At 49.6% G+C, this 115,343-nt stretch carries 114 protein-coding genes and 1 riboswitch (2 of these 115 cut by a window edge); of the genes, 77 read left to right on the top strand and 37 right to left on the bottom strand.

The genetic code is table 11. From position 1 onward, the window contains the following. The 10 genes from C8D98_RS02110 to C8D98_RS02065 all read left to right on the top strand — a co-directional run. Positions 1-2,083, top strand: partial view of a heavy metal translocating P-type ATPase gene (locus tag C8D98_RS02110; RefSeq protein WP_132871602.1) — the 3' portion only. Its footprint begins 68 nt before the window's first position; only the last 2,083 of its 2,151 coding nucleotides appear in the window; the start codon falls outside the window, past its left edge; it ends in the stop codon at positions 2,081-2,083. Continuing rightward, positions 2,076-2,372 (top strand): HMA2 domain-containing protein, encoded by a 297-nt coding sequence (locus C8D98_RS02105; protein ID WP_132871600.1) that lies wholly within the window; start codon positions 2,076-2,078, stop codon positions 2,370-2,372. Before C8D98_RS02110 ends, C8D98_RS02105 begins: the two co-directional genes overlap by 8 nt. A 111-nt stretch (positions 2,373-2,483) precedes the next feature. Continuing rightward, entirely contained in the window at positions 2,484-3,011 is a 528-nt protein-coding gene (locus tag C8D98_RS02100) for a hypothetical protein (protein ID WP_132871599.1), read from the top strand. Then, entirely contained in the window at positions 3,008-3,340 is a 333-nt protein-coding gene (locus C8D98_RS02095) for a magnetosome protein MamC family protein (protein WP_132871597.1), read from the top strand. Before C8D98_RS02100 ends, C8D98_RS02095 begins: the two co-directional genes overlap by 4 nt. Beyond that, positions 3,337-3,654 (top strand): YtxH domain-containing protein, encoded by a 318-nt coding sequence (locus C8D98_RS02090; protein WP_132871595.1) that lies wholly within the window; start codon positions 3,337-3,339, stop codon positions 3,652-3,654. Before C8D98_RS02095 ends, C8D98_RS02090 begins: the two co-directional genes overlap by 4 nt. 1 nt (position 3,655) lies before the next feature. Then, entirely contained in the window at positions 3,656-3,853 is a 198-nt protein-coding gene (locus C8D98_RS02085; protein ID WP_132871593.1) for a hypothetical protein, read from the top strand. Positions 3,854-3,855: 2 nt separating this feature from the next. Next, the gene (locus C8D98_RS02080) at positions 3,856-5,958 is read left to right on the top strand and encodes a heavy metal translocating P-type ATPase (RefSeq protein WP_132871591.1); all 2,103 of its coding nucleotides are present in this window, start codon (positions 3,856-3,858) and stop codon (positions 5,956-5,958) included. After that, on the top strand, positions 5,955-6,641 hold the full coding sequence (locus tag C8D98_RS02075) for a FeoA family protein (protein WP_132871590.1): 687 nt from the start codon (positions 5,955-5,957) through the stop codon (positions 6,639-6,641). The genes C8D98_RS02080 and C8D98_RS02075 overlap by 4 nt, the downstream gene beginning before the upstream one ends. A gap of 304 nt (positions 6,642-6,945) precedes the next feature. Further along, the gene (locus tag C8D98_RS02070; RefSeq protein ID WP_132871588.1) at positions 6,946-7,368 is read left to right on the top strand and encodes a thioesterase family protein; all 423 of its coding nucleotides are present in this window, start codon (positions 6,946-6,948) and stop codon (positions 7,366-7,368) included. Positions 7,369-7,486: 118 nt separating this feature from the next. After that, positions 7,487-7,858 (top strand): pyridoxamine 5'-phosphate oxidase family protein, encoded by a 372-nt coding sequence (locus C8D98_RS02065; protein ID WP_132871586.1) that lies wholly within the window; start codon positions 7,487-7,489, stop codon positions 7,856-7,858. A 52-nt stretch (positions 7,859-7,910) separates the two neighbouring features. Here the strand turns inward: C8D98_RS02065 and C8D98_RS02060 are convergent, their stop codons facing one another. The 5 genes from C8D98_RS02060 to C8D98_RS02040 all read right to left on the bottom strand — a co-directional run bounded on the left by C8D98_RS02060 (position 7,911) and on the right by C8D98_RS02040 (position 11,941). Beyond that, positions 7,911-8,393 (bottom strand): RrF2 family transcriptional regulator, encoded by a 483-nt coding sequence (locus C8D98_RS02060; RefSeq protein ID WP_132871584.1) that lies wholly within the window; start codon positions 8,391-8,393, stop codon positions 7,911-7,913. An 8-nt stretch (positions 8,394-8,401) separates the two neighbouring features. Next, positions 8,402-8,824, bottom strand: coding sequence for a DUF2147 domain-containing protein (locus C8D98_RS02055; protein WP_132871582.1), 423 nt, complete (start codon positions 8,822-8,824; stop codon positions 8,402-8,404). A gap of 33 nt (positions 8,825-8,857) precedes the next feature. Next, on the bottom strand, positions 8,858-10,957 hold the full coding sequence (locus C8D98_RS02050; RefSeq protein ID WP_132871580.1) for an HD domain-containing phosphohydrolase: 2,100 nt from the start codon (positions 10,955-10,957) through the stop codon (positions 8,858-8,860). Between the two features lie 14 nt (positions 10,958-10,971). Further along, complete coding sequence (locus tag C8D98_RS02045) at positions 10,972-11,208, bottom strand: hypothetical protein (RefSeq protein WP_132871579.1); 237 nt, start codon at positions 11,206-11,208, stop codon at positions 10,972-10,974. Between the two features lie 337 nt (positions 11,209-11,545). Beyond that, positions 11,546-11,941, bottom strand: a complete 396-nt coding sequence (locus C8D98_RS02040; protein WP_132871577.1) for a hypothetical protein — start codon at positions 11,939-11,941, stop codon at positions 11,546-11,548. A gap of 324 nt (positions 11,942-12,265) precedes the next feature. Here C8D98_RS02040 and citC point away from each other — a divergent pair, with 324 nt between their 5' ends. Genes citC through C8D98_RS02005 form a run of 7 tightly spaced genes read left to right on the top strand, consistent with a single transcriptional unit; the run spans position 12,266 to position 17,688 of the window. Beyond that, positions 12,266-13,276: a [citrate (pro-3S)-lyase] ligase gene (gene citC, locus C8D98_RS02035; protein ID WP_132871575.1), complete on the top strand. Its 1,011-nt coding sequence runs from the start codon at positions 12,266-12,268 to the stop codon at positions 13,274-13,276. 9 nt (positions 13,277-13,285) lie between these two features. Beyond that, entirely contained in the window at positions 13,286-13,549 is a 264-nt protein-coding gene (gene citD, locus C8D98_RS02030; protein ID WP_132871573.1) for a citrate lyase acyl carrier protein, read from the top strand. Position 13,550: 1 nt separating this feature from the next. After that, on the top strand, positions 13,551-14,018 hold the full coding sequence (locus C8D98_RS02025; protein WP_132871571.1) for a PPC domain-containing DNA-binding protein: 468 nt from the start codon (positions 13,551-13,553) through the stop codon (positions 14,016-14,018). A 1-nt stretch (position 14,019) separates the two neighbouring features. Next, on the top strand, positions 14,020-14,943 hold the full coding sequence (locus C8D98_RS02020) for an HpcH/HpaI aldolase/citrate lyase family protein (RefSeq protein WP_132871570.1): 924 nt from the start codon (positions 14,020-14,022) through the stop codon (positions 14,941-14,943). Further along, positions 14,930-16,468 carry a citrate lyase subunit alpha gene (gene citF / locus C8D98_RS02015; RefSeq protein ID WP_132871568.1) on the top strand — a complete coding sequence of 513 codons (1,539 nt, stop codon included), beginning with the start codon at positions 14,930-14,932 and terminating at the stop codon, positions 16,466-16,468. The genes C8D98_RS02020 and citF overlap by 14 nt, the downstream gene beginning before the upstream one ends. After that, positions 16,443-16,952, top strand: coding sequence for a citrate lyase holo-[acyl-carrier protein] synthase (locus tag C8D98_RS02010; RefSeq protein WP_132871566.1), 510 nt, complete (start codon positions 16,443-16,445; stop codon positions 16,950-16,952). The genes citF and C8D98_RS02010 overlap by 26 nt, the downstream gene beginning before the upstream one ends. Further along, positions 16,888-17,688, top strand: coding sequence for a triphosphoribosyl-dephospho-CoA synthase (locus tag C8D98_RS02005; RefSeq protein WP_132871564.1), 801 nt, complete (start codon positions 16,888-16,890; stop codon positions 17,686-17,688). Before C8D98_RS02010 ends, C8D98_RS02005 begins: the two co-directional genes overlap by 65 nt. 45 nt (positions 17,689-17,733) lie before the next feature. On the opposite strand, the gene C8D98_RS02000 is transcribed toward C8D98_RS02005, so the two are convergent. The 5 genes from C8D98_RS02000 to C8D98_RS13680 all read right to left on the bottom strand — a co-directional run bounded on the left by C8D98_RS02000 (position 17,734) and on the right by C8D98_RS13680 (position 22,746). After that, complete coding sequence (locus C8D98_RS02000) at positions 17,734-19,644, bottom strand: methyl-accepting chemotaxis protein (RefSeq protein WP_132871562.1); 1,911 nt, start codon at positions 19,642-19,644, stop codon at positions 17,734-17,736. A 250-nt stretch (positions 19,645-19,894) separates the two neighbouring features. After that, entirely contained in the window at positions 19,895-20,467 is a 573-nt protein-coding gene (locus C8D98_RS01995) for a DNA-3-methyladenine glycosylase I (RefSeq protein WP_132871560.1), read from the bottom strand. A gap of 16 nt (positions 20,468-20,483) precedes the next feature. Then, entirely contained in the window at positions 20,484-20,897 is a 414-nt protein-coding gene (locus tag C8D98_RS01990) for a YbaN family protein (protein ID WP_207891226.1), read from the bottom strand. A gap of 73 nt (positions 20,898-20,970) precedes the next feature. Further along, the gene (locus tag C8D98_RS01985) at positions 20,971-22,434 is read right to left on the bottom strand and encodes a catalase (RefSeq protein ID WP_132871558.1); all 1,464 of its coding nucleotides are present in this window, start codon (positions 22,432-22,434) and stop codon (positions 20,971-20,973) included. A 165-nt stretch (positions 22,435-22,599) separates the two neighbouring features. Further along, positions 22,600-22,746 (bottom strand): hypothetical protein, encoded by a 147-nt coding sequence (locus C8D98_RS13680; protein ID WP_165871152.1) that lies wholly within the window; start codon positions 22,744-22,746, stop codon positions 22,600-22,602. 166 nt (positions 22,747-22,912) lie between these two features. On the opposite strand from C8D98_RS13680, the gene C8D98_RS01980 reads away from it, so the two are divergent. Genes C8D98_RS01980 through C8D98_RS01965 form a run of 4 tightly spaced genes read left to right on the top strand, consistent with a single transcriptional unit; the run spans position 22,913 to position 26,876 of the window. Further along, positions 22,913-23,272, top strand: a complete 360-nt coding sequence (locus tag C8D98_RS01980; RefSeq protein ID WP_132871556.1) for a response regulator — start codon at positions 22,913-22,915, stop codon at positions 23,270-23,272. Positions 23,273-23,293: 21 nt separating this feature from the next. Further along, positions 23,294-23,917 carry a hypothetical protein gene (locus C8D98_RS01975; protein WP_132871554.1) on the top strand — a complete coding sequence of 208 codons (624 nt, stop codon included), beginning with the start codon at positions 23,294-23,296 and terminating at the stop codon, positions 23,915-23,917. 7 nt (positions 23,918-23,924) lie between these two features. Next, on the top strand, positions 23,925-26,279 hold the full coding sequence (locus C8D98_RS01970; protein WP_132871552.1) for a PAS domain-containing sensor histidine kinase: 2,355 nt from the start codon (positions 23,925-23,927) through the stop codon (positions 26,277-26,279). After that, positions 26,280-26,876: a phosphatase PAP2 family protein gene (locus tag C8D98_RS01965; RefSeq protein ID WP_132871550.1), complete on the top strand. Its 597-nt coding sequence runs from the start codon at positions 26,280-26,282 to the stop codon at positions 26,874-26,876. It begins immediately after the preceding gene. Here C8D98_RS01965 and C8D98_RS01960 read toward each other — a convergent pair. After that, positions 26,861-27,454, bottom strand: coding sequence for a TetR/AcrR family transcriptional regulator (locus C8D98_RS01960; protein WP_132871548.1), 594 nt, complete (start codon positions 27,452-27,454; stop codon positions 26,861-26,863). The genes C8D98_RS01965 and C8D98_RS01960 overlap by 16 nt on opposite strands. Before the next feature lie 125 nt (positions 27,455-27,579). Then, positions 27,580-30,126, bottom strand: coding sequence for a PAS domain S-box protein (locus tag C8D98_RS01955; protein WP_132871546.1), 2,547 nt, complete (start codon positions 30,124-30,126; stop codon positions 27,580-27,582). Between the two features lie 168 nt (positions 30,127-30,294). Between C8D98_RS01955 and C8D98_RS01950 the strand changes: the two genes are divergently transcribed. The 19 genes from C8D98_RS01950 to C8D98_RS01860 all read left to right on the top strand — a co-directional run bounded on the left by C8D98_RS01950 (position 30,295) and on the right by C8D98_RS01860 (position 54,426). Continuing rightward, on the top strand, positions 30,295-30,615 hold the full coding sequence (locus tag C8D98_RS01950) for a PA2779 family protein (RefSeq protein WP_132871544.1): 321 nt from the start codon (positions 30,295-30,297) through the stop codon (positions 30,613-30,615). Between the two features lie 89 nt (positions 30,616-30,704). Further along, positions 30,705-31,118 carry a PA2779 family protein gene (locus tag C8D98_RS01945; RefSeq protein WP_207891225.1) on the top strand — a complete coding sequence of 138 codons (414 nt, stop codon included), beginning with the start codon at positions 30,705-30,707 and terminating at the stop codon, positions 31,116-31,118. Continuing rightward, positions 31,115-32,020, top strand: a complete 906-nt coding sequence (locus tag C8D98_RS01940; RefSeq protein ID WP_132871542.1) for a PA2778 family cysteine peptidase — start codon at positions 31,115-31,117, stop codon at positions 32,018-32,020. The genes C8D98_RS01945 and C8D98_RS01940 overlap by 4 nt, the downstream gene beginning before the upstream one ends. A gap of 52 nt (positions 32,021-32,072) precedes the next feature. Next, on the top strand, positions 32,073-32,999 hold the full coding sequence (fmt, locus tag C8D98_RS01935; RefSeq protein ID WP_132871540.1) for a methionyl-tRNA formyltransferase: 927 nt from the start codon (positions 32,073-32,075) through the stop codon (positions 32,997-32,999). After that, positions 32,992-33,765 (top strand): DUF116 domain-containing protein, encoded by a 774-nt coding sequence (locus C8D98_RS01930; protein ID WP_132871538.1) that lies wholly within the window; start codon positions 32,992-32,994, stop codon positions 33,763-33,765. Before fmt ends, C8D98_RS01930 begins: the two co-directional genes overlap by 8 nt. Continuing rightward, positions 33,762-34,625 carry a zinc metalloprotease HtpX gene (gene htpX, locus C8D98_RS01925; RefSeq protein WP_132871537.1) on the top strand — a complete coding sequence of 288 codons (864 nt, stop codon included), beginning with the start codon at positions 33,762-33,764 and terminating at the stop codon, positions 34,623-34,625. Before C8D98_RS01930 ends, htpX begins: the two co-directional genes overlap by 4 nt. Next, entirely contained in the window at positions 34,625-35,755 is a 1,131-nt protein-coding gene (locus tag C8D98_RS01920; RefSeq protein ID WP_132871535.1) for an RsmB/NOP family class I SAM-dependent RNA methyltransferase, read from the top strand. Before htpX ends, C8D98_RS01920 begins: the two co-directional genes overlap by 1 nt. A gap of 11 nt (positions 35,756-35,766) precedes the next feature. After that, positions 35,767-36,903, top strand: coding sequence for an O-antigen ligase family protein (locus C8D98_RS01915; protein WP_132871534.1), 1,137 nt, complete (start codon positions 35,767-35,769; stop codon positions 36,901-36,903). Between the two features lie 30 nt (positions 36,904-36,933). Beyond that, positions 36,934-37,043, top strand: a riboswitch (SAM riboswitch). A 69-nt stretch (positions 37,044-37,112) separates the two neighbouring features. Next, a complete protein-coding gene (locus tag C8D98_RS01910) occupies positions 37,113-38,393 on the top strand; it encodes an O-acetylhomoserine aminocarboxypropyltransferase/cysteine synthase family protein (protein ID WP_132871532.1) in 1,281 nt (426 codons plus the stop codon). Further along, positions 38,390-39,505: a homoserine O-acetyltransferase MetX gene (gene metX, locus C8D98_RS01905; RefSeq protein ID WP_132871530.1), complete on the top strand. Its 1,116-nt coding sequence runs from the start codon at positions 38,390-38,392 to the stop codon at positions 39,503-39,505. Before C8D98_RS01910 ends, metX begins: the two co-directional genes overlap by 4 nt. After that, positions 39,506-40,222 carry a class I SAM-dependent methyltransferase gene (locus C8D98_RS01900; protein WP_132871529.1) on the top strand — a complete coding sequence of 239 codons (717 nt, stop codon included), beginning with the start codon at positions 39,506-39,508 and terminating at the stop codon, positions 40,220-40,222. A 54-nt stretch (positions 40,223-40,276) separates the two neighbouring features. Next, complete coding sequence (locus tag C8D98_RS01895) at positions 40,277-42,070, top strand: chloride channel protein (RefSeq protein ID WP_132871527.1); 1,794 nt, start codon at positions 40,277-40,279, stop codon at positions 42,068-42,070. Between the two features lie 296 nt (positions 42,071-42,366). Then, complete coding sequence (locus C8D98_RS01890) at positions 42,367-42,615, top strand: hypothetical protein (protein ID WP_132871525.1); 249 nt, start codon at positions 42,367-42,369, stop codon at positions 42,613-42,615. 63 nt (positions 42,616-42,678) lie between these two features. After that, a complete protein-coding gene (locus C8D98_RS01885) occupies positions 42,679-43,782 on the top strand; it encodes an ABC transporter substrate-binding protein (protein WP_132871524.1) in 1,104 nt (367 codons plus the stop codon). Continuing rightward, complete coding sequence (locus C8D98_RS01880; RefSeq protein WP_132871522.1) at positions 43,779-46,457, top strand: PAS domain S-box protein; 2,679 nt, start codon at positions 43,779-43,781, stop codon at positions 46,455-46,457. Before C8D98_RS01885 ends, C8D98_RS01880 begins: the two co-directional genes overlap by 4 nt. Before the next feature lie 65 nt (positions 46,458-46,522). After that, positions 46,523-47,761: an HDOD domain-containing protein gene (locus C8D98_RS01875; protein ID WP_132871521.1), complete on the top strand. Its 1,239-nt coding sequence runs from the start codon at positions 46,523-46,525 to the stop codon at positions 47,759-47,761. Positions 47,762-47,764: 3 nt separating this feature from the next. Then, positions 47,765-49,318, top strand: coding sequence for a sensor histidine kinase (locus C8D98_RS01870; RefSeq protein ID WP_132871519.1), 1,554 nt, complete (start codon positions 47,765-47,767; stop codon positions 49,316-49,318). A 25-nt stretch (positions 49,319-49,343) separates the two neighbouring features. Continuing rightward, on the top strand, positions 49,344-53,471 hold the full coding sequence (locus C8D98_RS01865) for a hybrid sensor histidine kinase/response regulator (protein ID WP_132871518.1): 4,128 nt from the start codon (positions 49,344-49,346) through the stop codon (positions 53,469-53,471). 1 nt (position 53,472) lies between these two features. Then, positions 53,473-54,426: a diguanylate cyclase gene (locus C8D98_RS01860; protein WP_132871516.1), complete on the top strand. Its 954-nt coding sequence runs from the start codon at positions 53,473-53,475 to the stop codon at positions 54,424-54,426. Positions 54,427-54,490: 64 nt separating this feature from the next. Here the strand turns inward: C8D98_RS01860 and C8D98_RS01855 are convergent, their stop codons facing one another. After that, positions 54,491-55,024: a D-glycero-alpha-D-manno-heptose-1,7-bisphosphate 7-phosphatase gene (locus C8D98_RS01855; protein WP_132871514.1), complete on the bottom strand. Its 534-nt coding sequence runs from the start codon at positions 55,022-55,024 to the stop codon at positions 54,491-54,493. Between the two features lie 74 nt (positions 55,025-55,098). On the opposite strand from C8D98_RS01855, the gene C8D98_RS01850 reads away from it, so the two are divergent. Genes C8D98_RS01850 through C8D98_RS01780 form a run of 15 tightly spaced genes read left to right on the top strand, consistent with a single transcriptional unit; the run spans position 55,099 to position 73,619 of the window. Further along, the gene (locus tag C8D98_RS01850; protein WP_132871512.1) at positions 55,099-55,887 is read left to right on the top strand and encodes a ParA family protein; all 789 of its coding nucleotides are present in this window, start codon (positions 55,099-55,101) and stop codon (positions 55,885-55,887) included. Continuing rightward, positions 55,884-57,383: an Hsp70 family protein gene (locus C8D98_RS01845; protein ID WP_132871511.1), complete on the top strand. Its 1,500-nt coding sequence runs from the start codon at positions 55,884-55,886 to the stop codon at positions 57,381-57,383. Before C8D98_RS01850 ends, C8D98_RS01845 begins: the two co-directional genes overlap by 4 nt. Before the next feature lie 20 nt (positions 57,384-57,403). After that, positions 57,404-59,644 carry a methyl-accepting chemotaxis protein gene (locus tag C8D98_RS01840; RefSeq protein ID WP_165871151.1) on the top strand — a complete coding sequence of 747 codons (2,241 nt, stop codon included), beginning with the start codon at positions 57,404-57,406 and terminating at the stop codon, positions 59,642-59,644. Positions 59,645-59,682: 38 nt separating this feature from the next. Then, positions 59,683-61,194, top strand: coding sequence for a chemotaxis protein CheW (locus C8D98_RS01835; protein ID WP_132871508.1), 1,512 nt, complete (start codon positions 59,683-59,685; stop codon positions 61,192-61,194). Then, positions 61,191-62,255: a protein-glutamate methylesterase/protein-glutamine glutaminase gene (locus C8D98_RS01830; protein WP_132871507.1), complete on the top strand. Its 1,065-nt coding sequence runs from the start codon at positions 61,191-61,193 to the stop codon at positions 62,253-62,255. The genes C8D98_RS01835 and C8D98_RS01830 overlap by 4 nt, the downstream gene beginning before the upstream one ends. 2 nt (positions 62,256-62,257) lie before the next feature. Continuing rightward, positions 62,258-62,554, top strand: a complete 297-nt coding sequence (locus C8D98_RS01825) for an STAS domain-containing protein (protein WP_132871505.1) — start codon at positions 62,258-62,260, stop codon at positions 62,552-62,554. Continuing rightward, entirely contained in the window at positions 62,554-62,916 is a 363-nt protein-coding gene (locus C8D98_RS01820; protein WP_132871504.1) for a response regulator, read from the top strand. Before C8D98_RS01825 ends, C8D98_RS01820 begins: the two co-directional genes overlap by 1 nt. A gap of 20 nt (positions 62,917-62,936) precedes the next feature. Next, positions 62,937-63,992: a HEAT repeat domain-containing protein gene (locus C8D98_RS01815; RefSeq protein WP_132871502.1), complete on the top strand. Its 1,056-nt coding sequence runs from the start codon at positions 62,937-62,939 to the stop codon at positions 63,990-63,992. A gap of 16 nt (positions 63,993-64,008) precedes the next feature. Further along, positions 64,009-64,836 (top strand): CheR family methyltransferase, encoded by an 828-nt coding sequence (locus tag C8D98_RS01810; protein ID WP_132871500.1) that lies wholly within the window; start codon positions 64,009-64,011, stop codon positions 64,834-64,836. Positions 64,837-64,838: 2 nt separating this feature from the next. Continuing rightward, on the top strand, positions 64,839-65,204 hold the full coding sequence (locus tag C8D98_RS01805; protein WP_132871498.1) for a response regulator transcription factor: 366 nt from the start codon (positions 64,839-64,841) through the stop codon (positions 65,202-65,204). 15 nt (positions 65,205-65,219) lie between these two features. After that, on the top strand, positions 65,220-68,159 hold the full coding sequence (locus tag C8D98_RS01800; protein ID WP_132871496.1) for a chemotaxis protein CheA: 2,940 nt from the start codon (positions 65,220-65,222) through the stop codon (positions 68,157-68,159). 12 nt (positions 68,160-68,171) lie between these two features. Further along, positions 68,172-68,528, top strand: coding sequence for a response regulator (locus C8D98_RS01795; protein ID WP_132871494.1), 357 nt, complete (start codon positions 68,172-68,174; stop codon positions 68,526-68,528). Continuing rightward, positions 68,521-69,993 carry a hypothetical protein gene (locus tag C8D98_RS01790; RefSeq protein WP_132871492.1) on the top strand — a complete coding sequence of 491 codons (1,473 nt, stop codon included), beginning with the start codon at positions 68,521-68,523 and terminating at the stop codon, positions 69,991-69,993. Before C8D98_RS01795 ends, C8D98_RS01790 begins: the two co-directional genes overlap by 8 nt. Next, positions 69,993-70,682 carry a response regulator gene (locus C8D98_RS01785; protein ID WP_132871490.1) on the top strand — a complete coding sequence of 230 codons (690 nt, stop codon included), beginning with the start codon at positions 69,993-69,995 and terminating at the stop codon, positions 70,680-70,682. Before C8D98_RS01790 ends, C8D98_RS01785 begins: the two co-directional genes overlap by 1 nt. A 51-nt stretch (positions 70,683-70,733) precedes the next feature. Then, positions 70,734-73,619: an EAL domain-containing protein gene (locus tag C8D98_RS01780; protein ID WP_132871488.1), complete on the top strand. Its 2,886-nt coding sequence runs from the start codon at positions 70,734-70,736 to the stop codon at positions 73,617-73,619. Here the strand turns inward: C8D98_RS01780 and larC are convergent. Both larC and nth read right to left on the bottom strand, forming a co-directional pair. Beyond that, positions 73,613-74,764, bottom strand: coding sequence for a nickel pincer cofactor biosynthesis protein LarC (gene larC / locus C8D98_RS01775; RefSeq protein ID WP_132871486.1), 1,152 nt, complete (start codon positions 74,762-74,764; stop codon positions 73,613-73,615). The two genes, C8D98_RS01780 and larC, sit on opposite strands and share 7 nt — an antisense overlap. Further along, positions 74,736-75,368: an endonuclease III gene (nth, locus tag C8D98_RS01770; protein WP_132871484.1), complete on the bottom strand. Its 633-nt coding sequence runs from the start codon at positions 75,366-75,368 to the stop codon at positions 74,736-74,738. Before nth ends, larC begins: the two co-directional genes overlap by 29 nt. A gap of 61 nt (positions 75,369-75,429) precedes the next feature. Between nth and C8D98_RS01765 the strand changes: the two genes are divergently transcribed. Then, the gene (locus C8D98_RS01765; RefSeq protein WP_132871482.1) at positions 75,430-76,185 is read left to right on the top strand and encodes a sulfite exporter TauE/SafE family protein; all 756 of its coding nucleotides are present in this window, start codon (positions 75,430-75,432) and stop codon (positions 76,183-76,185) included. Here the strand turns inward: C8D98_RS01765 and C8D98_RS01760 are convergent. Next, complete coding sequence (locus C8D98_RS01760) at positions 76,175-77,041, bottom strand: DUF2156 domain-containing protein (protein WP_243640896.1); 867 nt, start codon at positions 77,039-77,041, stop codon at positions 76,175-76,177. The genes C8D98_RS01765 and C8D98_RS01760 overlap by 11 nt on opposite strands. 280 nt (positions 77,042-77,321) lie before the next feature. Between C8D98_RS01760 and C8D98_RS01755 the strand changes: the two genes are divergently transcribed. From C8D98_RS01755 to C8D98_RS01730, 6 genes are read left to right on the top strand one after another with little or no spacing between them, the layout of a single operon-like run. Further along, entirely contained in the window at positions 77,322-78,113 is a 792-nt protein-coding gene (locus tag C8D98_RS01755) for a cytochrome C assembly family protein (protein WP_132871480.1), read from the top strand. Between the two features lie 4 nt (positions 78,114-78,117). Beyond that, positions 78,118-79,389: a glutamyl-tRNA reductase gene (hemA, locus tag C8D98_RS01750; protein ID WP_132871478.1), complete on the top strand. Its 1,272-nt coding sequence runs from the start codon at positions 78,118-78,120 to the stop codon at positions 79,387-79,389. Next, positions 79,386-80,309 carry a hydroxymethylbilane synthase gene (gene hemC / locus C8D98_RS01745; protein ID WP_132871476.1) on the top strand — a complete coding sequence of 308 codons (924 nt, stop codon included), beginning with the start codon at positions 79,386-79,388 and terminating at the stop codon, positions 80,307-80,309. The genes hemA and hemC overlap by 4 nt, the downstream gene beginning before the upstream one ends. After that, positions 80,309-80,986 (top strand): uroporphyrinogen-III synthase, encoded by a 678-nt coding sequence (locus tag C8D98_RS01740; RefSeq protein ID WP_132871474.1) that lies wholly within the window; start codon positions 80,309-80,311, stop codon positions 80,984-80,986. Before hemC ends, C8D98_RS01740 begins: the two co-directional genes overlap by 1 nt. Positions 80,987-81,000: 14 nt before the next feature. After that, complete coding sequence (gene hemB, locus C8D98_RS01735; RefSeq protein WP_132871472.1) at positions 81,001-81,972, top strand: porphobilinogen synthase; 972 nt, start codon at positions 81,001-81,003, stop codon at positions 81,970-81,972. Beyond that, entirely contained in the window at positions 81,962-82,696 is a 735-nt protein-coding gene (locus tag C8D98_RS01730; protein WP_132871470.1) for a DUF815 domain-containing protein, read from the top strand. Before hemB ends, C8D98_RS01730 begins: the two co-directional genes overlap by 11 nt. Here the strand turns inward: C8D98_RS01730 and C8D98_RS01725 are convergent. The 12 genes from C8D98_RS01725 to waaF all read right to left on the bottom strand — a co-directional run bounded on the left by C8D98_RS01725 (position 82,687) and on the right by waaF (position 94,453). Continuing rightward, positions 82,687-83,064 carry a (deoxy)nucleoside triphosphate pyrophosphohydrolase gene (locus tag C8D98_RS01725; protein ID WP_132871468.1) on the bottom strand — a complete coding sequence of 126 codons (378 nt, stop codon included), beginning with the start codon at positions 83,062-83,064 and terminating at the stop codon, positions 82,687-82,689. The genes C8D98_RS01730 and C8D98_RS01725 overlap by 10 nt on opposite strands. Before the next feature lie 157 nt (positions 83,065-83,221). Next, positions 83,222-84,388: a phosphoglycerate kinase gene (locus C8D98_RS01720; RefSeq protein ID WP_132871466.1), complete on the bottom strand. Its 1,167-nt coding sequence runs from the start codon at positions 84,386-84,388 to the stop codon at positions 83,222-83,224. A 9-nt stretch (positions 84,389-84,397) separates the two neighbouring features. Beyond that, the gene (gene gap, locus C8D98_RS01715) at positions 84,398-85,396 is read right to left on the bottom strand and encodes a type I glyceraldehyde-3-phosphate dehydrogenase (RefSeq protein ID WP_132871464.1); all 999 of its coding nucleotides are present in this window, start codon (positions 85,394-85,396) and stop codon (positions 84,398-84,400) included. Between the two features lie 41 nt (positions 85,397-85,437). After that, entirely contained in the window at positions 85,438-86,619 is a 1,182-nt protein-coding gene (locus C8D98_RS01710; protein WP_132871462.1) for a PAS domain-containing protein, read from the bottom strand. Positions 86,620-86,656: 37 nt separating this feature from the next. Continuing rightward, positions 86,657-87,316 carry a ComF family protein gene (locus tag C8D98_RS01705; RefSeq protein WP_132871460.1) on the bottom strand — a complete coding sequence of 220 codons (660 nt, stop codon included), beginning with the start codon at positions 87,314-87,316 and terminating at the stop codon, positions 86,657-86,659. Then, positions 87,316-88,833 carry a 2,3-bisphosphoglycerate-independent phosphoglycerate mutase gene (gpmI, locus tag C8D98_RS01700; protein ID WP_132871458.1) on the bottom strand — a complete coding sequence of 506 codons (1,518 nt, stop codon included), beginning with the start codon at positions 88,831-88,833 and terminating at the stop codon, positions 87,316-87,318. The genes C8D98_RS01705 and gpmI overlap by 1 nt, the downstream gene beginning before the upstream one ends. Positions 88,834-88,914: 81 nt before the next feature. Next, complete coding sequence (locus tag C8D98_RS01695; RefSeq protein ID WP_132871456.1) at positions 88,915-89,277, bottom strand: TraR/DksA family transcriptional regulator; 363 nt, start codon at positions 89,275-89,277, stop codon at positions 88,915-88,917. Positions 89,278-89,333: 56 nt separating this feature from the next. Further along, positions 89,334-89,741 carry a 23S rRNA (pseudouridine(1915)-N(3))-methyltransferase RlmH gene (locus C8D98_RS01690; RefSeq protein WP_132871454.1) on the bottom strand — a complete coding sequence of 136 codons (408 nt, stop codon included), beginning with the start codon at positions 89,739-89,741 and terminating at the stop codon, positions 89,334-89,336. A 66-nt stretch (positions 89,742-89,807) separates the two neighbouring features. Then, the gene (locus C8D98_RS01685) at positions 89,808-90,491 is read right to left on the bottom strand and encodes a TrmH family RNA methyltransferase (protein ID WP_132871452.1); all 684 of its coding nucleotides are present in this window, start codon (positions 90,489-90,491) and stop codon (positions 89,808-89,810) included. After that, on the bottom strand, positions 90,488-92,398 hold the full coding sequence (locus C8D98_RS01680) for a transketolase (RefSeq protein WP_132871450.1): 1,911 nt from the start codon (positions 92,396-92,398) through the stop codon (positions 90,488-90,490). The genes C8D98_RS01685 and C8D98_RS01680 overlap by 4 nt, the downstream gene beginning before the upstream one ends. A gap of 88 nt (positions 92,399-92,486) precedes the next feature. Then, a complete protein-coding gene (locus tag C8D98_RS01675) occupies positions 92,487-93,419 on the bottom strand; it encodes a glycosyltransferase family 9 protein (protein WP_132871448.1) in 933 nt (310 codons plus the stop codon). Further along, on the bottom strand, positions 93,419-94,453 hold the full coding sequence (waaF, locus tag C8D98_RS01670; RefSeq protein WP_165871150.1) for a lipopolysaccharide heptosyltransferase II: 1,035 nt from the start codon (positions 94,451-94,453) through the stop codon (positions 93,419-93,421). The genes C8D98_RS01675 and waaF overlap by 1 nt, the downstream gene beginning before the upstream one ends. 217 nt (positions 94,454-94,670) lie before the next feature. Between waaF and pheA the strand changes: the two genes are divergently transcribed. The 14 genes from pheA (at position 94,671) to C8D98_RS01600 (ending at position 108,390) form a co-directional block, all read left to right on the top strand. Next, positions 94,671-95,741, top strand: a complete 1,071-nt coding sequence (gene pheA, locus C8D98_RS01665) for a prephenate dehydratase (protein WP_132871444.1) — start codon at positions 94,671-94,673, stop codon at positions 95,739-95,741. Then, complete coding sequence (gene hisC / locus C8D98_RS01660; protein WP_132871442.1) at positions 95,738-96,835, top strand: histidinol-phosphate transaminase; 1,098 nt, start codon at positions 95,738-95,740, stop codon at positions 96,833-96,835. The genes pheA and hisC overlap by 4 nt, the downstream gene beginning before the upstream one ends. Next, positions 96,832-97,854: a 3-deoxy-7-phosphoheptulonate synthase gene (gene aroF, locus C8D98_RS01655; protein WP_132871440.1), complete on the top strand. Its 1,023-nt coding sequence runs from the start codon at positions 96,832-96,834 to the stop codon at positions 97,852-97,854. Before hisC ends, aroF begins: the two co-directional genes overlap by 4 nt. Then, positions 97,851-98,678 carry a prephenate dehydrogenase gene (locus C8D98_RS01650; RefSeq protein WP_132871438.1) on the top strand — a complete coding sequence of 276 codons (828 nt, stop codon included), beginning with the start codon at positions 97,851-97,853 and terminating at the stop codon, positions 98,676-98,678. Before aroF ends, C8D98_RS01650 begins: the two co-directional genes overlap by 4 nt. Beyond that, entirely contained in the window at positions 98,675-99,955 is a 1,281-nt protein-coding gene (aroA, locus tag C8D98_RS01645; protein ID WP_132871436.1) for a 3-phosphoshikimate 1-carboxyvinyltransferase, read from the top strand. The genes C8D98_RS01650 and aroA overlap by 4 nt, the downstream gene beginning before the upstream one ends. After that, entirely contained in the window at positions 99,955-100,605 is a 651-nt protein-coding gene (gene cmk, locus C8D98_RS01640; RefSeq protein WP_132871434.1) for a (d)CMP kinase, read from the top strand. The genes aroA and cmk overlap by 1 nt, the downstream gene beginning before the upstream one ends. Before the next feature lie 61 nt (positions 100,606-100,666). Continuing rightward, positions 100,667-101,515, top strand: a complete 849-nt coding sequence (gene ispH / locus C8D98_RS01635) for a 4-hydroxy-3-methylbut-2-enyl diphosphate reductase (protein ID WP_132871432.1) — start codon at positions 100,667-100,669, stop codon at positions 101,513-101,515. Then, a complete protein-coding gene (locus C8D98_RS01630) occupies positions 101,502-103,193 on the top strand; it encodes a S1 RNA-binding domain-containing protein (RefSeq protein ID WP_132871430.1) in 1,692 nt (563 codons plus the stop codon). The genes ispH and C8D98_RS01630 overlap by 14 nt, the downstream gene beginning before the upstream one ends. A gap of 195 nt (positions 103,194-103,388) precedes the next feature. After that, entirely contained in the window at positions 103,389-104,255 is an 867-nt protein-coding gene (gene sppA, locus C8D98_RS01625) for a signal peptide peptidase SppA (protein ID WP_132871428.1), read from the top strand. Between the two features lie 3 nt (positions 104,256-104,258). Further along, positions 104,259-105,134, top strand: a complete 876-nt coding sequence (locus tag C8D98_RS01620) for a LysR family transcriptional regulator (protein WP_132871426.1) — start codon at positions 104,259-104,261, stop codon at positions 105,132-105,134. Between the two features lies 1 nt (position 105,135). Further along, positions 105,136-105,324 carry a hypothetical protein gene (locus C8D98_RS01615; RefSeq protein WP_132871424.1) on the top strand — a complete coding sequence of 63 codons (189 nt, stop codon included), beginning with the start codon at positions 105,136-105,138 and terminating at the stop codon, positions 105,322-105,324. Further along, positions 105,321-106,088 carry an acetolactate decarboxylase gene (budA, locus tag C8D98_RS01610; protein ID WP_132871422.1) on the top strand — a complete coding sequence of 256 codons (768 nt, stop codon included), beginning with the start codon at positions 105,321-105,323 and terminating at the stop codon, positions 106,086-106,088. Before C8D98_RS01615 ends, budA begins: the two co-directional genes overlap by 4 nt. A 271-nt stretch (positions 106,089-106,359) precedes the next feature. Continuing rightward, positions 106,360-107,880 carry a YifB family Mg chelatase-like AAA ATPase gene (locus C8D98_RS01605; RefSeq protein ID WP_132872962.1) on the top strand — a complete coding sequence of 507 codons (1,521 nt, stop codon included), beginning with the start codon at positions 106,360-106,362 and terminating at the stop codon, positions 107,878-107,880. 72 nt (positions 107,881-107,952) lie between these two features. After that, on the top strand, positions 107,953-108,390 hold the full coding sequence (locus C8D98_RS01600) for an RrF2 family transcriptional regulator (RefSeq protein WP_132871420.1): 438 nt from the start codon (positions 107,953-107,955) through the stop codon (positions 108,388-108,390). Between the two features lie 6 nt (positions 108,391-108,396). Here C8D98_RS01600 and C8D98_RS01595 read toward each other — a convergent pair whose 3' ends face one another. The 5 genes from C8D98_RS01595 to C8D98_RS01575 all read right to left on the bottom strand — a co-directional run bounded on the left by C8D98_RS01595 (position 108,397) and on the right by C8D98_RS01575 (position 112,606). After that, complete coding sequence (locus C8D98_RS01595; protein ID WP_132871418.1) at positions 108,397-109,092, bottom strand: DUF2461 domain-containing protein; 696 nt, start codon at positions 109,090-109,092, stop codon at positions 108,397-108,399. Then, a complete protein-coding gene (locus tag C8D98_RS01590) occupies positions 109,089-110,153 on the bottom strand; it encodes an MBL fold metallo-hydrolase (RefSeq protein ID WP_132871416.1) in 1,065 nt (354 codons plus the stop codon). Before C8D98_RS01590 ends, C8D98_RS01595 begins: the two co-directional genes overlap by 4 nt. A gap of 67 nt (positions 110,154-110,220) precedes the next feature. After that, a complete protein-coding gene (locus C8D98_RS01585) occupies positions 110,221-110,871 on the bottom strand; it encodes an enoyl-CoA hydratase/isomerase family protein (RefSeq protein ID WP_132871414.1) in 651 nt (216 codons plus the stop codon). A 1-nt stretch (position 110,872) separates the two neighbouring features. Beyond that, positions 110,873-111,670: an enoyl-CoA hydratase/isomerase family protein gene (locus tag C8D98_RS01580; protein ID WP_132871412.1), complete on the bottom strand. Its 798-nt coding sequence runs from the start codon at positions 111,668-111,670 to the stop codon at positions 110,873-110,875. A gap of 87 nt (positions 111,671-111,757) precedes the next feature. Next, complete coding sequence (locus tag C8D98_RS01575) at positions 111,758-112,606, bottom strand: zinc dependent phospholipase C family protein (protein WP_165871149.1); 849 nt, start codon at positions 112,604-112,606, stop codon at positions 111,758-111,760. Positions 112,607-112,733: 127 nt separating this feature from the next. On the opposite strand from C8D98_RS01575, the gene C8D98_RS01570 reads away from it, so the two are divergent. After that, the gene (locus tag C8D98_RS01570) at positions 112,734-112,970 is read left to right on the top strand and encodes a hypothetical protein (protein ID WP_132871408.1); all 237 of its coding nucleotides are present in this window, start codon (positions 112,734-112,736) and stop codon (positions 112,968-112,970) included. Between the two features lie 2 nt (positions 112,971-112,972). On the opposite strand, the gene truA is transcribed toward C8D98_RS01570, so the two are convergent. The 4 genes in view from truA to lnt are tightly spaced (at most 54 nt apart) and all read right to left on the bottom strand, a layout consistent with a single transcriptional unit that may run on beyond the window. Continuing rightward, positions 112,973-113,713, bottom strand: a complete 741-nt coding sequence (truA, locus tag C8D98_RS01565) for a tRNA pseudouridine(38-40) synthase TruA (RefSeq protein ID WP_132871406.1) — start codon at positions 113,711-113,713, stop codon at positions 112,973-112,975. Continuing rightward, positions 113,700-114,392, bottom strand: coding sequence for an energy-coupling factor transporter transmembrane component T family protein (locus C8D98_RS01560; protein ID WP_132871404.1), 693 nt, complete (start codon positions 114,390-114,392; stop codon positions 113,700-113,702). The genes truA and C8D98_RS01560 overlap by 14 nt, the downstream gene beginning before the upstream one ends. 12 nt (positions 114,393-114,404) lie before the next feature. Further along, positions 114,405-114,617 carry a twin-arginine translocase TatA/TatE family subunit gene (tatA, locus tag C8D98_RS01555; protein ID WP_132871403.1) on the bottom strand — a complete coding sequence of 71 codons (213 nt, stop codon included), beginning with the start codon at positions 114,615-114,617 and terminating at the stop codon, positions 114,405-114,407. Positions 114,618-114,671: 54 nt separating this feature from the next. Further along, a protein-coding gene (gene lnt, locus C8D98_RS01550; RefSeq protein WP_132871401.1) for an apolipoprotein N-acyltransferase crosses the window boundary here: on the bottom strand, positions 114,672-115,343 show its final stretch. 792 nt of this gene lie beyond the right edge of the window; the window shows 672 of its 1,464 coding nt (coding positions 793-1,464); its start codon lies beyond the right edge, outside the window; the stop codon is at positions 114,672-114,674.

Here is a 115,343-nt window from a genome sequence, read left to right as displayed (position 1 = left end):
AAACCTCTGTTCGTCCATAGTCAGCGTTCTATCATCAAAAAACGGAATAAAATCTGTCCGGTGCAACCGCAAGTGCGCCAGCCTTATTGTGGAATACAAAAGCGACTCTCTGTCGGTTTCGGACATTGTCAATCTGGTGGTGAGCATCAAGCCCGCACCCCTGACAGTCTCACAGTCTGCAAAGGCCGACTGCGCATGCGACGATGCAAAGGACAGCCTGGCACTGCTCTCCAGAAAATCTGAATTTACTGCCCTGTCAGTTGCAGCGGGCGCATCTTTCATATCAAAGCGGTTCCTCGGACGTGCGTTTTCTCAGGCACTTTTCAGCCCCATGTGGATGTTTACGGCGTTCTTCGCCGCTCCCCTTGTCTATTCTGCGGTCTCAAAAAGCATAAAAGATAAAAAGATAGGTCTGGATTCGTTTCTGGGAGCGGGTATCGGTGCGGCACTGCTGGGCGGAGAAACCATGACCGCCCTTGAAATTCTCTGGGTCAACAGCGGCGCAGAGCTTATGCAGGAGCATATCACCGAAAAATCCCGAACCTCTATCAAGAGCATTCTGGATGTCACCGCAAAAACAGCCTTCATCCTCGTCAACGGGCGTGAGATTGAAGTTCCCGTTGAGCGCATTGAGCCTCAGTCAACAGTGATAGTCCGCACAGGCGAAAAGATATCTGTCGACGGTGAGATTATCCGTGGAGAGGCCATGGTTAACGAGGCTCCCATAAACGGCAGACAGGAACTCATCCATAAAGTTAAATCAGACACAGTCTACGCCGGAACCTACGTTCAGGACGGGCTGATATACATCCGTGCGGACAGGGTGGGCGACAGCACATACCTTTCACGCATTCTGGCGGCGGTGGAGACATCGCTGGAAAACAAAGCCCCAATCGAGCTTGAGGCGGACAGACTGGCAAAAAAACTGGTTAACATCGGCCTCATCATGACGGCGGGAACATGGCTTCTCACCCGTAACCTGTCCAGAACCCTTTCGGTGATGCTGGTCATGACCTGTCCCTGTGCAACGGCTCTGGCGGCATCGTCCGCAGTGAGCGCATCCATAGGCAACGCCGCATCAAAGGGCGTGCTTATCAAAGGCGGCAGATATCTTGAGGATGCGGGAGAACAGGAATCATTCTGCTTCGACAAAACGGGCACCATCACAACTGACATGCCCGAAGTTATAGACGTTCATGCCCTTAAAGGCTTCTCGGAGCAGGATGTGCTGATGCGTGCATACGCCGCAGAACTGCACAACCGCCACCCCATGGCGGCGGCCATCCGCAAAAAGGCGGAGTCCTACTGTCTGGAAAAACCCGACCACGCCGTATGCGAAACCATTCTGGGCATGGGTGTTGCGGCCGACACTGCGGAAGGCACTGTGTGCGTGGGCAACAGAAAGCTCATGGACAGGTTTTCAATCAAAACCGGAACCGTTGCAAAAAAGGCCGAACTCTGGGCGAACGAGGGCAAAAGCGTTCTTTACGTTGCAGAAGGAAACAGACTTCTGGGAATCCTCTCTGTGCAGACCAAAGACAAAGAGGGAGTTGCGGAGATGATCGAAACTCTGCGCAAAGACGGTGTGAAAAACCTGATAATGGTAACAGGGGACGAACGACAGTCCGCAGAACCTCTGGCACAGCGTCTGGGTTTTGACGAATGTCACTACTCCGTTCTGCCGCAGGACAAGGCGGACATCATCCGCCAGATCCAGAAGGACCACAAGGTCGCAATGATAGGCGACGGAATAAACGACGTACTGGCTCTTGCCCAGTCCGACCTTGGCATCGCAATGGGTGCGGCCGGATCTGATGTTGCAGTGGAAGCGGCGGATATTGCCCTTGTGGATGACGATCTGAACAAAATAGTCTTCCTGCGACAGCTGAGCAAAAAAACCAAAACAATAATAAATCAGAACTTTACCATCGCCACATCAACAAACGCCGCAGGAGCCGTGCTCGGTGCGGTGGGCATGCTGAACCCCTTAATGGCGGGACTTCTGCACATTGTCCACACAGGCGGGATAATGGCAAATTCATCCAGACTCATAACCTATAACGGAGAGGACAAAAATGATTGAGGAACTTCTGGCGGTCAAAAAGTACGTTTCTGTGGTGCACCATGTGGAAGGGCGTATACGGCTAAAGGTCGACCCCGCCATTCTGAAAGATCCCGTCAGCAAGAGGCTGGAGGAGATAAGCGCATCCATCCCCGGAGTTCTGGACAAAAGGGTGAACATGCTCGCCCGCTCCGTTGTTCTGCGCTATGACCCGGCGGTGATAAAGCCGCAGGATATGGCTGTTCTGCTGGGAGCATCAGATGGGGAGAGTCTGGCAATACTTAAAAAATACGAAGAGTTTATAAAATGAGGCCCTTCGCTCCGTTCAGGGTGACGTTAGTCGTCATTCTGAGCCCGCAGGGTGCAGAATCTCAACCGGATTTTAAACAGCATACAAACTAAAAACATAAAGGAGGGTATTGTGGAAGAAAACGAGATAAACGAAACAACACCCGGACAGGAAACAGAAAACACAGCGGGAGCACAGCCGGAAACAAACCCCTATGCCAACGGATACTATAACCCCTATATGTATCCCCCGCAGGGATTTCAGCCCATGTACGGCTATGCACCCTACCCGCCCCAGATGCCTCCGTACCCGCCATACGGCTATCCGCCGTATCCGCCTCAGTACGGATATCAGCCCTATCCCCCGCAGTTTCATCATCATCAGCAGCAGCCGCCGCACCATGACGAATGCCACGGACAGGGGCAGGAAGACCCCATGAACGGGCTTTTCGGCATGTTCGGGCAGATGATCGAGAACAACCCCCAGCTTTCGGAGGTGAGCAGGATGGTGAATGCCACAGGAAGCGACTTTATGAAGGGGCTTGTGGTGGGCGCAGGAGTGGCAATGCTTTTAAGCAGTGAATCTATCCGTTCGGCACTGACAGATATTCTGGGCAAGGCGACGGGAATGTTTACCGAAGAGACGGAGGAAGAGATATGAGCAGGCATGTTCTGGTGAAAACAGCGGCCGCAGGCGCAGTTGCGGGAGCGGTCATAGGCGGCGCAGTCTCTGCCGCAAAACAGTACAGAGACTTTAAAGACGGAAAAGTGACGAAAGAAAAAGCGGCTGAAAACACAGTGAAGGAAGCGGCAGGAACAGGACTTGCCACGGCAGCGGGAGCGGCTGTGGCCGGAACACTCGGTCTGGGACTTTTCGCCTCTCTGGCGGCTTTCACAGTGGTTTCCGCAGGAATGAAATATCTTTGGGATTCAAAAGTAAGCGAATGCACAAAAGAAGAATGTACAACTGAACAAGGAGATCTATCATGAGCACACAACAGCCTTTCGACCCCGCACAGCAGCAGTATTACGCACCCCAGCAGCCTCAGCAGGGCTACTATCAGCAGCCTTATGCACCCCAGCACTCAGCCGCAAGCCACGTTAAAGAGTGGTTCAACTTCCGTGAGCCTTCATACGTTAAAGGCTTTGTCATCGGCGCAGGCGTCGCACTCATCCTCACCAACCCCGCAGTGAAAAAAGCACTGGTCAAGGGTGTGGTTAAGCTCTGGGGTGGACTTCAGGGCGGAGTGGAGGAGCTGAAAGAGCAGATCCGTGACGTTCAGGCGGAAATGGGCGGCGAATAACATGCCCGAAGAGAAAAAACTGTCACCCTTGCAGATAAAGCGCAGATACACCAAATATGCCATGGCGGCTTCACTGGGTATTCTGGTGGTGTCGGGGTTTCAGAAGGGAAAGACGGCCAGAACAGTACACACGGCGGCGGGTTTCGCCCTGATCGGTCTGGCGGCTTACCATACGGCACTTTATAAAAAAAGAAGCTGAGAATGACAAGATTTAAAACCTATTCAACGGGACTTGAAAAAGTCGGCATAGCCCACAAAACCGATGGAAGGATACGTCTTAAGGCGGGGGTGCTCGGCAACCCCGCCCTGGACTGTACCCTGCTGGAATCCACACTGGAATGCATCAGCGGGGTGATATCCGTTCGGGTCAACCAACGGGCGAACACCCTCGTGGTCTGCCACGACAGGGACAAAGACATCACCGAGGTTCTGCTGAAAACCCTTCAGACCTTCTCCCATGCGGTTTTTCAGGCGGAGGAGGAGATTCAGGACTCACCCGACCTTATAAACGTTTACTGGGCGGGTTCCATGTGGCTGTCGAAGATGTTTCTGCCTCAGTGGTTCCGCACTCCGCTCACATTTGCCGGAGCGGCTCCCGTCCTTATGAAAGGTATAGACACTCTGGTGAACGAAGGCCTCAAGGTAGAGGTTCTGGATGCCACCGTCATATCCATGCTTCTTCTTCGAAAGGATTATTTCACTGCGGGTTCAATAACTTTCCTGCTTAATCTGGGGCATTATCTTGAAGCGTCCACCCAGTACAAATCCGACAGGATGCTCAAAAGCCTTATAAAGCCCGAGGTGGAATACGTCTGGATTCTGGACGGCAAAACAGAGAAAAAGGTCGCCATGGGCGAAGTTCTGGTGGGCAGCCTGGTGATTGTCGGCGCAGGGGAGATGATCCCTGTTGACGGAATTGTCAGAGGCGGCGAAGGCCTTATCAATCAGGCATCCGTTACCGGAGAGAGCCTGCCCGTTACCGCAGGTCCCGACAGCGAAGTTTTCGCAGGAACTGTGGTCGCCGAAGGCAGACTGGTCATAGAAGCCCGAAAGGTGGGCGCAGAGACCACCACCGCCAGAATTGCAAAATTCATCAACAACTCACTTAAGAATAAATCCAACACCGAGGTTCGGGCCTTCAAAATAGCAGACCGCATGGTTCCCGTCACATTCGGAATAGGCCTTGCTACACTGCTTCTCACCCGTGATTTCCGCAGGGCATCCTCGGTTCTGTCAGTGGACTACTCATGCGCCCTGAAACTGGTGACACCAACAGCAATCAAATCCAGCATGTACTGCGCCGCATCCGAGGGCATCTTCATAAAGGGTGCGCAGTCATTGGAAAACATGGCGGAGATAGACACCATCATTTTCGATAAAACCGGAACTCTGACAAAAGGCTCCCTTGAGGTTTCAGATATTATCAGCTTTTCGGACATGGACGAACGGGAGATTCTCAGAACCGCCGCCAGTGCCGAAGAGCATTACAGCCACCCCATAGCCTCCGCAGTGGTCAAAGAGGCGGAGCGGAGGAACATACCGCTGGAAGAGACAGGGGAGGTGGACTTCATCATCGCACACGGGGTTTCGGCCTACGTCGGCAAAAGGCACATTCTGGCGGGCAGCCGCCATTTCATACATGACGACGAGAACATCGACTGCTGCGCCGCAGACGAAACGGCGGATGCACTGCGCAAAACCGGCAGAAGCATTCTTTATGTGGCATGTGACGGGGTTCTGGCGGGTATAATAGCCCTGAAGGACGTTCCCCGAGCAGAATCCGCAGAGGTCATAAAAGAACTGAAAAAGAGAGGGGTCAGCAGGGTCGTTATGCTGACGGGCGACCACAGGGACACCGCCATGCACGTTGCGGGAGAACTGGGAATAAAAGAGGTCTACTACGAAATGAAACCCGAGGACAAGCTGAGCGTTGTTAACAGGCTCAAGTCCGAAGGGCACAAAATTGCCTTTGTGGGCGACGGAGTGAACGATGCTCCGGCTTTGCTTTCGGCACACGTCGGCATAAGCATGCCCGAAGGGGCTGACCTTGCGAGAGAGACTTCGGACGTTATCCTTCTGCGCAACGACCTGAGGGGCATAGTCACCGCACGCATCACGGCGGCAAAAACAATGAAGGTTATCAAACGGGTTTCCGTTGCAAATATAGGTATAAACACAATGACGGTTCTGCTGTCTGTCATGGGACGCATCAGCCCCCTCCAGTCGGCTGTTCTGCACAACGGAACCACACTCGGCACTCTGCTTTATGCTCTGAGCCTGTCCCAGAGCGGGAGACAAAAATGAAACTTTCCGAAGCAAAAAGCGGCGGATTTTACAGGATAACATCGGTCAAAGAACCTGAACTTGCCAGAAAGCTGGGCGCATACGGTATTTTTGCCGGAAGTCTGGTTTCCAAGGTTGGCAGAGGCGAGATAGAGCTTGCCACACTGAAACTGGCTATTGGTGAAACCACCATTGCTCTCAGCGGCTCAATGGCGAGGCATCTTTTTTACAGTTCGCCCTCCGGCGAGAAGAGGAGCATCTACGAACAGGAGCTGAACACGGAGTTCACCGTTGTTGTTCCCCGAAACTACTCAAAAGATATGACGAAACTTGGCATAAAGAACGGAGACTCTGTTCAGGTCATAAAAAAACTTCCGCATATGGAATACATCACACTGGTGGGTCACAAGACAAGATGCAGACTGTCCGAAGCTCATGCGGCATGCATTCTGGGAGAAAACCGCCAGTTCTCGTTCGCATCAAAGAACAGGGATTTCACCGTTAAAGAACTGATAAGTCAGGATACATACAGCGAAGTAATGGCTGTTAACGGTATATCGAAAGGAACGGTTCTGAACCTCGAAGGAATCGAAACAGGAAAATCAGTCCATCTGGACGACTATCCGGACATGGTGATATGCACCGCAGAGGGTCTACGGGTGTTCATCTCCGCAGCAACGGCAGAAAAAATATCCGCAGAATAGATTTTTCCTCTTGATATCACAAGCGGATAATGATATTCATTTTCAACAATGTCCCTGCGGCATGTTTTAACGGGGTGCCCGAGCGGGCTTTCGGTACATAATTCCACGATTGTCAACCCAACGCTAACTGGACGAAATCTCCGATTTCAGACCATCGCAGAGCGCCTAAAGCCCGTACCCCGGCCAGACAAATTATAGTAATTTCGAAATATATCTCAAGATTTAACCTCACATATCCTCTGATACTTGCAAATCGTTTACACACGGCCGATATTAGTTAAATCAATCTAACGGAGGGAAAACCATGAAAGACAGCATTAAAGCCGAACTTGAGCACGAGATAGAGTTCACCGTCAATGAAAACAAGACCGTACCTAAGTTATACCCGGAATCGGAGCTTTTCAGGACTATGCCGGAGGTCTTTGCCACAGGCTTTATGGTGGGTTTCATGGAGTGGGCATGCATGGACGCTCTTGCACCCCATCTGGATGAAGGCGAGCACAGCGTGGGCGTGCATGTCAATGTTTCCCACTGCGCCGCAACCCCAGTGGGGATGAAGGTGCGGGCAAAAGTCCGCTGTACGGCTGTGGATGGCCAGAAGACATCATGGTATGTGGAAGCATACGACGAAAAAGAGCTTATCGGCAAGGGAAGCCACGACAGGTTCACCATAAACGTTGAGCGTTTTAACCAGAGAGTGGCAAAAAAGGCTCAGTCACCGTCGTAGTCAGGCTTACGCCGACGAATAAAGACATAGCACCATTTTATCTGTTGACCTGTTTATATTTTAATACTATCTTAATCGCAGATAACATCTATCTGCGATATCTTTTAAGGAGAAAAATATGTTCAGCGAGACATTTCTGGAAGTAGTTAAAAACGAAGGCGTGGTATCAATCGTTACATGGGGCAGCGGCGAACCCCACATTGTAAACACATGGAACTCATATCTGACCATAACCGATGACAGCCGCATTCTTATCCCCGCCGCAGGCATGACCAGCACAGAGGCCGACCTTGCGGTGAACAGCAGAGTAAAAGTTACCCTCGGCAGCAAGAACGTTCAGGGGCTTTTTGCAATGGGCACAGGATTCAGACTTGAAGGCACGGCCAGACTGTTCGCCGAAGGTGCTGAATATGAGATGATGAAAGAAAAATATCCTTTCCTTACGAGGGTTCTTGAAATTAAACCTGAACTTGTGAAACAGACGGTATAGTTTTTAAATGAAACATAAAATGCTGCTTAGAACCGAAGAGTTCTAGGCAGCATTATTTTTTAAAGAATTCTTCGGCATCCTTCAACTGCTTCGGATCAACCTTCTTCCTGACCTCGCCCATCAGCCAGCCGATGGTTTTGCTCCGCAGATAATCCCGCATTCTGTCCTCCGCCTCCAGCATAACGACTTTTATGAGGCAGGGTTCCTTGCAGTAGGCATCCGGCAGGTTATTCTTATCAACTATTATATTGTTCTGGCGCACCTCTGCGCACTGGAACAGGGGCGAACTGCCCTCTATTGCCTGAACAACATCCCAGAAGGTTATCTCGTCCGCCGGACGGGTCAGCTCATAGCCGCCGTTTACGCCGGACACAGACCGAACCACCCCCGCCTTACGGAGTTTTGTGAGCATTTTCGAAAGATAGGTTTCGGAAATCCCCTGAAACGCAGCAAGTTCTTTAACGCCCACAGGCCTCTCCTGCCCTATGTAGCAGAGGCAGTGGAGCGCATATTCGACACCGACAGAAAACTGCATGAAAGCTCTCAGTCGGCCCTAAGCCAAACCTGAGTGCGGAAGAAGGGGCCTATGTAGCCTCTGAGTTCCAGTTTTTTTCCGCCCTCAATGACCTTTATTGTAGCTTTATATATTTTTCCGCTTTTAGGGTCGAGGATGGTTCCCCCTTCCCATTTCTCGCCGTCCTGTTTCAGTCCCCGGATAATGTTCAGTCCGACAACGGGTTTGCCCTTTCTGTCGTCCGTACATTCGTCACAGACCATATCCTTTTTGGCATTAGGATCGAGCAGTTTTTCTATAGCACCGCTGAGAACGCCTCCGTTCTCCGTTATGCGTACCAGAGATTTCTCTTTGCCCGTTTTGTCGTCTATGGTCTTCCAGAGACCGGCGGGAGATGCCGCAAAGGCAAAAACCGATGTAAGTGCAAAAATTAGAACAAGAACAGCTTTCATAGTTAATCCTTTTAAGTAATTTGTTGAAGGATATTAGCCTGCCGGTTTGATTTCGTCAATCTGGCTTTTATCCAGAAACTTCTCGGCATACTTCATATACAGCTTTTCCTGAACAAACACATCAAAGATATCGCCGTCTATATGGCCGTCCTTTTTCATAAACTCCATTATTCTGAGTGATTCCGACAGTGTCTTGGGTTTTTTATACGGTCTGTCAGCCGCCGTCAGAGCCTCGAATATATCGGCTATGGCAATTATTCTGGCGGGGATGGATATCTCACTTTTATATAGTCTGCGGGGATATCCTTTGCCGTCCATGGTCTCGTGGTGGCCGCCAGCATACTCAGGCACATGCTTCATGTTCTCGGGCAGAGGCAGTGCGGAGAGCATTTTTATGGTCATGATGATATGTTCGTTTATCTTATACCTCTCCTCTTCGGTGAGCGTTCCCCTCTTCACTGAAAGGTTGTATACCTCGCCGTAGTTAAAGGCATATCTGGGAACCAGGGTCTGAAATCCGAACTCTCTGTATTCCTGCTCGTCGATGAAATACTCACGCTCGATGAGATGTTCGGGTTTGTCCGCCAGCAGTTTTTCAACGGCCGGAACAGGAACAGGGGGACGGCCGCCGAGCCTCTGATTCTCCGCAATGCTCAATCCCTGTCTGTCGTCAAAATTCCTTATCCACGTCTTTTCAGCAATATTTCGAAGCCGCTCAATGTCCGCATCGTCCATAAACTCGCCGCCGACATTGCATTTGGCTATGAATGCAAAATCGTCCTGAAGCTGTGCCCAGGCTTTTTCAAGCTCTGCTTTCAGTTCTGCCTCTTTTTCCGGATCCTTTTGCAGTTTTTCATAATAATCTATCTGCGCATCCCTGTGCAGAACCTCGAAACGGGTGCGTATCTCGTGGATGCGATTATGGATGGCCTCAAGTTTTGTGGCCTTGTCCACAACGTATTCGGGAGTGGTGACCTTTCCGCAGTCATGCATCCACGCCGCAATGGAAAACTCTCTCCACTGGGCATCGGTCTCCAGACGGAAATCTTTGAACGCCTCATCATCTCTTTTCTGTAAAGTTTCGGCAATCATTATGGCAAGTTCAGGCACACGCAGGCAGTGTCCGGCAGTATATTTGGATTTGGCGTCGATGGCTCCTGCTATGATCTTTATAAATGAGTCCATCAGCTCTTTCAGTTCCGCCTCATAACGGCTTATGGATGCAGACATGTTGACCATGGAATCCGAAAGCCCGTGGAACTCCTCCACAACCGTGTCTATCCTCTTAACTTTGTCGTAGTTCTTTCTGCAAACCTCATCGGTCATACCTTTCAGCTTTTCAATGGGGTTTATGAACAGTCTTTTCAGAACATAAAGAACAGGGAAATATGTTATGCCGATTATAAGCACTGATATCAGAAGGGTTGTCAGCATCGTCTGCCGTATTTCATTCAGTATTACGCTTCGCTTTACGAACGATGCAAGATACCATTTCTGCCCGGTGTATTCCGGAAGTTTCTCAATGAAGTACTCATAAGTATCGTCCGAACCTTTCAGGCTTCCGTTCATTTTTCCTGTTCGGGCATTATCCAGTATGCCTTTATAAGCGGGATTTGTAAGACCTTCCAAGGTCGGAACCGTCTCGCCCCTGAGGTCGAAAGAAGCGGCAATAACGTTTCCGTCCTCCGCAAACATCACCAGATCACCCTTTATAACTCCCGATTTTGATTTAAGCATGGCGGAAAGGGATTCTGTAGAATAGTCGGCGGCCACAGTGCGTATCCTTCTGCCGGAGCTGTCGAAAACCGCTGTTGAAAGGGTTATGCCGGGCTTACCCGTGGATGCGAAAATATATGGCTCCGACCAGCTTATTTCGTGGGCACGGGCATTTTTGTACCAGCTTCTTATTCTGGGGTCATACATTGCAGGAGAAATCTCCTCCCCTACAGTTCCATAGCCCGTATCTTTAAAATAATAGGTGTCCGTAGGTTTCTCAGCCGTTCTGTCGATAACCCTGACGGCCAGTTTCGGACTGCACCTTGCCTGAAGAAAGTTTCCGGTTTCATCCGCCAGAAATATGCTGGAGATATGCTTTCCGGAGTTGAGCTGTTCCCACATGACCCTTAGATACATGTCGGCAGATTCGATTATACTGTTGTCGGAGTTGATATACAGCAGAATGGAAATACTTGTTGATGCTGACTGATGGTTTCAGTAAGGGTGTTGCTGATTGTACGGTTTGCTTCGGATATCTTGTTTTCCGTTATCCTGTAGGCCTGTTTCATGCCTCTTATAAAGAAGTTGCCCATGAGAAAAACAGACAGCAGAAGGGTCAGTGCGGCAAAAAGTGTAAGGATGCTGAAAGTAAAAGTATATTTTTTCATGATTATCGCTCTTGTATATCCATTTTGACTATTTTAACACAAAAGCGAAAATTTATTACTATCAGTTTTGAAAATAAGAAAATGAAAGGGGGAGCTTTCCATACCCCGTACCCCATACAGAGCATGGCAAGCTCCCAGATCCAACGATTACCCAAGAGGTTCCTGTTTGTCAAGCTGCCTTAAAGAGTTCGATATGTTTTTATTTATATAACGCTTCTGAAATACTTTTAATGAACAAATACAGAATGGTCAAGAATTATTTTAATAAAGAAACGGATGAAATAACGCTTTGAAAGCCGGACGGGCAGAGTGAAGCCCCTGCCCGCTGAAATATTAATTAATGGGTGTGAACGCCCGAAATGATCTCTGTCAGTTTTTCCTGAGATATAACTCCGAACTCCTGAACGGCAACCTTGCCGTCGGCATCGAAAATAACATATCCGGGAACCTTCATTCCGTACTGCTCGGCCGACTTCTGGTTTTCGCCGATCTTAAACGCCCCTACGATAACTTTTGTGGGTGCTTTCTCGTTGAACTGCGCAGCGGCGGTTTCGGCTATCTTAACCTGCATGTCGTCAGTCACAAACTGCACTATCGGAACCATGCCTGATTTCTTCTCTTTCGAGATGAACTGGTTTACGGGCATTCTGGATTCCACAACATAGGGCCAGGTGCTGATGCCTATGAGAACCAGCACAAAAACAACAAATATTGGAAACAGCTTCTTGTTCATCATAACTCTCCGAATAAATCTGAATCTGTTCAGCCTTTGAGGTTTATCATTATACACACATTCTCTCTGTGTCAAACAAAATGATACGCATCGATCCCCTGCGGCATCAGGAAACTGACAGGGGGAATTTATAAAAAGTTCATGATAACATTAAAATATGCAAAACAGGAATTTCATCGTTGAAGCAAAAACCAAACAGTGCTAGCATTAGCTTCGATTGTGCATATATTGGAGGGCATAAAACAAAGTTACGCTTTGTTTTATGAAATAATGCAGGATTCGGCATATTATTATTTTTTTGCCGCCGCAATTATCTGGTGATAAATGGTTAGTTACCTGCTGACGGACAACCGGATTCAGGAAGCCAGAAATCTTTTAACAGATTCGGGTCTCGATTTTGACCCTGATTTTGATGTGTTCCTGGGGGTGTATGAGCATGACAGTCTCATTGCAACCGGAGCAAGATCCAAAAACATTCTGAAAATGGTCGCCGTTCATCCCGACCACAGGGATACCGGTGTATTCGCAGAGATCATAAACGCACTCATCACAGACGCATTCCGTGCGGGCTACGAGCATACCTTTGTATTCACAAAACCGGTTTACGTTCAGAGCTTCAGATACCTCAACTTCAGCCCTTTGGCACAGACAGATTCGGTCGCCGTTCTGGAATACGGACACAGCATAAAGGATTATCTGAAAAAGTGGAAAAGCGAAGTCAGGCCAGGAAAGAACAGCGGGCTGGTGATGAACTGCAACCCTTTCACAAACGGCCACCGCTACCTTGTGGAAACCGCATCCGCCTGCTCCGACAACGTATATCTGTTCGTTGTGGAGGAGGACTCTTCCCTCATTCCTTTCAGCGCAAGGCTGAATCTGGTGAAAAAAGGGGTGGAGGATCTGGCGAACGTACATGTGATCCCCACAGGACCTTATGCGGTGAGCCGCATAACCTTTCCGTCATACTTTCTGAAAGACAGCGAAAAAGTTACCAGCGAACAGCTTAGACTCGACCTGTCGATCTTCTGCGAACAGATAGCCCCCGTATTCGGCATAACCAGACGCTTTGCCGGACAGGAGCCTGTATGCCGTCTGACTGCCATGTATAACGAGGCCATGCGTGAGATTCTGCCTCAGTACGGAATAGAGTTCACCGAAATAGAGCGCAAGACCGCAGGCGGACACATAATCAGCGCATCCGCTGTTCGCCGCATGCTTCTTGCCGGAGAATATGATAAATTAAGGGAGATGGTTCCCGAAGCGACATATAAATATCTGACCGAGAACACGGGAGTGCTCATCAGTAAGAACGCAACCCCCGTGCTCAGTTCATAGGTGCAAAACATGAAGATAGAAAAGAAGGCACAGGCAGGGACAATGCAGTCCAGCGACCTGATGGTTTTCACAGAACCTGCGGACACACTGGATATCCAGATCGATTCCACCGTGGCAAAGCAGTACGGACACCTGATTCAGGCCAAGGTTGAGGAAGTGCTTAACCGGATGAACGTCACCGCCGGAATAATCCGCATTAAAGACAGAGGCGCACTGGACTATGCCATCGATGCAAGGGTGCAGGCTGCTGTTCTGCGCTCGCAGGAGGCATAGGATGCAGGGTTTATGGTATAAAGAGGCAAAAACTGCCCGCAGTTTCATAATCAAGATTCTGCCCGGCGAACTCATCGCCGACAAACTGGTTGAAGCTGTTAAAGAGCTGGACGTTCAGTACAGCGTGATAGTATCCGCTGTCGGCTCAGTAACCGATGTCAAGTTCAGAGGCATCAAAACCGGAGCGACACTGCCCATAACAGTGCCCAGAATGACCGTTCACCAGATAGCCTATCCCATGGAGCTTCTGGGGCTGAACGGAAACATCTTTCCCGATGAGAACGGCGAGCCCGACTGCCACCTCCACATCCAGATGTCAAAATCATCCGGCGAGGTTCTGGGCGGTCACCTTTTCAACGCCAGAGTGTTCGCATCCTGCGAAATAATGATAACCGAGCTTTCTGCGGACGGCATCGAACGCCACGTTTCAAAATCCGCCGGAACTCCCACCATCTTCATAGAGGACTGACATGGAAGAAACACTGTCGATAAGACGCTCTCTGCTGTATGTGCCGGGCAACATGCCCTCCATGCTCCAGAACATTCCCATATTCAACTGCGATGCGGTTTTCATCGACCTTGAAGACGCAGTGCCGCTGAACGAAAAGGATGCGGCGAGAATACTGGTTAAATCCTTCATAGAATCATACAAAGACCGGAACAAAGAGGTCTTTTTCCGCATAAACCCGCTGGACACCGAATGGGGCTATGACGACCTGCTGACGGTTCTCCCCGCTCTTCCCGACGGAGTTCGTCTGCCCAAGGCCGACACTCCGGAGATTGTTGAGAGGCTCGACACCTTTCTGACAGAGTGCGAGGAAAATCTGGGGCTTGAGATAGGCCGATTCAAGATAATCCCTTCAATAGAAAGTGCTCAGGGCGTCATCAACTGTATTAAAACCGCCAGATGCTCATCAAGGGTAATTGCCCTTGCGTTCGGCGCAGAGGACTACACCACCAGCATGGGCATTGAACGTACCAAAACAGGCGAAGAGCTGTTTCAGGCACGAAACCGTGTGGCATGGGCGGCAAAAGCCGCAGGCATTCAGGCAATTGACACGATATTCGCCGACGTTTCCGACGAAGAGAACTTCACCCGTGAGGTCAAGCTGATAAAAGGTCTGGGCTTCACCGGAAAATCACTGGTAAACCCCAGACAGATAGACATTGTTCACAAGGTCTTCGCACCCAGCAAAGATGAGATAGACAGTGCGCTGGAAATCATCGAAGCCATAAAACAGGCACGTGAGATGGGAACAGGCGTTATCTCACTGCGTGGCAAAATGATAGATGCTCCCATTGTTAAGCGTGCCGCAAGGGTGATACGCACAGCGGCGGCTCTGGGCATGGTGGATATAGAGATAAGCGACGAGGTGATACATGGTGCAAAATAGTCTGGGACGCTTCATCCCCGAAGTTTACAACGGCAAAAAGCGGATACCCTACACCTCTCCGAACGCCATCACTCCGGCAGGCAGAGAATACGCACGCCCCATCAAGACATTCCGCCCAGGCGACAAAAAGCTCGTGGGTTCACTGCGTGAGGCAATCATAGCCTCCGGACTCAAAGACGGAATGACGATATCCACCCACCACCACCTGCGCAACGGCGACCTTCTGCTGAACGCAGTGGTAAAGATTCTGGATGAACTAGGCATCGGCAACATAACCATTGCCTCAAGCTCAATACATCCCGTTCATGCGGAGATAATCCCCTACATCAGGAAAGGGGTCATAACCAGCCTTGAGTGCGGCGTTAACGGACTCATAGGCGAACTGGCGACAAAAGGCGAACTGGACATCCCCATAATTGTGCGAAGCCACGGCGGACGTGCCCGCTCAATGATGACAGGGGAGGTAAAGGTCGACGTTGCATTCATAGCAGCCCCCTGCTGCGACGAATACGGCAATATGAACGGCTACTACGGCAAATCCGCATGCGGAAGCCTCGGCTATTCCCATGTGGACGCACGCTATGCCGACAAGGTTATAGCCGTAACCGACAACCTCGTTCAGCACCCTGTAAGCCCCATTGCAATCTCCCAGACCTGTGTGGACTACGTTGTTGCCGTGGAATCCCTCGGAGACCCGACAAAGATAGTCTCCACCACAACAAAAGTGACCAAAGACCCCATAGGGCTTATGATAGCAAGGAACACTGCGGAGGTAATTGAAGCCTCCGGACTGCTCAAAGACGGATTCTCTTTCCAGACAGGCGCAGGGGGAACATCCCTTGCCGTGGCCGAAAACGTCCGTAAAAAGATGCTCGAAAAGAAAATAAAAGGTTCGTTCGGTTCAGGCGGCATCACGGGATATTTCGTCGATATGCTGAATGAAGGGCTTTTTCAGACACTGATGGACGTTCAGTGCTTCGACCTGAACGCCGTCAAATCAATCGGCGAGAGCATGAACCATCAGGAGATAAGCGCAGACCTGTACGCCAACCCCTTCAACATGGGCGCAATAGTGAACATGCTCGACGTTGTTATCCTTGGAGCCACTGAGATAGACGTTAACTTCAACGTAAACGTCAACACCGAATCCAACGGTTATCTCCTCCACAACACAGGCGGACACACAGACACGGCCGCAGGAGCAAAACTTGCGATCATCGTTGCACCATCCATAAGGGGTCGCCTGCCCATCATCATGGACAACGTGATAACAGTCACCACCCCTGGCGAAAATATAGACATAATCGTCACCGAAAGGGGCATTGCCGTCAACGACAAGCATCCGGAGCTTAAAAAGGAGCTTCTGAAGGCAAAACTCCCCGTTAAGGACATTCATGACATCAAAAAGGAGATAACCGATATCACAGGCGTACCCCGCCCCGTTCAGTTCACTGACGAGATAGCGGCTCTCATAGAATACAGAGACGGAAGCATCATAGATGCGGTCAGAAGAGTTAAGGAATAGCATACTGAATGCCCGTGAGCAGCGATGGGAGACCCTGTCCCGTCTTACGGGCTCATATCGGGACGGGTGCGTCATAACCATCGTCTGCAATGCGGCGGGCGAAGAGAAGGACACTCCCGCCATGCGCAGGCTCATAGCTTGTGCCGAAGAATGCATGGCAAAAGATGCTGATGCTCTGACCATAGGCGCATACGGCGATGCGGCGGGCTATATCGTTTTCATGCATTCACCGCTGGACGCAAAGAGTGCAAAATCAGCCGCCGTGGCTCTCGAAACCAAACACGAACGGAACAGACTGCTGGACATAGACATTTACAATACCGACGGACAGGCCGCCGACAGAGCATCAATGGGCATACCGCCCCGCAGATGCCTGCTCTGCAACGAACCTGCCGCCGACTGCATAAGGACGCAAAGACATGCATACCCTGACATCATTGCAGAAACGCACCGCCTTCTCACGGGATTTCAGGAATCTTGCTGAATCTCTGACAATGGGAGCCCTGAGGGAACTGGAGCTGACGCCGAAGCCCGGTCTGGTTGACAGGCTTGACAACGGTTCCCATCCCGATCTGTCATACGAGCTGATGGAGCTTTCCGTAATGCTTCTGCCAAGATATTACGAGGAGCTGGCTCTCTGTCTGTATGACGGCGGAAGCATAAGCGAACTTCGTGCCGTTGGCATGGCCGCCGAAAAGCGGATGATGCAGAAATGCCAGAGCAACACCCACAAGGGTTTTATATTCTTAAGCGGACTGGTTCTGCTGTCCCATATAGTCTTTGAGGATATTCGGACAGGTATCTCCGAGCTTTCTGAGGAATTTTTCTCAAACCCTCTGCCCGAATCCAACGGTTCTTCTGTCAGACGCAACTTTCACACGGGCGGCATAAAGCTTGAGTGTCTGGAAGGGCTGCCGTCTGTTTTTGAAGCCGGCATCCCCGCACTGAACCGGAGACCCGATAATCCCCACTATGCCCTTGCATGCATAATGGAGCGTGCGGACGATTCCACATCGATACACAGATGCGGCATGGAAGGACTCAAAATCGTACGGAGAGACGGAGCTGAGCTGAAAAAGCTGATAGAAGAGGGCGAACCCGCTGAAAAATGGCTTGCGGCCAGAAACGAATATTACAGATCTATAAACCTTACGATGGGCGGCTGTGCCGATCTTCTGGCACTGAGCTTTGCCCTGAAGGACTTCAATAGATCACAATAAAAAATTGCCGCCCGGAACACTTCGGCTCTGAGCGGCAATGATAGTTTATCTGATTCGGAACTGATTGATGGTTCTAAGCAGATCCTCGGCATCGGTATGAATCTGCCTTGCAAAATCCGTTATCTCAGCAAGCTCCCTGTTGTTCACTTCTGCGATATTGTTTATCTTCTCAACGTTCTTGGCTATCTCTGTTGTTGTTGCCGCCTGCTCTTCTGCAGCGGAGGCTATCTGGTTTACCATGTCAGTTGCCACTGTTGTCTGCTCAACGATCAGGCTTATTGACTTTTCAGCTGAATCTGCCGATCTGGTTCCGGCCTCAACCTGCCCAACCCCGCTCTCAACCTTTACAACAGCATTCTTGGATTCGGTCTGGAGCATTGATATCATGTCGGATATCTCTTTTGTGGCCGACTGAGTGCGTTCCGCAAGCTTACGAACCTCGTCTGCAACAACCGCAAATCCCCTTCCCGCTTCTCCGGCTCTTGCCGCCTCGATGGCCGCATTAAGCGCCAGCAGGTTTGTCTGGTCTGCAATATCGTTGATAACGTTTATGATGTCGCCGATCTGAGCCGAAGATTCACCCAGTCTGGTGATTACCTCTGCGGATTCACGGACGTTTTCCGCTATCTGCTGCATTTTTGACACCGTGTCGGTGACAGACATCTTGCTGCCTTCGGCACTTTTTATTGTAGCGTTCGCCTGAACCGAAGTCTCGTTTGCGCTTTCGGCTATCTGGCTGATGGTCTGGTTCATCTCTTCAACGGCGGTTGCGAGGCTGTTTGTCTCGTCCGTCTGGTTGTGCATTCCTCTGGATATATCGCTGACGGTAGTTGAAAGCTCGGATATTGATTTTGTCATATTGTGGGACAGATCCGAAACTGACTCCATAATGTCTTTAACACGGCCTATGAACCTGTTGAAAAGTCTGGCAACATCGCCCAGTTCGTCTGTTCGTGAGTCGTCCAGAGTTTTCGTAAGATCGGCTTCGCCCTCTGCAATGTCTCTCAGTCGCTGAATGAGGGTGTCGATGGGCTTAAGCTGTCTGGACACAAGATACCAGAACAAAGCTATGCCGAATAAAACGGGAATAAGTGAAAGGAACGTAAGATTGAACGCCTCCTTTTTTGCCGGAGCAAGCACAGACGCTTCATCGGCGGTCACAAAAGAGACCCAGCCAAGCTCGGGAACTTTTGAATATGCCAGCAGCATGTTTTTACCTTCCAGTGAATAGTGGAAAACACCGCTGTCGTTCTTTTCAACCTCATTCATAAGGTTTGAAAGGCTGGGATCAAGCTCCCCTATGCTCTTTTTAAGAACAAGGCCGCTGTCGTCGTGTATCAGTATTTTTCCTGCGCTGTCGGTTACAAAGGGTCTTCCCTTGTCGCCGGAGCCGACGTTCATTACTTTATCTATTATAGATTTAAGCGGAACATCCGAACCGAGGACACCCGCAAAATCTCCGTTTATGCTTATCCCTTCGATGATCGAGACCACCAGTCCGCCTGTTATCATGTCAACATAGGGTTCGGTGAACTGTGTTCCGGTCTTGGATTTTCCCATCTGATACCATGGTCTGACCCTGGGGTCATAACCTTCCGGAAGCTGTGACTGCTTGGACATCCAGAAACTGCCGTCCTGCTCGCTTCCGAAATATACCAGGTCGAATGCGTTGGCCTCTGCCACAAGCGCATAGTCCTCTATGTTCTTTTCGGGTTCGGCATTAAAAGCGTCGCCCTTTGCTTTCAGCCTTTTGGCTTCTGCTGTGATGGCCGCTTTTTTCGACTCGGCCCAAAGCCCCATAAGAGCCGCAACCTCATCACTGCGGTTTATCTGCTGGATTTCGATATTTTCAACAGCCGCCGACTGGGTGTAAAAATATGACCTTAGAACAAGGGTCGAGACGATGGCAAGGAACACTGCCAGTGCCGTCAGAATGATTTTTAACTTCAAACTCATAAAACCTCTCCGCAGAGACAGCGATATTGCCGGCTTCTGCTGCTTTTTGCATTATTTGTCCTGTGTAAATAGAATAATCAGTATCCCGCAACCGGAAAAAATAATCCTGCGCTCATAAGAGTGAATATTCCGACAAAAATTGTATAAATATAATATTCACAAGGGTTTATCTTAGCACAGGGCACCTGCTATGTCAAACAGACATAGCCTACATAGCAGATGTAAAATATGCGTTAAAGAGATAAGTTATTTATGAAAGTTCTGCGTGCCTGAAGCAGTCGGTGAAATGGTCATTCACCAGTCCTGTTGCCTGCATATGGGCATAGATTATGGTGGAACCGACAAATGTCATTCCCCGTTTTTTCAGATCTTTGGAAAGGGCGTCCGACTCCGGTGAAGTGGCCACCGCATCGGACATTGATCCGAGTTTATTTATGATGGGTTTGCCGCCTACAAAACGCCAGACGTAGGCATCGAAACTGCCGAACTCTTCCTGAATCTTCAGAAAAACACGGGCATTCTTCCTTGCGGCGAATATTTTAAGTCTGTTGCGGATTATCTCGGGGTTAAGTATCAGTGCTTCAAGCTCTTCGTCCGTCATTTCGGCCACCAGTTTCGGGTCGAAATTCTTAAACGCCTTGCGGTAGCCTTCCCTTTTTTTCAGGATGGTCTCCCAGCTTAAGCCCGCCTGCGCACCTTCGAGGATAAGGAACTCGAAATGGGTTCTGTCGTCCCGAACGGGCACGCCCCACTCCTCGTCATGATACTTCTCATAAAAATCCTTTCCCTCACACCAGCTGCAGCGCACTTTATTATCAGACATATCCGCCTCCACCTGTCTATTCTACACTGCCCGTGCCGGATGTCAACAGGGCCGCTTCCCTCTCCATCTCCGCTGTCATGGTTTTAAGCGACAGAATATAGGCTGTCACCCCCATGCCCACAACAAGCAGAACAAAGATAACGTGGAGGTTGCGCACCAGAAGAGCTGAAAGCAGAAGTGATCCCCAGAGCAAAAGAACCGCCCTTATCTTCATATCCTTGCGCACAGCACGATATTTCATGTAGGTTCCGATGTATGCACCGAATATTCTATGATTTATAAGCCAGTTGTTCATCTTTTCAGAACTGCGGACAAAACAGAACGAGGCTACAAGCAGAAAAGGTGTGGTGGGCAGAACAGGTACAATTATTCCTATGACGGCCAGCAGAGTGAAAAACACCCCCAGCGCCATAAACAAATTCTTTTTCAAACGACTCTCCCGAAAACATAAATAATAAAAGGGGACGGAAGCTCCGCCCCCTGAAGTCTATAAGATAGTAACCTTACTTCACTTTATCAAGGGAAATGCCCATGGCATCCGCAACTCCCTTGCCGTATGCCGGATCAGCCTTCAGACAGTTGCCTATGTGGCGGATCTTTATCATCTCAGGAGCGTCGCCCATGGCTCTTGCGGTGTTCTCGCAAAGAACCTTCTGCTGAGCGGGTGACATCAGACGGAAGAGGAGACCGGGCTGAGTGTAGTAATCGTCGTCATCCTCACGGAAATCGTACTGATATGCGGGGCCGTCCAGAGCCAGAGGCGGCTCTTTCAACTGCCACTGGTCCTTCCACTCGCCGTAGCTGTTCGGCTCATAGGCAAGGGTCGAGCCTTTATTTCCGTCAACACGCATCTGGCCGTCCCTGTGGTAGCTGTGGAAAGGACAGCGGGGAGCGTTAACGGGGATGGAGTGGTGGTTGACACCGAGTCTGTATCTCTGGGTATCTCCGTATGAGAACAGCCTGCCCTGAAGCATTCTGTCGGGCGAGAAGCTGATGCCTGGAACGATGTTTGCAGGGTTGAACGCCGCCTGCTCAACGTCGGCGAAATAGTTTTCGGGGTTCTTGTTAAGCTCCAGAACACCTACCTCTATGAGGGGAGCGTCCTTTTTGAACCATACCTTTGTGAGGTCGAAGGGGTTGTAAGGCAGTTTTGCCGCCTGCTCCTCGGTCATAAGCTGAACGAACATTTTCCATCTGGGGAAATCGCCCTTGTCTATGCTCTCAAGCAGGTTTCTCTGGTGGCTCTCACGGCACTTGCCGATGACCTTTTCCGCCTCTTCATCCGTAAGATTCTGAATGCCCTGCTGGGTCACTAAGTGGAATTTTACCCATGTGCGCTTGTTCTCTGCGTTGATAAAGCTGAACGTATGGCTTCCGAATCCGTGCATGTGTCTGTATGATCTAGGGATTCCTCTGTCGCTCATAGTTATTGTAACCTGATGGAGAGCTTCGGGGAGTGATGTCCAGAAGTCCCAGTTGTTCTGGGCACTGCGCATGTTTGTTCTGGGGTCGCGCTTTACCGCATGGTTGAGGTCGGGAAACTTCAGCGGATCACGCAGGAAGAACACCGGAGTGTTGTTTCCCACAAGGTCCCAGTTTCCCTCTTCGGTATAAAACTTTATGGCAAAGCCTCTGATATCCCTCTCGGCGTCCGCCGCTCCCCTTTCACCTGCCACAGTTGAGAAACGCACAAACAGATCGGTCTTTTTTCCTATTTCGGAGAATATCTTAGCTTTTGTATATCCGGTTATGTCATGGGTTACGGTGAAGGTTCCGAAGGCTCCGGAGCCTTTTGCGTGCATCCTTCTTTCGGGGATGACCTCTCTGTCGAAATGGGCGAGTTTTTCAAGAAACCATATGTCCTGAAGGAGCATCGGGCCTCTTTTTCCGGCTGTCGCCACGTTCTGGTTGTCCGCAACGGGAACTCCCGCCGCTGTGGTGAGATGCTTATCCTCTTTCTTACTCATTTTTACTACCTCCTGTGAAACCAAATAGCATTAGTTATCTTATGATAATTTTTATTAATATTCAAGAGGTGATATTCGCTTTTATGAGATAATTATTATTAAGAATAGCACGATTTCTCAGATTCTGCACGAAAGGTCATAAAAAAAGAGCCTTCCGGCTCTTTTTTATTTCTGTTTTCCTGATTTGTAATTGTAGCCCGTGTCCTTTTTTATCTGGCCGGGAGCGGTCGCCTTTCCTGTTCCGTGTCCGGCGCAACCGTAGAATATTGCCAGAGAAAAGGCCATGACGAGCGTCAGAGCGATTGTTCTCATACATGCCTCCTTATTTGACAATGATACTGTTCATACATGTTAATATCCATACCATTCTCCGCCCCGAAGGGTGATTATTCACACCTGCGATAAAAAGATATTTATTAAAATGACATAAGGAAGTTTTTTTGATATATTTGAATGAAATTTATACCGGAGCTTAAGTGTGAAGATACTCGTAGTAGACGATTCGGGATTTGCCAGAAGGGCACTCATAAAACTTATAAATGAACAGCTGGAAGGCTGGGAGGTTACGGATACGGGAGACGGGAAGCAGGCTGTGTCCCTTTTCAGACAGCACCAGCCAGACCTTGTGTTTCTCGACCTCACAATGCCCGATGTCAGAGGAGAAGAGATTCTGGAAGAGATACGCTCCTTTGACAGGACATCGAAGATAATCGTGGTCTCTGCCGATATTCAGCAGAAAACCAGAGAAAACGTCATGGCACTGGGAGCCGACTATATGGTGAACAAGCCCATAAACGCCGAGAAGATAGCCCAGGCTCTGACAACAGTCATGTGCTGACAAACACAGAGGCATATTAAAATGAATCATCTATCCGAAATTCAGACCGAGGCGATGATTGAGCTTTTCAACATTGCATACGGAATGGCCACATCGCTGATCTCCGACTCCATAGGAATGCATTCAACAATGTATGTCCCCGAAATGGAGATCGTCAGCATCGACGAATTTGCAAACGTGGCCTACAAATCCATGGATCCGGACAGAGGCTATTTCATTGTTTCGCAGGTTTTTCTGAACTATCTCGAAGGCGAATCGGTTATGCTGATGAGCACCCGCTCCGCAAAGGCTCTCACCGAGTGTTACTCAAAGCTGGACGAAACACTGAATCCGGAAGAACCGGACGATGTTAAAAGCTGCTCTCTTGAGATAACCAACATAATATCCTCCGCACTTCTGGGGCGCATAGCCGACCTCACAAACACCGAAATATACTTTCAGCCGCCTGAGATACGCATATACGAACCCGCACGGATTGCGGAGATGAATAAAAATCAGGAGTTCACACAGGTAATAGTCATAAAAATAATAATCGATGTGGACACAACGGAGATAAAGGGCAATATGTACATTCTGCTGAAAGAGGAATCCTTCGGCAAGTTCAAGCAGGCTCTCGACTATTTCATCGAAAGTTACTCCGGATAACCACGGCATGGCATCACTCAATTACCTCGACCATATCCTGAACGGAGCAATGGTTCTGGATGAGAATCTGAACGTGCACTACTTCAACCACTGGCTGGAGGTGCAGACAGGAATCAAACGGGCCGATATCGAAGGCTCACCCATCACCGATTATTTTCCCGATATAAACTCCGGAATGCTGAAACGAAAGCTGAAACAGGTGTTTCTGCTGAACACACCCGCATTCATAAACGCAGAGGCTGAAAAATACCTCATAAAGATACCGAGCCGGAAGCTTACGGGCAGCCTGTTTCCGTTCATGCTCCAGAACGCAGTAATAACCATTTACGACAAAGCGAACAGACAGGCACTCTGCATGATATACGATCAGACCTCACTCTTTGAGACCAGAACAAATCTGGAGATAAGTGCGGCAAATCTGGCGGAACAGCACCTTCTTCTCCAGAACACAATGGATTTTCAGACGAACATAATATTCGTCATGAGCGAAAAGCGGCTCATCAACTGGAACTACAGCTTTATGGAGCTTTTCGGATACGATATTGACGAGCGGATCAACTCAGGTGCCGCCGACCTGATGGATTTCATCACCCACGACAGCTATCTGACCACAAAAGAGACCAGCTTCTACAGCTTTATAACCAAAAGCCTGGAATCGGACATCACCAACCGCATAACGGTCACCGACACCAACGGCAAGGAGCGCACCTTTATCTTCAGCGCACGCAGAATGCCTGAAAGGGAGAACTACATAATAGTCTCCATGACCGACATAACAAGACTCAAAAACAAGGAAAAACTCCTTCAGGATATAAACAACGAACTCAGCAGGCGATATGACGAGAAGAACATCGAACTGAAAAAGCTGAACTTCGAGCTGACACGCAGCCGTGACCAGCTCCAGCTGGCTCAGGAGGTCGCACGCTCCGGAAGTTTCGAATATTTCTGCACCGACGGAACCATAAAGGTCAGTCAGGGGATGAAGAACATTCTGGGGGATCCTGACTTCAAACCAAACTCTGTTGAAGATATCCACAGATTCTTCCACGGCAATCATGCAGAGGGGATAAAAAAACTCTGCCAGAAAACCATGGAAAACAAGATGGACAGCTTTTCCGTGTTCTCCGAAATAATCAGCAAAAGCGGCAGAAAAAAGCCTGTGGACATATACGGCAAGGTGCTGGGCAGTGAAAGGGAGGGGAAACGCCTTCTGGTCACAATGCAGGACCTGACCGATATCAGAGAGCTTGAAAAGCAGATAAAGGATAAAGAGAGGCTTCTGGCCTCACTTTTCGACATAGCGGACATCGGCTTCCTTATCCTCGATTCCGAAGGTGTCATAATGCGTGTCAACAGGGAGTTCGCAAGGCTGACAGGATATGCCGAACAGGAAATTCTGGGCAGAGGTTTGGACTGCCTCAACATAATCTCTCACAAAAGCGACTATGAAAAATACGTCCGCAACGCCGCAGAAAACACATCAGAGATAATCCTGACCGCAAAGGACGGCAGTCAGAAATATGCCTATATGAACGTTACCCGCTACAGCGCAGACGAAAAAACCACATACAGCGTTTATGCCTTCACCGACATAACCGACAGGATATCAATCCTCTCCGAACAGAAAGATCAGGAACAGCTGCTCATCCAGCAGTCGAAAATGGCGGCCATGGGAGAGATGATAGGCGTTATCGGTCACCAGTGGAAACAGCCCCTGAACGTGCTTAATCTGGTGCTGGACAACATTAAGGACAGCATTGAGACCGGAAAAGGCGACTTTGAGGAGATAATCCGCATGACCGACACCTCACTGGAGCAGGTCAGGTTCATGGCGGAGACAATAGACGATTTCCGAAATTTCTTCAGCCACGACAAAGACCCCAGACCATTCGACCTCATCAGCACGGTCAACAATACCGTACGCCTGCTCCTTCCGCTGTTCGCAGTAAGGGGAACACAGATCGAGGTTGAAAACAAGCTCTCTGCAAGAGAGGCTGTTTACGGGGTTGCAAACGAGTTCCGCCACTGCATAATCAACATTCTGAGCAACGCAAAGGATGCTATTCAGAACAGAGTGAACGTTCAGAGGGATTTCAGCGGACAGGTCAGAATCGTCATAGACGGGGACGACTCCATGATAAGCGTCAGAATATACGACAACGGCGGCGGCATCCCCAAGGACATTATAGACCACATATTCGATCCCTATTTCACCACCAAAGGGGACAAGGGCACAGGGATCGGCATGTATATGGTTAAGCTGATAATTCGCAAGATGGACGGAGACATACGGGTTAACAACACAGAAGACGGAGCCTGTATAACCATCGACCTGCCGTCAATAAAGCCTAAAAGGGACTAAATGACCGTATCGGCATCATACCGGCTTCTTATTTTTCTGCTTCTTGCCTGCGGGGTTTCACTGATGTTTCTCGACATTCCCGTAGCTGAGTTTTTCAAATCCCACGAAAACAAAGTATTCTTCCGTTTCAGCACGGAGATCACCGAGCTGGGCAAATCCGACATATATCTTCCCGTTTCGCTGGCTGTCTGGGTTATTTTCAGAAAAAGAAACCCGCTGGTGGCCAGAATAGCCCTTTCGTTCTTTCTGGCTATAATCATATCCGGAATGGCCTCAAACCTGCTCAAATTCTTTTTCGGACGCAACCGCCCCGTAATGCTTTACGACTTCGACACCTACGGTTTTGAATTTCTGCACACCAGATATTATAAAACGTCCTTCCCATCCGGCCACACAACTGTTGCGGCTGCTCTGGGCGCAATGACAGCACTCCACTGGAGAAAACTGACGATTCCGGCGGTAATATTCGTTATTCTGATGGCAGTGACAAGGCTTTCAACCCTGAACCATTTTCTGAGTGACACTCTGGCAGGGATGATTCTGGGGATAGGAACCGCTCTGATAATCTACAGGCGGATGTTTCAGGCCAGATCGTAGAGTTTTATAAACTTCTCTACACAGTCTTTTATTACATATTCGTCCTTTTCGGGGGTCGGCATCGGGATAAGCCCCAGAAGCACAGGCCAGAAAAGGCATTCTTTTATCATGCCCACATACTGCTGAGAGGCAAGGAGCCTGTCGTCCACAGGTCTGCCCACAGCTTCCAGATAGTCGCTGACCGTGTCCAGAATGGATTTCATGCCCTGATCGGAATAGGCGATGCGCAGTTCGGGAAAACGCCCCGATTCGCCCATCACAAGCCTTAATAGTTTGAGAAATCTTTCGTTGCGGATCATTGCCAGTATTTTTTTCGCATAGTCCTGAAGGTCTGCGGAAACGTTTCCGCCCGGCATATATTCCAGCTCGGGAAAACCGAAGTCGTTACGAACCTCAAGCACAATTTCTGAGAAAAGCAGTTCTTTTGAAGGGAAGTGATTATAGACGGTGCGCTTTGAAACATTGGCAAGCTCTGCTATGTTGTCCATGCTTACGCTGCCGTAGCCTTTGTCCAGAAACAGCTCCGCAGCAGCCTGAACAATAGCCCTCTTCTTCCGCTGACTCAGTGTTTTTTCCACCCGCTCCTCCCGTACATCGAAATTATACTGACGTAGGTTTCATTTTACAATAAATTGTAAAATGTCTTTCCGCAAGCAATTTTAAACTATACGGTGTAGTTTACTAATAATACGCAGACGTTCATTTATATTTTACAACAGGAGACCACAGGCAGTTCTATTATGAACTCTGCCCCCTCTTCGCAGTTTCTGAACGAAAGTACTCCGTTATAATGATCGTTGATTATCAGCTTGCTCATGTAAAGCCCTATCCCAGTGCCCTTTTCAGGTCCTTTGGTGGTAAAGTAGGGATCGAAAATCTTATCAGATATGTCGTCGGCTATACCCCCGGCATTGTCGGCAACAGTTATTCTGAAAACCCCCTCACTGCATGAAATTTCGATTTTTATCTCGGGATCGCTCCTGTGGTTCAGCAGAAATGCGTCCTTGCTGTTGGACAGCAGATTCAGTATCACCTGTGCGAACTCGTTTGCAACCCCATAAAGAATTGCGTCCGCATGCCTGACTATCCTGACTTTTATGTTATGCGCAGTGAACTGCTGGTTCACAAGATCAATAACCGCAGATATCTGCTGAACGGCTGAAAACTCCACCCGCTCCTTATCCGTCCTGAAGAAATTCCTGAAATCGTCTATGGTGTTGGACATAAACAATATCTGTTTCATGCTTATATCCGCAAATTCCTTCATTATGTCCCTGTCCAGCATATCCAGTTCGTATTCCTCCTGAATATTCTGCACCATGAGAGCCATGACGTTCAGCGGCTGCCGCCACTGGTGGGCTATTGCGCCTATCATCTCGCCCATGGCCGCCAGCCTGCCCTGCTGCATGAAAAGCCTCTCCTGCTCTATCCTGCGGTGGGTTTCCTCGGCAACCTTCGATTCCAGAGTGTTGTTAAGCTCCAGAAGCCTGTCCTCGGCCAGTTTCCTCTCGGTGACGTCCATAACCACCCAAACGGAACAGGGTTCGCCGTCCTCATCCTTTATCCGCTTTCCGGCCATCTCCACCCAGACAAGACTGCCGTCGCACTTGCGCATCTCTGTTCTGACGCTGGCGTAGCCGTTCTTTGAAAACACAAGTTCAGAGTCAACGAATCTGCCGAAATCCTCATAATGCTTTTCGTCGGGATGAATTGCCATGGTGGATTTGCCTATGATGTCTTCAGACCTGTATCCGAAAATCTCCAGAAAGGCGTTGTTTGCCCACTGAAACCTCCGCTCCCTCACCTGAATTATGCCCACCAGCGAGTTTTCGATGATGGCCGTCAGTCTGGTGTTAAGGTTTATAAGCGCATCTTCGGTGTTCTTTTTGCGGGATATGTCTTCAACAACCATGATTATGTTCTTCGGTGCGCCCTCGTTGTCTTTAAGAACCGATGCGGTTATCACCGCCCAGATAATACTGCCGTCCTTGCGAACCAGCCGCCGTTCGGTGACATAGGTGTCGGTTCTTCCTGCGATAAGATCTGTCCCGCAACCTTCGTTATCTTTCAGATCTTTGACATAGGTTATATCCAGCATTGTCTTTTTCAGAAGTTCGGCAACGGTGTATCCGGTTATGCGGCAGAAACAGGAGTTGGGCTTCATGAACCTGCCGTCCAGCGAAGTCATCACTATACCCACTGCGGCCTGTTCAAAGGTTCTGCGGTAGCGTTCCTCACTCTCATAAAACCTCTGCGCCATCTGCTCCGCCATCTCATATGCACGGCTTCTGGTTTTAAGCAGGATATAGCTGAGCATCGCCAGCAGAAAACCCGTAAGGACTCCGCCCACAAGAACCTGAAGCGGCTTGCTCCTGTCGAACTGGCTGAAGAAAACCTCACCCGCATCAAACTTAAGCTGCCATGTTCTGCCGTACATGGCAACGGGCAGAACAGCGGACATTATGGTCTCTTCACCGCTGTCGCCTGTGGAGTACATAAGGTTTGCAGGGGAAACCTCGGTATCGTATATTTTAAGGGAGAGCCCCTGCACATAAGTGCCGAAGATGCCCCGCATAAGATCGTTCATTCTGAAAGGAGCCGCAACGTATCCGTAAAGCTCCCCGTGTCTGTAAACAGGCATGGCCATCAGCACTCCGGAGGGAGGATTTTTCATATCCGCCTCCTGCTTCAGCACCATTTTACCTGTAAGAGCTGTTTTGCCGGACTCTCCAGCCTCTTTAAGCATACCTGAGCGTACAGGCTCGCTGGAGAGGTCATATCCCATGACCTTCAGGTTTATCCTGTCCTCCGGATACATCATCATCACCGGAACATAATAATCCTTCTTCTGTTCGGGATGCACCCTGTAATAAAACACTCCGGATCTGCGCACATCGTTTATATGGCTCTCAAGCTCGCTCTGTTTCACAATTTTTGCAAACCCGATGGCCTGAACCCCCGGATAAAGGTTGGAAAGCTCCAGAGTGGAAGCGTATTCCTTCCACATTTCTCTGGTTATCGTATCTTTATTTGCCGAGAGAAAACCTTCAACACCCCGCAGAACCTGCTCATAGGTTCCCATCCGGACCGTTATGGCGTTTGCAGTTTCTTTGGTGTACATGCGGAATGTGCTCTGCATGCCTTTTTGAAGAGAAAACAAAGAGGATTCATAGAGAATGATGGCAAGAGCTGTTACGAATATGAAAACAGATATTGGAATAAATCCGGTCATTGACCGCAGCTTGCCCATCTGAAACTCCGAAGGATCATATGTTTGTAAACCATTATATCACAACTCATGAAGTTTAGATTTAAAAACTCATCAGTATAAAATTTATAAACTGAACACACTTAAACCATATTCTCATCACCGGAAAAGCATTTATGTATGGTTAAATGAAGATATGAGGAGAGGATCATGAAAACTGCGCAGGCTATTGCGTTCTGTATTCTGCTGACCGCCTTTCAGGCAAACGCCGCTCTGGTTCAGCCGGACGCAAGCGGAGAAAAAATAAACAGCTTTATCGCACGGCAGGATGTAAAAGCGAGTCTTGAAAAACTCGGAATATCCGCCGCAGAGGCTCAGGCAAGAGCCGCCGCCCTCTCACCGCAGGAGGCTGAAAAGCTTGCGGCATCAATAGACAATGTGCCCGCTGCGGGCGGAGTTCTTTCCGTCATTGAAGACCTTATAATGCTCTTTGCTGACATGTTCGTAGATATCCTCGCAGCCATCTTTTAGTGAAAATTCACTGTCAATAATAGTTTACAACTGGAAAAATATCACACCCCGTCCTATAATCACTGATATCAACAGATAAGGAGTTGACCATGGAATTTATGAGAAAACAGAGGACAGCCGTATGTCTGCTTCTGATATTCAGTATGATGTTTCTGGCAGGTCCCGTGCAGACCGCTGCCCATGCAGCAATGATCAGCCCGCAGACGGTTATCGACACCGCAAAAGCAGCAGAGGCAAAAGAGCAGATCAACACCTTCCTTGCCCGTGAGGACGTGCAGAAGAGCCTGACGGCTATGGGCATATCCCCTGACGAGGCCAAGGCAAGAGCGGCAGGTCTTTCCGACTCCGAAGCGGTGGCTTTTGCCGACCAGATGGAGAACGCACCCGCAGGCGGTTCGGCAGGGATGCTTATCGGTGCGGTTCTGTTCGTGTTCGTTCTGCTTCTGATAACCGACATACTCGGATTCACCAAGGTATTCAAGTTCACAAGGTCATTAAGATGAAAAAAAGCCTGACGCTGCTGTTCTGTGTGTGGGTTCTCACCGCAGGCTGTGCGGCAAAGGTTTCTTCAAAATGGGACGGGGTGACGGCGGATAATCCCTCTGTCGCCCTGTCCGTTCCGTTCTATGATCAGCAGGATTATTTCTGCGGCCCCGCTTCGCTGGCAATGATGCTGGAATACAGCGGGATTAAATCGAACCCCGACGAAATAGCTGAAAAAGTATTCACCCCCTCCAAAAAAGGCTCATTCAAAGAGGATATGCTCACAGGCGCACGCCGAAGCGGCAGAATACCCTACACAATAGACAGCCCCCACGACCTCTACGGATTTCTGCGTACAGGCAGACCCGTTCTTGTGTTTCTTAATCTGGGACTGGACATGTACCCCATCTGGCACTATGCGGTTGTGACAGGAATCCACGGCGGATACATCACAATGCACTCCGGCGACACTCCGGACGAAAGGCTTAAAACGGCAGTTTTTGACAAGATATGGTCAAGGGCAGGCTACTGGGGATTCGTTCTGCTGAAACCCGGCGAAGTGCCTGACGGCATAGACCCCGTACGTCTGTCCGAAGCGGCCTCGGCCTATGCGCTCTCCGATGCTTCGGGAGCAATAGCCACCCTTTCATACGCCTATGAACTGTACGACAGCAAACCTGTAATGTTCTCTTATGCCACAGCACTTTACATTTCAGGCAGAAAAACCGAATCCATCGACATCTTCCGCCGTATAACAGAAAAATATCCCGATGACGGCGACGGCTGGAACAACCTTGCACACGTCCTGAACGAGACCGGACTGAGCCGACTGGCTCTATATGCCGCACGCAGAGCGGTTGCCATAGGCGGAAAAAACATTGATGTCTATCAGGAAACTCTCGACTCAATTCAAACGCCTTGATTTTCTCCCGCTATAATATAAACTGTGCATATTATAAAGTTGTGGAGAGGATATGAAGACGGTTTTCATGGGTACGCCGGAGATGGCCGTACCGACACTTAAAGCACTGGTGGAAAATAATATAGATGTTGCTCTGGTCATAACCCAGACCGACAAGCCCAAAGGCAGAGGCAACCAGATGCAGTCCCCGCCCGTTAAGGAATATGCGGACTCTCTGGGGATCGAGGTAATTCAGCCCAAAAGTCTCAGGAACAATCCGGAGGTTCTGGAGAAACTCAGATCCATAGCCCCCGATTTCATAGTGGTTGCGGCATACGGAAAGATACTTCCTCAGGAGGTTCTGGACGTTCCCAAAAAAGCTCCGGTGAACGTGCATTTCTCACTGCTTCCCAAATACAGAGGCGCAGCCCCCGTAAACTGGGCGGTGATAAGAGGCGAGGACGAAACGGGAGTCGCCACAATGCTTATGGATGCGGGACTTGACACGGGAGACATTCTTCTGGTTGAGAAGACTCCTATCGGCAAAAAGGATGCTGTGATGATAGCCGAAGAACTTGCCGAAACAGGCGCACAGCTTCTGATAAAGACCCTTAAAGAGTTCGACAGCATAATACCCGTTAAGCAGAACGACGCCGACATGACCTATGCGCCCATGATGAAAAAAGAGGACGGGCATATAAAATGGGCGGAAAAAACAGCAAAGGAAATCGAGTGCATGATCAGGGGTTTTGTGCCCTGGCCTGCGGCATATACATTTATGGACGGCAAGATGTTCAAACTTTTTGCCGCTGAAATTGTCAACATAGAAAATAATATTGAACCCGGAACGATATTCGATGTCACTAAAAAAAGTTTTTGCGTTAAATGCGCAAAAGACGCCCTTATGATAACCGAACTTCAGCCCGAGGGGAAAAAGAGGATGCCCGCTGTCAGCTTTCTGGCAGGAGCCAAACTGACAGGCGGCGAAAAATTTGAGTAAACTTATCTCCAAAGACAGGGCTATCTTTATGGCTCTGTTCTTCCTCTGCGGAAGCGTGATATTTTGTGCAGGCCTTATGGTCTGGTTTTTGATGATGATCGGTGCGGCGACGATATCGCCTGTGGCGGCAAACATCATAACCGGGCTGTTTCTGGTCTTTGCGTCCTCTGTGACGCTGTTTTCGGTCATCTTCGCCTACACGGCGCTGACCGGAAAAGACCTGAACATGGTGAAAGGGCTGCGCAGAGTAGCAACAAGGCTGACCCTGCCCTTTATGCTCCGTGTGGCTAAGACCGCCGGAATGGACAGAGACAGGCTTGTGCGTGCTTTTGTCAACATCAACAACGACATGGTGCGTGGGATAATAAAGCGCAGACAGGTGCGAAAGCTCCTTATCCTTCTGCCCCACTGTATCCAGCTCTACGGCTGTGACCTGAAACTGACAAAAGATATATCACGATGCACAGGATGCGGAGGATGTGATGTAAAAGACCTTGTCAATATTGCTGACAGGTATAATATTTCAATCAACATAGCCACCGGAGGAACGGTGGCACGGAAAATCGTGAAGGACACCCGCCCCGACCTTATTCTGGCGGTGGCATGCGAGCGTGACCTTCTCAGCGGCATTCAGGATACCTATCCGCTGCCCGTTCTGGGTTTCTGCAACGAAAGACCCAACGGCGAGTGCACCAGCACAAGGATAGATACCCGACTGATAGAGGAAGAAATAAAATCTATATATAATTTCAAGGAGGCAATATGAACACCCTTAAGACTGTTCTGCTCATGACTGCGCTGATGGTCTTCTTCGTGTTTATCGGAGGGCTCATTGGCGGGCGAACCGGTATGTACATCGCATTCGGTATGGCTTTCGCCATGAACATCTTCTCTTACTGGTTCAGCAGTTCCATCATCCTTAAGATGTACGGAGCGAAAGAAGTGTCCGAGGCGGAATATCCCGCCCTGTACCGCATGGTGCGCAACCTCTCCGCAAGAGCGGGGATACCCATGCCCAAGATCTGCGTTATGCAGAGCGCAACACCCAACGCATTCGCAACAGGCAGAAACCCCAAGCACGGAGTGGTAGCCGTTACAACTGCAATAATGGGTCTGCTTACGGAAGATGAGCTTGAAGGCGTTATCGCCCACGAGCTTGCACACATAAACGGACGTGACATCCTCATCGGAACCGTTGCGGCGACAATCGCAGGTGCGGTTATGATGCTTGCGGATATGGCACGCTGGTCTGCAATTCTGGGCGGAATGAACAACAACGATGAAGAGAACCAGAACCCTCTGGGTATGGTGGGAATGATAGTCGTGTCCATCCTTGCTCCCCTTGCGGCTATGCTCATTCAGATGGCAATCTCACGCTCAAGGGAATACAGAGCGGACGAAGAGGGCGGACATCTCTGCGGAAGACCTCTTTCGCTGGCTTCGGCTCTGGAGAAAATATCCAAAGGTGTGGAATACAGACCTATGGAAGAGGCCAGACCCGCAACAGCCCACATGATGATCATGAACCCCTTCTCCGCAGGCAAAATGATGAGCCTGTTTTCAACACACCCCCCTGTTGAGGAGCGTGTTAAGAGACTGCGTGAGCAGGCAAGAGGACAGCGTTAATGGCGGATAAGTTCCGTTTCCGCCTTTTTGATATCCTGAAAGCCTATTATCAGGGCAGCCTGAAAGAGGACTATTTTCAGGACTCGGCGGAAAAAAGGCTTTACCGCAAGATATATTTTGAGACGTTCAGACACCTCGGCTTCATAGAGAAGTCGCTGGGCAAGCTATATTCTCATGCGCCGGAGGCGGATGCCCGTGCGGCTCTGGCTCTGGGCGCATGCCAGATTCTCTTCATGAACGACATACCCGAGTATGCCGCCGTGAACGAGAGCGTGTCCCTTGTGCCCCAGAGCAAGCGAAGCTTTGTTAACGCAGTGCTCCGAAATCTGGCAAGGCGCAAGGCCGAACTTATGAAAGATTACAATATCAGACAGGATTTTCCTGAATGGTTTGTAATAAAATGGGAAAAACGTCTGGGAGCGGAGGTCGATCTGTTCCTGTCGGATTTGAACACCAAGCCGTCATTTTACAGTGTCGACCCCGCAACCATGAACATTGAAAAGGCCGAAGGCGAAGCCGACGGCTATATAATGGATCTGGCCTCCTACAGCGTTGCAAGGCTGGCGGGCAACATTGACCCCATGTCAATTCTGGACTGCTGTGCCGCTCCCGGAGGAAAAACATTTGTCCTCTCCCACACCTACCCCGATTCAAGGGTTTTCGCCGTTGAAAAGAACAGAAAACGCTATGAACAGCTGAAAGCCGTTACCGCTGACTACAAAAACGTAGACTGCGTCTGTGCCGATATTCTGGAACTTCAGACCGAGGCCGAATTTGACCTTGTGCTTCTGGATGCTCCCTGCACGGCTCTGGGCACAATAAAGCGTCACCCCGAAGTTCGCTGGCTGAGAAAGAACAGGGACATAGCCGACTGCTCCCGCAGACAGAAAGAAATGCTTGAAAAAGCGGCGCAATTTACGGGAAAAGGTAGTACAATGATATATTCCGTCTGCTCACTGGAGCAGGAGGAGACCACAGACGTTATCGAAGGGTTTCTCAAAGCAAACCCAGAGTTCAGTCTTGTGCCCCCCGTTTGTGACGACAGGTTCAAACACGGAAATTATTTTATGTCTCTTCCATACAAATGCGATGCTGACGGCTTCTTTGCCGCTGTGCTGAAAAAGAAATAAGGGGTTTTTGCTTGTTTGAGACCATTTTGATAGCACTGGGAGCGTTCTCCGTGAACGTTTCCATTTCGGTTGCCCAGCTGTTTCTGGCACTTCTGATAGTGTTTTCAGCTGTAAAGCTATATAAGACAAAAGATTTTACCGTCCTGAACGACTGGCCGGCAAAGTTTTTCATTCTCATGGCAGCCTCTCAGCTGACATCCGCCTTTGCAGGAATCAATCCTTCGGTTTCCCTCAGCGCAGTAACATCCACATGGACCTACCTTTATCTTTTCGCATGCATGATACTTTTCGACGGAAAGAACCTGAACAGGGTTCTTGCGGCTTTTTTTGCAGGAAGCATCCTGAACGCATTCTCAGGAATATATGACGTCACCATTACAGGCATGGAAAGAGCGATAGGATACTACACCCACGCCCTGACCTACGGCAACGCTGCCGCAGTGGTCTTCATAGCGGCTCTGGGACTGTCCTTTTTCGTTAAGTTTAAAGACCTGAAACTCAGGTATCTGATATACGCCGCCGCAGTGCTTTCGCTCATCGCTCTTATATTTTCAGGCAGCAGAGGCCCCATTCTTTCAACGCTTCTCACGGTGTTCCTGCTCTCTATATATCTGTACAGGCTCAAAGCAGTTGCCGTCATATCGGTTCTTGTGGTCGGTTTTGCACTCTTCACAGCATCATCACCCGATTTCCGCAAAAAACTGATGACAGACAGAGAACGGCAGGTCGGAACCACATCCGCATCATCCGTAGGAACAAGAATTGTTCTCTGGAAAGCCGCCGTAAAAGCTATTTCCGAAAGACCTGTCTTCGGATTCGGCAGCGGAACCTTTAAGGAATACGTCGATAAAAACGTAACCGAACTAGTTCTGAGCAAGGCTCACGCCCACAACTCATACCTGCACTATGCCTACAGCAACGGACTTCTGGGTCTGGCACTGCTGACAGGATTCATAGTCAGTCTGTTCAGATATACCATAAGGCGGTCAAAGGAATATCCCCCTGCAAAAGCCGCCATCTTCGTTCTTCTTGTCTTTCTTCTGGAGGGGCTGACCGAAAACAACTTCGGCGATTCCGAAGTGGTCATGCTCACAATGCTTCTGCTGGCTGTGCTCACAGCAAGGGTCGGCCAGAACAAAAACCTTTGACAAATCCTGTTTTTAAGTATAACGTAGTTTCACTTATCCAGAGTAGCGGAGGGAAAAGGCCCTGTGAAGCTACAGCAGCCGGTCGGCATAATAAGCCGATGTCTTGGTGCTAAATCCTGCCGATTTAGGAAAGATAAGCCTATATGTATACAAGCATAAGCCTCTTTCCTCTCCGGATAAGAGGCTTTTTTTGTTATACGAGGAAAAACATGAGCAAACACAGATTCGAAACCATCGCCATCCACGGGGGCTACAGACCCGATGAGAAAACGGGCGCAACCCAGGTGCCTATCTATCACTCAAACGCCTATCAGTTCAAAGACACACAGCATGCGGCGGATCTTTTCGATCTGAACGTTGCAGGACACATTTACTCAAGGCTTTCAAACCCAACAGTTGAGGTTCTGGAAAACAGGATAGCGATGCTCGAAGGCGGCTCGGCGGCGGTTGCCACCTCTGCCGGACAGTTTGCCACATACATGGTCATAACCACCCTTGCCGAGCACGGCGACAACATAATAGCCTCAAGCAAGCTCTACGGCGGTACGTATAACCTGTTCTCCCAGACCTTCCGCAAACTCGGAATAGAGATACGCATGGTGGATCAGGACAACATCGGCGCATTCGACTCGGCTGTGGATGCAAGAACAAAAGCCATATACATCGAATCCGTCAGCAACCCAGGCTGTGATATCCCGGACATTGAAAAGATATCCGAAGTCGCAAAAAAACATAAGATACCCCTTATTGTGGATAACACCTATACGACGCCCTATCTTTTCCGTCCCCTTGAGCACGGAGCGGACATAGTTCTGCACTCAATGACCAAGTTCATAGGCGGCCACGGGGCGGCCATGGGCGGAATAGTTGTTGACGGCGGAACTTTCGACTGGTTCGCCAGCGGCAGATTCCCCTCCTTCACAGAGCCGGATCCCAGCTACCACGGCACGGTATATGCCGAAAAATTCGGCAACATGGCTCTTGCGGTGAAAATGAGAGCACAGATACTGCGTGACGTTGGCGGATGCCTCTCGCCCACCAACGCTTTCATGATACTCAACGGACTTGAAACCCTCCACCTGCGCATGCCCCGCCACTGCGAAAACGCAAAAAGGCTGGCTGGCTGGCTGCTCAGCAACGACAAGGTGGCATGGGTCAACTACCCCGACCTCGCAGACAACAGAAACTATCAGGCCGTTAAAAAATATCTGCCCAAAGGTTCCGGAGCAATGCTTTCGTTCGGCCTTAAGGGCGGACTGGAAGCGGGCAGAAACTTTATAGAGAACGTTAAGCTCGCCATACACGCAACGAACCTTGGCGATGCCAGAACAATCGTCACCCATCCGGCGAGCACCACCCACCGCCAGCTCTCTCAGGAGCAGCGCACCAAGGGCGGCATTCCGGATGAACTTATCAGAGTGGCCGTCGGCATTGAGAACATTGACGACATAATCGAGGATTTCGATCAGGCCATGAAGGCGGTTAAATGACAGACAAGGCTTCGGTAGGGGTTGTTAAAACCCAATACGTCACATTCAGAGACGATTTCTTTTTCGAAAGCGGCAGGGTCGTATCCTCTGTAACGGTTGCCTATGAGACCTATGGCCAGCTGAACGGAGCGAAGGACAATGCCATACTCGTGTGCCATGCCCTGACGGGTTCGGCGCATGCGGCAGGGTTCAACCGTGAGGACGAACAGAAGCCCGGCTGGTGGGATGCCATGATAGGCCCCGGAAAGGCTTTCGACACCGATAAATATTTTGTTATCTGCTCCAACTTCTTAGGCTCCTGTTTCGGCACCACAGGCCCCTCCTCCATAGACCCGTCAACGGGCAAGAGATACGGGCTTAAATTTCCTGTGGTCACCATCAGAGACATGGTTCGACTGCAAAAACGCCTTATCGATTACCTCGGAATAGAAAAACTCTTCTGCATTGCAGGGGGTTCAATGGGGGGCATGCAGGCTCTTGAGTGGGGAGCAACCTTCCCCGACAGCACCAGAAGCATTCTGCCCATAGCGACTTCGGCACACATAACGCCCATGTCCATTGCGTTCAACGCCATAGCGAAATTCGCCATAATGAAGGATCCCCGCTGGAACGGCGGCGACTACTACGACGAGGAGATACCTGTGGACGGGCTTGCCATCGCAAGAATGGCAGGGCACATAACCTATCTGTCAGATCAGGCATTCCACAATAAATTCGGCAGGAGATACGCCAATTTTGAGGGTATCTACGACTTCAAAGGCATGTTCGAAGTTGAGAACTACCTGCGCTACAACGGCTACAAGTTCACCGAGGTGTTCGATGCCAACACATATCTTTATGTGCTGAAAGCCATGGACATCTTCGACCTGTCATACGGCAGGGGCAACCTTGATGAGGCGCTGTCGGCCATAACGGCAAAGTCCCTTTTCCTCACTTTCACATCGGATTTTCTCTTCCCGCCCTATCAGGCTGAAGAGATAGTTGCTATAATGAAGAAGCAGGGCAAAGAGACCGACTGGATAAACATCACCTCCGACTACGGCCACGATGCCTTTCTGCTGGAATTCGAGGTGCAGACAGGGCTGATAAAAGATTTCCTGAGCAGGGTGTAAATGAGCTTCGACAGCAGTTCCCGCAACTATCTGAACAGCAGCGACCACCGGACAGGTTCCGATCTTGAATATTTTGCCGGAAAATTCGGCGGCACAAGGTTTGAGCGTGCTCTGGACATCGCCTGCGCAGCGGGACACTTCGCACAGGCGGTAAACGCCGACACAAAAATCGTCTGCGATATGAGCCTCAACATGCTAAAAACCGCAGGAGATGCCTTCGGGCTGGACATTTCAGCCGTTTCTGCGGCAGAGTTTCTCCCCTTTGCGGAAGCCTCCTTCGATTTTGCCGGATGCCGCATAGCGATGCACCATTTCAGAAGCCCCTGCATGTTCATGGGAGAGGTCTTCCGTGTGCTCAAAGAGGGCGGAATATTCGTTCTGATCGATTCCGTTGTGGACGAAGGCGATGAGCACATGAACCGTCTGGAACTGGTTCGTGACGAAACCCACAGAAAAAGCCACACCGCAGACCATATTATCGCCATGGCGGAATGCGAGGGTTTTGAGGTAAAGGATTTTGCACTCTTCCACAAACGGCACAATTTCTCTGAATGGGCGGACAGACTGAACCCGTCTGCACAGCTCAGGGAGCGTATCGAAAGCGAATTCCTGTCGCTTCCGGAAGACTATAAGCAGAAATACCGCATGGAGACCGAAAACGGCCGTGTAGTCTCCTACACAGATAAAAAGGGCTTTTTTATTTTCATGAAACCTTGACTTAACCGCCTGCGGTGTTTACTGTAACGGTTCCGGCTGGTAAGATATATCATAATGAAACGTTTTAAATTTAAAAAACTCACACTGCCTGTAGTGGGCAGATGGTTCATTCTAGGTTCTCTCGTGGGCATTTTTGCCGGACTGGCATCGATCGCCCTCTTCTTCATGATTCAGGCATGCGAATTTTACTTTCTCGATTCAATAGTCGGCTGGCCTGTTGGTGAAACATCCGGCGAACCTTCGCTTTTCGGGCACTCAGGAAAAGAGTTCAACCGCTGGCTGCTCCTCATAATCCCCGCTTTGGGCGGTCTGGTGAGCGGCTATATAGTATACCGTTTCGCTCCCGAAGCACAGGGTGCGGGCACGAACACCGCAATAGATGCCATCCACCAGAAAAAAGGCAACATCCGCTGGCAGGTTCCCATTGTAAAAATATTCACCAGCGCAATAACCATTGGAACGGGCGGTTCAGGCGGACGAGAGGGTCCGATATCCCATATCGGTGCGGGGTTCGCATCGTTTCTGGGCAACACACTCAGCCTCACCGACAGGGAAAAAAGGATACTCACCGCCGCCGGCATGGGCGCAGGCGTGGGAGCCATATTCCGTTCGCCGCTGGCAGGTGCGATATTCGCCGCTGAGGTTCTGTATTCATCCTCTGATATGGAATACGAAGCACTTCTGCCCTCAGCCATAACATCCATCATCGCATATTCCGTATTCTGCAGTGTTTTCGGGTGGGAGCCGCTGTTTGCGGCGCACAATTTCTCGTTCAGAAACCCTGCAGAGCTTCTGGGTTATACCGTGCTCGGCTTCGCATGTGCATTCTTCGGCTGGCTGTTCGTAAATATCTACCAGCGGGTAAGCGGCTATTTCAAAAAACTCAACATAAGACCCTATCTGAAACCAATGATAGGCGGATTCATAACCGGATGTATCGCCATACTTATTCCGGAGGTTCTTTCAGGCGGCTACGCACAGATAGACCACGCAATGTCGAACAATCTTGGGTTAATGTTCCTTGTGCTGTTCATTTTCGCAAAAATATTCGCAACCGCATTCACGATAGGCTCTGGCGGCTCGGCCGGATCGTTCGGCCCGTCGATGGTCATCGGCGCCTGTGTGGGCGGCATGGTCGGCGTAAGCATAAACATGGTGCTTCCTGTTGTGGCTCCCGAACCCGGAGCATACGCAGTCGTGGGCATGGCCGGATTTTTCAGCGGCGTTGCGAACACCCCCCTTTCCACCATCATAATGGTGAGCGAAATGACGGGGAACTACCACCTGCTGGTTCCCTCAATGTGGGTTTCGACACTTACCTTCCTTCTGCTCAGAAAAACCCTGCTCTATCCGGCACAGGTTCCTCAGCGAAGCGACTCTCCGGCGCACAAGGGAGAGTTCTTTCTTCAGGTTCTTCAGGATATCAAGGTCAGAAACGTAATGCGCACCGACCCAATAACCATTCCCGAAACCATGAAGTTCAGCGATGTAGTGCATTTTATCGCCAGAACAAAGCACAACAATTTCCCTGTTCTGAAAGACGACGGAACTTTTGCGGGGGTTCTGCTGTTTGAGGAACTGCGTGAGTTCGTTTTTGAGGAGGGACTTGAGGATATCGTTGTTGCGGGCGAGGTCTGCGAAAAGGATATCCCCTTTGTGATACCTGAAACCACACTTGCGGACGCCATTGACAGTATCGGTTTCAAGAACGTTGAGCTTCTGCCCGTTCTCGACCCCGCCGACCATTCGAAGCTATTGGGCATAATTACCCGCAGGGATATAATCACCACCTATAACAAAATGATACGCCGCCGCCAGATGGCAGAGCGGGAGAAAGACGACTTTTAGATTATTATGAAAAAACACCTCCATGTGTTTTTTCATCAACGCTGCGGTCGGCATAAGCCTTCCTCCGCTCACACTCCGTTCGTCTGAACGGCAAAGCCGTTGATACTCTCTGCGTGAGCCCCATCCATGGGGCTTGGTCATTTCATCTGTGACCTCCTGTCATTTGCTATCAACGCTGCGGTCGGCAGAATTTTCAATCTTTTACTTTCTTTTTTCTTAAGTAATGCCATAATATGACGATACGATAAGTGCACGGATGCGCAATTTCATACAGGGATGTTCCGTAAGGTGCGTCCATGTCTCGTGTAATAGGCGGTTCCTCATCAAACGAAGCCTACTCAAGAATGCTGGAAGAACAGCGGCAGAAAAGCACTGAGAAGATGTATCAGGCATACCATCATAGCGAGCGCATACGCTCATATAATGATGACGCCACCTACCGTCAGGCCAACAGAGCAGAACCCATCGAAAGTCAGAATCAGGACAGCGTGCGGAAAGAACGCAGATTCGGCACGCCCGGATATAATCTCGATGTTTATGCCTGACAGGATTAAGGGATAAATATTGTACATTAATCTACGCTATGTTATTATTAAGCCGGAGATACAATGTACACAAAGTATGTCTTCCTGCTTATTTTCGTTCTTATATCCGCTGCGGGATGCAGCAGGGGAAACGAAAAAATTGATGTGGGTTTCATCGGTACGCTTTCAGGCAGATACTCGGATATTGGTCAGGATGCCCTGAAGGGTATTATGTTGGCTATGTCGGATCTGAACATGGAAAACGACATTAATCTTATAATTCATGACGATATGGGTGTTCCGGCCGACGGTGTCAGCGCACTTTCACGACTAAGCGAAAAAAAGGTCAAATATGTTTTAGGCCCAAGCATAAGCGCTGTCGCCGAAGGAATTGTCCCGCTTCTTAACAAAAGCAAGCTCTACATGTTCAGCCCGACAGTGAGCACAACGGATCTGGCGGGAAAGGACGACAGATTCTTCCGGCTCCTCCCCCACAACAACATAAAGCAGACCGACGGCATATCCGAATATCTCGTAAAAAAACTCAGCATAAAAGACATGGTCATTATATACGATGCACGCAACAGCGCATATTCCACTGATATCGTCAAAAACATGACGGCATCCTTCACCAGAGCCGGCGGCACTGTGCGCGACATAAGGGCGCTGAACCCCGAATCCGGCGAAAGCATGCAGGCTCTCATAAGTCCCGACAGGGATAATCCGCCGCAAATGTATTATCTGATAACCTCCTCCCTCGATTCCGCACTCCTCATCTGGCAGATAAAGAAGGCCGGCTATCCGTCAAAACTTTCCGTCAGGGCGTGGGCTGCCAGCAACGAATTTTTCCGTCTTGGCGGTCAGGCCATTGAAGGCGCATATATTTTCGACTATTATATCGATTCCGGATCTCCCGCCTACAAAGACTTCCGCAAAAGATACATTGAAAGGTTCACAACCGAACCCACATGGATGAGTGTCCACGGATACGACTCCGGAATGATATTCTTCTCCGGTTTTAAAAGCATAGAGAAGGGCACAACCTTCAAAGAGGCGATAATCCGCAACACAGACAAGGTGCGGATACTCAAAGGCGCAGAGATCGACGAATACGGCGACGCACATCTGCCCCTGCACGCATATATCATAAGATCAGGCCGGATAGTCCGGCTGGGAACATCTCAGTGAAACCCAATAAATCCCTCAGCAGACTCTTCCTGGTGTCTTTCTCCCTCTTTCTTCTGCTTCCGCTGGCGGCAGTGGTCGTCATTTTCCTGCTGAACTCATACTCCAGCCAGGAGGACAGCGTAAGCAACAGGCTGAACGTAATAGCCTCGTCACTCACCGACAGAATAAGCTCCAAACTGGAAAACCCTTACAAGTTTCTGGAAACCGTGGCCGAAATGACGCAGGAATACGGCCATGAGGAACCGCAGATGAACTCCATGCTGATATCCGGCATAAAAAGTTTCCAGATTTTTGAAGCGATATACATTCTCGACAGTAAGGGAAGAATACTGCTGTTCGATTCCGCCTATTATAAAAGCTACAACAAGAACGATTTCATCGGCATCCCGCTTCCGGAAATAGCCACAGGCACAATTGCCGACACAAAGTGGAGCAGGGCGGCCATTTCGCCCCTTTCAAACAACATGGTGGTGCGGGCGGTGGTTCCCTTTGACGGAGGCTACATAGTCGGCGACATAGGTACCGATTTCATCAGCGAAATGCTGGCCGAATCGGTTCCGGACACGAACACTGTAATAAGCATTACAGCTCCGGACGGAAAGATAATCGCATCGTCAATACGCTCTGTGACGGGCAGTCTGGCAAACCACCCCCTGCTCAGGCACACCGGCAGTTTCGACCCGATGATGCTGAAATACAAATATATGAACGAGGACAGGGTCGGAACCATAAAAACCCTGAAAACCCCCGGCTGGTTCCTGCTTTACGAACAGACTGCCGCCTCGGCATTCGTCTACTTCACTCAGATTCTGACAATGAACATTCTTTCTGTGGTTGTTCTGCTGGCGTTCTCGGTGTTCATCCTGTTTTTCATAAGAGCCAAGCTGATAGTTCCCATGCGCCTGCTCACAGAGCGCAGCGAGATGATATCGCAGGGAATGTTCATACAGTTCAAGGATTCGGAAAAAGGCGTTTTCAAAGAACTGAGAACCCTTTACGACAGTTTTGAAAAAATGATGATAACCATCGACCGCAGAGAGAAGGAACTGAGGGACAAAGAGGAATATCTGCGCTCGGTGTTCGACTCCACCACGACAACGGGAATCCTGATAATCTCCATGGACGACGAACCCATAATAATGGACGCAAACGTGGGAACACAGATAATCTTCGGCTATAAGCTTTCCGAGCTTCTCGGCCTGCCCACCGCCGCTCTGATAAAAGAGCTGGGCAACGAGCTTTCGGAGATGTGCAAAGAGAGCCGCCGCACAGATGTCATGGTCACAAAACAGCTGGAGATGGTGAAAAAGAACGGGCTCAACTTCCCTGTGCTCTGTTCTGTTTATCCTCTGTTCGGTTCTAACGGACATATTCAGGGATTTATCTGCGTATGCATTGATATAACCGAGATAACCCGTGTGCAGAGCGAGCTTGAGAGCGAGAAGGAACGTCTTGACGTTACCCTGCGCAGTATCGGCGAGGGCGTGGTTGCGGCGGACAAGTTCGGCCGCATAACACTTGTAAACAGCAGTGCTGAGAATATTCTCGGCCAGAAATACAGATTTATCCTGGGACACAACATAAACGAAGTGCTTCAGGTTTACGACTATGAGACCGGAAAATCCCTCACAGAGAGGATCACCGATCTTTCCCCGAAATCCAACCGCACCTTCAGGGCGAACATGGTCACCAAGGATGCAGGAGTGATAACCGTTTTCATAACCTCCTCCGCAATGACAAACAACAGGGGCGAGATAATCGGTTCGGTATACGTTTTCAGAGACATCACCGACCGTATGAAGATGGAGCAGGAGCTTATCAGCCGCAAAAAGATGCTGGAGGATATCAACAAAAGCCTCGAAAAGCGTGTTCAGGAAGAGACCGAGAAACGCCGCAAGAACGAACAGATGCTTTTCGAACAGGCAAAGTTCGCCGCAATGGGGCAGATGATAAGCGCAATAGCCCACCAGTGGCGTCAGCCGCTCAACGCACTTGCACTTTATGTTCAGGACATCGAGGACGCCCACGACTCCGGCGAGGTGGACAGAAACTATCTGGTCAGCTTCGCTTCAAACGCAATGCGGCTCATCGACCACATGTCATCGACAATTGACGACTTCCGCAACTTCTTCCACTCGGCAAACTCCACCGAAAAAGTTGACGTGCCCTCTGTCATCCTCGAATCCCTCTCTCTGGTGACAACCCAGATGCGCAGCCAGATGATAAACTACAAGGTGCAGATAAAGTCCGGGGACAAGGAACAGATATACGAAAACAGGATACCCGAGGACTACACTCCCATAAACGATATCACGCTGAACATCTTCTCCAGCGAGCTGAAACAGGTGCTTCTGAACATCTTCCAGAATGCGAAGGATGCCATTATCGACCACAGGAAGTCCACGGGCGAGAAGGTGGGCAACCTGATAATAACAGTTACCTATAAATCCGACAGGCTCAAGATAGACATCGAAAATGACGGCGGAAATATTCCCGAAGATACTTTAAGCCGGATATTCGACCCCTATTTTACGACAAAACCCGAGGGAGAAGGCACGGGCATAGGACTTTATATGTCTAAAATTATCATTGAAGACCATATGGATGGCCTTCTGGTGGCTCAGAACACCAAGACCGGCGCACTGTTCTCTATCACCCTTACGTATAACAATTGACACCAGAGGTTGTATTCGCTTCATATTTATGATAAATTCATAGCATAACGGTGTAAAGGCAGATTATGGGACTAATCTATATTGATGACCTGAAACCCGGTATGAAGCTGGAACATGATCTGATTTGCCCTAACGGACGCTTTCTGCTCAGTTCAGGCTCCGTGCTGGAAGAGAAACACATCAGGATAGCCCGCTCATGGGGTATCACCGAGGCTTATGTCGTCGGAATGGACAGGGAGACGCTCAATCTGGAAGCGCAATCCGCTTTCAGCCCTGAGGTTGTCGAACCTGTCGACCAATACCTCTCGCTCATTTTTAAATATGCCGACCTCTCCGTTCCCGCCATGCACGAGATACACAGGATAAAACGCCTGATGCTCTGCAAACTGGTTGAACAGAAGGGTGTGCAGGCTCTTCCCAAACCGTCTTCGGTTCCGGAGGCCAGACTTCCCAAAGGATTTGTTAAAGGTGCGGTCACAGCCGAATCCATCGTCGAAAAAGAGGTGGGGCTGGCATCGTTTCCGGATATCTACTATAAAATCAAAGACGTTCTGTCGAACCCCGCAAGCTCCGCTTCACACATGGCGGACGTGGTTGAAAAGGACACGAGCCTTTCGGCAAAACTCCTTAAAATAGTCAACAGCGCATTCTACAGCTTCCCATCCAGAATAGATTCCATCCGAAGAGCCATAACCATCATCGGCACTAAGGAACTGGGCACACTCGCAGTGGGCATCTCCGCAATAGAGGCCTTCAAAGGCATCCCTGTGGAGCTGACCAACATGAAAAAATTCTGGCGGCACTCAATAGCATGCGGCGTTTTCGCCCGCCTGCTCGGAACCCATATCGACGAGGTATCCACAGAGCGGCTGTTCGTCTCCGGCCTGCTCCACGACATAGGCCGCCTTGTCATCTTCAGAACCCTTCCGGAGGAATCCGCATACACTCTTTTCCTTGCCCACAAGCTGAACAAGAGCCTTGCGGATATAGAATATGAAGTGCTCGGGTTCGACCACTCGGATGTGGGCGCACTGCTCCTTGAAAAATGGAAATTCCCGACCCAACTGGTCAAAAACGTAAAATTTCATCACGGAGTCAAAAACGTTCATATAGAAGCATCGATAACTTCCGCCGCAGACTGCATGGCGGTAACCTTCGGCTCACCCGTTACCAGTTCGTTCATTGCCCCTTCAATATCAAAAGATGTCTGGGATTCGCTGGGGATCTCAACTTCTGTAATTGCCAACGTCGTAACCCAGTCTGAAAGGCAGATCGAAGAAATCGAAGATGCATTTTTCGGGTGATTTATGACAGAAAAAGATCATCTGGACTTTCTTTCTGCAAAAGCTGACCACTTACAGGCCGAGAAGAACAACACCCTGAAAGCCCTTGAAGCGATATGTTCCGCAAGAAGCTTCAACGTCAGCCTGAACAAGCTGGAAGACCACAACCTTATCCTTGAGAGCGCATTCAACAAAATGCTCACCCTTGCAAGGTTCAAAAACGCAGGCTTTATGCTTGTGGACGAGAACACCGGAAGTTTCACCCCTTCAATGTTCTTTCCGCAGGAGGACAAAGACCTCCTTCTGGGCGAAATTGAAAGGCTCATAACCGACGGTACTTTTGCAATGGCCGTAAAATCCAACAACACCACCGTAATAAAAAGCCGTGAACTGAGAAGCCATGTACTTCTCCATGCAATGTCCACCGTATCGCGCACCAGAGGCCTTTTCATAGGTCAGCTGAGCACCCCGAAAGAGGAGATACCCGATGCGGTATTTTTCCTTGTCACCCTCGTTATGAACGAAACGGCGCATCAGCTTGAAAGTTTCGAGCTTTACAACCGCAATAAAGAGACGAACAGAATGCTCTCCGAGAGCGTCAGAAGGCTCGAAGCATCGGAACAGAAGCTGAGAAATTTCAACGAAAAGCTGGAAGCCGAAGTTTACAACCGCACAAAAGAGCTGAAAGCCACCAACGACCTTCTGGAAAACGAGGTCTCCGAGCGCAAGAAGATTGAAAAACTGCTGCTCCAGCAGAAAGAGGCTCTTCAGGAACTGAACGAAACTCTGGAAAGCCGTGTGGCTGTGGAAACTGAAAACCGCCGCAAAAGCGAACGCATACTCCACGAGCAGAGCAAGCTGGCCGCCATGGGGCAGATGATGAAAGCTGTTTCCCATCAGTGGCGTCAGCCGCTGAACGCACTGGGAATGATAATTCAGGATCTGCTGGACGAATACGACGAGCACGGCATCTCAAAAGATTATCTGATAAAGAACGTGGACAAAAGCCTCAAACTGGTGATGCATATGTCCTCCACCATAGACGATTTCAGCGCACTGGTGCGCTCGGATTTCGAAAAGGACTCCTTCGACCTTGTGACAGCCGTAAGGGAGGTCATATCTCTGGTTGAAAGCCAGTACAACGGGCAGGGAATTTTCTTCGAAATTGAAAGTGCAGAAAGCTGCGACAAGAACCTGAACCCGGAGGGAATAATTGTCTGCGGCGACAGCGGAATGTTCAAGCAGATAATGATAAACCTGCTGTCCAACTCAAAGGATGCCATCCTTCAGAGACTGGAAAGCGGCAGGGCAGAACACGGCCTGATAACCATAAGGATGAGCTGCGGCGGCGAAACCGCCAAAGTCGACATAGAGGATAACGGCGGGGGCATACCCGAAGAGATCATCGACAGGGTGTTCGAGCCGTATTTCACCACAAAAAGACAGGGCAAAGGCACCGGAATCGGGCTGTATATCTCCCGGCTGATCGTTCAGGAACAGATGCGTGGGGTTATCGAGGCCAGAAACAGCTTTAACGGGGCGGTCTTCACTCTGCATCTTCCCACACGGACAGACTGACAGCTCCGCTTAAGGGGGATATAAGATGTCTTTCAACAGGTTCAGACTGGCTGTTGTTTCTGCCGAACCGGATTCCCTCTTTTCAGACCGACGCCCGTACTATGACCTTTTTTCCCCTGAAAACGTTAACCTGATACCCACCCAGCCATTCGACCTTGTTATCATTGATGCCAGAAAAGGACACTCCTTCCCCGACAGGGACAGCATCGACATTCATCTCGGCGGCGCAAATCTGATGTTCGTATCGGAAACCTTTGACACCGTCAAAAAAAACTCTCTCTCAGGCGGCATGCCGGCATTCTTTGCCCAGCCCCCCGTGACCTACAGCGAGATACTCTCAGCCGCAGGCCCCATAGCCGACCTGCGCTCCCGAATGGAAGAAAAAAACCTTTACGAAGATTTCATAGAGCATTCCGACAGCATTATAATCCGGATGGACAGCACCGGACGGATTGACTATGTGAACCGTGCGGCCGAGGTTTTCTACGGAAAGAACACCGACGAGATACTGACACGCACGATACTGGACTTCACCTATCCGGAAGACATAAAGCCAACCGCCAGAATACTCAACGAATGGAGTGTCGAGGGTGTCTCCGCCGCCTCTTTCGAAAACAGGCAGAAGGATTCGGCAGGCAGAATAAAGAACATTCTCTGGAGCGTAAGCATCCACTACAATCAGGAAGGTCTGGTCAGCAACGTTTACTGCATTGGCAAGGACGTGACCCCTCTCAGAACAGCCCAGAAGAACGCCGAAACCGAGACCGAACGGGCAAAAAAATATCTGGAATCCGCCGCCAGCCTTTTCTTTGTTCTGGATGAGCATGGAACCATCATAAGAGCCAACTCCAAAGCACTGGCGTTTCTGGGAGACCGGGAAGAGGCGGCGATAGGAACCAATTTTCTGGACAATTATATTCCTGCCAGCCAGAAGGAAAGAGCCGCCGAACTGTTCGTTAACCCGGAGAAACAGAGCCGCATAGCCGTTGTGCCTGCGCTCTATCAGGGCGGAACCGAACGGGAGATACTCTGGAACGTATCCTATATCACCGAGCAGAACAACACTCTGACAGTCATAGCCGCAGGTGAGGATCTCACAGATATCCTGAACATTGAGAAGGCTCTGAGAGAACGGGAGCTGGCACTCCGGAAGATTCTGGATGCCTCACGGGATATGATCCTGCTTGTTGACAGACAGGCGAATATTCTGGACTGCAACGTCCAGTTTCTCATTCTGGCAGGTACGAAACGCCAGACAACACCGGGAACCTGCCTCTGGGATATTCTGAAAGATATTCCGCTTATCCGGCAGGAATTTGAAAAAGCTGTGGCCAACAAGCGGCACATACGCACCGAGGCCCGCTTCTTCGGCGGGATATATGAGGTGAGCATCAGCCCCATAGTTGAAGACGGCGCAATAACCAGCATGGTGGTGTCCGCCAGAGACATCACCGCCAAGCGTCAGTCGGAAATGTTCGCCAGCATGAACGAAAAGCGCAACCGCTCCCTTGCGATACTCGGCCAGATGTATGAGGCGGAGTTTGAAGAAATTCTGGAATACGCTCTGGACAGTGCCGTTGAGCAGACAGAGAGCAAAGAGGGCGCAATAAGCATCATGGACAGAGAGGCGGGCGGACTTCGCCTTGTGGCTTCTCTGGATCAGCAGAAAAAGAACGTCTACTCTCTTCAGGAGTCGGTTTTCATTAAGAACGATTCCATTCCAGGTCTTGAAAAGGTTCTGGCAGAAAACGAACCCTACATAGGCACGGACGGCAGGAACACCATGATAATCCCGCTAATGGCGCAGGGAGGGGTGAGCCTCATTCTGTGTCTGGGCGGCAAGGAAACTCCATACACCACCAACGAATCCATAGGTCTGATACATTTCATGGAGGGCGTCTGGAGGCTGAAAGAGCGTAAGGACGCAGAGGAGGAGATAAACAGGCTGAACGCCGAACTGGAAAAGAAAGTGGAACAGCGCACGGCGGAGCTCAGAGCCAGCGAAAACAGATTCCGTGCGGCTTTCGAATCATCCGCAAACGGAATGGCCATCACAACCATAACCGGAGAGGTGATTCAGGTTAACAGGGCACTGGAGAAGATGCTGGGCTACGGCAGGGGAGAGATGGACAGAAAACTGTCGTCAAGCTTCCTGCATCCGGACTATGCGGATGCATCCGCAAAACTCATCAGTACGCTCCTTTCCGGCGAAAAACCGAACTATTACACCATCAATAAATATATTCATAAGAAAGGCCATGTGGTCACAGCATCCGTAAGTGCTGCACTGGCCTATGATGAAAACAACACACCCATGTACATCGTCGCTCAGCTGGTGGACATCACCGAAGCCGAGCGCACCAAAGCCGAAAGGGACAGAATATTCGAACACAGCCTCGATATAATCTGCATCGTGGATTTCAAAGGGATGATTAGGTACGTCAACAGGGCGTTTGAAACAACATTCGGCAAGAGACTTCAGGCCATAGAAAAAAAATATTTCCTTGAATTTTTTTCAAAGGACGAGGCCGTCAATGCTGCGGATTTCCTCATCAGACTTGTTCAGGGACAGGACATAAGCGACTATGAAAGCAGGCATCTGTCGGAAGACGGCAGAACAGTCTGGCTCTCTTGGTATGCAACAGCCGACAGGGACAACGGGCTTATCTTCACCATCGCGAGGGATATAACCGACCGCAAAAAATATGAGAACGAACTGAAACAGTCAAAAGAAAAAGCAGAGAAAGCGGACATGGCAAAAAGCGAGTTCCTCGCCAACATGAGCCACGAGATCCGAACCCCGCTGAACGCAGTCATAGGTTTCAGCGAACTGCTTGAGGCCAGAGTAAAGGACATCAAGGCACGCTCCTACATAAAATCCATAAAAACCAGCGGCAGGGCACTGCTGAACCTCATAAACGACATCCTCGACATATCGAAACTGGAGGCGAAGGCCGCCAGAGTGAGCCCTGCACCATCGAATCTTCGACAGCTGATAAACGACACAGTCAGCATGTTCGCCCTGAAATCCGCTACAAAAGGGGTCAGCATATCCAGCAGTGTGGACAGATCCGTTCCGGCGGCACTCATTCTGGACGGCGCAAGACTCCGCCAGATACTTCTGAATCTGGTGGGCAATGCAGTAAAATTCACTGAAAAGGGTTTTGTTAAGATAACAGCATTCGCAACCCCTCTGGCCGACGGCAGGCTGGATCTGCGCATAACTGTTTCCGACACCGGAATAGGCATCCCCGAATCCGACTTCCAGACCATCTTCGAACCCTTCCGCCAAAGGGACGACCACAACATAAACCGCTACGGCGGAACCGGACTGGGACTCTCCATATCCCTTAAACTGGCTCAGATAATGGGCGGAACCATAACCGTGACCAGTCAGGTGGGCAAAGGGTCAGAGTTCACCCTTTACCTGCCCGGCACAAAAGAGGCCGAATCAACCTACACCGAGATGCCGGACATTATCTCGATGACATTCAAACCCGCCAGAGTGCTGATTGTTGACGACGACGAGATGAGCAGGAATATCCTTCGGGAGATGTATGAACGGTGCGGGCTGACCGTTCTGGAAGCACAGAACGGAAACGCCGCCACCCTCATTGCAGAGGAGATAATCCCTTCGCTTATAGTAATGGATATCCGCATGCCCGACATGGACGGATTTGAAACCGCTGTCAGGCTGAAAGAAAATCCGCTTACGGCCAACATTCCATTGATAGCCCTCACAGCGGCGCACGAAGAAACCAACAGGGGCGGAATTTTCAGCGATTTCCTTATGAAGCCTGCTGATTTTGCCCACCTTATGCAGGTCACAGCCAAGTACCTACCTACAGTGGTAGGCGCACATTCAAAACCTAAAAAACTTCCGGATCTTCCGCCGGAGGAAATGATCAGCGAACTTTTTGCAAATAAAGAGAAAATGCCCGAAATAATAACCATGGTGTCTAACAGAGTGCCGGCAGTCGACATGGACTTTGCTCACAAACTGGCTGATATGATGTATTTAGAAGGGCAAAAAGCGGAAAACAGCGTTATAATTTCATTGTCGGGTTATCTAAAAACATGTATAGATAATATGGAAATTGACAAAATAAGAAAATTATTGAGCCTGATGCACGAAAAAGCAAAAGAGAGCTGAAATGAACACCCCCGCAACCGAGTACAACAAGACACTTCTTCTGGTGGTTGACGACAACCCCCAGAACCTGAAAGTTTTGGGCAACATTCTGAAAGAGAATACCAAATACGGCCTCGCCTTCGCAATGAACGGCTACGAAGCGCTGGAATTTATCAATTCCACCAAGCCGGATATGGTTCTTCTGGATGTTATGATGCCCGATATGGACGGATATGAGGTGTGCCGTCAGCTCAAAAAGAACCCCGAAACAGCGAATATCCCGGTTATCTTCATAACGGCGAAAACAGAAGCCGAAGACGCTGTGGAAGGCTTTGAAGCGGGCGGGGTCGACTATATATCAAAACCTTTCCACGAGCCCGAACTGCTCATGCGAATCCGCACCCACCTCGACCTGAAACTCTCCAGAGACATGCTGGAGGAGAAGAACAGGGAGCTTCAGCTGGCATATGAGACCATCGAAAAACTGGCTCTCACCGACTCCCTCACAGGGCTGGCAAACCGCAGAAGCATAATGAACCAGATGGCTGTGGAGGTTTCCCGCTGCGACCGCAACGGGGGCTATTTTTCACTGATAATGTGCGACATCGACTTTTTCAAGAAGGTTAACGATACTTTCGGCCACGACACGGGAGACTATGTGCTCAGAACCGTGGCTGACATCATGAAAAGCAACCTTCGTCAGCAGGATATCGTATCCCGCTGGGGAGGCGAGGAATTTTTAATAATGCTGCCGCTGACTGAACTTGGTCAGGCTGTTTCTGTGGCTGAAAAGCTGAGAGAGGCCATCAAAGACGCAATACTCAGTTATGCCGGAGAACAATTCTGCGTTACAATGACTTTCGGCGTGTCCCAGTTCGACAAATACATCGGAATTGAGCAGAGCATCAAAAAAGCCGACGACGCCCTCTATCTGGGCAAGCAGACCGGCAGAAACAAGGTCGTTCAGGCGGAGTGAGATTCTTCGGCTATGCCTCAGAATGACGTAACCACGCCGTCACTTTAAACGTAAGCGAAGAGTCTCAAAGCCTCTCTTTCAGAAATCCGTAAACCTCTTCCACACTTGAAAACATATAGTCAGCCTCTTCGGGCTTGCCGTCAAAATATTCGCTGGAAACGATGATATTAAGACCCACACCTGCATTTCTGCCCGCCTGAACATCCGAAACCTTGTCGCCAACCATGACTGACTTTGATGCATCAACATCGTACATATTCATGGCAAGAAGGAGCATCCCTGGATTAGGCTTGCGGCAGCCGCAGTCGCCTGAGAAATTCGGGTGATGGGGGCAATAGAAAAAATCCGTTATCTCCACGCCTCTGGCCTCAAACTGCGTCCTCATCCACGCATGGAGTGTCTGAACATCCTCTTCGGTATAATACCCTCTGTCCACCCCTGCCTGATTGGTCACTATGAATATCTTGTATCCTTTAAAGTTCGCAAGAAGGCACAGGTCAAATATCCCGTCAACAAATTCAATATCAGCCGCCTTGTGGATGTATCCTTTATCGATGTTGACAATCCCGTCCCTGTCCAGAAAAAGTCCTTTTGTCATACCGTCTCCGCCATTTTTTTCATAAACATGGATGTAGCATAATTTTCAAAATTATACTATAATTGTATACAATTATGTCAGCGGTTATAACTTTTGCAAACAAAAAAGGCGGTAGCGGAAAGACCTCGACAGTTGTCAATGTCGCAGGCGTGCTCGGGAGCCGTGGATACAGGGTTCTGACCATAGACCTTGACCCGCAGGCGCACCTTTCTTTCTGGTCGGGCGTAAACACTTACGACTCCTACCTGAGCATATATGATGCCCTGTTGGGAAAATGCTCCGGAAAGGACGCTCTTTTCAGATCGGAACACGGGCTTTACGATGTTCTGCCCGCATCCACAGCTTTTTCATCCACCTTCATAAAGCACCTGCTGGACAAGCCCAACCCCGAAGGACAGCTGAAAAAAGTGCTTCTGGATTTCCGCAACGATTACGACTGCATCCTTATAGACACTCCGCCCACCGTGGCGGCACTGACGCTGAACGCACTGGCGGCGGCGGAATCGGTATTCATCCCCATTCTGCTGAACTTCCTTGCAATAGAGGGTCTCGCACAGCTCACCCAGACAATCTACCGCATAAATGCGGCCTTCAACCCGGACCTGCGCATGTGCGGCATAATCCCCAATCAGTACGACATACGAAGCAATCATTCGAAAAGAGTGATGAAAGAGATCTATGAAAACTTCGGTGAAAACATGATCTCCCCCCGGATACGCAACGATATAAAGGTTGCCGAGGCGCCGGAATTCAGAATCCCCATAAATTTATTCGCTCCGCACAGCAGAGGGTGTATGGATTTTAACCTTTTGGCCGATTTTATACTGGACAGAGTCAAAATCGGTAAAGGAGCGTCCAAATGAGCAGATATCCGGTCGGCATAGATTTCGGGACAACAAACTCCATGATAGCAATATTTAAGGAGAAGGGAGTCATCGAGGTCATCTCTTCCGACAGCGGGAAACGGTTTCTTCCGTCTGTAATCTATTTCAAAAACAGTAAAGAGGCGGTTACGGGCGACAACGCACGCAGCATGCAGATGCTGGAGTCCGAAAACACCATCTCAAACGTAAAAAGATACATGGGTTCCGATAAAAAATTCAGCATCTACGGGCAGGAATACACTTCGGCTGAGCTGGCCACCCTGTTTTTCAAAAAGCTGAAAGGCCTGCACAAGGACTACACCGGAGACGAAACTGCGGAAGCAGTTATCACCGTTCCGGCTTATTTTGACCATCTCCAGAGAGAGGCTGTCCGTGCATCGGCACAGGCGGCGGGTTTTGAGGTTTCGGCACTGCTGAACGAACCCACTGCGGCGGCAATCTATTACAACAACATCGGCAAGAAAGAGAACGAGCTGTGTCTGGTGTTCGACCTTGGCGGCGGAACACTTGACATAAGCCTGATAGAGCTGAATAAAGACTGCCTGAAAGTGATAGCAACAGGCGGCTCCACCCGCATAGGCGGGGTGGATTTTGACGTGGCGGTGGCGGACTATCTGAACGACGAATTCCGCAAACTCCACGGGATAGACCTGAAAACCGACCCCATAGCCTATCAGCAGCTTCTGTTTCAGGCGGAAAAGGCCAAGATGGAGCTTTCCAGCCTTAACGAAACAAATCTGGTTATCCCATACATCACCATTACCCCCAAAGGGCCTCTGCATTTCAAGATGGAGCTGAACAAACAGCTTTTCGGGAAGATAACTGAGCCTATCATTCAGGGAATCAGGGAGATAACTGAGGAATTACTGCGTGAAAACAATATAAAACCTGAGGATATCAGCCGTGTTCTGCCTGTTGGCGGAGCCAGCAGGATATGCAATGTGCGGGCGTTCGTCGAGTCTCTGTTCGGCTCCAGCGTGAGCAAAGACCTGAACCCCGAAGAGGCCGTGGTGTGCGGTGCGGCAACAAACGCCGCAATGCGCAAGGGGCTTTTGGGCGACAGAACCTTTTTCGATGTCACCAGTCACAACATGGGACTGGAGGATGACAACGGAATGTTCGAGATAATAATGCGCAAGAACGAACCCTACCCCGTGTCCTTCACCCAAAGGTTCACAACCGCCAGCGAAGACATTAACGACATAACGGTCCACGTTCTGCAGGACACAGCAAATTCCAGCCTGAACGTTTCCGACAGTCCCGAAAATGATCCGGAATTTTTCGTAAGCCTTGCAAAGTTCAACTTTTCAGTAGAAAATGTTACAGAAGAAAAACTTATAGATATATGCTTTGATATTGACGACAGCGGCATCGTAACTGTTATCGCAAAAGACGTCAATTCTGGTAGGGAAGCGGATTTCACGCTGAAAGCTACCGTGGATTCTGATAAAATAGCTGATATAAAAATATATTAGGTTCATTTGGAGGTATGAGTATGAAAAAGCTGGCAAAACCCACCAGCCTCACCGGAAGGACAGGTATTCTGAAGAAAGACGCCGAATCCGCTGCGCTGACGAGAGAGGAGTCCAAAAAAATTGCCGTTGAAAAGGCAAGAGCAAGAACTCTGGCCAAACAGCAGTCAAATGCGGAAAGACTCGCCACGGCCTCCGAACAGATGGCATCGGCCATTGAACAGGCCTCCAGTGCGGCAACTCAGCTTAACTCTTCAATGGAACAGGTGAGCATCGCCTCCGCACAGGCAAGCCGCAGTGCAGAAGGGATCAAGAACGACACGTCACTGCTTGAAGTTGACGCTAAAAACGTACTCTCCACCACAATAGAATATGAAAGCTCCACCGGCGAGCTTATCAAAAAGGTCAAAGCAACCGTGATAGCCGCAAACGAACTGAAAGACTCGGTTAAGGACGCAACCGAAAAGGTTGAGGAATCCACCCAGCTTGTCGATCAGCTGAAAGAGAAGGCGGATTCAATCGGCCAGATAGTTCAGGTTGTTACAAAAATTGCCGACCAGACGAACCTTCTGGCACTCAACGCTGCAATTGAGGCTGCCAGAGCAGGGGAACACGGAAAGGGGTTTGCCGTTGTTGCCGACGAAGTGCGTACACTGGCTGAAGTATCCGAAAAATCAGCCAAAAACATAAAGAACGTTATCGACCAGTCGCTTACTCAGGTTCAGCATGTGGTAAGCAAGGTTGACAACTTCCTCATTCTCTCCAGAACCAACCTTTTCAAAGCCGATTTCATCAGCAAGCATTGCGGATATGTGGGCAGCCACACAGACGAAATCGGGCAGGAGGTTCAGAAGATCAAGAGGGGTGCTCTGGCTGTGAGCGAAGAGACAGCCCGCACTATGGATCTTGTTAACAGGCTGGCGTCTTCATCCGAACAGAATGCCGCCGCCGCAGAAGAAGTCGGCAAGTTCACAGAGGAGCAGTCAAAAGCCTTCGGCGAACTGACCATCGCCTCGCAGGAACTGGCGGAGATGGCGGACGACCTTAAACAGTCCACAGACATAGCAAAATCATCGGAAGAGGTTGCCGCTGCAGCGGAAGAGCTCTCCTCCACAATAGAAGAACTCGATGCATCTGCTGACGAAGTTCAGAAAGCCATCGGCCAGATGGACGTTGGCACTTCGGAGATATTCACCGAGATAACAGGAATAACCAAAGAGTTCGACAAGATAGACGACCACATAGCCCAGATAAAGAACAGCTGGAACACAATGGTTGAGCACGGCAAACTCGTTGACAACGCTCTGAACGAGATAAAGGCACTAGACCACATAGTCTACATCAACCAGCTGGAAGAGGCTCTTACCAACAACTCAGAGTTCCACGGTCAGCTCGACCCCACAAAGTGTGCTTTCGGCGCATGGTATCTGACATACAAACCCGAGCAGGGCACAGAAGAGAAGGCCTACGACTGTATCCGTGAACCCCATAATCATGTACACCTCGGCGCAGCCGAAATAAAGCACCTGATGAAAGAGGGTAAACTTCAGGAAGCCAGAAGAATTTATGACGAAAAGGTCAAACCCGCAGTAAATGAGTTCAAAACCCAGTTCAGAGATTTCAAACAGGGAATAGAGCTTATCATCAAAGGCTTTGTGTATTCAATCAACAACCTTAAAGAGATCCACGAGGAAGTTACCGTTCTGAACAAATCATTCGGCAACATAAAGAAGATCGTGGACACCATAAACAGCGTTGCAATTCAGACCAACATGCTGGCTGTTAACGGAAACATCGAAGCCGCACGCTCCGGCGAATACGGCAGAGGATTCTCCGTTGTTGCCGCCGACATCCGTGCGCTGGCAAACGAATCCGCAGACAACGCCGACAAGATGAAAGATATTCTGGACGAAATGTATGAGCAGGTCATAAACTTCCAGACCGAGCTTTCAGAAATTACCTCTCTCATCCGCATCCAGATCACAAAATCCCAGTATGCGGTTGAAAACCTTACAGACGTTGCCGAGATACGCAAACACCTTAAAGAGCTCTACACAAGATGCTGCGACCATGTGGACGCCGCAGAGCATAAGGTCGAACAGGTCAACGGAGCATGTCAGGAGGGAAGAGAGGCCGCAGACAACCTGAAATCACTCTCCGAAGAGGCCAAGAACGCCGCAGAAGAACAGGTCAAAGGCCTGCGCGAGATAGCGGCGGCGGCAGAAGAGGTTGCATCCCTCGCAGACGAAATGCAGTCGTTCTGATATTGCTCTTTTAAGGCATATCGGCAAGGAGAGCAAAAATGGCATCAGCAGTTGAAAGTCCGCAGGACAGTATATATGTATCGTTCCGCCTGGGGCAGGAGACGTACGGCATAGGTATCGACGATGTTAAGCAGATAATACGTCTGCCACACATCACCCGTGTGCCCAAAATGCCCCCCTATGTGGTGGGAATGAGCAACCTGAGGGGCGAGGTCATTCCTCTTACCGACCTTTCGCTCAGGCTGGGCTATGCCCATCCGTGTGAGAACACGGACGACACGAGGGTCATCGTCGTTGAAAAAGAGGGAACTCTGAACGGTTTCGTTGTGGAATCCGTCAGCGAGGTGAAATCCACCGAGGTACATCAGCTGGATGCATTCCCCGAAATGCTTAACGCAGAGGTGGATAAAAGATACGTAAAAGGGATCATGAAGGTGAATCAGGGCGGCAGCGTAATTCTGGTTCAGATTCTGAACACCGATGAAGTGATAGACATTACAGCCCTTAAGGCTCAGATAGAGAAACAGGGATTCCGCAGAAACACCGTTGAGCGGGCGGAAGAGGCCGCAGCGGCGAACATGCGGGTCAAGCGTTTCATCAGCTTCAACATAACAACTCAGGAATATGCGGTGGAGATACACCGTATAAACGAGATAATCTGGATGCCGGAAGTGACGGCAATCCCCGGCCTGCCGGACTATGTCATGGGCATTTTTTCGCTCAGAGGCAAGGTTATCCCCCTGCTTTCGCTCCACGACAAATTCGGCAAAAGGCACAACGGCCACAACGAGAACAGCAGAGTTATCATTGTGGACATCAACAACGTTCTTGTGGCCTTCGCCGCAGACAAGGTGAACGCTGTTCTCAGTGTTGACGAATCCCTTATCGAAGAACCGCCCAAGTCGTTCTCCGACGAGGAGAGCGAGATATCCGCAGTTTTAAAGCTTGATAAGGGCGAAAGACTCGTTATGGCGCTTGAAACAAAGAATATAGTGAACAAAACGGAGTTGGAGGCACTTTCCAGAGTGGCCGACCAGTCCGGAGGTAACCTTACGATGGCAGACCTGAACACCTCCGCAAAGGATGAAGAGAAACAGATAGTAACTTTCCGCATAGAGAACGAGCAGTACGGAATCCTCATTGAAAAGGTGCAGGAGATAAACCGCTACACCAACGTAACCAAGGTTCCGAAAACGCCCAAATTTGTGGAAGGGATAATAAACCTGAGAGGCGAGGTCATCCCCCTTATTGATCTTCGCTCCCGTTTCGACCTGAACGCAAAAGAGCGTGACGAGTTCACCCGAGTGATAATAGTCAACCTTAAAAACATGAAGGTTGGTTTCGTTGTTGACGAGGTGGACGAGGTTCTGCGAATTAAAAAGGACGACATCGAACCTGTTCCCCCCGTTCTTTCGGCAACTGTAAGTTCCGAGTTTATCGGCGGCGTGGTGAACATCACAAGCAAACAGAGAATGATACTCCTTCTGAACATAGAAGACCTGTTTTCCAGATCCGAAATGACAAAACTGGAGAAGATGAAGCAGGAATGAAAAAAGTAAGGGTACTGGTTGTCGATGATTCCGCACTGATGCGGAAGAAGATAAAGGAGATGCTGGACGAATCGTTCGGCATTGAGGTCATCGACACCGCAAGAAACGGCGAAGACGCAATAGCAAAGGCGGAGGCACTCAAACCCGACGTGATAACTCTGGACGTCAACATGCCCGTTATGGACGGACTGACGGCACTCCGGATTATCCACGAGAAGAAGATATGCCCCGTGATAATGCTCAGTTCCCTGACGCAGGAGGGTGCAAACACCACCTTTCAGGCGTTGGAACTGGGGGCTTTCGACTTTGTGGCAAAGCCCAGCGGAACCGTTTCCAGAGATATTGAGACCGTTAAAAGGGAGCTGGCCATAAAGGTTAAGGCAGCCGCCGGAATGGGACTCTCAAAACTCACCCGAAGAACCGACAGAGCAGTGATAGAAAAGCATATGATAGAGGTTCCGGAATCCTCCCTCAGCTCTGCCGATTTCAAGGTGGTCTGCATAGGGATATCCACAGGGGGGCCTAAAACCATTTTTGAGGTTCTGCCCCACATTCCGCAGGATATAAATGCCGCCATCTTCATGGTTCAGCACATGCCTGTGGGGTTCACAGAATCCTATGCCAGAAGGCTGAACGAATCCTGCCGCATCACTGTGAAGGAGGCGGAGGCCGGAGACATTGTCACCCCCGGTGTATGCTATGTGGGCAGGGCGGGCAACCACATGACGATGTACAAAAAAATGAACGGCGATGTTACGCTCCGTCTGGGCAAAACCCCCGACCATGCGTTCATCCCCAGCGTTGATATAATGATGGAATCCGCATCCGGCGTATACGGAAGCAAAACCCTCGGTGTGCTCATGACAGGAATGGGCAACGACGGCGCAGCCTCCATGTGTCTGATAAAAAAGGCCGGCGGATACACCATCGCCGAATCCGAAGAGACAGCAGTGGTATACGGAATGCCCAAAGAGGCTGTCAACAGAGGCTGTACGGACATTGTTCTGCCCAGCTACAAAATAGCCGCTGAAATATGCCGCAAAGTCGGCAGGGGGTGGTAAGAATGGAAGTTAAAGAACTGAAAAACAAAATAAAAGTGACCTTTCCCGCTGAATCGGAAATATTCATGGCAGAGGAATTTCTATCCCTGTTCGGCGAAATTTCCTTTGGCGGAAAAGAGCTTGAGGCCGACTTTTCGAAAGTGACCTCAATGGACACTGTTTTTCTGCAGATTGCACTCTCTCTTTTCAAAACCGCCAGAGCTGAAGGTTCTAAGATAACATTGAAGTCCTGCGAACAGCTGGACAAACTTACAGATATATACGGACTGCCTATTCAAGATGCAGTCGGAGGTAATTAATGAAACGGATTCTTATTGTTGACGATGCCATAACCATGCGTCAGTTGGTTGCGGCTACACTCAAGTCAGCGGGATATGAGGTTGTGGATGCCAGAGACGGCGTTGATGCTCTGAAAAAACTGGAGACCGGACGTTTCAATCTGGTGGTTTCAGACGTGAACATGCCCAATATGGACGGCATAACCTTCCTGAAAGAGATGAAAAAGAACCCCACCCATAAATTCACCCCGGTGATAATGCTTACGACGGAATCTCAGGCCTCCATCAAGGAGGAGGGGCGACTGGCGGGTGCCAAGGCGTGGATAGTCAAGCCTTTCAAACCCAATGACCTTCTGACCGTTATCAAAAAGATAATCGGCTAGAAACCCGAAGGAGAAACGCAGTGGACAGGCAGACTCTCATAGAGAAGCTGAAAAACACGGACGAAACAGAGCGTATCTACACCGTTGAGGACGTCCTTTCGGAAAAGGACGAGTCGCTCTATCCCGTGCTGATCAGCCATATGTACAGCGAGCAGAGCAGACTTGTGAGAGAGCTTATTGTCGAAGCGTTCAAAGTGCTTGATGTATCGCCGTATTTCGGCGAGATAGCCAGTTACTTCGAATCCTCCGATGCCTATATCAGAAACTGCGCCATAGAGATCTTCGGTTCCAAAGGCGAGGACGCAGTACCCTATCTGACATCTATAATGGATCATCCCAACCGTGAGGTCAGAAAGCTGATACTGGACAGTCTGGTGGCCACCAGCTCAAAATATTCAATACCCGCACTGCGTGCCGGACTGAACGACAAGGCGCCCAACGTTATGATGACCGCAGTCGAATACCTCGGAAAAATATACGACGAGGACTCTCTGGAAGACATCATGACCATATTCGAGCAGACCGCTGAGCCGATGATACGCATCTCCTGTCTTGAGACGCTGACGATAATGGGCAAGCCACAGACAGTTGACAGGGTGCTTTCGGTGGTGGGCGGAAAAAACATGGAGAGTCTCTACAAGCCGACCGTGCTCAGACTGGTGGGCGAAAAGGGCTCAACACGCCATCTGGATTTTCTGCTGTCGTTTCTGAACAACAAGAACACTATGTATTTCAGAGAGATAGCCAACGCCGTGCTGAAGATCGTATCCAGAAACGACATACACAAACTGGACGAGGAACATACAAAATTTATGCTGAACAACCTCAGAAATCTGGACGGATATCCGGAGGAGAGGCTGACTTTTCTGCAGATCGTGTCGCACCTTGATATCCCGGACAAGGCCTCGCTCTATGAGGAGCTGGCGTCGGATGCAAACGAGAACATAAGCCTTACGGCACTGGAGCATCTGGCTGTGACCAACAGGGACAGAGCTATCAGACTGACCGAGAAAAAACTGAAAATGGCGGACGGTGAATTCCGGAGGATGCTGCAGGGCCTTCTGGAAATCTTATAGGAGCGGCACAGCTTTAATGTTCATCAACAACGATGACTACATCGACCTGACAGCGTTTATTTATAAAAAGTCAGGCATAAAATTTGAAGATAAGAAAAGGTACTTCATCAACAAGCGGGTTGAGAAGCGGCTTATCGAAATGAACATTGACAATGTGCGGGATTACCTGCGTTTTCTCAAGTTCAAGGACAACGGGGACGAGTTTCAGTCTCTTATGAACCTGCTGACCGTTAACGAGACATATTTTTTCAGGGAGTTTTCCACTCTGGAAACCTTCGCCGAGCACTGCCTGCAGGAGATAGCCGAACGCAAGGCCGCCTCAGGCGACAAAAGCATCCGCATCTGGTCTGCGGGATGCTCCACAGGCGAGGAACCCTACACTCTGGCGATAATCGTCAGGGAGATGCTCGATAATCTTTCCGGCTGGGATGTGCGCATTCTGGCCAGCGACATAGATGAGAACGTTCTGGCTAAGGCGCAGAACGCAAGGTACGACGACAGAAGCCTGAAAGATATGCCCGATGAGTATTACTCAAAATACTTCATCCGGTCGGACGGCTACCACACCCCCGTAAAGGAGGTGCGGAACATGGTCAGTTTCGAACACCTGAACCTCATGGACAAAGAGGCCATGAGACGCAAGCGTGGCTTCGATTTCATCTTCTGCCGAAACGTGCTGATATACTTTGACGACCTGTCCAGAAAACAGGTGGTGGATCACTACTACATCGCCATGAACAAGGGCGGATACATTTTTCTGGGTCACAGCGAATCCGTTGGCAGGATAACCACTGCATTCAGCATGAAGCGGATGGGCAGCAGTGTCGTATATTATAAGGGGTAGTTATGGCTATTAAGGTACTTGTTATCGATGACTCGGACATGGTGAGACATTTTCACGGAAACATACTGAAGTCTTCGGGATTCGAGGCAGACGGCGCAATAGACGGCATGGATGCTCTGGAAAAAGCCGTCCAGAACAACTATGCGCTGATGCTGTGCGACCTTAACATGCCCCGGATGGACGGCATAACCTTTATAAAAGAATACAGAAAAACGGGCAAAGAGACGCCAATAATCATAATAACCACACAGGAAGAGCTGGAAAACCGCCGGATGGGCTACGAATCCGGTGCAAACCTTTATATAACGAAACCCGTTAAACCCGACGACCTGATACTTAACATCAAAATGCTTCTCGGCATTATCTGATAAGCGGAGCCAAATATGACTCACATCGATATGGAAAAATTCAGAATGGAGTTCCTTGAGGAGGCGACAGACCTGCTCGAAAATGCGAACGAAAGCATCCTTAAGGCCGAATCCGAAGGTGATACGGAGCTTTTCAACGCCGTTTTCCGCAACATACACACTATAAAGGGCAGTGCAGGCGGATTCGGATTCGACAATATGTCGGATTTCGCACACCACCTCGAATCCCTTCTGGACAAACTCAGAAACGGACAGCTGACCATCGACGGCGACATCACCGACCTTCTGCTTAAGGGCGTTGACGTGCTGTTTGAGATGATAGAATATGCAAGAAACAAAAAAGAATACGACCGTGACCTATCCGGTATTCTGGCAATGTTCGCAGCGGCCGACGGAGCCACAGCTCCTGCCGTTGCCGAAAAAACGGAGGAAGCTTCCCCGCTTGCCAGAGCGGACAGAAACGTAGCGTCCATTCTTAAACAGAACAACCCAGGTTTCGGCAGGGCATATAAAATAGACCTCAACTTCACCGACGATATGCTTGAGAACGGCTACGACCCCGTGACCCTTCTCTCAAATCTGAAAGAGATATCCGAGTTCTACTTTGCAGACACCGATACCTCCTCAATAGATATGCTTAGCGCCCACGAACCGTATAAGCTCCATCTGCGCCCGAAGGTTTACATAATCTCCGATGCGGCGAAAGAGGAGATAGCCGATCTGGCTTTTGACCCAGAACTCATGACCATCACAGAAGTTTCACTTGAGGATGAGCCGGAGGAAACGGCGGAAACGTTTATTCCGGAATCAGCACACAACATTACAGATGATGACGAATATGACCACATCCCCGACACCGTGGACACAGAAGGCATCCAGAATGAGCTTCTGGCCGAGCTTGCCAGCGGCATTGAGGATTATTTCGAATCCATAGAGAACTTCCTGATAACCATAGAAAAAACGGGCGAAGGCTCCAAAGACGCACTGGACAATATTTTCAGGGTTTTCCACAATATCAAGGGTGACTGCGGCTATGTGGGCTTTAAGTTCCTCGAAAAATACGCCCACCTCGTTGAAAACATGCTGGACAAAGTCCGTTCAGGTTCAATCGTCTTCGATAAAAAAGCGGCGGAGTTCATCCTTAACGTCATTTCAGATGTTAAAGCACTGATGAAATCCATCCTTATTAACAACGCACCCGAAATGCCCCGCACCTATAAACAGCTGAACAACCTGCAGGAATCCATGCTGACCATGGAGGAGAAAACTCCGGCTGTCACAGGCGACATCAAGGTTTTCCTGTCGCAGGTGGATCAGTTTCTGGAGATAATCTCTCTGGCAAAGGCAAACAACAATAACCACGGCATGCTGAAACGTGCCGCCGCAGGGCTTGCCAATGCCGCTAAATACATCGGATTCGCCGACCTGAACGATCTGGCGCAGAAATTCGGCCAGAAGGCAGGCTCCGGAGCGGATTTCTCATCGGAACTCGTAAACATCGAAAAATATATCGCCGCACTGAAATCACCCGCCAAAAAGTTGGGTGAACTGCTGATCGAATCGGGCAAAGTGACCCCGAAAGAGATTGAAGAGGCGAAGGCTCAGCAGAAGAAGATAGGCGAGATTCTGGTGGATCAGGGCAAGCTGAACAAGCAGGACCTTGAGATTGCACTAAAAAAACAGGTGATAATGAAGGCGGTTTCGCCGGACGACACCAGCAACATATCCCTTGCCTCCGCCCTTACAAAAGAGGAACAGGAGGAGAAGGACGGCGCATCCAAAGAAAAATATTCCCAGTCCATGAAGGTGGACCAGGAGAAAATAGACAAATTCACCAACACTATAGGCGAACTGGTGGTCGCAAAGAACGCCTACGAATATATGGTGCAGAAGCTCATCCGTGAGTTCGATCTGCCCACGAGCCTGCTTAAAGACTTCAAAGACAACTCAAACCTTATCTCCCGCATTGCGCAGGATCTCCAGAGGGATATCATGTCTCTGCGGATGGTTCCCATAAAGCAGATCTTCAACAAGTTCCCAAGAGTGGTAAGGGATATCGCACGCAAGCAGAACAAGCAGATAGACCTGCGGATAATAGGCGAGGACACCGAGATCGACAAAAAGATCGCCGACATACTCTCCGACCCGCTGGTGCATCTGGTGCGCAACTCCTGTGACCACGGAATAGAGACACCGCCGGAAAGATCGGCCGCCTCCAAGCCTGAGGAGGGACATCTTATCCTCAAGGCCTACAATGAAGGCAGCTTTGTCTACATAGAGGTTATCGACGACGGACGAGGAATTGACCCCAAAAAGATTCTTGCAAAAGCAATAAACAAAGGTCTGGCTCCCGAAGATGCCGTCATGCCCGACAACGAGATAATCCAGTTCATCCTTGCTCCGGGATTCTCCACAGCGGAGACAGTCACAGACATCTCTGGACGGGGCGTAGGTATGGACGTTGTTAAAAGCTCCATAACCAGCGTGGGCGGCAACATAGACGTTCAGTCCTCTGTGGGCGACGGAACCCGCATGATCATGAAAATACCTGTCACCATAGGCATGTCCACATCGCTTCTGGTACGCATGGCAGCCGACGAGCACTATGCGTTCCCCATTGAGAACGTGGCGGAGACCATAAAGGTTGACAGAAAGCAGGTGAAAGACCTGCATTTCGGCAACGGAATCTATTACAGAGGAAACGTTCTGCCGCTGGTTCACCTGTCAAAACTTCTGGGCGAAAAAGAAAAAGAGCTGCCCGAAGAGGTCAACATCGTAATAACTGTTACAGATAACGGAAAAACGGGTATAATAGTCGATGAACTCCTGAACAGAATGGACATCGCGATCAAACCCGTTCCCGAATACTTCGCACACCTTAACTACATCGGAGGCGTAACAATACTCGGCGATGGCAAGGCCGTTCTTGTCCTTAATGTCAATAAATTATTATGACGGCGGGAAAAAATGGATATACTTATTATTGATGATAATTCCCTGCACCTGAAAATGTGCAGGATCCTATTGGAGAAGCTGAAACATTCGGTTGAAACTGTTGATTCTTTCTCTGCGCTCAAAAACAGACTGGCCTCCATCAAAGAACCTCGTGTGGCTTTGGTGGATTTCAGACTGGAACCGGGCATCACCGGAGTGGATGTTCTTAACCTTCTCAGAAAAGACACCAAATGGAGAATGACAAAATACATCGCTTTGACGGCAGACGTGGCCGAAAAGGGTCATCTGGACGGAGCGGGATTTGACGATATCATTTTCAAACCCGTAACCGAAGAACTGCTGGCGGAAATATTAAGGAAATATGAGTAACACATACGACAGGCTCAAAGACGAAATCAATGAATGCTTCTATCACATAGTGGGCATCATTAACGAAATAATCGAACACCGCAGCGAGAGCTTCTCACAGATGCTCGACGTGGGTGAGAAGATACAAAGGGAATCCGACGTTTTTGTCGGGGAGACCGACGTTCTTGTGCGCCGGATATCTGCCGACATAAATTCAAAAATAGAAAATCTGAACATGGAGAAGATGCGTGGCGAGCTGAACGACGCCACAAAAACCTTCCTTTCCATAACCGAAGAGCTTGAACTGCTGTCATATAACACCATATGCCGCACAATGGCACTGGGCGACAAGGGCGCAACCATCACCCACATAAGCAAGGAGATCAAAAAATACTCCACAACGGTCAAAGCCCTTCTGGACGAAATAACGAAAGATTTCAGCGCAGTTTATGAAGAATTCAAGTATATAGCGGACAACATAATAAACAGCGACATGAGCACATCGACAGAGACACTCAGGCTGGACGACACCGATAATATCGTCATCAGCTCCGACGTTTCCGTGCTTATAGAAAACTCACAGTTCCACGATATATTCTCTCAGGAACTTGAAATAATCAACAACGCCATCGGCCACACACGCTACAGCGACCCCTACGAGGCCGGAAAGATATTCGGAATATACGAAAAAGCCGGCGCAAAGCTGGAATATGTAAAAAACGAACTCCAGAGCAGACTCTATACCATTAAGGACGTTATGAAGGATTTCCTTTATACCTTCAACACCGACCTTCAGAACATCGTGAGCAAGACCAACATACTGCGTGAAGAACTGATAAGCGTGCACAACGTTTCAAAGACCATCTGCATGACCATCTCCGACCTGCAGAAGAAAACGGCGAACTCACAGAAGTCCATAAACAACGCCGCATCAAAACTGACCCTGCTGGGCAAGCAGTCAAAAACGTTTAAAAACCTCGTTGTGGTAACAGCCATAGAGGTTGCCCGCATAAACGATGAAGATCTCAGAAGTGTGGTCGCCTCGATGCTGAGCACCGAGCAGGAACTGCACAAGCTCATAAGCCAGCTTGAAGACAACATAGACAAATGGCAGGCTCTTCAGAAGGATTTCAGCTTCACTTTCAAAGATGCCGGAATGCATCTTAAGTCTGTCTGCGACCCTTCGCTCTCCGGAGAGAGGGACGACATGCTGCAAAGCACCTACGAGCTTGAAAAACAGCTCACGGAGTTCCGCAAGATATTCACCGGAGAGAAATATCTCAGATATTTCGACAGAAACACCGAAATACTGATATCCCTTTTCGGCGAGTTCAACCTGACGGTCAACGATGAGTTTGAAGTGTTCAGCTCAAGGCTCACTCCGGCGATCCTGTCGGACGAAGAGTTCACCAGAGGACGGGCAGAATCTGAACTGAAAGATATTCTGGCTTCAGAGGACGACCAGTCCAGTATTGAGTTTTTCTGATGAACGATCCTCTTAAGATACTGATTGCAGACGACGACAACCTGAACCGCATCCTCCTTTCGAAGCTTATTCAGAAGTTCGGAGTTGAGTGCGAAACTGCACCAAACGGTTCCGAGGCACTGTCAGTGTTCGAATTGTCCCATTTCGACGCAGTGTTTCTGGACATCAATATGCCCGTTATGTCAGGCCCCGAGTGCGCCTCGGAGATAATCCGTATAGCTCCCGACAGAAAACCCCTTCTGGTCTGCATTTCGGCTGATGAAAAAGGTCCTGAGACCTCCATGTTCGATTATTTTCTGCTGAAACCCTTTAACACGGATGAAATAAGAGACCTGCTGGATGCCCTGACCTCAGCCCTGAAATCGGAAATGTCCTATGACTTCGAAGAGGTCATAAGGATCATAGGGCTTGACAGAGAGACCATGCAGATGCTTATGGACGAGTTCTTTTCCGTTATGACAGAAGAACTTGAAAACCTCAAAAAAGCTGTTGCGGAAAGAAACAGCGACATGATCACCCACGTTGCCCACAAAATGAAGGGTGCGGCGGCGGGGATGATGGTGGAAAACCTCAGAAACCTCTGCTCTGAAATGCAGAACGTCAATAAATCGGATATCAGGCTCGTCCGACTGCTGCTTGTTCAAATTGGCTGTTGTTTCAGCCGATTTCGGGGATTATTCACAAAGTGATTGGCTTGCGGCGGCTCTGCCTTTCTGATAGATTCAAATAGGATTATTCTGATGGAAAATATGGACAGTTGCTTCATTGATCTCTTCAGCAAAGGAAATATCGTTTTTTTCGGCATCCGTCTGGAAGCAGGATATCCTTTTGACTATCTTTCCTCAAGCTCCGAATCTGTCACCGGATACACTCAGGACGATCTTAAACACGGGCTTTTTCTCACCGATATCATCCATAAATCTGATCTGCCAGACGTTATAGCCGGACTGGAAAGCACCACCGGACGCTGTTATCTGCACGAGTTCCGGCTGATCTGCAAATCAGGCAAGATAATCACCGCTCAGGCTTTTTTCAGTATATACAATGAATCAATGCAGATAACCGGCTACCTCACCGACATATCGGCCAACGCCGAATCCGAGAGCCGTCTGGAAACCATACTTTCCACCCTGCCAGGCGGGGTTATCGAGCTGGACACCGAATGCCGCATCCTCTCAGCAAACAAAGCCATTCAGGAGATATACGGCTATAAACCTGAGGAACTGAAAGGCCGGAGTCTCGCCATTCTCATGGATGAGCAGAGCGGCAGATTCGTTGTGAACAATCTTCAGCTTGCGGCGCAGACAGAGGCTCTGCCCACAAAATTTACCCACAGACACCACAAAAAAGACGGCAGTGTTATCCACGTCGAGTTTGCATGGAGCTATGTCAGAGATGGAAAAGAGAGGATAAAGGGCTTCATCTGCTCAATAACCGATGTCACCGACAAAAAACTTGCCCATGATGCGCTCTCGAAACAGCTTAACTTCCTCCACCATATCCTCGAATCAATCTCCCACCCCTTCTTCGTTATTAACGTTAAAACCATGGAGGTTGTGATAGCCAACAGCGCATCCGGCTACCGCACGGGAGTGAAATGCCACGAGCTTCTGCGCAAAAGCAACTATCCCTGCTTTATGGAGGACTTCGAATGTCCTCTGCACACAGTTAAAAAGACAAAACAGCCTTTCAGCTGCGTCCATATACACTTCGACAGCGATAACCAGCGCAAGTATTACGAGATACACGGACAGCCGGTTTTCAACGAAAAGGGTGAACTGGTTCAGATGATAGAATACGCACTGGACATCACCGACCGCAAACGCTCGGAAAGCGAACTTGAAAAGTACCGCAACCACCTTGAGATCCTCGTGGACAAGAGAACCGACGAGCTGAACAAGGTCAACATGCAGCTTATGAACGAGATCGACGAGCGTATCGAGAAGGAGCGTCAGCTTCTTCTGGCCGCCAGCGTCATAGAGAATACCATAGAGGGGATAACGGTCACCGACTGCTTCGGAACCATCCAGAAGGTTAATCCGGCTTTCACGGAGATAACGGGCTACGAGCCGGAAGAGGTCATCGGCAAGACTCCCAGAATACTGAAATCCGACAAACACGACGAGGACTTCTACAAGATAATGTGGGGAAACCTCATAACCAAGGGGACATGGTCTGGCGAAATATGGAACCGCCGCAAAAACGGCGATGCCTACCCCGAATGGCTCTCAATTAACGCCATAAGGGACGAATTCGGCAACATAACCCATTTTGTGGCAGTGTTCCACGACATATCGGAGGTTAAGCAGGGGGAGGAGAAGCTGAAATATCAGGCTCATCACGACACCCTGACAGGACTTCCGAACCGCCAGCTCTTCAACGACCGTCTGGAGATGGCCATTGCATTCGCAAAACGCCACAACCAGAGGGTTGCGGTAATTTTCATCGATCTTGACAACTTCAAGAACGTTAACGACACCATGGGACACCATGTGGGCGATATTCTGCTTCAGAAGGTTGCAGACATCCTGAAAAAGTGCGTCCGTCAGGAGGACACAGTGGCAAGGCTGGGCGGAGACGAGTTCATGCTCATCCTTCAGGACATCCTGACCGAAGCCAACGCCGTTGAAACAGCAAGACGCATCCTCGCCGAATTTGCACGCCCCATATCTGTGGGCGGCAATGAGTTTTTCATAAACGCAAGTCTGGGAATCACAATGTATCCTGACGACGGAGAGGACGTTCTCACCATGGTGAAGAACGCCGACCTCGCCATGTACCGTGTTAAAGAGACGGGCAAGAACGGATATCAGCTCTTCACCAAGAATATGAACGAAAAGGTGCAGACCCGTGTAAGTCTGGAAAGGGAACTGCGCAGAGCCGTTCAGCAGGGAGAGTTCGACCTCGTGTATCAGCCGAAGGTAAGCCTGTCCACCGGCAGGGTCACCGGAGCGGAAGCACTCATCCGCTGGAACAAGGATGGACGGATAGTTTCCCCGCAGGATTTCATACCCGTTGCGGAAGAGACCGGACACATTATCGCCATAGGCAGGTTCGTTCTTAACAAAGCCTGCGAAGATGCCGTAAAATGGCACAAACTCGGATTTAAAGACTTAGACGTAGCGGTAAACCTCTCCGCAAGACAGTTCAGGGACGAGAACCTCATAGACAGCGTCTGCGGAATAATAGATTCAACAGGGATAGACCCCCGCCTTCTGGGGCTTGAAATAACCGAGAACACCATGATGGAGGATATTCAGACGACAATAATCGCTCTGGCGCATCTGGTTCAGAGGGGGGTTAAGATATCCATCGATGATTTCGGCACAGGCTATTCATCTCTCAGTTATCTGAAAAAATTCCCCATACACGTTCTTAAGGTCGACAGACAGTTCATTAAGGATATCCCCGACGATACGGACGACATAGCCATTTCCACCGCCATCATAAATCTGGCGAAAGGTCTTAACCTTCAGGTCGTTGCAGAGGGAGTGGAAACGCAGGAACAGCTTGATTTCTGCCGTGAGCACGGCTGCGACGGCATTCAGGGATATTTCTTCAGCAGACCGCTGTCCTGCGATGCTTTTATGGAGCTTCTTTTAAGCGGCCGCACTCTTTATCAATAATACATGGCTTTGGCCATTTCATAGATTTTTGATGCAGGCATCCCCAGTTTTTCAGACACACGCACGCAGTCGTCCCATTCGGGGCTGAATTTTTTTATATCCCCGTATTCCAGAACCTTCACAGCCACCTTTTCCCCCAAAACCTCCGTCTCTTCCATGTGTCTGTCCATGATTATCCTGTCCACTGGATAGTGGCGCAGTCCGGCGGTTGAGGTGTTGGCAAAGAGTATCTCGGCAACCTTCTCCAGATTTGGGCGAGAGCAGAGAACGTTCAGCAGATAAACGGGTCTGTTCTTCTTGCCTATGGACTGAGTGAGGGTGACATCGTGTGCGATGCCTTTAAAAAGTTCATACAGCCGCCCCATCATCTCCCCTGTGCAGTCGTCGATGCTGGTCTCCGCCATAACAAGGTCGCTCTGAGAAACTCTCTCAAGCAAAATGCCCCTCAGCATATTCGGCACTGTCATGAATGTTTTCGTGCCTGTTGAAAAGGCGGTGTTTATTATCTTTCCGGCGAAAGTGCCATAGTCTTTCACATAATATTTCAGGATGGCGGCTCCGGTAGGTGTCGTCATCTCCGTCTGCTCGGAAGAGGGGGCTATTGCCACTCCTTCCAGAATTTTCAGAACCGCAGGTGCGGGCACAGGCATGGTTCCGTGAGCCATTTTAACAAATCCGCAGCCCAGAACAGGCAGCGACGAAGTTATCCGCTTTATCCCCAGCTTCTCCACTCCGTATGCAAACACGGCAATGTCGAATATTGAATCCAGTGCGCCCACCTCGTGGAAATGCACCTTCTCAGGATCCATCCCGTGGACAGCTCCCTCGGCATCCGCAATTATCTGAAAGATCCCTACGGCATCCTTTTTAACCTGTTCGGAAAATGCCGACCTTCCGAGCATCTCCCGTATGTCCTTCATGGTTCTGTGTGCATGCTCATGGGGCAGATCAAGCTTCAGCCGTCCGCACATAACGCCGGAAACGTCCGCCTGCTCAACCCATGCGCCTATGCTGACCCCTGTCATATCCGAAACCAGTTTTGCGCCTTCTGAAATATCCAGTCCCAGCCCGCAGAGCACCCCCACGGACATATCCCCTGAAATTCCCGAAACTATATCAAAGTGAAGCGTAGTATTTGCAGACATCCTTTACCCCGCATATTGTGCATTTTGGACTTTTGGCGGTGCATATCTCCCGCCCGAAGCTGATGCATCTGTGTCCCCAGATACAGTGATTTTCGCCATCGATGAGCTGTTCCAGCTCTCTTTCTATCTTAACAGGGTCGTCGCTGTTCACCAGTCCCAGCCTGTTTGAAATCCTTTTAACATGTGTATCCACAACAACCCCCGGCCTGTGCCAGATGTTGCCGAGGATAACATTTGCGGTCTTTCTGCCCACTCCCGCCAGAGCCGTAAGCTCCTCCATTGTGTCAGGAACCTCTCCGCCGTGCCGCTCAACAAGCGCTTTCGCCATGCTTATGAGGTTCTTCGCCTTGGTCTGATACAGCCCCGCACTCTTCACAATGGCGGCTACGCTGTCATAGTCCGCATTGGCAAGGGCGAATGCGTCGGGATAAGCCCTGAAAAGATTCGGAGTTATTTCGTTCACCCGCTTGTCGGTGCACTGCGCCGAAAGAGCCGTGGCGCAGATAAGCTGAAAAGGATTTTCATAGTTAAGAGAGCACCTTGCGTGTGCCCAGTTCCCGGCCAGATAGTTTTCGAAGATTTGTGAGAGCTGCTGTTTATCCATAAGCTTATAATTTATTCTTTTTATATTTGCGTTTAAAGAGTTTTTTTGCGTAAAATCCAATATGGACATGGAATTACTGAAATATATCATTCTACCTCTTTTCGGGGCTTTCGCCGGATTTATAAACACCATGGCGGGCGGCGGCTCATTTCTGACCACCCCACTGCTGATCTTCACAGGGCTTGACCCCACAATAGCCAACGGAACCAACAGGCTGGGCATTTTCATCCAGTCGGTGTTCGGATTCAATAAGTTCCGCACCATGGGCTATTTCCCCGTTAAAATGGCAAAGGTATCCTTTCTGCCATCCATTGCCGGCGCACTGCTTGGTTCATATCTGGCAACGGTGATTGCGGAGGATGCTTTCAGGAAATATCTCGCATTCTTTATGGTCATCATGACCCTTGTAACCTTTTTCAAGCCCGTTTCGGACAAAAAGCTGGAAGATATAGAAACTACCCCTTCAACGGTGGCTCTGCTCTCCGTTCTCTATTTTCTGATGGGGATATACAGCGGATTCATTCAGGCGGGAGTGGGATTTCTGATCCTCGCATGCTGTGTCATGTCCGGTCTGGACTACATCAGGGGAAATTCAATAAAGATGTTCATGAACATCACAACCGCAGTCTTTTCCCTTGCAGTGTTCATCTATCACGGCAAAGTTGTCTGGCTGGACGGGATACTTCTTGGCGGAGGAATGGCGCTAGGCGCAATAATATCAGTGAAATTCTCGATTAAAGCCGGAAATGTTTTTGTGAAGAGGTTCGTATCCGCAACGGTGATAGTGTTCGCCGTTCTGCTTCTTATTACGGGATGAAACGCATCCTGTATTTTTTCACCAGAACGTCGGGAACATAGCTGGTCTTTGCAACCCGAAGGGCTGTGCTGCCCAGATCCTGCTCAAAGTTTATGAATTCATAGCGTTTCGGCAGAATTGATGCAAAGTCGTTATAGAGAAACTGATAGATACCCTTATATTTTGTGATGCCCTTGGCAAAATGCATCACATATGTGTTGTCCGTAAGCTCCTCGCCGAGGATGAAGCCTGCGGGCTGTTTGTCCGCATAATAAATTCCGCCGCAGATGCCCAGCTCTTTGTAAAGCGTCAGCGCCTCGTGGCAGGCCTTATAGTCGGTCTGTTCCTTGGGCAGGTCGGCCTGATTCTGCCATTCGTCAAGAATGTAGAACGCATCCTTTATATTGTCCTTGGTGATCATGAATGCCGTTGCCGAATATCTCTCGGTGAACTGCTTAAGCAGATTGCGCTTCTTATGCAGTTTCCGTCCGGCATAGGTGGACATCTTTACGCTGGTGTATATGTAGTCCGTGTCGCCGTCCTGATAGGTCAGCTCCACTCCGTGCTGTCTGAAAAACTCAGCCCACTCCTCAAACACCGGAAAGAAGAAATCGCATCTCTCCTGAAGTTTTTTCAGAGTTTCAACCGGTACATCCCGCAGATCGCAGGCGGGCATTATATGGGTTTTACTGTCGTAGGTTGTTCCCTGAATGAAGGTGAAGCCTTCGAAATCGAATACATGGTAGTCATGGTTGCCCCTGAACAGGTAAAGGTTCTGAAAGCTGTATTCAGATACAGGGATATTAACCGATTTAAGCTTAGGCTCAAGCAGAGGCTTTTGTTCCAAAGATATAGGTGTGCCAATCATATCCGTCATAAAATATACCATTACATGAATTTTGTCCAAATTAAATTAAAATCAAGATTAAACTTCATTAATATTTTTGATAAGACGGATTTAGCTGATAACCAAAAAGAAATTCATCCTTCTGAGCCTCTTTTCCTCAGAAAATGCCGCTATGAAATATTTTTACTCAAAAACTTAATAATTTTTCCCTTTCAAAAATACCTGTGATATATATAATTTAGTTTGCGGGGTTTCAAAGCCCCCTCAAGACAAACCGGGCGTTTATCGTGCCCCACCGGAGCAATGTTTAATGTTTTTTGACCTTACTATCCTCTGTGCCGTGCTCGCACTTCTGCACGTCACACTATACATATTCATGGGTCATCAGCGGCTGGTGATAATAACCAATACCTTTGCGGTTCTTGGTCTTGTGTTTGCCTCCATCCAGTTCATCGATCTCTGGAAGGACAGACATATGCTCCCCTTCGGCTCTCTGAGCGGTCTTTTTCTGTTCCTGTCGCTGGCTCTTCTTCTGGTTTATGTTCTTATGTATGTCAAATACAAGCGGGTCTCGCTGGGTCTTTTCATCTTCCCTCTGACCGTGCTTTTCATAATGATATCCCGCCTGGCCGGGGGCATGCCTGAGTATGTAAACCCCAACGCCGCAAGTTTCTGGCTGTATATCCACCTGCCGTTCACAATAATCGGTACGGCTTTTTTCATGGTGTCCACAGTCTGCGGCATAATGTATTTCATTCAGGAACGCCAGCTTAAAAACAAGAAATTCGGAATAATCTTCCGCAGTTTCCCGCCTCTGGATACAATCGACAAACTGATAAACACCACACTCTATATCGGATTTTACACCTTCACCATAGGGCTTCTCTCCGGTCTTGTATGGATGATGTATGCCAACGGCGTTATCAACATCTACAGCCCTAAGCTGGTCTTCGCAATCATAACATGGATAATCTACAGCGGTATCACCTTCTACAAACAGCTCAAAGGGCTCTCGCCCAAGCATACCGCTCTGTCAACCATAATAGGTTTTATTTCCGTACTGATCACTTATGTCGGTGTGGCTTTTTTTGTAATGGGATGAACAAATGCAGCTTGCAGTTTTAGGTCTTAACCACAACACCGCCCCTGTCGGCGTAAGGGAAACCCTTGCCGTTGACGGGTCGGAACTAGCCGAAATATATTCGGAGATAATGAATAACGACAGGATATACGAGGCGATGATAATCTCCACCTGCAACAGGGTGGAATATTACATTGTTACGGATGACTTCCTGTGCAACATTGAGAGCGTTCTGGAGATAGTCTCCGAACACTGCAAAATGGACAGGTCGGAACTCCGCAAATATACCTATATCCACTGCGGAGAGGACTCCGTGCGCCATATCTTCCGTGTGGCCAGCGGTCTGGATTCCCTCGTTATGGGCGAGCCACAGATCTTCGGTCAGGTGAAGGATTCCTTCGAAAACTGCCGTCTCTACGGCGGAGCCGGAACCTTCATGAAAAAACTGGAAGAATACACCATCAAAACCACTAAAAAGGTGCGCACCTATACAGGCATAGGCGAAAACCCCGTGTCTGTCAGCTACGCCGCCGTGGAACTGGCTTCAAAGATTTTCGGCAGCCTTTCCGACAAGCACGCACTGATAATCGGTGCGGGCGAGATGTGCGAACTGGCATCCAAGCACCTTGTCACCGCCGGAATAGGCGGAATAACCGTTACCAACAGAACTTTTGAAAAAGCCCAGAAGCTGGCCTCCGAGGTAGGCGGTTCAGCCGTCGATTTCAGCAGCTTCAAAGCCTGCCTTGCGGATTCGGACATTGTCATAAGCTCCACAGGCGCAACCGACCTGCTGGTTACAGCCGCAGACGTCAAAGAGGCTATGGTGGTGCGCAAACGCCGCCCCATGTTCTTCATAGACATCGCAGTTCCCAGAGACATCGACCCTAAGATCGACGAGCTTGAAAACGCCTACGTTTACAGCATAGACGACCTTAAGGCCGTTGTTGACGCAAACCGCAAACAGCGGGAGAAAGAGGCCGTAAAGGCCATGGAATACATCGAGGACGGCCTTACAGCTTTCTATGACTGGCTGGAATCAATGAAGATAATCCCTGTCATCAAATCCCTGCGTCAGCAGTTTGAGGACAAAAAAGAGGAGGAACTGAAACGCTTCTCCTCAAAATTCAAAATTGAAGACAAGAACGAACTTGCGAAAATAGAGTACCTCGTGTCGGCATACATGAACAAAGTGCTGCACACCCCCCTTAAGAACCTTAAAAACGCCTCCGCCGTTAAAGGAAAATATTCACTGGATGAGGCACTTAAAATCTTATTCGAACTTGAGGATGTGAAATGAAAAAAGTAGTCATCGCAACAAGAGGCAGCAACCTCGCACTCTGGCAGGCAGAACACATTAAGGCTCTGCTCATGGAAAGACACGGAGTTGAGGTTGAGCTTAACGTAATAAAGACCAAAGGGGACATCATCCTCGACGTTCCGCTGGCAAAGATCGGCGGAAAAGGTCTGTTCGTTAAAGAGATCGAGCAGGCGCTTCTGGACAACACGGCAGACATCGCCGTCCACAGCATGAAGGACGTTCCCATGGAACTTCCCGAAGGTCTGACGCTCTATGCAAGCCCCATCGGCGAAACTCCCTACGACTGCTTCGTTTCAGTTAAATACAACAACCTTGCAGAACTGCCCGAAGGCGCAATCGTCGGCACAAGCAGCCTCCGCAGAAAGGTTCAGCTTAAAAAAGTACGCCCCGATCTGGTCATTAAAGACCTGAGAGGCAACGTCAACACCCGTCTTGCCAAACTTGAGAAGGGCGAATACGACTGTATCATCCTTGCAAAGGCCGGACTTGTCCGCCTCGGTTTCGAGGAGAGAGTCCGTGAAACTTTCAACGTCGACCTCATGCTCCCCGCATGCTGTCAGGGAATCCTCGGCATAGAGATCCGTGAGAACGACACCGAAATGATGAACCTGCTGAACTTCCTTCGCCACGAAGAGACAGAGACCCGTGTCAAATGCGAACGTGCATTCTTGCGCAGACTCGAAGGCGGCTGTCAGGCTCCCATCGCCGGACACTCCGTCATCAGCGGCAATGTTATCTCCATGAAGGGAATCGTTTCCGACATCGAAGGCTCAGTTTTCATCGAAGAGAGCATAAACGGCGACATCCGTGACGCCGAAGCACTTGGCAAAGCTCTTGCAGACAAGATTCTGGCCAACGGCGGAAAAGAGATACTGGACGAGATTTACAAAGACGCATAATGAACGTTCTGGTCACACGGGAAGCCGATAAGTCTCAGAAATTCGCAGAACTGCTTTCGCAGGCGGGGCACACCCCGTTCATCCTGCCCATGATAGAGTGCGTTCCCGTTGATGCCGAAATCGGCGGATACTACGACTTCGGTATCTTCACCAGCCTTAATGCCGTCAAATACTTTGAAAAATATAAGAACTCCGTCCGCTTCGGCAAAATAGCCGCTGTGGGCTCCGCAACAAAGGCCGCAATGGAAAAGGCAGGCTACCGTGTAGACCTGATGCCTGAAGAGTTTTCAGCCGTGGGGCTGGTAAAGCTTTTTCAGGATTTCGACCTCACGGGGAAAACCTTTCTCATGGCAGGGGCAGAAACCCGTGCCGGAGATTTCCACGAATGGCTGAAAGCGAACCAATGCAGTGCCGAAGTTGTCACTATATACAGAACGGAAGCAGTTGAGAGAACGAAAGAGGAGGTTGACGCCTATCTGGCAAAGAACGCCATAGACGTTGTCACTTTCGCATCCCCATCTGCCGTAAGAGCTTTCTTCGCGGTGACGGACACTGACAAAACCATTGTCGTAATAGGCCGGACAACTGCGGCAGCCGTTGCTAACTTCAATAAAAAATGCCTCACTCCAAAGGAATTCACCCTTGAGGCAATGACAGATATAATAAACACGCTTTAACAAAGAGGTGGCATATGTTCCCCATCGACAGACCCAGAAGACTCAGAACCAGCGAAACAATGAGAAGACTGGTTCGTGAAACAATACTTTCAGCCAACGATTTCATCTATCCGCTGTTCGTGTGTGAAGGCGAGAACATCAAAAATCCCGTCTCCTCCATGCCCGGCGTATTCCAGATGTCCATAGACAACATCGTTAAAGAGTGCGAAGAGGTAAAAGCTCTGGGAATCCCCGGCGTAATCCTTTTCGGTATACCCGCATATAAGGACGAAATGGGCTCAGAGGCATACAACGAGCACGGAATAATCCAGAAAGCGGTAAAGGCCATCAAAGAGAACGTTAAAGACCTGCTGGTGATAACCGACGTCTGCATGTGCGAATATACAGACCACGGTCACTGCGGGGTCATAAAAAACGGCGAAGTGGACAACGACGAAACACTCCGCTACCTCGCCCTTGAAACACTTACACACGTCAAAGCCGGCGCAGATATAGTCGCTCCCAGCGACATGATGGACGGCCGTGTGGAAGTTATGCGTGAGATACTGGACGAACACGGCTACCATAACGTGCCGATCATGAGCTATTCCGTTAAATACTGCTCCGCTTTCTACGGTCCTTTCCGTGAAGCTGCAGAATCCACGCCCAAGTTCGGCGACAGAAAGACATATCAGATGGATCCCGCAAACCGTACCGAAGGCCTTAAGGAAGCGGCTCTGGATATTCAGGAGGGTGCTGACATCATTATGGTTAAGCCCGCTCTCCCCTATCTGGACATAATCAGCGACCTTAAGCAGAACTTCGACAGACCCGTTGCGGCCTACCATGTCAGCGGCGAGTACGCAATGGTCATGGCTGCGGACAAACTGGGCTGGATGGACGGACACAGAGCCATGATGGAAGCACTCACATCCATCAAGCGTGCCGGAGCCGATATAATCATAACCTATTACGCTAAGGAAGCGGCGAAAGCTCTTGGGAAATAAAACAAATGCTTACAGATGGTCTGAAGGCGAATTAGTCCAGATTGACCACGTTGAAAAGGTTTTCAGAGGCGAACTTGTAGCCATCGACAGACAGGTCGAGCTGGCAGTCAGAAATATAGAAGCGTTCATAAGCGGTATCCCCGCTCTCAATATGCTCCTCTGGGGCGAAAAGGGACTGGGCAAGTCCACCATGATAAAAATGCTCCTCACCGAATACGGCGAGAAGGGACTGACTGCGGTGGAGTTCCGCCACACCGACATAAATGACCTCTACGGTCTCTATGCCGAAATCCGTAAGATGCCAGACAGATACGTCCTTATCTATATGGACGATATCTCGTTTGATGCAGGTGATTCCGTCTACAGACTCTTCAAATCCATCCTCGAAGGGGGACTGGAGGAGAAGCCGAAAAACTGCATTTTTGTGGCCACTTCCAACAAAAGACACATGATAACCGAGTCCGCACAGACCTTCGGCGATGTTTACGACAGGGACGAGATAAACGAGAAGGCATCTCTCTTCGCAAGGTTCGGACTGGCCATCGGTTTCTACCCGCTGAACCCTAAAGACTACAAGCAAATTGTTAAAGCTTATCTTGAGAAATTTAACATAGGTGCTTATGACAAATGGGAAATCGAAGCAGAAGCCTATGCCATGGACAGAGGCGGAAGAAGCGGCAGAATCGCAAAACAATTCGCCATTTATAAGAATATTTACAGATAACTCAGTATTTCCATATCACCAGGGGCGAGTTCTTTAGTTTTGAGCTCGTCCAGGGTTCCCCAGAACATGTCAATGTGCTCCCTCATTTCGAATCTTGTCGAAATCATCTCCGCTTTATAAAAATGCAAAGTCAATTTTTTGTCGTCTGTAATATGTTCTGTTGAAACAACAAAGCTGCACACTTTTATCTCGGCATCGAACTCTTCGAGCATCTCTCTCACTAAAGCGTCCTCGTGAGATTCGCCATCTTCGACCTTACCTCCGGGGAACTCCCAGAGACCGCCAAGCTGTTTATCCAGAGGTCTGCGGGCTATAAAATATTTTCCATCTCTGTGGAGAACTGCGGCAACAACGTTGATCTCTTTCATTTATACTCCTCTTCCTGATATGGACTTAATAATGTAAATCCACCCTGACCCTCTTTTGTAAAAGGAGGGCGAGAATAATCCTCCTATTCTCATGAGGAGGTTTGAAAATATTTTAACAACAAAAAGGCGGGGTTGATGCCCCGCCTTGCTAAATCCTTTATCCGAGAATATCTATTCCCGGCAGTGATCCGAACTCTATAAACTCCAGCGAAGCACCGCCTCCGGTGGAGATATGATCTATCATATTCGCCACTCCGGCCTGATTCACCGCCGCAACAGAGTCTCCTCCGCCCACAACGACAATTCCCTCAGCCGCACCAAGCGCACGGGCTATCGAGAAGGTTCCTTCAGCGAAGGACGGGTTCTCGAAAACGCCCATGGGGCCGTTCCAGAGGATGGTTTTACATCTGTTAAGCTCATGGATGTACAGCTCCGCTGTTTTAGGACCTATATCCAGCCCCATGAAGCCGTCGGCAATGTTCTGTCCGTCGCAAGCAACCGGAGCACCGTTGAACTCAGCCGCAACAACATGATCCAGAGGGAGGAATATCTTCACCTGCTTCTTTTTCGCTACGGCAAGGATCTCCTCAACCACGTTCAGCTGATCGTCCTCCACCAGAGAAGTGCCCACTGTGAATCCCTGATATTTCAGGAATGTATAGGCCATTGCGCCGCCCACAAAAATATTGTCGGCAAGCTCCAGAAGGGACTTTATAACGCCTATCTTGTCTGAAACCTTCGCACCGCCGACGATTGCGCCGAAGGGTCTTGCGGGGTTCTTAACAAGCTGGCTGAAATACTGAATCTCTTTTTCAACGAGGAAGCCCGCCGCCTTGTCAGCGATAAGCTCCGCCATTCCGTATGTGGATGCGTGTTTGCGGTGGCATGTGCCGAATGCATCGTTTATGTATACATCCGCATTTGCCGCCAGCGCTTTCACAAATTCGGGGTCGTTCTTCTCCTCGCCCTTGTAGAATCTCAGGTTTTCAAGGAGAGCCACTTCGCCGTCTTTCATTTCAGCCACTGCATCTGCAACGGTTTCGCCTATGCAGTCGGAAACGAACAGCACAGGAAAGAATTTTTCGGAAACATACTGCGCAACGGGAGCGAGAGAGTAATCGGGATTCTTCTCGCCTTTGGGTCTGCCAAGATGGGACGCAAGGATAACCTTTGCTCCCTGTCCTTTGGCATAGTTTATAGTTTTCATCGCCTCCACGATTCGGGTGTCGTCCTTAACAACGCCGCCCTTTACGGGCACGTTGAAATCCACACGGATGAAAACTCTTTTTCCTTTCAGGTTTAAGTCTTTAATGCTCTTCGCCATGTCCTTCCCTTACAGCACTTTAGTGATAAGCTCGGCGCAACGGTTTGAGTAGCCCCATTCGTTGTCGTACCAGCTGATTATCTTCGCCATGTTGCCCTCAAGCACCATGGTGAGCTGAGAATCGAGGGTTGAGGATGCGGGTTCGCCGTTCAGGTCGATGGACACAAGGGGTTCATCGGTGTAGCGGAGAATCCCCTTCATGGGGCCTTCTGCTGCTGCCTTCATAGCGGCGTTGATCTCCTCTTTGGTTGCGTTTCTTTCCAGTTCGGCCGTAAGGTCGACCAGAGAAACGTTGGGTGTGGGAACACGGACGGAGAAGCCTGTCAGCCTGCCTTTAAGCTCGGGCAGAACCAGACCCACAGCTTTTGCTGCGCCTGTTGAAGTGGGGATCATGCTGACTGCACATGCTCTTGCACGGCGCAGGTCTTTATGGGGCAGATCCAGAACGTTCTGGTCGTTTGTATATGCATGGACTGTGGTCATGATGCCTTTTTTCAGTCCGAAAGTGTCGTTGAGAACCTTTGCCACGGGGGCAAGGCAGTTTGTGGTGCATGAAGCATTTGAAATAACATGGTGCTTCGTTTTGTCGTACTGGCTGTCGTTAACGCCGAGAACGAGGGTAAGGTCAACCTCTTCACCGGGAGCGGAGATGATAACCTTTTTAGCTCCGGCATCGATGTGTTTCTGGGCAAGCTCTCTCTTGGTGAATCTGCCTGTGGATTCCAGAACAACTTCAACACCAAGCTCTTTCCAGGGAAGCTGGGCGGGGTCTTTTTCGGCGCAAATCTTCACTTTTTTGCCGTTGATTATGATTCCGTCGGCAGCCGCCTCAACATCAAACTTAGCAACACCGTGAACAGAGTCATACTTGAGCAGATGCGCAAGAGTTTTGGTATCTGTCAGGTCGTTGATAGCCACTATTTCAATGTCCAGTCCACGCTGAAGGATGGCTCTGAGAGTACAGCGGCCAATGCGGCCAAAACCGTTGATTCCAAGTTTAACACCCATTATAACCTCCGAGTTGATTCATTTATGATATCTTTCTTTATTCAGTCCTGCTCCGGAGGAGCCTCAAGCTTAAGATGGCGTCTGATGGACTTGATCTCGTCCGTCACCATCTTCAGCAATGTTCCCAGTTCCTTATCAGTGACCACCGATTTCTTGTTAACAGTGTTGATGAGCCTTTCCAGCTGGTACACCGTCCTTTTGCTCAGGTCGTTGTATTTCTCCTGCTGAAGCTCCAGTGTGCTCTGAAAGTTCTTGAGTGCCGTTGCGGAGCGTACAAGTTTGTTTTTGATATCCTTGTTCTCCTGCCTCAGCTTAAGCAGTTCGTTGATGTTGTCGTCGCTGAACAGCTTTTCAAGAGCCTTGCTCATCTTGCGGTTTTTCAGAAAGACCTCGTCATAGTTCTTTTCAAGGTCTTTGTAAGCCTTTTTCAGGTCGCCGATCTCGTTCATCTTGTCGACTTCGGCCTTCTGAAAGCTCTTCACCCGCTCCTTATACTTTTCGATGGACTGAACGAGTTGGAAGTTCTCCGTTATGTCGAACATAAACTCGCCGAACTCATTCAGTTCACCGGTCTGGTCATAGACCGGAAACATATGATGCTCAAAATGGCGTGTTCCGCCGTTCTTCTCTATTCTGATATTCTGCGTACCCACAGATTCGCCCGTCATAAGCTCCGCCATGCGGCAGAAAGCACAGGGTTCGGTGCGGCCGTGGATCACTTCATAACATTTTTTGCCTATTATCTCAGGAATATTCGCAATGCCGAGGAAATCGGCCAGAGCCTTGTTCACGTTTATTATCTGATATTCGCCGGAAACGCTGAACAGGGGCATTTTAAGGCCGTCCAGCAGTTTCATCATCTTCATACGGCTGTGGCGCAGAACCCTTACAGATTCCTGAGCCTCAACCACAACACTGTTAAACGAACGGGCGACAGCGTTCAGGTTATATCTGTTTTTGTCGGAGTTTATCATGACAACGACACGCTGACCCTCCTGCACTGAGCGCAGGAAGTAGAAAGACATCAGGTTGTCGCCCTTTTTGAAAGACTGAAAATACATATCTTCCGTGTCCAGATAGCCCCGCATTGTGACGGGAACGGGCACTTTTTCATGCTGTCCTGCCACTACCTGATAGAAATCACCTGAATCAGGCAGGTAAACATAAACAGGAAACGAGCACTCTCTGAACAATACAGAAATTCTGGAAATCAGCGTATTCATTAAAAACCCTCACGAAAACACGAAAAGAACAAAAGTATCATACATGTCCGCCCGACAGAACATAAACGTCGACCCTTTCCGCATTCGCCTTTTTCAGTACCCTGCAGCACTCTTTAACAGTTGCGCCTGTGGTTATGATATCATCAACCAGCAGAATTTTCAAACCACTTAAATCTCTGTCACACAAAAAAGCTCCTTTAACGTTGAGAGCTCTCATTCTTCGCCTAAGTTTATATTGATACTCGGTTTTTCTGTTTCTGACCAGAACCTTCTCATACCTGCCGGATGTCTTTGCGGCGATAAATTCCGCAAGACTGTGTGCAGGATGCGCCAGTCTTCTGAATCTTCTGGTGAAATGGGACGGTACGTCGGTGATGATATCATATTTCTGCAGAAAATCAGCACGCACCAGCTCGCCGAGCTTTCCCGCACCTGCAATGCGGTATCCGAACTTGATCTGCACCAGCAGATTTCTCAGTGCGCCAGTGTATTTATAGTCGATGTATATCCTGTCCCACCCAGCTCCGGAAAGGCACTGTCCGCAGACCTTTGCATGCACCTTGAGCGGGAAGCCGCAGTTTTCGCAGAAATGACCGTAGCCTGAAAGCCCTTTCTGACAATCACTGCAAACGGGCAGTCTGCCTTCGCATGCCCCGCCGCATCCTGCGCAGACAGGAGCAAATATCTCCCTCAGCATCACCTGACCAGCAGACTCTCTCCGGTCATCTCCGCAGGCTTTTCGATACCCATGATATCAAGCAGGGTGGGGGCTATGTCCGCCAGTTTGCCGGTCTTTTCTGTAAGTTTGCAGTCAAGGTTATATATTATAAAAGGCACAGGGTTCAGGGTGTGCGCAGTGTGGGGCTGGTTGTTCTCATAGTCCCACATCTGTTCGGCGTTTCCGTGGTCGGCTGTCACTGCCAGAACCGCTCCTTTCTCTTTTATCACCTTCATAACCTCGCCCAGACACTCATCCACCGCAAGGCATGCCTTAACCGCCGCCTCCAGTATTCCTGAGTGCCCAACCATGTCGGGGTTGGCGAAGTTCATGATGACCACGTCAACTGAGTCTATCTCCTCTTTGAACCTTTTCACAACCTCGTGAATACTCATCTGAGGCTTGAGGTCATAGGTTGCAACGTCACGGGGGGATTCCAGAAGGGCACGTTTTTCCCCTTCAAAAACCGTCTCCGCACCGCCGTTAAAAAAGTATGTAACGTGGGCATATTTCTCTGTTTCGGCTATTCTCAGCTGTTTTAAGCCTTTGCGGCTGATAACCTCGCCGAATATATTGTTCAGCCCCTCTGGCCCGAAGGCATAGGGGCAGTCATATTTACTGTCATACTGGGTCAGTGTCATGAAATGGACTTCGGGCATGTCACGCTCGAACTCACGGAAGGCTCTGTCTGTGAAAACAGTTGTGAGCTGTCTGGCTCTGTCGGCACGGAAGTTGAAAAAGAACACTCCGTCGCCGTTTTTGACCCTGCCGTCAACTCCGGCTATGATTGTGGGCTTGATGAACTCGTCCGTTTCGCCTCTGTCGTAAGCCTCCTGAACAGCACTGCATGCGTCCGCAGACTCAAGGCCGACTCCGTTTCTGACAGCATCGTAGCCCAGCTTTGTTCTGTCCCACCTTTTGTCCCTGTCCATGGGATAGTAGCGGCCGGCAACCGTTGCCACCTGTCCGCACTCCGTATTTTTCATGTATTCAGTCAGTTCCTTCATATATCCCAGACCGCTCTTGGGGGGAGTGTCACGCCCGTCCATGAACGCATGGACGTATACTTCCGGAATGCCGAACTGTTTCGCTATGCCTATGATTCCTTTGAGATGTTCGATGTGGCTGTGTACGCCGCCGTCGGACAGAAGTCCGAAAAGGTGTAGTCTGCCGCTGTCCGCCTTAACTGTGTTCAGAAACGCCGCAAAGTCAGGGTTCTTTGCCATGCTGCCGTCTTTGATGGCCAATGTGACCCTGAGAAGCTCCTGATAAACCACTCTTCCGGCTCCGATGTTTGTGTGTCCAACCTCGGAGTTGCCCATCTGCCCCTTGGGCAGACCGACATATTCCTCACTGGCGTTCAGCCTTGTGTGGGGGCACTCGGCCATCAGTTTATGGAAATTGGGTGCTTTGCTGATTCTGACAGCGTTGAAGTCCTCTTCGTCTCTCAGACCCCAGCCGTCAAGGATGAGAAGTACGGTTTTGCGTTCAGACATGACATTCTCCAAAGATGATTGGTAAGTTGAGGGGATTGTAGCACAAAAACGAAAGCCCCGCCATAGCGACGGGGCTCGGGATTACATCTTGATGAGGCCTTTCTTTTCCAGTTCGGTCTTACAGTCGGTGCAGTATCTGGCGAAAGGAACGTATTCGAGGCGTTTTTCCTCAATATCCTCTTCACACTCGATACAGACGCCGTAGGTTCCGTTGTCGATTCGAACCAGAGCCTGCTCGATAAGGCGGAGCTTAAGAGCATCCGTCTCAACACGGCCAAGCATAAGGTTTTTGTTATAGAGATTATATGCTTCGTCTGCGGCGTCCTGTGTTCCGTCTTCGCCGAGGCTCATAGCATCGTGATATCTCTCATTGAGCTTATCGATGAGCTCACGTCTCATCTTCAGCAGTTTGTCCCTGTGGTATTTCAGTTTTTCCCTGTCCATACCAGCCCTCCTTACAAGCCAGATGTAAAAGCAGAAAAGCCTTTTACACGCAGTTTCTATTTATGATACGGATGACCGTTGATAATGGTCAGCGCCCTATAAACCTGCTCCGCAAGAACCAACAGGCTAACCCTGTGTGCCATTGTCATTTCGGACAATGAAATGAATTCTTTAGCCGAAGCCCTGACATCCGCCGGAAGCCCTTCGGCCTCACCTATATAAAAAGTGATGTCGCCGTAGGTTTCCACCCGTTTGTTAAGCCATGCGGCAAAACTCTCACTGGTGAATTTTGTCCCTTTGGGATCCATTCCCACCAGAAGTCCCTTCTGCTGGGCTCCCTGCCTGTTCTTGTCGACCTCGACCGAAACAGGCATAAATCCGTTGGACATCTTTATATATCTGTCAACCAACGCCTTTATTTCAGGCTCTTTGATCTTGGATGCCATAACAATTTTTATCAGCATCGGAATTGCTCGTAAAATATAGAATGAGTTCTACTATGTCAACAATTTTCGGAGCTTTTTGCGCTTTTATAGCCCCCGTGTGAACTCGTACATGATGACCGCCGCACTCTGAGCTACGTTCAGAGAGTCGATATCGCCCCTCATGGGAATTTTCACATGTGTGTTCGCAAGCTCCAGAAGTGCGGGGCGTATGCCTTTACCTTCGGAACCCATAATAATGACGGATTTATGGTCGAAAACAACGTCCTTAAGGGCTGTCTGCCCGTGGACGTCCGCCGCATAGGCCTTGTATCCGGCATCCTGAAGTTTTTTCAATGCTGTTGCAGTGTTTCCTGCGCCCGCCACCAGAGTGTGGAATATTGTTCCGCTGGAAGCCTTGCAGACCGCCGCAGTGATAGGAGCCTGCTTATCGAAGCCCACCAGAACGGTCTTTATGCCGAAGCAGTTGGCCGCTCTTATTATCGCCCCGTAGTTATGGGGGTCAAAAATCCTGTCGAGAATAACAACGGGACCGTTTTCAAGTATCTTATCAAAGACCTTATCGAAAAACTTCGGCTCAAGGTCTCTTATCTCCGCCGCAACTCCCTGCGCCTCCTGTCCGAAAAAGTGTTCGAACTCCTTAGAGCCGTAGGTGCGGCATTCAACTTTATATTTCTTAGGGTCAAAGGTCGAGTTAACCTTCACATGGAGCAGTTTAACTATATCCAGCTTGAGTGCTTCCTCGACAGTGTTTCTTCCGTGTATTATCATGCAAGCTCCGCTTTAATGCTCTCTGCCACTGTTTCGGGGTCGAGGCCTAAGAGTTTGAAAATGTCCTCGGGAGTACCGGAGAAGGCATAGCCTCTCACGCCGAAACGGACTATGCGCACAGGCTCGCCGTCGTCTGCAAATTTGTTTGCCAGAGTGGCCGCCAGACCTGTGAATTCGTTGTGATCCTCATATACAAAAACGGGTTTATCCGTATATTTCTCAAATGCTTCCATATCAGGATGCAGAGGGCATGAGCAGTTGAGCACTGCCGCCTTGATACCCTGTTTTTCCAGAATTTCGGCAACTTTCAACGCACGGGCAGTCATGCTGCCGTAGGTTGCGATGGCGAAATCGCCGTCACGCAGAACGTCCACCTGACCGTATTTGAAGTCGTATCCCTTGCCGAAGAAAGGCTTGTCGCCGTCAGCTATCACTGCGAGTTTTGAACGACCCATACCCACAAGGAAGTTTCCGGGGTTCTCAGCCGCAAAGCCAACAGCCTTATAGGTCTGGTTGGGATCGGCGGGGATGATGACTCTGAATCCGAACAGGTTGCGCAGTGTTCCGAGGTAGTCGATGCACTGGTGAGTCTTGCCGTCCTCGCCCACGTCGATACCTATGTGGGTTGTGACGGTCTTAAGGCTTGCGCCGTTGATGTCGTTAAGTCTCTGCTGGTTGTAAACCTCGTCCACTCCGAATACGCCGAAGTCGGCGAAGAAAGCCAGAACGCCGTTAACGCTGGCCGAACCGCCGGCAACACATGCGTGGTGCTCCTGAATGCCCGCCTGAACGAAGTTATCGGGAAACTCTTTCTCAACCTTGTCTGTTTTAACAGAGCTGGCGAGGTCGCAGTCGAAAACTGCAACGGGGGTCATTCCCTCTTCCTGAGAGTTCTTAACTATATCGTATATCGCATCGCCGAACGCCGAACGGCAGTCGGTCTTAACGTCCAGTCCGTATTCCTTGTTTCTGTCGTAGGCCACCTTAACTTCGGGGATCTCAAGCTCGTGGTGTGAGGGGTCGAACACGAACGCCTTACGCATCTCTCTGTATCTTGCGATGTCGTTTTCCAGACCAAGCTCCGCAAGAGCTTTGTCAAGCTGCTCGTCTGTAAGGGGCTTTCCGTGGTATCCGTGGATGTTCTCCATGAAGGATACGCCTTTGCTCATCACTGTTTCAGCAAGGATAAGCACGGGCTGTTCTATCTTCTGACCATATTTGATGGCTGTGAAAAGTTTTTCGAAGTCATGGCCGTCAACAGTGATAACGAACCAGCCGTCTGCAGTGTAGTCGTCCTTTATGTTCTGATACATTACGTCTTCAATGTTGCCGCTTATCTGAAGCTTGTTATAGTCGATGAAAGCGGTGATGTTGTTAAGGCCGTGCATTGCGGCAAAGCGTCTCGCCTCAGCCTGCTGACCCTTCTGCTGTTCGCCGTCGCCCATGAAGCAGAATACGCTGAACTCCTCGCCTGCTATCTCGCCAGCCATAGCGGCTCCGCATGCGGCAGAGAGTCCCTGTCCGAGGTTGCCCGTTGTCCACTCGACACCGTTAACCATCCTTTCGATGTGGCCTTCATAGATGCTTCCGGCCAGACGAAACTCGGCAACAGCCTGGTCTATATCGAAAAATCCGTTGCGTGCAAGGGCGGAGTATACACCGGGGCTTGTGTGTCCGTGGGACACGAAAACCCTGTCCCTTGAAGGGGATTTAACGTTTTCGGGGGTGATGTTGGCATATCTGTACACTGTCAGATACATATCTATAGACGACATGGAACCGCCGGGGTGTCCGCTGCCAGCCAGCGTTGTCATTTTCAGAATATCGCCGCGGCAGAGTTTTGCCGTTTCAGCAAGTTCCTGCATGTCTTTCGGGGTGAAATCCACGTCAAATCCACAGTTTCTCATATATAATACCTCAGTTTTCTATGCATAGACCTGTATCAGGCTTTGGCTTTATATAACGTATACTTTGAAGTGTCAACAAAGATAAGGCTTACGAAAGGGCTTCCAGAACCTTTTCAGGCGTGAGGTGCATCATGCAGTCGAAATGGCCTTTCGGACAGGCATCCTGACCGTGGACATGGCATGGGCGGCACGAAACGGAGTTGTCCTCCACAACCCTGACCCCGCCGAATGACGGATAGAACCCGAAATCCTTTGTGGTTGAACCGAAAACAGCCACAGTCGGCCTGCCCAGAGCCGTTGCGATGTGCAGAGGCCCCGAATCGGTGGATATCACCTTTTCGCATGCGGCTATATTATCGAAAAGCTCTCTGATGGTCGTTTTACCCGTTTTATTGATTATGCCGTCAACGTCCGGAGCTTTGCCGTCTCCGACAAACACAGGGGTATAACCGTTTTGCAGAAGCAGTTCCGCAAGCTCCCCTGCAAACGGGTAGGTCTTCGTATATTTACTGGCGAACGGGTGCACCAGAATGTGTCCTTTAACGGGTTCGGCCTTGGATGCCAGAACAGGGCGCAGTTCTTCAAGCTCCGGCATGGGAACATTAAAAGTCTCTGCAACCGGCTCAAAATATTTCTGAACCACATGTATATCAAGTCTGGGGTCACGCTTTCCGGTTTTGACGAATCTGCGACGGGCGGCGGAATCCTTCATATATTTATGATAGTCAGCCTGTGCATGAAAGCGGAGAAACATTGACAGAAGCTTTCCGTGGAGGTCGAAGATGTGGTCATACTCCTCTGCCTCCTTCTGGATAAGGCTGAAATATGCTATTATTCCGTCTTTCTTATCATATGAAAGCACCCTGTTTACGAACGGCAGGCCTTTATAGACCTCGGCAAACGGCGCATAGGTGAGCACGTCCGCCTGAGCGTCCGGAAACAGTTCCTTAAACTTTCTTATAACTCCGGTGGTGAGGATTATATCCCCCAGCGAGCTGAAACGGACAAAAAGAACTTTCATCAGTTCGCCTTAACCGTTTCGTATTTTTCCGTGCGGGTGACCGCCTCCTCTTTGTCAATGAGCTTTATAACGTCTTCAGGCAGTATCTCCAGCATACACCGGAAATGCTTCTTAGGACATTTGTTGCTGCCGTGCAGTCCGCAGGGGCGGCAGGAGAGACCCTCCACCTCGGCAACTCTGCTGTTCTCATCGTAGGGGGTGAAGCCAAGCTCCTTTACAGTTGGGCCGAACACAGCCACACAGCGCACACCAGTCGCAACGGCGATATGCATGGGGCCTGAATCGTTGGTCACCAGAAACTCAAAATTAGCTATCAGTGCCGGAAGTTCCTTCAGAGAAGTTTTTCCGCACATGTTGATATGCTCATATTTTGATGAGTGCATTAGTTTTTCGGCAGCGGGAACGTCGTCAGGCGCACCGATTATCACAGGGGTGTATCCGTTGTCCTTAAGCCAGTCGGCAACGGCGGCAAAGTTCTCCGCAGGCCACATCTTTGTAGCCCATACACTGCCCGGCGCAATCCCCACAAGATTTTTGCCCAGTGCGGCGAATTTTGATTTCGCCTCTTCATCTATATATACGCTCAAGGGAAGTTTCGGGGGCAGTTCGCCGAATGCGGCCTCATAAAGGAGCATATTGCGCTGAACCTCGTGGAGATCCATATCTCTTGAGCGGGTGGCTGTCAGCAGTGTGGAGAACGCACTCTCAACGAAGCCGATACGCACGGGGATCTTCGCCAGAAACAGGGTGAGATTGGTGCGGAAAGACTTATGGGGAGCTAGCACCATATCGAATCCTCTGCTCTTAAGCTCTTCGGCAAAGCGGAAGATACCCGACAGACCGGAATAGCTCTTTCGCTTGTCAAAAGGGATAACCTCTGAAATTTCATCGAGTCCCTCAAAAAGGGGTGCGTATTCAGGACGGACACAGAAGGATATCTCCGCATCGGGATGTTTTAATTTTACGGCTTTTATCAGCGGCGTTGTGAGCACGCTGTCGCCGAGGAATGACGGGTTAAAGATTAATATTTTCAAGTTAAGCACCTATTTGTCAAAGAGGGGAACAAAACCCTATGCAGTTATTTTCCCAAAATATACAGACTGCCGCATATGAAATCAATCTGTTTCGAATTAATTGCAATACTAATCATAAGCCGTTCAAACCCGCATATAATATAGCACATAAATTTTTTTGCTTTGAACACGCTTCAAACTCTTGCGCAACGGGTGTTTGTCTGCTATCTTCCCTTTTATGGATGAACTTGATAAACACAGACAAAACATTGACGACATCGACCAGCAGATTCTCGATCTTCTGAACAGAAGGGCGAACGAGGCAATGCACATCGGCGAGATAAAGAAGGCCGCCGGACAGCCTCTTTATGTTCCGTCCAGAGAGAAGAAGATTTTTGAGCGTCTTACAGGGCTGAACAAAGGACCGTTTCCCAACGATGCCCTGCGCTCGGTCTACCGTGAGATAATCTCCGCGTCCCTCTCTCTGGAAGAGGTGCAGAAGGTGGGATATCTGGGCCCCGAAGGCACGTTCACAAACATGGCCGCCATAAAGCAGTTCGGACTCTCCGCAACGCTCATCCCCATCCGCAACATCCCCGAGGTGTTCGACAGCGTTGAGCGGGGCAGGCTGGCATTCGGCATCGTGCCTGTGGAAAACTCTCTGGAAGGCATCGTCAACCACACACTGGACACCTTCACCACCAGCAATCTTAAGATATGCGGCGAAATATTCCTTGAAATAAGCCACAACCTTATGAACAGAACCGGAAACTTTGAAGACGTTCAGGTGATATACAGCCACTATCAGGCCATTGGCCAGTGCCGCAAATGGCTTGCGGCCAACTGTCCGGACATCCCCGTCCACGAAATTGACTCAACTGCAAAAGCGGCGGAGCTGGCATCGAAGGACGAAACCGTAGCCGCAATTTCAAGCGAGATGGCACAGTTGAAATATAACCTGCGCGTTGTGGAGAAATCCATAGAGGACAACCCCAACAACTTCACCCGCTTTCTGCTCATCGGAAACTACGAACCCCTGCCCACAGGCAACGACAAGACATCCATAGTTTTCTCTGTGGCGCACAAGGCAGGCTCCCTTTATGAAGCTCTGTCGGTGCTTGCAAATGCTGACATAAACATGACCAAAATCGAGTCCCGTCCGTCCCGCCAAAAGGCGTGGGAATACGTCTTTTTTGTTGACGTGGAGGGACATATAGCAGATAACAGACTTAAAACCGCACTCAGCGGCTTAAGCGAACATACGGCATTTTTCAAAGTGCTCGGTTCCTATCCTAAGGGGGAAAAATGACAGATTTCAAGAAACTCGCCGGAAAAGAAATAGCAGACATCGTTCCCTACAAACCCGGCAAGCCCGTAAAAGAGCTTGAGAGAGAGCTCGGCATTAAAGAGGCCATCAAACTCGCCTCAAACGAAAACCCTTTCGGTCCTTCGCCGAAGGTTAAAACCGCTCTTAAAAACTTCTTTCCCGAAATATCACGCTATCCCTACGGCGATGCCCATTATCTCCGCACAAAACTTGCGGCGAAACTGGAAGTCCCCGCAGATATGCTCCTTTTCGGCACAGGTTCAAACGAAATAATCGAACTCGCCATCCGCACTTTCCTGAAAGACGGCGAGCATGTAATAAGCCCTGCGCCCAGCTTTTCGGTGTATTCATCAATAGCTCAGGCGGCGGGAAAAACATGCAAGTGGATACCCTGTAAAAAGGATTTCTCTTTCGACCTTGATGCGGTTCTTGCCGCTGTGGACGAAAAAACACGCATGATATTCATCGCAAACCCCAACAACCCCACAGGGGGCTACACAGGCGACAAAAAACTCCGTGCGTTCATGGAGAAAGTCCCTTCCGACGTTATAGTCGTGTTTGACGAGGCATACGTTGAGTTTGCCGACGCAAAGGACTTCCCCGACACTATGAAATATCTGGATGCGTTCCACAACGTGTTCATAATGCGCACCTTCTCCAAGGCATACGGTCTGGCGGCTCTCCGCTGCGGATACGTTGTTGCGGACGCAATGGCCATCGACATGATGAACCGTGTGCGCCAGCCCTTCAACACAAACATGGCGGCACAGGTTGCGGCAGAAGCGGCTGTGGAAGACGCTGCATATCTGGACAAGGTCATCAAAAAGAATAAGAAGGGCAGAAACTATCTCCAGAAGGAGTTCAAAAAGCTTGGGCTTGATTTCGTAAAGTCTCAGGCGAACTTCATACTTGTTGAAGTCGGCGATGGCGAAAAGGTTTTCAACGAACTTCTGAAAAAGGGAATAATCGTCCGCTATCTCGGCCCCGGCCTCGCAAAATATATCCGTGTGTCCGTAGGCACAATGCCAGAGAACGAAGCCTTCATCGAACAGCTTAAAAAGGTTCTCGGCAAATGATAATCGTATTTAAGAAGGATGCGGCAAAACAGGACATCGAACATGTGAAGAACAGGCTGGAGCAATTCGGCTTTAAAACCAGCATGTCCGAAACGCAGGACAGAACAATCCTCGGCGCAATAGGCGACGAGCGTATCCTGCGTGAGAAGCCGCTGTTCGCCATGCCCGGCGTTGAAAAGGTCGTACCTATTTCAAAGCCATACAAGCTGGTGAGCTCCGACTTTAAAAAGACTGAAACCGTTATCGATATAAAAGGGGTCAAAATTGGCGGCGGAAACGTCGTGGTCATGGCAGGCCCCTGTTCCGTTGAAAACCGTGAGATGCTTATGTATCTTGCCGAGCGCACACGCAAGGCCGGAGCGAAGATCCTCAGGGGCGGAGCTTTCAAACCCCGCACATCCCCTTATGTCTTTCAGGGACTCGGGGAGGAGGGGCTGAAATATCTGCGTGAGGCGGCGGACGCCAACGGAATGCTCGTTATCACTGAGCTGATGGATCCCAGAGATATGGATCTCATCTGTGAGTATACAGACATAATCCAGATAGGCGCACGGAACATGCAGAATTTCCGTCTGCTGAAAGATCTCGGCACAGTGCGCAAACCCGTTATGCTTAAAAGGGGTTTGTCCGCAACAATGAAGGAACTGCTCATGGCGGCGGAATACGTTGCGGCGGGCGGTAACGATGAGATAATCCTCTGCGAAAGGGGCATCAGAACCTTTGAAACCGAGACAAGAAACACTCTGGATCTCTCCGCAATTCCCGTGCTTAAGAGCATGAGCCATCTGCCCGTTGTGGCAGACCCCAGCCACGGCACAGGACGAAGAGACTGCATTCTGCCCATGTCGCAGGCGGCGGTTGCGGCGGGTGCCGACGGACTTATGGTCGAGGTGCATAACTGCCCCGAAGAGGCGTTCAGCGACGGCGACCAGTCCATTCTGCCTGATGATTTCGACGTTCTGATGAAGCGTCTGAACATCATTGCAGAGACCATCGGAAGAAAACTGATAACCGAATGAAGATAAACACCATAGCTTTTGCGGGTCTGGGACTCATCGGCGGTTCTCTGGCTCTTTCATTCGCCGAAAAGAACATCCGTCTCATCGCATACGACAAAAACACCGACACCCTTGCAAAGGCAGCGGAAACGGGACTTTTCGAGTATGTCACAGATGATGCGGATACCCTTCTGTCACTTGACTTCGACCTGCTCTATATCTGCCTGCCGGTTCGTTCGGCAGTTGAGTTTATAGAATATCTCGGAGCCAAAGGGTTTAAAAGGCCTGTGACCGACGGCGGAAGCACAAAGAGCGCAATAGTCGGGGCGGCAAAAGCGGCGGGGCTGAATTTCTGCGGCGGACATCCCATAGCAGGAAAAGAGGTCTCCGGATTTTCAAATGCAATAAGCGGACTTTTCGGCGGAGCGTATCACATCCTGACCCCCATCGAGGGCGGATTTGACTGCGCAGACCTGAAGGAGTTGCACGAATCCATCGGAATGCGTGTATGCGTTATGGACGGCGAGACCCACGACAGGGTCTTCGGGCTGATAAGCCATCTGCCCCACATATCCGCATTTGCGCTGGTGCAGTCCGTGTTCCACATAGACAAGGATGCCCTGAACTACACGGGCGGCGGATTCCGTGACTTCACACGGATAGCGGCAAGCGACCCCCGCATGTGGACGGACATCTTTATGGAAAACGACAAGAATATGCTTGCAATGATAGACGATTACATCTCCTCCCTCAACGTCTGGCGGGAGGCAATAAAGAACAGAGATACCGAAGCCGTATACTCAATGATCGAGAAGGCGGCGGGTATCAGGAGAGCCTTGAAATGACCGCATTCAAACAGGTTAAAAGCCTCAAAGGTACTGTCCGTGTTCCCTCGGACAAGTCCATCAGCCATCGCTCGTTCATGTTCCTTTCAATGGCAAAGGGAAGGGGGCGTATCATAGATCCGCTTCTGTCCGCCGACACAAAGGCAACAATGGCGGCCATGCAAGCTATGGGTGTCACCTTTGAGGAGACTGTAAACGGTTTCGTGGTGACATCTCAGGGCTATAAAGACTTTAAGGAACCTGAAAACGTTATCGACTGTATGAACTCCGGAACAACTGCAAGACTTCTGACAGGGGTCTATGCACCATCCGGCAAATATATCGTTCTGACAGGTGACGCATCACTGCGCCGCCGCCCCATGGACAGGGTGATAATCCCTCTGTCACAGATGGGCGCAAAGTTTGCGGCAAGGGACAACGGCAGATGCCTGCCCCTCACCATCATGCCTTCAAAGCTCCATTCGGCAGATATCATCGCCGAAACAAAGAGCGCACAGGTGAAGAGTGCAATTCTTCTGGCTGGCGTTCAGGCGGAGGGCATCACAACCTACACCGAAAAAGCAGTCACCAGAAACCACACGGAGATAATGCTTTCGGCACTGGGTGCGAAGATAACCACCGAAGGGCTTAAAATAACCGTTGAGGGTGCGGCGGAACTGAACGCAATCGACATTGTTGTTCCAGGCGACTTCTCCTCTGCGGCTTTCTTTCTCGGTGCGGCTCTCATGTTCGAAGGCTCGGAACTGATGCTTGAAAACGTCGGGCTTAACCCCACCAGAAGCGGAATGCTCAAGATTCTGGACGATATGGGCGTTAAATACACCATCGAAAACGAAAGGGGCGGAGCAGAAAAGCTAGGGGATATCATAATCTCCTCACAGTCTTTCAGCGGATGTACAGTTGAAGGGGACATAATCCCCAACATAATAGACGAACTCCCCATGATAGCCACTCTGGGACTTTTTGCCGACAGCCCCGTGACCATCCGCAATGCAAAGGAACTTAGGGTTAAGGAGAGCGACCGGATCGCCGCAACACTTTACAACCTCAACGCTCTGGGAGCGGAGACCGAGGAGTACGAAGACGGCATGAAAGTCTATCCCATTAAAAACATAAACACCAAAGCCGCTTTAAAATCATTCGAAGACCACAGGATCGCCATGGTGGCCATTATGCTTGCCAAGCGTTTCGGCGGTGAAATCACTGTGGACAACATAGAGTGTGTCGATGTATCATTCCCCACGTTTATGGAGACCTTTAAAAGTCTGGAGGATTGATGAAGATAGCAGTGGACGGACCCGCAGGAAGCGGCAAAAGCACCGTCAGCAAGGTTGTTGCGAAAAACCTAGGGATAACATATCTGGATTCAGGCGCACTCTACAGAGCCTGCGCATACATAGGCACAGTAACAGGAAAAGACGGTGCGGAACTTGTTGAGGCCGTTTCCCATGCGGAGCTTGAGTTCGACACCGCAGGAAAACTCTTTCTCACTCTGAACGGCAAAACCGAGGACATCTCTACTGTGATAAGAACACCCGAAATAGCCGCAAAGGTAAGCGCCGTTGCCGCCATGGAGGATATCCGCACGCTGGTAACCGACAAACTGCGCAAGATGGCCTCAAAAACATCCGTCATAATGGACGGACGTGATATAGGCACACACGTTTTTCCCGATGCCGAATACAAATTCTTTCTTGTGGCCTCTCCCCGTGAGCGGGCAAGGCGCAGAATGAAGGATTTCGAGGCTATGGGGTTCAATAAAACCATTGACGATATCGAGGCGGAAATCATAAAGAGGGACAAACAGGACTCCGAAAGGGAGCATGCGCCTTTGAAAAAGGCGGCCGATGCCCTCGAAATCGACACAACTAACTTGACAATAGAGCAAGTTATATCAATAATAACCGAGACAGCTTCCAACAAATAAAATAGAACGCCCAGTCAAAGCCTGGCGGTCTGATTCTTTAAAGAATACTTACGGAGTGTAGGTGGAAATAATAATAGCTGACCATGCCGGATTCTGTTTCGGTGTGGAAAGAGCCGTGGGTCTGGTGGAGGAGACATCCAGAAAACACACGGGTGTTTATACCCTAGGGCCTATCATTCACAACCCGCAGATAGTCAGAAAATTCGCCGAACAGGGTGTCGGCGTATGCGAAGACACAGATAACTTCAGCAATGAAAACACGGTTGTCATACGCTCCCATGGCGTTCCAAAGCAAACATACGGCGACTTAAGCGAAAAATCGGTCAATGTGGTAGATGCCACATGCCCTTTCGTGAAAAAAGCGCAGAATTCCGCACAGAAGCTCGGACAGGGCGGCGCCAGTGTGGTAGTCTACGGGGAGAACAATCACCCCGAAGTACAAAGCATTGTCAGCTTTATAGATTCAGAATATTTCATAGTTTCCGGAGAAGCGGAGGCAAATGCTCTTCCCTTCCGTGAGCAATATGCGCTCATAGCGCAGACAACTCAGAATTCGGAATCATTTGACAAAATTGCAGAAATACTTAAAACTAAATGCAGCGGTCTCACCGTCAGCAATACGATATGCAACGCAACAAATCTCAGGCAGGCAGCGGCCATCAGTCTCGCAGGACAGGTGGACACAATGCTGGTCATCGGCGGAAAAAACAGCGGGAACACCACCCGTCTTTATGAAATCTGCAAAGGGATATGCCCCAGAACCATGCATATTGAAACGAAGGATGAGCTCTGCAAAGAGTTGTTCAAAGACAGCCGGAAGGTTGGCATCACTGCGGGAGCCAGTACCCCCGGTTATCTGGTGGACGAAGTAATAGAATTTTTAAAAGAGGTCACTAATGAGCAGGATTAACGAAAACGGCGGCGACAACATGCGTATGGAAGACTTTGAAGCGATGCTTGAGGAATCTCTCCAGCAGCCTGAAAAGAACTCCATCGTAAAAGGAACCGTGGCCCAGATAAACGACAGCGATGTGCTGGTGAATATCGGGTACAAAACTGAGGGCGTCGTCCCCAGCTCCGAATTTCTCAAAGACGGGAAACTCTCCATTAAAGTCGGCGATGAAATCGAAGTTCTTTTTCTCGGCGTTTCAGGCGGCGGCGGATATCTCAAGCTGTCCAGAAAAGCCATCGAGAAAGAGACTGACTGGATAGACGTTGACAAAGCTCTGGACAACGGAACTCCCCTCAGCGTTAAGATCACTGCTGCTGTAGATAAAGGTTTTCTCGGAAAATACGGCGAAATCGAGTGTTTCATCCCCGAAAACCACATGGATTTCAAAAACGCAACCCTTAAACCCGAGGAGTACATCGGCAAGACCTTCGACTGCAAGGTTCTTAAGTCAAACAAAAAACAGCGCTCATTCCTCGCTTCCCGCAAACTGCACATGATCCAGTCCATCGAAAAGAACAAAAAAGGCTTCTTCGATGAGATCTCCGAAGGTCAGGTGCTTAAAGGTAAAGTTAAGACCATTAAGCATTACGGCGCATTCATGAACTTCGGCGCAGTTGACGGCTTCCTCCGCAAAAACAACATAGCATGGGGAGTCGTAAAACACCCCAACCAATATCTTGAAGAAGGCGACGAGCTTGAAGTCAAAGTTCTCAGCATTGACCTCGAAAATGAGAAACTTGAAGTTGGCCTGAAGCAGATGGATAACGATCCCTGGGATAAAGCCGCAGACAAATATCCCGTTGGCTCAGAAGTTAAAGGCACAGTTGTTGCCAGAAAAAATAAAGGATTCGTAATGGAGATCGAGCAGGGAGTGGACGGTTTCATTCCCCTTGAGGAAATCTCATGGCTCAAAAACGCCAAGATATCCATCGAGCCTAAAGACGCAGTCCTCGGCAGAGTGACCGACGTTGACAACGAAAAGAAAAAACTGGTTATCTCTCTGAAAGCTCTTCAGGAAAACCCCTGGTCAGCTCTTAAGAACAACCACCCCGAAGGCTCTGTCGTATCCGGAACCATAAAGTCCATCACAGAGTTCGGCCTGTTTGTCGATTTCGGCGAGTTCCTTGACGGTCTCATCCGCAAAAAGGACATCTCATGGACTGAAGAACCTCAGGATCTGCACGCTCTTTACAAAGAGGGCGACAGCATTGAGGCAAAAGTCCTTAAAATAGACCCCGAAAGAGAGCGCATCAGCCTTGGTATCAAGCAGATGGAGACAAACCCCTGGAGAGAGATCGGCAAACTCCTGCCTCAGGGCAAAGTTGTCGAGGTCAAAGTTCTTTCCGTTCGCAAAGACGGTCTGGAAGTTGAACTCCCCAGAGAGCTTGTGGGCTTCATCCCCGAAAACGAGCTTGATGTGGAAAGAATCGACCCCGCCAGCAAATTTGCAGTGGGCGACACCATTAAAGCGGTTGTTTTCCGCAACGATGCGAAAGAAAGAAACGTTCTCCTTTCAGTCCGCAGATTCCAGCAGGATTCCGAAAAACGTGAGGTTAAAGAATACCTCAGAAAACTGGAGCAGTCAGACGACAGCAGCTTCAGCCTCGGAAACATCCTTAAAGGCAAACTGCAGTAACATAAACAGCAACGCCGCCCCAAACGGGGCGGCTTTTTGGCTTTTGCATGTTCTTTTCACCCTCCTTTGGGAAAGGAGGGTAGGGGTGGATTTCCCTGCTGTATAAGAAAATCCCTCCAGACCTCCCTTTATTAAAGGGAGGCTAAGAATTTTGCCATCAGCCTGTTTTTCCTTACATGTTCTTTGTGAGGTTTTATGAGTAAATTCTTCAGATTCTTCGGTAAAGCTATCCTTTTTGTCCTTATTTTCGCAGTGATCGTACGCATCATCACAGTCATGGGTGCAACCGGTGAGGACCTTCTGATGGAGGACACCATCGCAGTTGTCCGTCTTGAGGGTGTCATAATGGACACCAGATACCTTGACGAAAAGCTCAAGTCTCTGGATGAAAACGAAAAGATCAAAGGCGTTATCCTTGAGATAAACTCTCCAGGCGGAGCCATAGCCCCAACCCAGCAGCTCTATCTGCGCATAATGAAGATGCACAAGCCTGTCTATGCCGTTATGGAATCCGTAGCCGCATCCGGCGGATATTACACCGCCGCAGCCTGTGACAAAATATTTGCCATGGAGAGCACCATAACCGGAAGCATCGGCGTTATCATGGAATATACCAATTTCAGAGGGCTGATGGACAAGTTCGGCGTTCAGAGCGTGGTTATCAAAAGCGGAAAGATGAAGGACGTGCCCTCGCCCACCAGAGAGCTGACCGAAGAGGAACAGAAGTACCTTCAGAGCAACATCAACGATTTTTACGAGCAGTTTCTGCGGGATATCCTGAAACGCAGAAAGATAGATGAGAAAAAACTGCGTGAGCTTGCGGACGGACGTGTTTTCAGCGGCCGTCAGGCGAAGCAGTATGACCTTATAGACACCATCGGCACCCGTGAGGAGGCCGAAAACGCCATGAAAAAACAGCTGGATATGCCCGACATCGCAATTGAGGAGTTCTACGAGCCTGAACAGAGCCTCATAAGAACCCTTCTTTCACAGGCAAAGAGCATAACACAGTCTAAGGGTGTCGACGGAGGGATCTATTACCTCTACAGGCCCGGATTTTGATCCATGGAACTGGCACAGCTGGCGGCATTTGCCGCTACGGCGGAACTGAAAAATATGACCAAGGCGGCACAGAAGCTGAATCTCAGCCTTTCTGCGCTCTCCACACAGATAAAACTCCTTGAGGAGGAGCTGAACGTCACCCTGTTCTCAAGGCAGGCCAGAGGCGTTGAGCTTACTCAGGAGGGGGCGGCTCTGCTTGAAAGTGCCATAGCAGTCAACGACACGGTACAAAGCATAAAGCGGCAGGCTATGCGCATGCAGAAAGAGATAAAAGGGAGCATCACCATCGGCGTGAACACCAATCCGGTCTTTCTGCGGGTGCAGAGCATCAACGCCGCAATCCTTAAATGCCTTCCTGAGATATCTCTGAGGTTTGCCCTGAGTGAATCCGGCAAAACACCCCAGATGCTCCGCTCTGGCGAGCTTGACCTCGGATTTTCCTACGGCAGATACGCCGAAAAGGACATCCACACTATAGACATATTCCCCGTTCAGATATGCATGGTGGTATCCAAGGGCATACTTGAAACCGCAGAGAACGTTTCATGGAACACTCTGGCGGAAATTCCATGGGTATGGGGAAGCGAGGACTGCCCCTTCCGCACGGAACTCATAAAATCGCTGCCGGACATAAAAAATCCGAAAAAGATAATCGTTGCGTCCGATGAGTACCTCATGATTGAACTGGTGAAGACAGGCTCAGGCGTGTGCGTACTTCGTGAAGATGACGCAGTATGGCTGGCGGAGCAGGGATATGTTGATATCCTCCACGACAGAACAATAACCGTTCCTGTCTGCATCTCCTGCCTTAAAGAGAGAAAGGACGAACCGCTCATAGACACTGCGCTTAACACAATCCTGTCCGTTTACGAGGGCTGACATGCAAAAAATGTTACTTCTTCTGCTCACCGTTCTGACACTCACCGCCGGATGCTCCAAAAGGGCATGGTATAACGGATTTAAGTCGGGACATAACTATCAGTGCGGAAATCTTGAGGGCGATGCCCGTGAAAAGTGCCTGCAAAAGGGCGGCATGAGCTACGATAAATATCAGGAAAACCTCAAATGATGCGCACATCCTCTTTTCTTCTGTTCGCACTGCTGCTTTTCGGCTGTGCCCACAACGAAAACACCGTAACCCAGATATCAACCATAGACGCTCTCTTGGCCGGAGGCTATGACGGTTCTGCACAGATAAAAAACCTTAAATCCTACGGGGATTTCGGCATAGGTACTTTTGACAGACTCGAAGGGGAGATGATAATCCTTGACGGGCAGGTATATCAGGCAAAGGCCGACGGCAGGATATATAAGGTCGGACAGGGCACAACACCCTTTGCATCGGTGTCGCTTTTCAGACCGGACATCACCATGAAGCTCGGTTCGCCTGTTGACTTCAAAGCATTTGAGATGTTCGCCGACAGCCTCATAAAAGACGATAACCTTTTCTATGCCGTAAAAGCTGAAGGGAAATTCAAGGCTATGACAGTCCGTTCGGTTCCTGCTCAGTCAAAGCCCTACAGACCTCTTGCGGAAGTTGTCAGAACACAGCCTGTTTTTGAGTATAAGGACATAGAGGGAACAATAGTAGGCTACCGCCTTCCGGCTTATGTCAAAGGTATAAACGTGGCAGGGTATCACCTGCATTTCATAGACAGTTCAAAGACCTACGGAGGCCACATTCTGGCGTTTGAGATGACCGGCGGCACGGTTTCAATAGATAAACAGAACAAATTCAGGATGATTCTGCCCGAAAAGGGGCTTGAGGAGCTTGATCTGGCAAAAGACAGAAGCGACGAGCTTCACAGGGTTGAAAAATATAAAGCCCCGTAATCTTTGCCGATTTACGGGGCTTTACGAGTTGGGTGGTGTCACCTCAGAACCCATTGGACTTTCTCCTGTCCCGAACTCTCTTCAGAAATCTTCAGTCCGCCTTAACTTCTTTCGGATACCTTTTCTTCGTTCGGGAAGTGTATTTGTTACTGCTTAAGCTGTAACTATACCCTTAATATGTATCCCGTTTTGATTTCTGCAAGGGGAAATTGCAAAACAGTTTGCACATGCCGCCAAAACATTTATAATGAACGTATTGCAGGCGGTGAAAATGTTTTCAAAAGTGTTCAGTGCGCTGGTGAACGGTATTCAGGCGGAGATAGTGGAAGTTGAGACGGATATAAGCTCCGTGGGGCTTCCAACGTTTAACATGGTGGGGCTGGCGGAAACCGCCGTTAAAGAGAGCCGTGACCGTGTAAAATCCGCCATGAAGAACATGAATCTGAACGTTTTCTCCCATCCTATAACCATCAACCTTGCACCCGCCGACATAAAAAAAGAGGGAACCCACTTCGACCTTCCGGTGGCTGTGGGACTGACATGCTCCGCAGGGATGGTCAAATCAGTTCCTGAGGACTGCATGTTCGCCGGAGAGCTTTCGCTGGACGGCAGGCTGAGAGCTGTGGGCGGGATACTGCCCATTGCGGAGGGCGCAAAACTGGCGGGCTTCACCAAACTGGTAGTGCCAGCAGACAACGCAGACGAGGCCGCTGTTATAGACGGCATAGAGATATATCCCTTCGAAGACCTTTCATCCGTGGTCGAGTTCATCAACGGCGGATGCGTCGGAACTCCCTACGCCATAAACCGCACAAAACTTTTCGCATCCGTAAAGGAATACGAAGTGGACTTTTCCGATGTTAAGGGGCAGTTCTCCGCCCGCAGATGTGCCGAGATAGCGGCGGCGGGAATGCACAACCTTTTCATGATAGGATCCCCAGGCAGCGGAAAGACAATGATAGCCCGCAGGATACCCACAATCCTTCCGGATATGACCATCACAGAGGCCATTGAAACCACAAAGATATATTCTGTCGCAGGACTGATAAAGAACGGCAGGGACCTTGCGGTTCACCGCCCCTTTTGCAGTCCCCACCACACAAGCAGCAGTGTTTCGCTCATAGGCGGAACATCGAAGGCCATCCCCGGTCAGGTGAGTCTGGCATCCAACGGAGTTCTTTTCCTCGATGAACTTCTGGAGTTTCCCCGAAACGTGCTGGAAACCCTTCGCCAGCCCCTTGAGGACAGAGAGGTCACAGTGGCCAGAGCCGGCAGAACTGTAGTATATCCTGCAAACTTCATGCTTGTGGCGGCGGCCAATCCCTGCCCCTGCGGATATATGGGGGATAAACAGAAGGAATGCACCTGCACGCCCACACAGATTCACAAATACCGCTCCAGAATGTCCGGCCCCCTCATGGACAGAATAGACATGCACGTTGAGGTCAGCTCCGCAGACATATCCGAACTCTCCGCAATGAACGAGGGAGAGCCCTCTTCGGAGATAAGGAAAAGGGTTGAGGCCGCACACAGGATTCAGTCTGAACGGTTCAAAAAATCATCCACCCGGTTCAACAGCCGCATGAGTGAAAAGGAGACCAGAAAATTCTGTAAACTCGACACCGCATCTGAAAAACTGCTGGAGACCGCCGCAAAAAAATACCATCTCTCCGCCAGAAGCTATTCGAAAGTTCTGAAGACCGCACGCACAATTGCCGATCTGGCAGGCGCACCCGACATAGAATCCAGACATCTTCTGGAAGCTCTTCAATATCGCCTGATACAGGACTAACTATTTTCATTTATATGTAAATTTTTTTTACATTTTCTATCACATGATTAGACAATCATGATATAATTACTCATGCGAATATCCAAGAAAACCGAGTACGCTGTGCACAGTGTGCTCTATATTACCTATTACAAAGACCGGACAGTTCTGTTGGATGAACTTTCTGCGCAGGGAATTTCCAGAGAGTATCTGGCGAAGGTGATGCGTCTGCTCACAAAGAGCGGAATATTGAAGTCCTCCGTGGGGGTAAATGGAGGATATGTTTTAGCCAAGCCTTCGGACTGCATTACTCTGGAAGACATTTTCAACGCTGTTGAAGGGGATACTTTCTACAAATGCGAAAGCAGATCCAGAAAGTGCGGATTGGCCGGAAGATGCGGCCTGAGCGATGCTTTCAGCTCTGCGAAAGCCATGTTTCTGAATGAACTGAGAAAAAGAAAGATATCGGAAATGCTTGATATAAGCCTCTCCGACGGAAGCTGGATGAAGAATTTAAAACCTGCGGGATAGGTTTTGTCACTCGGCCGGAGTTCTTGATGCCTCCAGAAAAAGACGATATAAAGGCGCAGCCCTGAAAAAGTCCTCAAGGAGCGTTCCGGCCAGACTGCTGTTGAACAGAACAGGTTCCACAGGCCTTTCCGCCAGCAGGCAAAGGTTTTTTCTCTGATACCAATCCATGGTGCGCTCATCCTTTGATGCGTCCAGTATTCTTTTGTACTTATCACCCACCAAAGTGAAGGGCTGGGTTTTATCCGTATAGTAAAAATCCACCGCCTCGTCAAATCTCTTCCTCTGGGAATCTATGATATTGCGGAAGCTCTTCATAGTCGAAGGCTCTGCGCTGTAAAATCCCATTCCGTACATATATCCTTCCGGATTCAGCTCGAAAAAGAACGCCGGAAGTGAGATCCAGTCTTTGTTCGGCCGTTTGAAAACAAGCCAGCTGACTGACTTGTACGGCAACTTATTTCTGGAAAAGCGGGTATCCCTGCGTATACGGGAAACTGTTCTGCCTCCGGTGACAAAATATTCGTCAACAGAGAGCATGACGTCCGAAAGCTCGAATGAGAGAGCCTTCATCGGTTCCTGAACGTATTTCACATACTCATCTTTATGAGCTTCGTACCATTCGTGTTCATTGTTCTCACGCATTCCCGCCAGAAACGCCAGCGACTTTTCGGAAAATCCTTTGAACTCAGGCTGTTTTTTCATTTATAGTTGTCCCACCATCTGGCAGTGGGGTTATATCCGCCCACGGTGAATGGCTGTCCTATCTCAGGGACAACATATTTCAAACCGCTCTTTTCGGCCTCAGCGGTAAACCTGTCTGCGGGTTCTTTCCAGTGGAACTCCGAAAGGGTGAACGTTCCCCAGTGGATTGGCAGAACAAGTCCTGCGCCAAGCTCCACAGAGGCCTGAACAGCCTGTTCCGGTGTCATATGGCTATACGGCCATTTGCTGTTGTATGCCCCGATATCCATAAGAGCCAGATCAAAAGGACCGTAAGTTTGTCCTATGTTGCCGAATATATCCGTGTAGCCTGAATCGCCGCTGAAATACACTCTCTTTCCGCCCAGCTCAATAACCCACGAAGCCCAGAATGTCTTGTTGCCGTCAAAATAGCCCCTGCCTGATCTGTGCTGTGCGGGAGTTGCAGTTATCTTAATGTCGGGCATGGAGAGCGAACCGAACCAGTCCAACTCAACAATATGCAGTGGATCGACTCCCCACTCTTTCAGATATTCGCCGACACCAAGGGGAACAACGAACATTCCCACTCTGTCTTTAAGGGCTTTCACAGCCTTTTCGTCAAGGTGGTCGTAATGGTTGTGAGAGATTATCACCGCATCGATAAAGCCCATGTCGGTTCCCTCGATGGGGTTTATATCGCTGAATCTTTTAGGCCCCATAAAGCTGAAGGGCGAAACCCTTTCCGAAAATACGGGGTCTGTTATTATCTTGAGGTTGTCATATTTAAGCATTACGCTGGCATGACCGAGCCACACAGCCTGAAGCTGTCCTTCGGTGTTTGACACAGCATATGCGGGATTTATCCTGTGAGCCTTGATGGTCTCTTTCGGGGAGAATTTTCCGCTCTGAAAAAGGATCCTGTAAATGGAGCCGAGTTTGTTCCCTGATATCCCCGTGGGAGTTTCTGTCAGGTTGTGGAACTTTCCGTCCCTGAAGTTCTCCGATGCATAAACAGCTTTTTTCTCATATGTAGCAAACACTACAACAACAATAAGCGCTGCGGCCAAAAATATCTTTCCCAAAGTCTGCCTCACTTAATTAAATGGTAGTTTTAAATTTACGCCTGCCACTGAAAAAATAAAGGAAAATTTATATCCCCGCCGAACCGTTCAGCGAAAGCTTGAAACCTGAGAGCAGGGTTCTGCTCTTGCGGTTTATCTTCTCACAAAGAATGCCGGTCATATGCATCAGCTCTTCCGTGTTGTGCGCAACACCTTTCAGAAATCCGCCTTTCAGCATATAATCCGTGTCAAATGCGTTTCCGGTTATGAGAAACTCCGAAGCACAGGCCGACTTCATCAGTCTGGGTATCGCCTGTGTGCCGCCGAATCCGGTTATGATCCCCAGTTTCGACCCCGGATGTGCGAACTTACTTTTGCCTGTGGCATATCGGAAATCGCACGCCGCCGCAAAATCCATTCCGCCGCCCATGCAGAAACCGTCTATCTCAGCTATGACGACCTGAGGCATTGTCCGCATCGTGCCGAACATTGTGTTGCCGAGCATTGAAAACCATTTGGCATCAAACCCGTCATAGGTGCTCAGTGTTCTGAGATCGGCACCCACGGCAAAACATCCGCCCTCGCCGTATATCCGCAGACATTTGGCAGGGCTCTCCTTCACCATTCGCAGGTTCTTTATTATCTCTTTAATGGTCTCAACATCCAGCAGAGTGAACTGCCCTGTCTGGGGAATAAGCCTGATATGGGCGGTCAGCCCTTCTATGCGTGTTTCTACCATATCAGAACCTGTAATCTTCCCATCTGTCTCTGAACTGCGGTTCACGCTTCTCAACAAAGGCCTTTGTGCCCTCGGTCTTGTCGAAGGTCGAAAATGAGAAGGTGAACGCATTCTGCTCCAGCAGAAGCCCCTTGTCGAAATCCATATCTATCGTGCTGTTAATCGTCTCTTTGGCCAGCCCCACCGCAAAAGAGCTGCGTTTGCTCATCAGCTGTGCGGTTTCTGTCACCGCTTTTTCCAGTGAATCGGCGCAGTCGGTTATTTTTGTGACCATGCCCTTCGCAAAAAGTTCTGCCGCTCCGACAGGCTCACCTGTGAAAACAAGATATTTTGCGAACGTCTCATAAGCCTTTCTGGCGGCAAGCTGAGTGCCGCCGAAGCCCGGAACGAAACCATACTCAGTCTCATTGAATCCGAAACGGCTCTTTGCCGAAGCATACACTATGTCGCAGGCAAGGATAAGCTCGAATGCGGGGCCGAAGCAGTCGCCGTCGACAGCGGCCAGCACAGGCTTTTTCATCTTTCTGATATAAGAGATAAGACGCTGACCCAGAAGGTTATATTGTTTTATGACCGCCGTGTCCGCCTTTGAAAGTCTTTCGATGTCGTGTCCTTTTGAAAAAACACCCGCCTGACCGCTTCTGATTACGGCCAGATTGACGTCTTTGTCGCCCTCTGCGGCATCAAGTGCCGAAAAAAGCTCCTGAAGTGTCTCCATATAGAACGGATTGCCTGAGTTTTCACATGAAACAGTTATGAAACAGGCTCCGTCTTTGACTGAATGGGAAATACTGCTCATATCAACCTCTGAAAATAATCATACCTGCCCGAAAGCAGGTTCTTTTATTATAAAAAAACTGACATATAAAGTAAACAAATGAAAAGGTCAGGATGCGTCGTTTTCGTTCAGAGGGAACAGTTTCTGATCGATGTGGTTGTGATATTCGTCCCGAAGTTCTTTTTTTGAATTGGTTTTCAGCATCTCTCTGCGCATTCTGCGGGCGGACTCCATGCTGTCTTTGCCCGACGGATCTCTCTGTTCCAGATGTGCAAATCCCTGCTCGACAGCCTCTATGGCCTGCTTTATTGCGGCCTCACGAAAATAGCCCACCCGCTCTTCAAATCCCGGCTGGGCGGACTTTTTAATCGCCCTTGAAATGGCGTGGAGTTTCAGGGTCTTCTGCGACATTACGCCGAATCTGATGGCTTTTGTCTCCGTTTCGAACCACTCCTGCTTTATCCCCATGTTTCTGAGGAATATATTGCCGTATTTGGGCGAAAAACGCAGAAGCATCATCAGCATATTCGAATAGCGGTTGTTATGAACCGATTCCTCGGCCATTTCAAACAGAAGGTGGGAGCGCATGCGCCCTTCGTCAACATATGCAATATGCTGAGGAACCATGTGGTTGTGGGCGATTATATCCGCCGAGAGATGGGCACTGTAGCCATAGGCAAACGCCTGCTCCTCATCACCCCGGACGTCGTTGAACAATTTTGAGACCGTCTGCCAGCTGTGGGTGGGCAGCTCCTTCTTAAATTTGGAGAAATCCTTGAAAAGGTTGAAAAGATCGGGGAATATGTTCCCGCACAGAAAGAACTGCGGGTTGTTGGCGATAACACTTATTTTACTGCTCTGCAGTATCTGCATGCCGATATTTATATGGGTTTCAAATCCCCATGCAAACGAAACGTCCGGCAGAGCAAACACTGCTATGATTACCAGAAAGGGCATAACATTTAATCTATAAAAATAATGACCGAAAACAAGGGGAAACATGAGGATAATTATTGTCATCTGCTTGACAATATCAATTGAGACCTTTATAGTGTGATTATAAGATTAAAAACCGAGGTGCATTATGAAAGAGGAAGCTCTTAAGATCAGAAAAAAGATTCTCCCCCTTAAGGACACCTTTGAAGAACTTGAGCCGCACGAGCAGGAGGAACTCAGCAAACTTCAGGAAAAGCACGACGAGCTTTACAACGCCCTGAACGATGCTGACAGACAGTGGTATGACAACGCCTTCTCGGAGTGGTATGCGATGTATCTTGATGTTGAAACAAAGATATTCATCAAGCCCGGCGAAGGCTGCTGATATTAATAGAAGACTTCTTTAAGATATAAGCCCTCGGCGGGTGCCGTCGGACCGCCGAGCTTTCTGTTTTTTGTTTCAAGCATCTGCCTGACCCTTTCAGGTCCGTGACCGTCACGGCAGAACTTCACCACCGTTCCGGTGATTATCCGCACCATGTTGTGGAGGAATCCGCTTCCGTTCACCTCCAGACACCAGACATCACCCTCTTTATAAAACTTTGTGAAATATATTGTTCTGACGCAGTTTTCCCGCAGGCTCTCCGCCGCACAGCAGGCTGTGAAATCGTGGGTACCCTCAAACGCAGAAAGAATCTCCGCCGCTCCGGATAAGTCCAGACGCCCCTTGACCCACCATGCTCTGTTATGCATGAAAGCGCTGCGCACTCTGGAAGGGTACATTCGATACAAATATGTTTTGGATTTTGCTGATTTCTGAGCATGAAACTCCAGAGGAACATCCCATGCCTTCGTAATTGAAATGTCCATCGGCAGAATACTGTTCAGCCCCAGCACCACCGCTTCATCGGGGATATAGGTATCGGTGATAAAATTTGCAGTCTGGCCTATGGAGTGCACTCCCGAATCTGTCCTGCCTGAGCCGACAGCATTAACATCCCTTTTGTAAACCACTTTCAGCGCCTTTTGCAGTTCCTCCTGAATAGAAGGGGAGTGGGTCTGCCACTGCCAGCCGGAATAGTTTGTTCCGTCGTACTGGATGATGACCGCTTTGTTATATAACTGCATAAAGCACCGCAAAAGCCACTGCGCAGGCTCCCAGAAGCATCTCATACATCCCAGGCATCCTGAGCGGAACAGCCGCATATTCCCCCGCCTCGACCTTCTTCGCCACAGTATCCGCATGGTTCAGCAGGCTGTGCATCAGAGGTTTAATATATTCGTTGGGGCGCAGAAAAACCTTATAAGCCTTTCCGCTGTATTCGGGCGAAAGAGTGATCTTTTTAACTGTTCTTTTGGCATCGTCAATGAAAATCGGGATAAACTCCAGAGCCACCATCATCACCACTCGCAGGTTTTTTCCCGCCTTACCCCGCACAGGCAGAGAGAGCAGGGCAACCAGCGCCCTGGTGTCGGTGACGGCAGTAAGCAGGATTGAATAATATATAATCAGAAAAAAGCGATATGTCAAAACCGCAGAGCTTTTAAGTCCCGCCGCAAAGAAAAAATTCACCGCAAATGTGACAATAAGCACTGTTATGAACGGTTTAATCTTATAGAACACATCGATGGGATGTATCCTTGCAAAAAACTGCACCAGTATTGCGGGAATGGTTATCAGCGAATATGACAATACCGAACCGGACATGCCGACCATCTGGATTATACTCAGAAATATGATCAGCTTAACCGCCGGATTCAGCTCGTAGAGAACGGAACCGGCAGCAGTCTTAACGCCTGCTGCCATGTTGATTTATTCTCAGGCTTTCTTTTCTTCGTCGTCAGCGATCTTTTTTTGTGATTTAGGTGTGATATCCACTACATCGCTGGTGTCCACTTCGTTAGCGGCTTTCTTAAAGTTTTTGATGGCTTTTCCCATTCCTTCACCGATCTGGGGAAGTTTGCCTGCACCGAATACAACAAGTGCGATAACTAAAATAACAACAATTTCTGTAGAACCAAGTCCGAACATGTGTCTCCTCCGTTGTTCTCCACTAATATATACAATAATGGAAAAACTCAATGTTTATTTGATAAGACGTTGCCTGCGTTCATAAATAAATATCCCCGCTATAAGCAGAACAAGCCACAGGTAGCCTGTTACGGAAAATATGCTCTTTGCTGTAACGGTCTTCACTTCGCAGTCAAGATACCCCGCTTTGTTTAGACCAAGCTCCGCCTGAATAGTTCCATCAGGATCGATACAGGCCGACACACCGGTCTGGGCAGCCCTTACCACACTGCGTCTGTACTCCACCGCACGCATAATGTCAACAGCCATATGCTGATAGGGTCCCTGAGTGTCGCCAAACCAGCTGTCGTTTGTGACAACGGCTATCATGTTCGCACCCGCATCTATCTGCGGACGGACAAGATTACTGTATGCACTCTCATAGCAGACCATCGGCGCAGCCTTTATCTTTTCATGGCTGAAGACCGTGGGCTCTCTGCCCGCCGAAAAGTCTTCGGCACCCTTGAAAAAATAATAATCTATAGGCTTAAACAGCGAACCCATCGGAAAATATTCGCCGAAGGGAACCAGTTTCCTTTTATCATATGTCTGAACGTCTTTTCCGTCAAACAGATAGACGCTGTTAAAATATTCCCTGTCCTCAACCTTTCCGTTGTTGCGTATCACGCCCGCCAGAACCGGAGTTATCTCCGAGACAATGCTCATAAGCCTGTATCCGGCGAAATC

Origin of the sequence: Seleniivibrio woodruffii, from assembly GCF_004339245.1 — a bacterium.
GTDB classification, from domain to species: Bacteria; Chrysiogenota; Deferribacteres; order Deferribacterales; family Geovibrionaceae; genus Seleniivibrio; species Seleniivibrio woodruffii.
Note: the sequence above shows the minus strand (reverse complement) of the source record. Positions and strands in the feature narration are given on the sequence as shown.

What these genes read in the sequence shown, in the direction of transcription:
- C8D98_RS02040 (WP_132871577.1), bottom strand. Translation starts at nt 11,941, where the DNA reads ATGAACAAGAAGCTGTTTCCAATATTTGTTGTTTTTGTGCTGGTTCTC.
- C8D98_RS02070 (WP_132871588.1), top strand. Translation starts at nt 6,946, where the DNA reads ATGAAAGACAGCATTAAAGCCGAACTTGAGCACGAGATAGAGTTCACC.
- citF (WP_132871568.1), top strand. Translation starts at nt 14,930, where the DNA reads ATGGTGCAAAATAGTCTGGGACGCTTCATCCCCGAAGTTTACAACGGC.
- hemA (WP_132871478.1), top strand. Translation starts at nt 78,118, where the DNA reads ATGCAGCTTGCAGTTTTAGGTCTTAACCACAACACCGCCCCTGTCGGC.
- C8D98_RS02005 (WP_132871564.1), top strand. Translation starts at nt 16,888, where the DNA reads ATGCATACCCTGACATCATTGCAGAAACGCACCGCCTTCTCACGGGAT.
- C8D98_RS01945 (WP_207891225.1), top strand. Translation starts at nt 30,705, where the DNA reads ATGGAATTTATGAGAAAACAGAGGACAGCCGTATGTCTGCTTCTGATA.
- C8D98_RS01780 (WP_132871488.1), top strand. Translation starts at nt 70,734, where the DNA reads ATGGAAAATATGGACAGTTGCTTCATTGATCTCTTCAGCAAAGGAAAT.
- gap (WP_132871464.1), bottom strand. Translation starts at nt 85,396, where the DNA reads ATGGGTGTTAAACTTGGAATCAACGGTTTTGGCCGCATTGGCCGCTGT.
- C8D98_RS01970 (WP_132871552.1), top strand. Translation starts at nt 23,925, where the DNA reads ATGGCATCACTCAATTACCTCGACCATATCCTGAACGGAGCAATGGTT.
- C8D98_RS01560 (WP_132871404.1), bottom strand. Translation starts at nt 114,392, where the DNA reads ATGGCAGCAGGCGTTAAGACTGCTGCCGGTTCCGTTCTCTACGAGCTG.
- C8D98_RS01675 (WP_132871448.1), bottom strand. Translation starts at nt 93,419, where the DNA reads ATGAAAGTTCTTTTTGTCCGTTTCAGCTCGCTGGGGGATATAATCCTC.
- metX (WP_132871530.1), top strand. Translation starts at nt 38,390, where the DNA reads ATGACAGACAAGGCTTCGGTAGGGGTTGTTAAAACCCAATACGTCACA.
- C8D98_RS01740 (WP_132871474.1), top strand. Translation starts at nt 80,309, where the DNA reads ATGAACGTTCTGGTCACACGGGAAGCCGATAAGTCTCAGAAATTCGCA.
- C8D98_RS02075 (WP_132871590.1), top strand. Translation starts at nt 5,955, where the DNA reads ATGAAACTTTCCGAAGCAAAAAGCGGCGGATTTTACAGGATAACATCG.
- C8D98_RS02090 (WP_132871595.1), top strand. Translation starts at nt 3,337, where the DNA reads ATGAGCACACAACAGCCTTTCGACCCCGCACAGCAGCAGTATTACGCA.
- C8D98_RS01940 (WP_132871542.1), top strand. Translation starts at nt 31,115, where the DNA reads ATGAAAAAAAGCCTGACGCTGCTGTTCTGTGTGTGGGTTCTCACCGCA.
- larC (WP_132871486.1), bottom strand. Translation starts at nt 74,764, where the DNA reads ATGTCTGCAAATACTACGCTTCACTTTGATATAGTTTCGGGAATTTCA.
- C8D98_RS01720 (WP_132871466.1), bottom strand. Translation starts at nt 84,388, where the DNA reads ATGGCGAAGAGCATTAAAGACTTAAACCTGAAAGGAAAAAGAGTTTTC.
- C8D98_RS01975 (WP_132871554.1), top strand. Translation starts at nt 23,294, where the DNA reads ATGAATCATCTATCCGAAATTCAGACCGAGGCGATGATTGAGCTTTTC.
- C8D98_RS01985 (WP_132871558.1), bottom strand. Translation starts at nt 22,434, where the DNA reads ATGAGTAAGAAAGAGGATAAGCATCTCACCACAGCGGCGGGAGTTCCC.
- hemC (WP_132871476.1), top strand. Translation starts at nt 79,386, where the DNA reads ATGAAAAAAGTAGTCATCGCAACAAGAGGCAGCAACCTCGCACTCTGG.
- sppA (WP_132871428.1), top strand. Translation starts at nt 103,389, where the DNA reads ATGAGTAAATTCTTCAGATTCTTCGGTAAAGCTATCCTTTTTGTCCTT.
- C8D98_RS01870 (WP_132871519.1), top strand. Translation starts at nt 47,765, where the DNA reads ATGACAGAAAAAGATCATCTGGACTTTCTTTCTGCAAAAGCTGACCAC.
- C8D98_RS01825 (WP_132871505.1), top strand. Translation starts at nt 62,258, where the DNA reads ATGGAAGTTAAAGAACTGAAAAACAAAATAAAAGTGACCTTTCCCGCT.
- C8D98_RS01650 (WP_132871438.1), top strand. Translation starts at nt 97,851, where the DNA reads ATGAAGATAAACACCATAGCTTTTGCGGGTCTGGGACTCATCGGCGGT.
- C8D98_RS02000 (WP_132871562.1), bottom strand. Translation starts at nt 19,644, where the DNA reads ATGAGTTTGAAGTTAAAAATCATTCTGACGGCACTGGCAGTGTTCCTT.
- citC (WP_132871575.1), top strand. Translation starts at nt 12,266, where the DNA reads ATGGTTAGTTACCTGCTGACGGACAACCGGATTCAGGAAGCCAGAAAT.
- C8D98_RS02080 (WP_132871591.1), top strand. Translation starts at nt 3,856, where the DNA reads ATGACAAGATTTAAAACCTATTCAACGGGACTTGAAAAAGTCGGCATA.
- tatA (WP_132871403.1), bottom strand. Translation starts at nt 114,617, where the DNA reads ATGTTCGGACTTGGTTCTACAGAAATTGTTGTTATTTTAGTTATCGCA.
- C8D98_RS13680 (WP_165871152.1), bottom strand. Translation starts at nt 22,746, where the DNA reads ATGAGAACAATCGCTCTGACGCTCGTCATGGCCTTTTCTCTGGCAATA.
- C8D98_RS02010 (WP_132871566.1), top strand. Translation starts at nt 16,443, where the DNA reads ATGCGGTCAGAAGAGTTAAGGAATAGCATACTGAATGCCCGTGAGCAG.
- citD (WP_132871573.1), top strand. Translation starts at nt 13,286, where the DNA reads ATGAAGATAGAAAAGAAGGCACAGGCAGGGACAATGCAGTCCAGCGAC.
- C8D98_RS01760 (WP_243640896.1), bottom strand. Translation starts at nt 77,041, where the DNA reads ATGACGGATATGATTGGCACACCTATATCTTTGGAACAAAAGCCTCTG.
- C8D98_RS01710 (WP_132871462.1), bottom strand. Translation starts at nt 86,619, where the DNA reads ATGAATACGCTGATTTCCAGAATTTCTGTATTGTTCAGAGAGTGCTCG.
- C8D98_RS01805 (WP_132871498.1), top strand. Translation starts at nt 64,839, where the DNA reads ATGGCTATTAAGGTACTTGTTATCGATGACTCGGACATGGTGAGACAT.
- C8D98_RS01705 (WP_132871460.1), bottom strand. Translation starts at nt 87,316, where the DNA reads ATGCTGAGGGAGATATTTGCTCCTGTCTGCGCAGGATGCGGCGGGGCA.
- C8D98_RS02095 (WP_132871597.1), top strand. Translation starts at nt 3,008, where the DNA reads ATGAGCAGGCATGTTCTGGTGAAAACAGCGGCCGCAGGCGCAGTTGCG.
- C8D98_RS01800 (WP_132871496.1), top strand. Translation starts at nt 65,220, where the DNA reads ATGACTCACATCGATATGGAAAAATTCAGAATGGAGTTCCTTGAGGAG.
- aroF (WP_132871440.1), top strand. Translation starts at nt 96,832, where the DNA reads ATGATAATCGTATTTAAGAAGGATGCGGCAAAACAGGACATCGAACAT.
- C8D98_RS01690 (WP_132871454.1), bottom strand. Translation starts at nt 89,741, where the DNA reads ATGCTGATAAAAATTGTTATGGCATCCAAGATCAAAGAGCCTGAAATA.
- cmk (WP_132871434.1), top strand. Translation starts at nt 99,955, where the DNA reads ATGAAGATAGCAGTGGACGGACCCGCAGGAAGCGGCAAAAGCACCGTC.
- C8D98_RS01595 (WP_132871418.1), bottom strand. Translation starts at nt 109,092, where the DNA reads ATGAAAAAACAGCCTGAGTTCAAAGGATTTTCCGAAAAGTCGCTGGCG.
- C8D98_RS01895 (WP_132871527.1), top strand. Translation starts at nt 40,277, where the DNA reads ATGAAACGTTTTAAATTTAAAAAACTCACACTGCCTGTAGTGGGCAGA.
- C8D98_RS01840 (WP_165871151.1), top strand. Translation starts at nt 57,404, where the DNA reads ATGAAAAAGCTGGCAAAACCCACCAGCCTCACCGGAAGGACAGGTATT.
- C8D98_RS01585 (WP_132871414.1), bottom strand. Translation starts at nt 110,871, where the DNA reads ATGGTAGAAACACGCATAGAAGGGCTGACCGCCCATATCAGGCTTATT.
- C8D98_RS02025 (WP_132871571.1), top strand. Translation starts at nt 13,551, where the DNA reads ATGCAGGGTTTATGGTATAAAGAGGCAAAAACTGCCCGCAGTTTCATA.
- C8D98_RS01820 (WP_132871504.1), top strand. Translation starts at nt 62,554, where the DNA reads ATGAAACGGATTCTTATTGTTGACGATGCCATAACCATGCGTCAGTTG.
- C8D98_RS02065 (WP_132871586.1), top strand. Translation starts at nt 7,487, where the DNA reads ATGTTCAGCGAGACATTTCTGGAAGTAGTTAAAAACGAAGGCGTGGTA.
- C8D98_RS01955 (WP_132871546.1), bottom strand. Translation starts at nt 30,126, where the DNA reads ATGGGCAAGCTGCGGTCAATGACCGGATTTATTCCAATATCTGTTTTC.
- C8D98_RS02020 (WP_132871570.1), top strand. Translation starts at nt 14,020, where the DNA reads ATGGAAGAAACACTGTCGATAAGACGCTCTCTGCTGTATGTGCCGGGC.
- C8D98_RS01570 (WP_132871408.1), top strand. Translation starts at nt 112,734, where the DNA reads ATGAAAGAGGAAGCTCTTAAGATCAGAAAAAAGATTCTCCCCCTTAAG.
- C8D98_RS01680 (WP_132871450.1), bottom strand. Translation starts at nt 92,398, where the DNA reads ATGAGAAACTGTGGATTTGACGTGGATTTCACCCCGAAAGACATGCAG.
- C8D98_RS02045 (WP_132871579.1), bottom strand. Translation starts at nt 11,208, where the DNA reads ATGAAAAAATATACTTTTACTTTCAGCATCCTTACACTTTTTGCCGCA.
- C8D98_RS01865 (WP_132871518.1), top strand. Translation starts at nt 49,344, where the DNA reads ATGTCTTTCAACAGGTTCAGACTGGCTGTTGTTTCTGCCGAACCGGAT.
- C8D98_RS01900 (WP_132871529.1), top strand. Translation starts at nt 39,506, where the DNA reads ATGAGCTTCGACAGCAGTTCCCGCAACTATCTGAACAGCAGCGACCAC.
- C8D98_RS01810 (WP_132871500.1), top strand. Translation starts at nt 64,009, where the DNA reads ATGTTCATCAACAACGATGACTACATCGACCTGACAGCGTTTATTTAT.
- C8D98_RS01620 (WP_132871426.1), top strand. Translation starts at nt 104,259, where the DNA reads ATGGAACTGGCACAGCTGGCGGCATTTGCCGCTACGGCGGAACTGAAA.
- C8D98_RS01850 (WP_132871512.1), top strand. Translation starts at nt 55,099, where the DNA reads ATGTCAGCGGTTATAACTTTTGCAAACAAAAAAGGCGGTAGCGGAAAG.
- C8D98_RS01575 (WP_165871149.1), bottom strand. Translation starts at nt 112,606, where the DNA reads ATGCCCTTTCTGGTAATCATAGCAGTGTTTGCTCTGCCGGACGTTTCG.
- C8D98_RS01875 (WP_132871521.1), top strand. Translation starts at nt 46,523, where the DNA reads ATGGGACTAATCTATATTGATGACCTGAAACCCGGTATGAAGCTGGAA.
- C8D98_RS01910 (WP_132871532.1), top strand. Translation starts at nt 37,113, where the DNA reads ATGAGCAAACACAGATTCGAAACCATCGCCATCCACGGGGGCTACAGA.
- fmt (WP_132871540.1), top strand. Translation starts at nt 32,073, where the DNA reads ATGAAGACGGTTTTCATGGGTACGCCGGAGATGGCCGTACCGACACTT.
- C8D98_RS02105 (WP_132871600.1), top strand. Translation starts at nt 2,076, where the DNA reads ATGATTGAGGAACTTCTGGCGGTCAAAAAGTACGTTTCTGTGGTGCAC.
- C8D98_RS01855 (WP_132871514.1), bottom strand. Translation starts at nt 55,024, where the DNA reads ATGACAAAAGGACTTTTTCTGGACAGGGACGGGATTGTCAACATCGAT.
- C8D98_RS01885 (WP_132871524.1), top strand. Translation starts at nt 42,679, where the DNA reads ATGTACACAAAGTATGTCTTCCTGCTTATTTTCGTTCTTATATCCGCT.
- hisC (WP_132871442.1), top strand. Translation starts at nt 95,738, where the DNA reads ATGACAGATTTCAAGAAACTCGCCGGAAAAGAAATAGCAGACATCGTT.
- C8D98_RS02050 (WP_132871580.1), bottom strand. Translation starts at nt 10,957, where the DNA reads ATGTATCTAAGGGTCATGTGGGAACAGCTCAACTCCGGAAAGCATATC.
- C8D98_RS01785 (WP_132871490.1), top strand. Translation starts at nt 69,993, where the DNA reads ATGAACGATCCTCTTAAGATACTGATTGCAGACGACGACAACCTGAAC.
- C8D98_RS01795 (WP_132871494.1), top strand. Translation starts at nt 68,172, where the DNA reads ATGGATATACTTATTATTGATGATAATTCCCTGCACCTGAAAATGTGC.
- C8D98_RS01725 (WP_132871468.1), bottom strand. Translation starts at nt 83,064, where the DNA reads ATGAAAGAGATCAACGTTGTTGCCGCAGTTCTCCACAGAGATGGAAAA.
- C8D98_RS02085 (WP_132871593.1), top strand. Translation starts at nt 3,656, where the DNA reads ATGCCCGAAGAGAAAAAACTGTCACCCTTGCAGATAAAGCGCAGATAC.
- pheA (WP_132871444.1), top strand. Translation starts at nt 94,671, where the DNA reads ATGGATGAACTTGATAAACACAGACAAAACATTGACGACATCGACCAG.
- C8D98_RS01580 (WP_132871412.1), bottom strand. Translation starts at nt 111,670, where the DNA reads ATGAGCAGTATTTCCCATTCAGTCAAAGACGGAGCCTGTTTCATAACT.
- C8D98_RS01890 (WP_132871525.1), top strand. Translation starts at nt 42,367, where the DNA reads ATGTCTCGTGTAATAGGCGGTTCCTCATCAAACGAAGCCTACTCAAGA.
- C8D98_RS01830 (WP_132871507.1), top strand. Translation starts at nt 61,191, where the DNA reads ATGAAAAAAGTAAGGGTACTGGTTGTCGATGATTCCGCACTGATGCGG.
- C8D98_RS01755 (WP_132871480.1), top strand. Translation starts at nt 77,322, where the DNA reads ATGTTTTTTGACCTTACTATCCTCTGTGCCGTGCTCGCACTTCTGCAC.
- hemB (WP_132871472.1), top strand. Translation starts at nt 81,001, where the DNA reads ATGTTCCCCATCGACAGACCCAGAAGACTCAGAACCAGCGAAACAATG.
- gpmI (WP_132871458.1), bottom strand. Translation starts at nt 88,833, where the DNA reads ATGTCTGAACGCAAAACCGTACTTCTCATCCTTGACGGCTGGGGTCTG.
- C8D98_RS01695 (WP_132871456.1), bottom strand. Translation starts at nt 89,277, where the DNA reads ATGGACAGGGAAAAACTGAAATACCACAGGGACAAACTGCTGAAGATG.
- C8D98_RS01845 (WP_132871511.1), top strand. Translation starts at nt 55,884, where the DNA reads ATGAGCAGATATCCGGTCGGCATAGATTTCGGGACAACAAACTCCATG.
- C8D98_RS01630 (WP_132871430.1), top strand. Translation starts at nt 101,502, where the DNA reads ATGAGCAGGATTAACGAAAACGGCGGCGACAACATGCGTATGGAAGAC.
- C8D98_RS01685 (WP_132871452.1), bottom strand. Translation starts at nt 90,491, where the DNA reads ATGATAATACACGGAAGAAACACTGTCGAGGAAGCACTCAAGCTGGAT.
- C8D98_RS01920 (WP_132871535.1), top strand. Translation starts at nt 34,625, where the DNA reads ATGGCGGATAAGTTCCGTTTCCGCCTTTTTGATATCCTGAAAGCCTAT.
- C8D98_RS01605 (WP_132872962.1), top strand. Translation starts at nt 106,360, where the DNA reads ATGTTTTCAAAAGTGTTCAGTGCGCTGGTGAACGGTATTCAGGCGGAG.
- C8D98_RS01765 (WP_132871482.1), top strand. Translation starts at nt 75,430, where the DNA reads ATGGACATGGAATTACTGAAATATATCATTCTACCTCTTTTCGGGGCT.
- C8D98_RS01615 (WP_132871424.1), top strand. Translation starts at nt 105,136, where the DNA reads ATGCAAAAAATGTTACTTCTTCTGCTCACCGTTCTGACACTCACCGCC.
- C8D98_RS01995 (WP_132871560.1), bottom strand. Translation starts at nt 20,467, where the DNA reads ATGTCTGATAATAAAGTGCGCTGCAGCTGGTGTGAGGGAAAGGATTTT.
- C8D98_RS01835 (WP_132871508.1), top strand. Translation starts at nt 59,683, where the DNA reads ATGGCATCAGCAGTTGAAAGTCCGCAGGACAGTATATATGTATCGTTC.
- C8D98_RS01860 (WP_132871516.1), top strand. Translation starts at nt 53,473, where the DNA reads ATGAACACCCCCGCAACCGAGTACAACAAGACACTTCTTCTGGTGGTT.
- htpX (WP_132871537.1), top strand. Translation starts at nt 33,762, where the DNA reads ATGAACACCCTTAAGACTGTTCTGCTCATGACTGCGCTGATGGTCTTC.
- aroA (WP_132871436.1), top strand. Translation starts at nt 98,675, where the DNA reads ATGACCGCATTCAAACAGGTTAAAAGCCTCAAAGGTACTGTCCGTGTT.
- budA (WP_132871422.1), top strand. Translation starts at nt 105,321, where the DNA reads ATGATGCGCACATCCTCTTTTCTTCTGTTCGCACTGCTGCTTTTCGGC.
- nth (WP_132871484.1), bottom strand. Translation starts at nt 75,368, where the DNA reads ATGGATAAACAGCAGCTCTCACAAATCTTCGAAAACTATCTGGCCGGG.
- C8D98_RS02055 (WP_132871582.1), bottom strand. Translation starts at nt 8,824, where the DNA reads ATGAAAGCTGTTCTTGTTCTAATTTTTGCACTTACATCGGTTTTTGCC.
- C8D98_RS01790 (WP_132871492.1), top strand. Translation starts at nt 68,521, where the DNA reads ATGAGTAACACATACGACAGGCTCAAAGACGAAATCAATGAATGCTTC.
- C8D98_RS02060 (WP_132871584.1), bottom strand. Translation starts at nt 8,393, where the DNA reads ATGCAGTTTTCTGTCGGTGTCGAATATGCGCTCCACTGCCTCTGCTAC.
- C8D98_RS01950 (WP_132871544.1), top strand. Translation starts at nt 30,295, where the DNA reads ATGAAAACTGCGCAGGCTATTGCGTTCTGTATTCTGCTGACCGCCTTT.
- C8D98_RS01965 (WP_132871550.1), top strand. Translation starts at nt 26,280, where the DNA reads ATGACCGTATCGGCATCATACCGGCTTCTTATTTTTCTGCTTCTTGCC.
- C8D98_RS01600 (WP_132871420.1), top strand. Translation starts at nt 107,953, where the DNA reads ATGCGAATATCCAAGAAAACCGAGTACGCTGTGCACAGTGTGCTCTAT.
- truA (WP_132871406.1), bottom strand. Translation starts at nt 113,713, where the DNA reads ATGCAGTTATATAACAAAGCGGTCATCATCCAGTACGACGGAACAAAC.